General features: G+C 45.9%; 105 protein-coding genes and 3 tRNA genes (1 of these 108 running past the window's edge). 93 read left to right on the top strand and 15 right to left on the bottom strand.

The window, feature by feature from the left end; genetic code table 11:
* The 5 genes in view from mnmA to C1712_RS00525 are tightly spaced (at most 47 nt apart) and all read left to right on the top strand, a layout consistent with a single transcriptional unit that may run on beyond the window.
* Window positions 1-1,096, top strand: the 3' portion of a protein-coding gene (gene mnmA / locus C1712_RS00540) for a tRNA 2-thiouridine(34) synthase MnmA (protein ID WP_425435985.1). 80 nt of this gene lie to the left of the window's left edge; 1,096 of the gene's 1,176 nt are visible here — the last part of the coding sequence; its start codon lies off the left edge, out of view; it ends in the stop codon at window positions 1,094-1,096.
* The gene (locus C1712_RS00535; RefSeq protein WP_180963025.1) at window positions 1,065-1,787 is read left to right on the top strand and encodes a CPBP family intramembrane glutamic endopeptidase; all 723 of its coding nucleotides are present in this window, start codon (window positions 1,065-1,067) and stop codon (window positions 1,785-1,787) included. Before mnmA ends, C1712_RS00535 begins: the two co-directional genes overlap by 32 nt.
* Window positions 1,788-1,822: 35 nt before the next feature.
* The gene (gene recD2, locus C1712_RS00530; RefSeq protein ID WP_245858018.1) at window positions 1,823-4,027 is read left to right on the top strand and encodes an SF1B family DNA helicase RecD2; all 2,205 of its coding nucleotides are present in this window, start codon (window positions 1,823-1,825) and stop codon (window positions 4,025-4,027) included.
* A gap of 47 nt (window positions 4,028-4,074) precedes the next feature.
* Window positions 4,075-4,251, top strand: a complete 177-nt coding sequence (locus C1712_RS12585; protein ID WP_178200545.1) for a hypothetical protein — start codon at window positions 4,075-4,077, stop codon at window positions 4,249-4,251.
* A 33-nt stretch (window positions 4,252-4,284) separates the two neighbouring features.
* The gene (locus tag C1712_RS00525; protein WP_102265850.1) at window positions 4,285-5,385 is read left to right on the top strand and encodes an AI-2E family transporter; all 1,101 of its coding nucleotides are present in this window, start codon (window positions 4,285-4,287) and stop codon (window positions 5,383-5,385) included.
* A 41-nt stretch (window positions 5,386-5,426) separates the two neighbouring features.
* Here the strand turns inward: C1712_RS00525 and C1712_RS00520 are convergent, their stop codons facing one another.
* Complete coding sequence (locus C1712_RS00520) at window positions 5,427-5,945, bottom strand: dCTP deaminase/dUTPase family protein (protein ID WP_102265848.1); 519 nt, start codon at window positions 5,943-5,945, stop codon at window positions 5,427-5,429.
* A 180-nt stretch (window positions 5,946-6,125) separates the two neighbouring features.
* Between C1712_RS00520 and C1712_RS00515 the strand changes: the two genes are divergently transcribed.
* From C1712_RS00515 to C1712_RS00495, 5 genes are all read left to right on the top strand, one after another.
* On the top strand, window positions 6,126-7,769 hold the full coding sequence (locus C1712_RS00515) for a putative manganese-dependent inorganic diphosphatase (RefSeq protein WP_102265846.1): 1,644 nt from the start codon (window positions 6,126-6,128) through the stop codon (window positions 7,767-7,769).
* Between the two features lie 131 nt (window positions 7,770-7,900).
* Window positions 7,901-9,568 carry an NAD(+) synthase gene (gene nadE, locus C1712_RS00510; protein ID WP_102265844.1) on the top strand — a complete coding sequence of 556 codons (1,668 nt, stop codon included), beginning with the start codon at window positions 7,901-7,903 and terminating at the stop codon, window positions 9,566-9,568.
* Window positions 9,569-9,573: 5 nt separating this feature from the next.
* On the top strand, window positions 9,574-11,697 hold the full coding sequence (locus C1712_RS00505; protein WP_146003288.1) for a GNAT family N-acetyltransferase: 2,124 nt from the start codon (window positions 9,574-9,576) through the stop codon (window positions 11,695-11,697).
* A 1-nt stretch (window position 11,698) separates the two neighbouring features.
* Entirely contained in the window at window positions 11,699-12,241 is a 543-nt protein-coding gene (locus C1712_RS00500) for an NUDIX domain-containing protein (RefSeq protein WP_102265840.1), read from the top strand.
* A 54-nt stretch (window positions 12,242-12,295) separates the two neighbouring features.
* A complete protein-coding gene (locus C1712_RS00495; RefSeq protein ID WP_102265838.1) occupies window positions 12,296-13,957 on the top strand; it encodes a hypothetical protein in 1,662 nt (553 codons plus the stop codon).
* Window positions 13,958-14,057: 100 nt separating this feature from the next.
* On the opposite strand, the gene gdhA is transcribed toward C1712_RS00495, so the two are convergent.
* Window positions 14,058-15,392 (bottom strand): NADP-specific glutamate dehydrogenase, encoded by a 1,335-nt coding sequence (gdhA, locus tag C1712_RS00490; protein ID WP_102265836.1) that lies wholly within the window; start codon window positions 15,390-15,392, stop codon window positions 14,058-14,060.
* A gap of 157 nt (window positions 15,393-15,549) precedes the next feature.
* Between gdhA and C1712_RS00485 the strand changes: the two genes are divergently transcribed.
* From C1712_RS00485 to C1712_RS00455, 7 genes are all read left to right on the top strand, one after another.
* A complete protein-coding gene (locus C1712_RS00485) occupies window positions 15,550-15,771 on the top strand; it encodes a FeoA family protein (protein ID WP_102265835.1) in 222 nt (73 codons plus the stop codon).
* 4 nt (window positions 15,772-15,775) lie between these two features.
* On the top strand, window positions 15,776-17,863 hold the full coding sequence (gene feoB, locus C1712_RS00480) for a ferrous iron transport protein B (protein ID WP_102265833.1): 2,088 nt from the start codon (window positions 15,776-15,778) through the stop codon (window positions 17,861-17,863).
* A 76-nt stretch (window positions 17,864-17,939) separates the two neighbouring features.
* Window positions 17,940-18,554, top strand: a complete 615-nt coding sequence (locus tag C1712_RS00475; protein ID WP_102265832.1) for a cysteine hydrolase family protein — start codon at window positions 17,940-17,942, stop codon at window positions 18,552-18,554.
* Window positions 18,555-18,563: 9 nt separating this feature from the next.
* Window positions 18,564-20,045 (top strand): nicotinate phosphoribosyltransferase, encoded by a 1,482-nt coding sequence (locus tag C1712_RS00470; protein ID WP_102265830.1) that lies wholly within the window; start codon window positions 18,564-18,566, stop codon window positions 20,043-20,045.
* Window positions 20,035-20,688 carry a DUF2238 domain-containing protein gene (locus C1712_RS00465; protein WP_180963024.1) on the top strand — a complete coding sequence of 218 codons (654 nt, stop codon included), beginning with the start codon at window positions 20,035-20,037 and terminating at the stop codon, window positions 20,686-20,688. The genes C1712_RS00470 and C1712_RS00465 overlap by 11 nt, the downstream gene beginning before the upstream one ends.
* A 191-nt stretch (window positions 20,689-20,879) precedes the next feature.
* Window positions 20,880-22,649, top strand: a complete 1,770-nt coding sequence (locus C1712_RS00460) for an ABC transporter ATP-binding protein (RefSeq protein WP_178200558.1) — start codon at window positions 20,880-20,882, stop codon at window positions 22,647-22,649.
* Window positions 22,646-24,463: an ABC transporter ATP-binding protein gene (locus C1712_RS00455; protein WP_102265825.1), complete on the top strand. Its 1,818-nt coding sequence runs from the start codon at window positions 22,646-22,648 to the stop codon at window positions 24,461-24,463. Before C1712_RS00460 ends, C1712_RS00455 begins: the two co-directional genes overlap by 4 nt.
* 23 nt (window positions 24,464-24,486) lie before the next feature.
* On the opposite strand, the gene typA is transcribed toward C1712_RS00455, so the two are convergent.
* Window positions 24,487-26,325, bottom strand: coding sequence for a translational GTPase TypA (gene typA / locus C1712_RS00450; RefSeq protein WP_102265868.1), 1,839 nt, complete (start codon window positions 26,323-26,325; stop codon window positions 24,487-24,489).
* A 126-nt stretch (window positions 26,326-26,451) separates the two neighbouring features.
* Here typA and C1712_RS00445 point away from each other — a divergent pair, with 126 nt between their 5' ends.
* The 4 genes from C1712_RS00445 to C1712_RS00430 all read left to right on the top strand — a co-directional run bounded on the left by C1712_RS00445 (window position 26,452) and on the right by C1712_RS00430 (window position 31,062).
* Complete coding sequence (locus C1712_RS00445; protein ID WP_102265823.1) at window positions 26,452-27,759, top strand: polysaccharide deacetylase family protein; 1,308 nt, start codon at window positions 26,452-26,454, stop codon at window positions 27,757-27,759.
* Between the two features lie 66 nt (window positions 27,760-27,825).
* Complete coding sequence (locus tag C1712_RS00440; RefSeq protein ID WP_102265821.1) at window positions 27,826-28,881, top strand: SIS domain-containing protein; 1,056 nt, start codon at window positions 27,826-27,828, stop codon at window positions 28,879-28,881.
* A gap of 97 nt (window positions 28,882-28,978) precedes the next feature.
* Entirely contained in the window at window positions 28,979-30,184 is a 1,206-nt protein-coding gene (ilvA, locus tag C1712_RS00435) for a threonine ammonia-lyase (RefSeq protein WP_245858017.1), read from the top strand.
* Window positions 30,185-30,351: 167 nt separating this feature from the next.
* Window positions 30,352-31,062, top strand: a complete 711-nt coding sequence (locus tag C1712_RS00430) for a Bax inhibitor-1/YccA family protein (RefSeq protein WP_102265819.1) — start codon at window positions 30,352-30,354, stop codon at window positions 31,060-31,062.
* 95 nt (window positions 31,063-31,157) lie between these two features.
* On the opposite strand, the gene C1712_RS00425 is transcribed toward C1712_RS00430, so the two are convergent.
* Window positions 31,158-32,024: a DUF4438 domain-containing protein gene (locus C1712_RS00425; protein WP_102265817.1), complete on the bottom strand. Its 867-nt coding sequence runs from the start codon at window positions 32,022-32,024 to the stop codon at window positions 31,158-31,160.
* Window positions 32,025-32,174: 150 nt separating this feature from the next.
* Between C1712_RS00425 and C1712_RS00420 the strand changes: the two genes are divergently transcribed.
* The 4 genes from C1712_RS00420 (at window position 32,175) to C1712_RS00405 (ending at window position 34,411) form a co-directional block, all read left to right on the top strand.
* Window positions 32,175-33,140 carry a retropepsin-like aspartic protease gene (locus C1712_RS00420; RefSeq protein ID WP_102265815.1) on the top strand — a complete coding sequence of 322 codons (966 nt, stop codon included), beginning with the start codon at window positions 32,175-32,177 and terminating at the stop codon, window positions 33,138-33,140.
* A gap of 42 nt (window positions 33,141-33,182) precedes the next feature.
* A complete protein-coding gene (locus tag C1712_RS00415) occupies window positions 33,183-33,617 on the top strand; it encodes a peptidylprolyl isomerase (protein WP_102265813.1) in 435 nt (144 codons plus the stop codon).
* A 2-nt stretch (window positions 33,618-33,619) separates the two neighbouring features.
* Window positions 33,620-33,970 (top strand): amino acid permease, encoded by a 351-nt coding sequence (locus C1712_RS00410; protein ID WP_102265811.1) that lies wholly within the window; start codon window positions 33,620-33,622, stop codon window positions 33,968-33,970.
* Window positions 33,971-34,069: 99 nt separating this feature from the next.
* Window positions 34,070-34,411 carry a hypothetical protein gene (locus C1712_RS00405; RefSeq protein WP_102265809.1) on the top strand — a complete coding sequence of 114 codons (342 nt, stop codon included), beginning with the start codon at window positions 34,070-34,072 and terminating at the stop codon, window positions 34,409-34,411.
* A gap of 37 nt (window positions 34,412-34,448) precedes the next feature.
* Here C1712_RS00405 and C1712_RS00400 read toward each other — a convergent pair whose 3' ends face one another.
* Window positions 34,449-35,177 (bottom strand): TrmH family RNA methyltransferase, encoded by a 729-nt coding sequence (locus C1712_RS00400; protein WP_102265807.1) that lies wholly within the window; start codon window positions 35,175-35,177, stop codon window positions 34,449-34,451.
* Window positions 35,178-35,242: 65 nt separating this feature from the next.
* Complete coding sequence (locus tag C1712_RS00395; RefSeq protein ID WP_102265805.1) at window positions 35,243-36,235, bottom strand: NAD(P)-dependent oxidoreductase; 993 nt, start codon at window positions 36,233-36,235, stop codon at window positions 35,243-35,245.
* Window positions 36,236-36,357: 122 nt separating this feature from the next.
* Between C1712_RS00395 and rimO the strand changes: the two genes are divergently transcribed.
* Window positions 36,358-37,659 carry a 30S ribosomal protein S12 methylthiotransferase RimO gene (gene rimO / locus C1712_RS00390; RefSeq protein WP_102265803.1) on the top strand — a complete coding sequence of 434 codons (1,302 nt, stop codon included), beginning with the start codon at window positions 36,358-36,360 and terminating at the stop codon, window positions 37,657-37,659.
* Complete coding sequence (locus C1712_RS00385) at window positions 37,653-38,135, top strand: DNA-deoxyinosine glycosylase (protein ID WP_102265801.1); 483 nt, start codon at window positions 37,653-37,655, stop codon at window positions 38,133-38,135. The genes rimO and C1712_RS00385 overlap by 7 nt, the downstream gene beginning before the upstream one ends.
* Before the next feature lie 51 nt (window positions 38,136-38,186).
* Here C1712_RS00385 and C1712_RS00380 read toward each other — a convergent pair whose 3' ends face one another.
* The 4 genes from C1712_RS00380 to C1712_RS00365 form a co-directional block, all read right to left on the bottom strand.
* Window positions 38,187-38,597 carry a hypothetical protein gene (locus C1712_RS00380; RefSeq protein WP_102265799.1) on the bottom strand — a complete coding sequence of 137 codons (411 nt, stop codon included), beginning with the start codon at window positions 38,595-38,597 and terminating at the stop codon, window positions 38,187-38,189.
* Between the two features lie 148 nt (window positions 38,598-38,745).
* Entirely contained in the window at window positions 38,746-38,973 is a 228-nt protein-coding gene (locus C1712_RS00375) for a hypothetical protein (protein WP_102265797.1), read from the bottom strand.
* Window positions 38,974-39,090: 117 nt separating this feature from the next.
* A tRNA-Ser gene (locus C1712_RS00370) sits at window positions 39,091-39,178 on the bottom strand.
* 200 nt (window positions 39,179-39,378) lie between these two features.
* Window positions 39,379-39,454: transfer RNA gene (locus C1712_RS00365), tRNA-Lys, on the bottom strand.
* A 311-nt stretch (window positions 39,455-39,765) separates the two neighbouring features.
* Between C1712_RS00365 and C1712_RS00360 the strand changes: the two genes are divergently transcribed.
* From C1712_RS00360 to C1712_RS00250, 23 genes are all read left to right on the top strand, one after another.
* A complete protein-coding gene (locus C1712_RS00360) occupies window positions 39,766-40,191 on the top strand; it encodes an SPOR domain-containing protein (RefSeq protein ID WP_102265795.1) in 426 nt (141 codons plus the stop codon).
* On the top strand, window positions 40,163-40,846 hold the full coding sequence (gene radC / locus C1712_RS00355) for a RadC family protein (protein ID WP_180963023.1): 684 nt from the start codon (window positions 40,163-40,165) through the stop codon (window positions 40,844-40,846). Before C1712_RS00360 ends, radC begins: the two co-directional genes overlap by 29 nt.
* 69 nt (window positions 40,847-40,915) lie before the next feature.
* Window positions 40,916-41,755, top strand: a complete 840-nt coding sequence (mreC, locus tag C1712_RS00350) for a rod shape-determining protein MreC (RefSeq protein ID WP_102265791.1) — start codon at window positions 40,916-40,918, stop codon at window positions 41,753-41,755.
* A gap of 1 nt (window position 41,756) precedes the next feature.
* A complete protein-coding gene (mreD, locus tag C1712_RS00345; protein WP_245858016.1) occupies window positions 41,757-42,314 on the top strand; it encodes a rod shape-determining protein MreD in 558 nt (185 codons plus the stop codon).
* Window positions 42,287-42,868 carry a hypothetical protein gene (locus C1712_RS00340; protein ID WP_102265790.1) on the top strand — a complete coding sequence of 194 codons (582 nt, stop codon included), beginning with the start codon at window positions 42,287-42,289 and terminating at the stop codon, window positions 42,866-42,868. The genes mreD and C1712_RS00340 overlap by 28 nt, the downstream gene beginning before the upstream one ends.
* Window positions 42,837-43,613: a septum site-determining protein MinD gene (gene minD / locus C1712_RS00335; RefSeq protein ID WP_102265788.1), complete on the top strand. Its 777-nt coding sequence runs from the start codon at window positions 42,837-42,839 to the stop codon at window positions 43,611-43,613. The genes C1712_RS00340 and minD overlap by 32 nt, the downstream gene beginning before the upstream one ends.
* Before the next feature lie 63 nt (window positions 43,614-43,676).
* Window positions 43,677-44,780 (top strand): AI-2E family transporter, encoded by a 1,104-nt coding sequence (locus C1712_RS00330; protein WP_102265787.1) that lies wholly within the window; start codon window positions 43,677-43,679, stop codon window positions 44,778-44,780.
* Window positions 44,781-44,878: 98 nt separating this feature from the next.
* Window positions 44,879-45,415, top strand: coding sequence for a M23 family metallopeptidase (locus C1712_RS00325; RefSeq protein ID WP_180963022.1), 537 nt, complete (start codon window positions 44,879-44,881; stop codon window positions 45,413-45,415).
* Window positions 45,412-46,188 (top strand): zinc metalloprotease, encoded by a 777-nt coding sequence (locus C1712_RS00320; RefSeq protein ID WP_146003287.1) that lies wholly within the window; start codon window positions 45,412-45,414, stop codon window positions 46,186-46,188. Before C1712_RS00325 ends, C1712_RS00320 begins: the two co-directional genes overlap by 4 nt.
* Before the next feature lie 21 nt (window positions 46,189-46,209).
* Window positions 46,210-47,172 (top strand): metal ABC transporter solute-binding protein, Zn/Mn family, encoded by a 963-nt coding sequence (locus C1712_RS00315; protein ID WP_102265783.1) that lies wholly within the window; start codon window positions 46,210-46,212, stop codon window positions 47,170-47,172.
* Between the two features lie 150 nt (window positions 47,173-47,322).
* Complete coding sequence (gene polA, locus C1712_RS00310; RefSeq protein WP_102265782.1) at window positions 47,323-49,908, top strand: DNA polymerase I; 2,586 nt, start codon at window positions 47,323-47,325, stop codon at window positions 49,906-49,908.
* A 1-nt stretch (window position 49,909) separates the two neighbouring features.
* Window positions 49,910-50,740: a bifunctional DNA-formamidopyrimidine glycosylase/DNA-(apurinic or apyrimidinic site) lyase gene (mutM, locus tag C1712_RS00305; protein WP_102265781.1), complete on the top strand. Its 831-nt coding sequence runs from the start codon at window positions 49,910-49,912 to the stop codon at window positions 50,738-50,740.
* Complete coding sequence (gene coaE, locus C1712_RS00300) at window positions 50,737-51,321, top strand: dephospho-CoA kinase (protein WP_102265863.1); 585 nt, start codon at window positions 50,737-50,739, stop codon at window positions 51,319-51,321. Before mutM ends, coaE begins: the two co-directional genes overlap by 4 nt.
* 11 nt (window positions 51,322-51,332) lie before the next feature.
* Window positions 51,333-52,460 carry a DnaD domain protein gene (locus tag C1712_RS00295; RefSeq protein ID WP_102265780.1) on the top strand — a complete coding sequence of 376 codons (1,128 nt, stop codon included), beginning with the start codon at window positions 51,333-51,335 and terminating at the stop codon, window positions 52,458-52,460.
* 1 nt (window position 52,461) lies between these two features.
* Window positions 52,462-53,364 (top strand): AFG1/ZapE family ATPase, encoded by a 903-nt coding sequence (gene zapE, locus C1712_RS00290; RefSeq protein WP_102265779.1) that lies wholly within the window; start codon window positions 52,462-52,464, stop codon window positions 53,362-53,364.
* Window positions 53,365-53,416: 52 nt separating this feature from the next.
* Window positions 53,417-54,379: a 6-phosphofructokinase gene (gene pfkA / locus C1712_RS00285; RefSeq protein WP_102265778.1), complete on the top strand. Its 963-nt coding sequence runs from the start codon at window positions 53,417-53,419 to the stop codon at window positions 54,377-54,379.
* Window positions 54,380-54,417: 38 nt separating this feature from the next.
* The gene (gene pyk / locus C1712_RS00280; RefSeq protein WP_418289867.1) at window positions 54,418-55,833 is read left to right on the top strand and encodes a pyruvate kinase; all 1,416 of its coding nucleotides are present in this window, start codon (window positions 54,418-54,420) and stop codon (window positions 55,831-55,833) included.
* A 163-nt stretch (window positions 55,834-55,996) separates the two neighbouring features.
* Entirely contained in the window at window positions 55,997-56,716 is a 720-nt protein-coding gene (locus C1712_RS00275) for a sugar isomerase domain-containing protein (protein ID WP_180963021.1), read from the top strand.
* 36 nt (window positions 56,717-56,752) lie between these two features.
* Window positions 56,753-57,985 (top strand): aminopeptidase, encoded by a 1,233-nt coding sequence (locus C1712_RS00270; RefSeq protein ID WP_102265775.1) that lies wholly within the window; start codon window positions 56,753-56,755, stop codon window positions 57,983-57,985.
* Between the two features lie 211 nt (window positions 57,986-58,196).
* Window positions 58,197-58,904 (top strand): ABC transporter ATP-binding protein, encoded by a 708-nt coding sequence (locus C1712_RS00265; RefSeq protein ID WP_102265774.1) that lies wholly within the window; start codon window positions 58,197-58,199, stop codon window positions 58,902-58,904.
* Window positions 58,888-60,462: a putative ABC exporter domain-containing protein gene (locus tag C1712_RS00260; protein WP_102265773.1), complete on the top strand. Its 1,575-nt coding sequence runs from the start codon at window positions 58,888-58,890 to the stop codon at window positions 60,460-60,462. Before C1712_RS00265 ends, C1712_RS00260 begins: the two co-directional genes overlap by 17 nt.
* An 11-nt stretch (window positions 60,463-60,473) precedes the next feature.
* Entirely contained in the window at window positions 60,474-61,199 is a 726-nt protein-coding gene (locus tag C1712_RS00255) for an ABC transporter ATP-binding protein (RefSeq protein WP_102265772.1), read from the top strand.
* Window positions 61,192-62,871: an ABC transporter permease gene (locus tag C1712_RS00250; protein ID WP_102265771.1), complete on the top strand. Its 1,680-nt coding sequence runs from the start codon at window positions 61,192-61,194 to the stop codon at window positions 62,869-62,871. Before C1712_RS00255 ends, C1712_RS00250 begins: the two co-directional genes overlap by 8 nt.
* A 182-nt stretch (window positions 62,872-63,053) precedes the next feature.
* Here C1712_RS00250 and C1712_RS00245 read toward each other — a convergent pair whose 3' ends face one another.
* Complete coding sequence (locus tag C1712_RS00245; RefSeq protein WP_102265770.1) at window positions 63,054-64,391, bottom strand: ISL3 family transposase; 1,338 nt, start codon at window positions 64,389-64,391, stop codon at window positions 63,054-63,056.
* 213 nt (window positions 64,392-64,604) lie between these two features.
* Window positions 64,605-65,039, bottom strand: coding sequence for an RrF2 family transcriptional regulator (locus tag C1712_RS00240; RefSeq protein ID WP_102265769.1), 435 nt, complete (start codon window positions 65,037-65,039; stop codon window positions 64,605-64,607).
* 202 nt (window positions 65,040-65,241) lie between these two features.
* Between C1712_RS00240 and C1712_RS00235 the strand changes: the two genes are divergently transcribed.
* From C1712_RS00235 to C1712_RS00170, 14 genes are all read left to right on the top strand, one after another.
* Entirely contained in the window at window positions 65,242-66,435 is a 1,194-nt protein-coding gene (locus C1712_RS00235) for a cysteine desulfurase family protein (RefSeq protein WP_102265768.1), read from the top strand.
* The gene (gene nifU, locus C1712_RS00230; protein WP_102265767.1) at window positions 66,422-66,847 is read left to right on the top strand and encodes a Fe-S cluster assembly scaffold protein NifU; all 426 of its coding nucleotides are present in this window, start codon (window positions 66,422-66,424) and stop codon (window positions 66,845-66,847) included. The genes C1712_RS00235 and nifU overlap by 14 nt, the downstream gene beginning before the upstream one ends.
* 282 nt (window positions 66,848-67,129) lie before the next feature.
* Window positions 67,130-67,549, top strand: a complete 420-nt coding sequence (locus C1712_RS00225) for an Hsp20/alpha crystallin family protein (RefSeq protein ID WP_102265766.1) — start codon at window positions 67,130-67,132, stop codon at window positions 67,547-67,549.
* A 446-nt stretch (window positions 67,550-67,995) separates the two neighbouring features.
* On the top strand, window positions 67,996-70,548 hold the full coding sequence (locus C1712_RS00220; protein WP_102265765.1) for an ATP-dependent Clp protease ATP-binding subunit: 2,553 nt from the start codon (window positions 67,996-67,998) through the stop codon (window positions 70,546-70,548).
* An 86-nt stretch (window positions 70,549-70,634) separates the two neighbouring features.
* Window positions 70,635-71,150, top strand: coding sequence for a gamma carbonic anhydrase family protein (locus tag C1712_RS00215; protein WP_102265764.1), 516 nt, complete (start codon window positions 70,635-70,637; stop codon window positions 71,148-71,150).
* Window positions 71,144-71,773: a lactate utilization protein gene (locus tag C1712_RS00210; RefSeq protein WP_178199841.1), complete on the top strand. Its 630-nt coding sequence runs from the start codon at window positions 71,144-71,146 to the stop codon at window positions 71,771-71,773. The genes C1712_RS00215 and C1712_RS00210 overlap by 7 nt, the downstream gene beginning before the upstream one ends.
* Before the next feature lie 7 nt (window positions 71,774-71,780).
* The gene (locus C1712_RS00205) at window positions 71,781-73,067 is read left to right on the top strand and encodes an FUSC family protein (RefSeq protein WP_102265762.1); all 1,287 of its coding nucleotides are present in this window, start codon (window positions 71,781-71,783) and stop codon (window positions 73,065-73,067) included.
* A gap of 111 nt (window positions 73,068-73,178) precedes the next feature.
* Window positions 73,179-74,063, top strand: coding sequence for a PLP-dependent cysteine synthase family protein (locus C1712_RS00200; protein ID WP_102265761.1), 885 nt, complete (start codon window positions 73,179-73,181; stop codon window positions 74,061-74,063).
* 3 nt (window positions 74,064-74,066) lie between these two features.
* Window positions 74,067-74,594: a serine O-acetyltransferase gene (gene cysE / locus C1712_RS00195; protein ID WP_102265760.1), complete on the top strand. Its 528-nt coding sequence runs from the start codon at window positions 74,067-74,069 to the stop codon at window positions 74,592-74,594.
* Between the two features lie 227 nt (window positions 74,595-74,821).
* Window positions 74,822-75,835, top strand: a complete 1,014-nt coding sequence (gene asnA, locus C1712_RS00190) for an aspartate--ammonia ligase (RefSeq protein WP_102265861.1) — start codon at window positions 74,822-74,824, stop codon at window positions 75,833-75,835.
* A gap of 165 nt (window positions 75,836-76,000) precedes the next feature.
* Window positions 76,001-77,743 carry an ABC transporter ATP-binding protein/permease gene (locus tag C1712_RS00185; protein WP_102265759.1) on the top strand — a complete coding sequence of 581 codons (1,743 nt, stop codon included), beginning with the start codon at window positions 76,001-76,003 and terminating at the stop codon, window positions 77,741-77,743.
* Complete coding sequence (locus C1712_RS00180; protein ID WP_102265758.1) at window positions 77,724-79,388, top strand: amino acid ABC transporter ATP-binding/permease protein; 1,665 nt, start codon at window positions 77,724-77,726, stop codon at window positions 79,386-79,388. Before C1712_RS00185 ends, C1712_RS00180 begins: the two co-directional genes overlap by 20 nt.
* A complete protein-coding gene (locus tag C1712_RS00175; RefSeq protein ID WP_102265757.1) occupies window positions 79,376-79,714 on the top strand; it encodes a nitrous oxide-stimulated promoter family protein in 339 nt (112 codons plus the stop codon). The genes C1712_RS00180 and C1712_RS00175 overlap by 13 nt, the downstream gene beginning before the upstream one ends.
* On the top strand, window positions 79,711-80,076 hold the full coding sequence (locus C1712_RS00170) for a YbaN family protein (RefSeq protein WP_102265756.1): 366 nt from the start codon (window positions 79,711-79,713) through the stop codon (window positions 80,074-80,076). Before C1712_RS00175 ends, C1712_RS00170 begins: the two co-directional genes overlap by 4 nt.
* A gap of 61 nt (window positions 80,077-80,137) precedes the next feature.
* On the opposite strand, the gene C1712_RS00165 is transcribed toward C1712_RS00170, so the two are convergent.
* A complete protein-coding gene (locus C1712_RS00165; RefSeq protein ID WP_102265755.1) occupies window positions 80,138-81,796 on the bottom strand; it encodes an Rqc2 family fibronectin-binding protein in 1,659 nt (552 codons plus the stop codon).
* 189 nt (window positions 81,797-81,985) lie between these two features.
* Between C1712_RS00165 and gmk the strand changes: the two genes are divergently transcribed.
* On the top strand, window positions 81,986-82,546 hold the full coding sequence (gene gmk, locus C1712_RS00160; protein WP_102265859.1) for a guanylate kinase: 561 nt from the start codon (window positions 81,986-81,988) through the stop codon (window positions 82,544-82,546).
* Window positions 82,547-82,647: 101 nt separating this feature from the next.
* Here the strand turns inward: gmk and C1712_RS00155 are convergent, their stop codons facing one another.
* Entirely contained in the window at window positions 82,648-83,520 is an 873-nt protein-coding gene (locus C1712_RS00155; RefSeq protein WP_102265754.1) for a HipA domain-containing protein, read from the bottom strand.
* Window positions 83,521-83,758: 238 nt separating this feature from the next.
* On the opposite strand from C1712_RS00155, the gene priA reads away from it, so the two are divergent.
* The 9 genes from priA to C1712_RS00110 all read left to right on the top strand — a co-directional run bounded on the left by priA (window position 83,759) and on the right by C1712_RS00110 (window position 93,692).
* On the top strand, window positions 83,759-85,912 hold the full coding sequence (priA, locus tag C1712_RS00150) for a replication restart helicase PriA (RefSeq protein ID WP_102265857.1): 2,154 nt from the start codon (window positions 83,759-83,761) through the stop codon (window positions 85,910-85,912).
* Complete coding sequence (locus C1712_RS00145) at window positions 85,913-86,710, top strand: phosphatase PAP2 family protein (RefSeq protein WP_102265753.1); 798 nt, start codon at window positions 85,913-85,915, stop codon at window positions 86,708-86,710.
* Entirely contained in the window at window positions 86,700-87,941 is a 1,242-nt protein-coding gene (gene rsmB / locus C1712_RS00140) for a 16S rRNA (cytosine(967)-C(5))-methyltransferase RsmB (protein ID WP_102265752.1), read from the top strand. The genes C1712_RS00145 and rsmB overlap by 11 nt, the downstream gene beginning before the upstream one ends.
* 114 nt (window positions 87,942-88,055) lie before the next feature.
* A complete protein-coding gene (gene rlmN / locus C1712_RS00135; RefSeq protein WP_102265751.1) occupies window positions 88,056-89,105 on the top strand; it encodes a dual-specificity RNA methyltransferase RlmN in 1,050 nt (349 codons plus the stop codon).
* Window positions 89,102-89,845 (top strand): protein phosphatase 2C domain-containing protein, encoded by a 744-nt coding sequence (locus tag C1712_RS00130; RefSeq protein ID WP_102265750.1) that lies wholly within the window; start codon window positions 89,102-89,104, stop codon window positions 89,843-89,845. The genes rlmN and C1712_RS00130 overlap by 4 nt, the downstream gene beginning before the upstream one ends.
* Window positions 89,838-91,508, top strand: coding sequence for a Stk1 family PASTA domain-containing Ser/Thr kinase (gene pknB, locus C1712_RS00125; protein ID WP_102265749.1), 1,671 nt, complete (start codon window positions 89,838-89,840; stop codon window positions 91,506-91,508). The genes C1712_RS00130 and pknB overlap by 8 nt, the downstream gene beginning before the upstream one ends.
* Window positions 91,509-91,540: 32 nt before the next feature.
* Window positions 91,541-92,407, top strand: coding sequence for a ribosome small subunit-dependent GTPase A (gene rsgA, locus C1712_RS00120; protein WP_102265748.1), 867 nt, complete (start codon window positions 91,541-91,543; stop codon window positions 92,405-92,407).
* A gap of 11 nt (window positions 92,408-92,418) precedes the next feature.
* On the top strand, window positions 92,419-93,072 hold the full coding sequence (gene rpe, locus C1712_RS00115; RefSeq protein WP_102265747.1) for a ribulose-phosphate 3-epimerase: 654 nt from the start codon (window positions 92,419-92,421) through the stop codon (window positions 93,070-93,072).
* On the top strand, window positions 93,069-93,692 hold the full coding sequence (locus C1712_RS00110) for a thiamine diphosphokinase (protein ID WP_102265746.1): 624 nt from the start codon (window positions 93,069-93,071) through the stop codon (window positions 93,690-93,692). Before rpe ends, C1712_RS00110 begins: the two co-directional genes overlap by 4 nt.
* A gap of 69 nt (window positions 93,693-93,761) precedes the next feature.
* Here the strand turns inward: C1712_RS00110 and rpmB are convergent, their stop codons facing one another.
* Window positions 93,762-93,950, bottom strand: a complete 189-nt coding sequence (gene rpmB / locus C1712_RS00105; RefSeq protein ID WP_102265745.1) for a 50S ribosomal protein L28 — start codon at window positions 93,948-93,950, stop codon at window positions 93,762-93,764.
* A 230-nt stretch (window positions 93,951-94,180) separates the two neighbouring features.
* On the opposite strand from rpmB, the gene C1712_RS00100 reads away from it, so the two are divergent.
* The 19 genes from C1712_RS00100 to C1712_RS00010 all read left to right on the top strand — a co-directional run bounded on the left by C1712_RS00100 (window position 94,181) and on the right by C1712_RS00010 (window position 114,846).
* The gene (locus C1712_RS00100; protein ID WP_102265744.1) at window positions 94,181-95,965 is read left to right on the top strand and encodes a dockerin type I domain-containing protein; all 1,785 of its coding nucleotides are present in this window, start codon (window positions 94,181-94,183) and stop codon (window positions 95,963-95,965) included.
* A gap of 10 nt (window positions 95,966-95,975) precedes the next feature.
* A complete protein-coding gene (locus tag C1712_RS00095) occupies window positions 95,976-97,364 on the top strand; it encodes a cadherin-like beta sandwich domain-containing protein (RefSeq protein ID WP_102265743.1) in 1,389 nt (462 codons plus the stop codon).
* A gap of 131 nt (window positions 97,365-97,495) precedes the next feature.
* Window positions 97,496-98,752, top strand: a complete 1,257-nt coding sequence (locus tag C1712_RS00090; protein WP_102265742.1) for a cell division protein FtsA — start codon at window positions 97,496-97,498, stop codon at window positions 98,750-98,752.
* Window positions 98,753-98,767: 15 nt separating this feature from the next.
* A complete protein-coding gene (ftsZ, locus tag C1712_RS00085) occupies window positions 98,768-99,847 on the top strand; it encodes a cell division protein FtsZ (protein WP_102265741.1) in 1,080 nt (359 codons plus the stop codon).
* Between the two features lie 3 nt (window positions 99,848-99,850).
* On the top strand, window positions 99,851-100,300 hold the full coding sequence (locus C1712_RS00080; protein ID WP_102265740.1) for a hypothetical protein: 450 nt from the start codon (window positions 99,851-99,853) through the stop codon (window positions 100,298-100,300).
* Window positions 100,301-100,420: 120 nt separating this feature from the next.
* Complete coding sequence (locus C1712_RS00075) at window positions 100,421-102,973, top strand: cation-translocating P-type ATPase (RefSeq protein ID WP_102265739.1); 2,553 nt, start codon at window positions 100,421-100,423, stop codon at window positions 102,971-102,973.
* A gap of 46 nt (window positions 102,974-103,019) precedes the next feature.
* Window positions 103,020-104,180, top strand: a complete 1,161-nt coding sequence (locus tag C1712_RS00070; RefSeq protein ID WP_102265738.1) for an iron-containing alcohol dehydrogenase — start codon at window positions 103,020-103,022, stop codon at window positions 104,178-104,180.
* 100 nt (window positions 104,181-104,280) lie between these two features.
* Window positions 104,281-105,120, top strand: coding sequence for a radical SAM/SPASM domain-containing protein (locus C1712_RS00065; protein ID WP_102265737.1), 840 nt, complete (start codon window positions 104,281-104,283; stop codon window positions 105,118-105,120).
* A gap of 5 nt (window positions 105,121-105,125) precedes the next feature.
* The gene (locus C1712_RS00060; RefSeq protein ID WP_418290638.1) at window positions 105,126-106,280 is read left to right on the top strand and encodes an amidohydrolase; all 1,155 of its coding nucleotides are present in this window, start codon (window positions 105,126-105,128) and stop codon (window positions 106,278-106,280) included.
* A gap of 65 nt (window positions 106,281-106,345) precedes the next feature.
* The gene (locus C1712_RS00055; RefSeq protein WP_102265736.1) at window positions 106,346-106,948 is read left to right on the top strand and encodes a hypothetical protein; all 603 of its coding nucleotides are present in this window, start codon (window positions 106,346-106,348) and stop codon (window positions 106,946-106,948) included.
* A 118-nt stretch (window positions 106,949-107,066) separates the two neighbouring features.
* Complete coding sequence (locus C1712_RS00050) at window positions 107,067-107,576, top strand: peptidoglycan-binding domain-containing protein (RefSeq protein WP_102265735.1); 510 nt, start codon at window positions 107,067-107,069, stop codon at window positions 107,574-107,576.
* Between the two features lie 82 nt (window positions 107,577-107,658).
* The gene (locus tag C1712_RS00045; RefSeq protein ID WP_180963020.1) at window positions 107,659-108,147 is read left to right on the top strand and encodes a competence protein ComK; all 489 of its coding nucleotides are present in this window, start codon (window positions 107,659-107,661) and stop codon (window positions 108,145-108,147) included.
* Between the two features lie 54 nt (window positions 108,148-108,201).
* The gene (locus C1712_RS00040) at window positions 108,202-109,278 is read left to right on the top strand and encodes a DNA recombination protein RmuC (RefSeq protein WP_102265733.1); all 1,077 of its coding nucleotides are present in this window, start codon (window positions 108,202-108,204) and stop codon (window positions 109,276-109,278) included.
* A 54-nt stretch (window positions 109,279-109,332) separates the two neighbouring features.
* Entirely contained in the window at window positions 109,333-111,018 is a 1,686-nt protein-coding gene (locus tag C1712_RS00035; protein ID WP_102265732.1) for an asparagine synthetase B family protein, read from the top strand.
* Between the two features lie 88 nt (window positions 111,019-111,106).
* Complete coding sequence (locus tag C1712_RS00030) at window positions 111,107-113,104, top strand: alpha/beta hydrolase family protein (RefSeq protein ID WP_245858015.1); 1,998 nt, start codon at window positions 111,107-111,109, stop codon at window positions 113,102-113,104.
* 100 nt (window positions 113,105-113,204) lie between these two features.
* Complete coding sequence (locus tag C1712_RS00025; protein WP_102265730.1) at window positions 113,205-113,579, top strand: hypothetical protein; 375 nt, start codon at window positions 113,205-113,207, stop codon at window positions 113,577-113,579.
* Between the two features lie 48 nt (window positions 113,580-113,627).
* Complete coding sequence (locus C1712_RS00020) at window positions 113,628-113,831, top strand: YneF family protein (RefSeq protein ID WP_418290321.1); 204 nt, start codon at window positions 113,628-113,630, stop codon at window positions 113,829-113,831.
* Between the two features lie 111 nt (window positions 113,832-113,942).
* On the top strand, window positions 113,943-114,644 hold the full coding sequence (locus tag C1712_RS00015) for a biosynthetic peptidoglycan transglycosylase (protein WP_102265728.1): 702 nt from the start codon (window positions 113,943-113,945) through the stop codon (window positions 114,642-114,644).
* A 117-nt stretch (window positions 114,645-114,761) separates the two neighbouring features.
* Window positions 114,762-114,846: transfer RNA gene (locus C1712_RS00010), tRNA-Leu, on the top strand.
* The last annotated feature ends 497 nt before the right edge of the window (window positions 114,847-115,343 follow it).

Genomic DNA, 115,343 nt, shown 5'->3' with positions numbered 1-115,343 from the left:
TTATATTTTGAAAAAACAGGGACATGAAGTCGTATGTGCGTTTATGCGTAATTGGGATGCGTTTGCGAATAACGACATTTTAGGTAATCCGACCATCCAAAATGACATCTGTCCGCAGGAACAGGATTATTTAGACGCTAAGGCAGTTGCCGATAAATTGGGACTGGAATTATTGCGTGTAGATTTTATCGAAGAATACTGGAACGATGTTTTTACGACTTTTCTTGACGAATACAAACGCGGCAGAACGCCGAATCCTGATATTTTGTGCAACAAATACATTAAATTCGATGCTTTTTACCGCTATGCGAAAAAACTGGGGTTTACGTGGATCGCTACCGGACATTATGCCAGAGTAGCACATGAGCAGGAGGGAAGCGTTTTATTAAGAGGAAAAGATGATAATAAAGATCAGACTTATTTTCTTTGTCAGATTCCCAAAGATGCTTTGGCGCATACATTATTTCCGATCGGTGATTTGGAAAAAACACAGGTGCGCCGGATTGCCGATGAAATCGCTTTGCCGGTTGCCAAGAAAAAAGATTCGACCGGGATCTGCTTCATCGGAGAACGCAATTTTCGCGCGTTTTTACAAAATTATTTGCCGAGCAAAGATGGGGTCATCATTGACATTCATACATTAAAACAGGTCGGTACGCATATTGGCGTGTTATATTATACGATCGGACAGCGTAAAGGGCTGGGGATCGGCGGTAATATGGGACCTTGGTTTGTCGTAGGAAAAGATGTTGAAAAAAATATTTTATACGTCGCAAATCAAGATGATCAAAAGTGGCTTTATTCCGATCGCTGTCTGGTAACCGGGGTAAATTGGTTGAAAGCGGCACGTCCGGATGGCGACTTCGCCTGTACGGCAAAATTTCGCTATCGCCAGAAGGATCATCCGGTAACGATTCGCTTTCTTGATGAAGATCGCGTCATGGTCTATTATCCGCAGAAAGTCGCGAGTGTTACTTGTGGACAGGAAGCAGTTTTTTATCTTGATGAAGTTTGTTTAGGCGGCGGGGTGATCGATGATGTCTATTTGGAGGAAGAATCGCTCAATGAGAAAATTAAACGCTATGCCAAACAGTAGACGGCTTGCCCGCTCTCCTTTGCCATGGTGGCGGCTGCTGCTTTTACTGGCGCATTATTTTATCGGTTATCTTTTTCTATATCCGAAGCTATTGGCAAAGATCACGCTCGCAATCGATCCAAATGCTTATTACGTGCCGGACAGTTATTTGTTTCTTACCTATGTATGGATGATCTTATCGACGCTGCTCATCGCTTTTCCGATTTGGCGGCAGTCGCATCTGCATTATCGAAAGGAACGCCCTGATCTGCTTTTCAGCAATCTATGCTATATGGGAGCAATGTTTGTCGTTTCTTTGGTCATCGGTCTTATCGTAACTCATTTCAGCGGTTTGAGCGACAGCGCCAATGAGCAGGTCGTTTTAGCAGAGCTTGAACGTTCGCCGCTGTTAAGCTTTTTTACGATTCTTATCTATTCGCCGATCGTTGAGGAAAGTGTATTCCGCGGCGGGATTTACCGTACGCTGCGGGGATATATGGGCGTCGTGTCGGCGATGCTTCTTACCGCTTTTGCATTCGGTCTGCTGCACGTTTATGATTCTTTCCTTGTCGGTAACTGGAATGATGGGTGGTATCTGCTTCTTTATGGCGGCGTCAGTTGTCTGCTTTGTTACTCCTATGAAAAGAATCAGACCATTTACAGCAGCGTGCTTCTGCATTTTATGAACAATCTGCTTGCGACATTTTTGTAAGCAGATCTTATTTTATAGGGAAAGGGGGCTTGTAAATGGAACAAATCAGCGTGAAGGCATCTTATCAGATCACTATTTTTCACAATGAACAAAATCATTATCGCGTAGCGAAATTTCTTCTTGTAAACAGTCGTCAAAGTATTACGGTAACCGGTATCATGCCGGTGTTGCACAAAGATCATCTATATGAATTAAGCGGTTGTTATGTCGAGCATCCTCGTTATGGCATGCAGTTTCAGCTGCATGCTTATCAAGTCCGGCAGCCGAGCGAAAAAGATGCGCTGATTCGTTATTTCAGCAGTTCGCTTTTTCCCGGTATCGGTAAAAAAAGTGCTGAACAGCTGGTAGAGGCATTAGGGGAAGATGCGATCGCAAAAATAAAAGCGGATGCTGCGATCCTAGATCATCTGCCCGCTTCTTTGAAAAAACATAAATATGTGATCTTAAACGGCATAGAGGAACAAAACGGATACAGCTTTCATTCTTTTTTTGTCGGGCACGGGCTTTCCCTTGCAATGGCACAGCGTATTGAAAATCACTATGGCGAACAGGCAGTGGCGCTTGTAAAGGAAAATCCTTATCGGCTTGTTTATGAAATAGATGGAATCGGGTTTGCGAGCGCAGATAAGCTGGCACAGGCGCTGCATTATCCAAGCGACAGTATCGAACGTGCACAAGCCTATTGTTTATCTGTTCTGATGGAGCGTTGTATGCGGCAGGGCGACAGTTTTCTTTGGAAAGAGGAGCTGGTGGAAGCGATCAACCAAAAAAATGAACTGTATTTTGATGTGGACGCCTGTTTAGAAGAACTGGCAGAAAAAAAGCTGATCGTCATGGAGGGGACAAAACTGTTTCATTATACACAATATGAAGCGGAGTGCGGGATTGCTTCGTTTTTATCTCATTTTCCATATGATGATACGACGTGGGAGTGCAGCGGCCTCACAGAAGCGATCAATGAGGTAGAAAAGGAACTTCATGTTACATATGATGAAACCCAGAAAGAAGCGATCCGCTTATTTTTTGAAGAACCGCTCCTTTTATTAAGCGGGGGGCCGGGAACCGGCAAGACGACGATCGTCAAAGGGATCTTACAGTTATATAAGCGGTTTTATCCAAATGGCAAAGCGATGCTTTGCGCCCCGACCGGCAGAGCGGCCAAGCGCTTATCGGAATTAAGCGATGCGCCTGCTTCGACAATCCATCGTTTACTGCGCTGGAATATTACCGACAATACCTTTGAAGTAAATGAGCAGCATCCTATCGACGCTGATGTTTTATTCATCGATGAGTTTTCCATGGTGGATAATTGGCTCTTTTATCATTTGCTTTGTGCTTGCGGACACGTGCAGAAGCTTGTTTTGATCGGGGATGAAAACCAGCTGGAAAGTGTCGGCTGCGGAACTTTGTTAAAAGATTTGATCGCCGCCAAGTGTTTTCCTTTTATCCGCTTGCATCATATTTATCGTCAGGCGGAAGGCAGCGAAGTGATCGAACTGGCGCATGGGGTGTTGGAAGGGCAGGAGGCATGCTTAAAAAACGGTCGTGACGTTGCTTTTTTTCCTTGCGAAAACTTTGAAGTCAAGGATCAGATCATAAAGATCGTGGCGCATGCTTTAGAAAAAGGATATGACCCTTGTGATATGCAGGTCATCGCACCGATGTATCAGGGCGTTGCCGGTATCGATGCGCTTAATCATGCTTTGCAGAAACTATGTAATCCAAGTGAGACATGGAAACGGGAAGTTCATGTGGGAAATCGGATCTTTCGTGAAGGAGATCGCATTTTACAGCTGAAAAATCAAGTAGAGGATAATGTATATAACGGTGATATCGGTGAAATCATCGAGATCGAGACCGCTTCGGATAATGCACTCCATGAAACGGTAATCACCGCTTCCTTTGATGATGCGATCGTTTCTTATCGAAACGAGCAGTTTTCGCATATTACCCATGCTTATTGTATTTCCGTACATAAAGCGCAGGGCAGTGAATATCCGATCGTCATTTTGCCGATCGTTTACGATTACCGCTATTTATTAAGCAGACGTTTGCTTTATACGGCAATTACCCGCGCCAAACAGGCAATCGTTTTGCTGGGAAGTGAGGACGCGTTTTACTATGCGGGCAGCACCAATGAACGCCACCAGCGAAAAACCGCCCTTGTCAAACGGCTTGTCGGCTCAAACGAAGAAGAAAAGGTGCCTGTATATGATGGAGAATTGCAAATCATTGAATAAAACCATCTTCATTTGTGCATAATACGATTGACAAAGGAGTGATGGTAATGAAGAAAGATTTGCTTTGCATTGCACTAGGCGTAGTTGCCGGCATCTGCATCGGCTATACCAAAGAAGATGAATTGGATGAACTGCGTCATAAAAGCAAACGGACAAAGAAAAAACTGATGCGTAAGGTACATCAGTTTGAAGATGGTATCAGCGACTATCTGATGAGCGAATAGCCCCACGATCCTGGGGCTTTCTTTTGAATTTCCATGATAAAAAAAGGAAACGAATATGCAAAGCGCTTATTGCTTCCACTGCTTACTTTGTTTGTGATCATCCTTATCAGCAAAGAACTGCTGCTGTTTCCGATTCTGCTTCATTTACTGGAAGTGCTTTATCCAATCGCTTTCGGTATCATATTAGCGCTGTTGTTTCAGCCGCTCGTATTGAAACTGAATCGGCGCATGCGTTATCGCCGTGCTGTTTACCTTGTATATGTCGGTGTCGCATTAGCGCTGCTGCTGTTTTTGCTTTTTTTCCTGCCTTCCTTTTATGAACAGCTGCAGCGTCTTTATGAACGCAGTTCCTCTTTGTTAGCAGGGCTGGAACAGGTGCTGCACGTATTGCCAAAGGAAGTGCAGGATCTGAAAAAAGATGTAATCACACAGGGCTCTGCTTTTTTGCTTGCCTCCCTTTCTGATATGGCCAAGCAGATCATGCACATGATGATCGCTTATATCACAGCGTTTTTTCTGGCCCTGGATCTGCCCTTTGTGATGCATACCGCCAAAAAGCTTTTGCCTAAGCATCCCCGTATGGAAAACTTTTACCAAACGATGAACAATATCATTTATCAATACTTGATCGGTACCGCGATCGATCTGGGCTTTCTGGTCATCAGCTGCGGTGTGATCCTGTATCTGGGCGGTTTTCCCGGCGCCTTTCTTTATGCCAGTGTATTGGCACTGCTGAACCTTTGGCCTTATATCGGGGCGACGCTGGGCTTTTTTTTGATCGTGCTGGTCGCGTTTGTATCCTGTGATCAGATTCCCTATGTGGCGCTGGCACTTGTGTGGATCGTACAGCAGCTAGAGGCGAATGTGTTACAGCCGTTTATCTTTCAAAAAACGATGGACGTCAGACCGTTTCTTGCCTTTGTGTTCTTATTTCTGTCACAAGGTCTGTTTGGGATCGTCGGGGTCTTACTATCACCGATCTTTGCGGCTTTGGCACAGATCGCATTTCGCTCTTATCTGCATGCGCTGACCAAGGATCAGGTCGGTGAATGGGAAGATATTTGGTATGATTTTGATGAAGTGATGCAGGAGGAAGCGGATCGATACGCGAAAGCGAATCAAGAACAAGAATGAAAACAGAGGATTAGGCTATTGCCTATTAAAAAAACAGCCTTTTAGGAAGACTGTTTGGAAGTGCTGCCAAAGCCGCCTGTTCTGACTGCGGAAGCATCATCGTCATCACAGATGCCAAAGGGCAGAAAGACTCCCTGCATGAACGCATCACCCTGCTTTAAGTACAAGGTTTTCCCATCCAAAGAGGCATTGGTGATCTTAGCGAAAATATGGCCTTCATTATCCGCAAAGAAATAGTCCGCATCGATTACGCCGACCGTATTATTTAATTGCATGCGGTAACGAAAACCTAAAGAACTGCGCGGATATAGCTGCAACACCCAGCCATTTTCCATATAGGCTCTGATGCCGGTCGGAATTAAAAGTGTATCCTGTGGTTTTAAGGTAATGTCATAGGGCAGATAAAAATCATACCCGGCGCTTCCTGCGGTTGCCCGTTTTGGTTTTTTTAACTGCTGATAATACGTTTGGATCTGTTCTTCGCTCAAAGCCGCAGCTGTTTTACAGCCTTCTTGAAACTGCTCGTAGGAAACCAAACCGAAATGTGCGATTCGCTTCATCTTCATCCTTCTTTCTTTTCTTTATTGTAGTATGGAATTAAAGCGCTGTCAATTTGACAGCAGTGTGCCGTTTTATAAAATATTACAGTGTTACTATCATTTTAATTGCATATTTGGTATCATTACAGTAGAATAAGAACACATGGAAAAATAGATGCCATGTGAGAGAGGGTGATAAAAATGGGTGATTTGATTCACATCATCGGACATAAAAATCCGGATACGGATTCGATCATGGCAGCGATCTCTTACGCGGAATTAAAGCGTAAGTTAGGCATTGCGGCAGTGGCTTGCAGAATCGGCGAGGTCAATAGTGAGACGGAATTCGTATTGCGTAAGTTTCAGATGGAAGAACCGATCTATATCGAAAATGCACGGGTCAGACTGTATGACATCCCTTTTGATGAACCGATCAAGCTGACGAAAAACAGTACGATCAAAGAAGCGTGGAATCGGATGTGCTCTTTCTCCGGGCAGAATACCGGCAAGAATGTATCGGTTTCCGTGGTCGATCACGAGGACCATTTGCTGGGAGTCGTATCGCTTTCCGATATTTCAAAGCTGCTATTGAATGCAAAGGGCAATCTTGCACAGCTCATGGCGGAAACTTCGGTGGATAATATTTGCGAAGTGCTGGACGGCAGTTTTCTTCATCGCTGCACGCGCTTTAGAAAAAAAGGGCAGGTGCATCTGTTATCGGGAAAAGATGTCGAAAAGCTGGATTATGATTTTAAGGATTCGATCGTAGTCGTAAGTGATGATTTACAGACCCAGCGCTATGTCATTGACAATGGTGCCTCATGTCTGATCTTGGTGGAAACGGATATTATATCCCGAAGCATGATCAAAATGGCGGAAGAATATGGCTGTGATATCATCAAGACACCGATGAGCATGCTTCAGGTGGCGCGTTTGATCTATCAGGCAATCAGCATCGGTTCGATCATGCACCGCCAGATCGTGTCGTTTCATAATAATGAATACATTGATGACGTTTATAAAAAGATGTCGAAAACACGTTTCAGAAGTTATCCGGTGCTCAATTCACAAGGAAAAGTGCTGGGTTCGATTTCTCGCTATCACTTGTTGAATTATCCGAAGAAAAAATTTATCTTGGTCGATCACAATGAGATCTCACAAAGCATTGATTATCTGAAAGATGCGGAGGTGCTGGAAATCGTGGATCATCATCGCATCGGAGATGTGACGACGACCTATCCGGTCAAATTCCGCAATGAGATCATCGGCAGCACCTGCTCGATCATCGCTTTGATGTATCAGGAAAATCAGCTGAAACCAGATCCGAAGATCGCCGGCTGTATGTGCTATGCGATCATTTCTGACACGATGAATTTTAATTCGCCGACCTGTACACCGCGGGATAAGGAAATTGCGAAATGGCTGGCGGATATCGCAGGCTTGGATTTAGCGCAGCTGGCGCCGGAAATGTTTAGACAGGTGGCGACGCTGAAAGGAAAAAATCTTTCGGAGATCTTATACAATGACTTTAAGGAGTACGTCATTGAAGGCAAGCGCATTGCGATCGGACAGATCAATATTGCGGATGTAACGGAGATGTTGGCGATCCGCGATGAATTTCTAGCATATATGCGTACGATCAACAATGCCAATAACTTTGACCTGCTGCTGATGTGCTTTACCGATGTGGAGGGCAAGGGAAGCAATCTGCTTTATGTCGGCAATCTCGCTTGGGTCGTCGATGATGCGTTCCGCGATCAGGTGCAAGGCGAAGACTATTTTGTGAACGGCGTGATTTCACGTAAAAAACAGATCGTGCCCGGCCTTTCCGGTGCATTGAAATAAGATAGGAAGCAAGGATCGATCGATGATCGATTCCTTTTCTTTGTGAAGATATGCAATAAGCAAGTGTTTATGAAATCGCGCGAACTTGTGCGTGATTTGTGGTAAAATAAGAAAGAACGGGAGGAATTATTATGAAAGCAGCAATCATACAAATGCGTGTAAAAGCAGGAAAATGTGAAGAGAATATGGCGGTGATCCGCGAACGGGTCGCCGATGCAAAGAAGCAGGGATGCGATCTGATCGTATTTCCGCAAAATGCGGTAAGCGGTTATTTATTGGGAGATCGCTGGTTGGATGAGAAGTGGTGTGCCTATGTCGATCACTTCAATGAAGAAATCATCGCTTTGGCAAAGGAGATTGCCATCGTATGGGGCAATGTGAAATATCGGCACGGGCATTTATTTAACTGTGCGTTTTTTGCCTTTGACAAGGAAACGCATATGCGGGTCAAGCGCAATGAGCGCGGCGGTTATGGCGATGATGGACGCTACTTTGAAGAAAATGCCATTCATGATCTGATCGAATACCGGGATCATTTGTTTTCTTTGCAGTTTCATCACGACTATATGTTGGCGGACTGGGCGATCAATATTGACTGTGACGCCTATTGTTTTGATGAAACGAAATGGGTGCCGAAAGGCAACACGCTTTATGTGAATCCGATCGGTATGCAGAATTGCGGCAAGCACGTGTGTATCTATCAGGGCGGCAGCGGCGTTTATCAAAACAAGCAGTGGAAACGGGGAGTAGATGATGGGATAGAGGGGATGTGCATCGTGGAGTTAGATGAAACGATCACAGTGAAAGAAAGGAAGCGGCAGGATCTGTTTGCGGCGCTGTGCAACGGTATCCGCTATTTTGATGAAGAATTGCTGGGTGGAAAGCTGCCTTGGATCATCGGATTGTCAGGTGGATTAGACAGCAGTGTAAGCGCCGCATTATTGACGAAGGCGCTTGGCAAGGAGCGTGTTTATGGTTATCATCTGGCAACGTGTTATAATTCCAAGGAAACGATCGATCATGCGGAAAAGCTGGCAAGGACACTGGGCATTCATTATGCGAAAGGCAATATCGAGCTGCTGCGTGATGCGACGAGCGCTGTGATGAAGCAGTATGGATATGACGAAACGAAATGGCCATCGCTGGTAAAGGAGAATATCCAGGCGCGTCTGCGCGGTCATCTGTTATCGACTTTCGCATCTGTGCATGGCGGAGTCGTTGCCAATAATGGCAATAAGGTGGAGCTGGCACTTGGCTATTGTACGCTGTATGGAGATGCGATCGGCGCCTTGTCGCTGTTAGGTGATTTAAGCAAGGTAACGCTGTTTCAACTCTCCAAGCAGATCAACAGCGACTATCAAAAGGAAGTGATTCCTTCGGCGCTGCTTCCTAGAATAGAAGAAAATAAACTGCTGTGGGAAGTGATGCCGAGTGCAGAGCTCGCAAATCAACAGCGTGATCCGATGAAATGGTTTTATCATGATTATCTGATCGATCATCGCCATGATTTTTCGATCATAGAACTGATGGAGCGCTATGCAAGCGGAGAAATCAAAGATCATGCGCTGTATCGCTGGATCGTGTACTATGGGTTAGATGATCCTAAAGCTTTTATCGAGGATCTGGACTGGTTCTGTACGACGATGCGCCGCAATGCATTTAAGCAGCTGCAGGTGCCGCCGCTTTTAGTCGTAAGCAAGCATGCCTTCTCTGCTCCATTTGCGCAAGGAACATTTGATGAAGCGCGCTATGAGGAATGGAAGCAGTTGATTTTAGCGCGGGCAAAGAAAGCCGCATAAAACATATGAAAACATTACTGGTAACGCTGAATGCCAAATATATTCATAAAGCACTTGCACTGCGTTTGCTTTATGTCGCATCAAAGCCGCAGCACGATGTTTGTATTTGCGAATATACGATCAAAGACTCTGTTGCATCGATCACTGCCGATCTGCTTGCGAAAAAAGCAGATGTGATCGCTTTTTCCTGTTATATCTGGAACATTGAAATGACGAAGGCGATCTGCGCGGCATTAAAAAAACAAGCGCCCTCTTTGGTCTTGATCTTAGGCGGCCCTGAGGTTTCTTATGAACCCGCTTATTTTTTAGCGCATACTTGTGCCGATTATATCATGAGCGGAGAAGGGGAAATCACGTTTCCGCAGTTATTGAGCTGTATTGAGAAAAAAGAAAGAGCAGAAATATGCGGTGTCAGTTATCGTGGGGCGATTTCCAAAGACATTGCGCAAACACCGCTTTCTTTCATTGAACAACTGGAATCGTCCTATGCGCTGCCGCAGGATGAAGAAGCGATGGGGAAGCGCATATTGTATTTTGAAACGAGCCGCGGCTGTCCTTACCAGTGTCAATATTGTCTTTCCTCGTTAGAAAAGGGCATGCGCTTCTTTTCGCTTCCTTATTTGTATCATCAGTTGGATCTGATCTTCCAAAGTGAGGCAAAGACGATCAAGGTGCTGGATCGCAGCTTTAACGCCAACCCGAAGCATGCGCTTGCGATCTTAGACTATATCGTCTCTCATCATGCGCCGGATCAGCAGTTTCAATTTGAGATCAATGCCGATGTTTTTCCACAGAGCTTGATTGATTTTATCAATACCAAAGCGCCAAAGGGATTATTTCGTTTTGAAATCGGGATTCAGTCCACTTATGAACCCGCAAACCGTGCGATTGCCCGCATGCAGGATTTTACGCGCTTACAGGAAGTGGTAAAGGCATTGATGCAGGGCGATCGCTGTGAACTGCATCTCGATCTGATTGCGGGCTTGCCTTATGAAAGCTATGACCGCTTTGCCAAATCGTTTGACGATGTGTTCGCATTTCGTGCGAAAGAGCTGCAGCTGGGCTTTTTGAAGCTGTTAAGAGGCACTTCGCTGCGCAAAGACGCCAAGCGCTATGGCTATCGTTATGAAGAAAAAGCGCCTTATGCGATGATCGAAAATCAGTGGATGTCGCAAGAGGAGGTACAAAACATTCATTTGGCAGAAGATATGCTGGAAAAATATTGGAACAGCGGTCGTTTTTCACATACGATGAAAGCGGTGCTGGATCAAGAACCATCGCCTTTTGCTTTCTTTTATCGACTGGGCTGCTATTACAAAGCGCATCAGTTTGCCTTTCATCGTTATCAACTATATGATCTATTTGTTTATTTAGATGCGTTTTTACAAGGCGCTTATCGGGATGTGATGATCATGGACTATCTGATGATCGCCAAGACACGCCCTAAGCGCTGGTATCCGCCGACCTTGACAAGAGAAGAGCGGCACGCTGCTATTTCTTTTATCAGTACACATTACCATATATCGCAGGACCTGCTCTATCGCTATGCTAGGATCGAGCGGCTGGGGAATCATTATGCGGTGGCGATCTATCGAAATCTGCACTGTGATTGGAAGTTGTATCCGATCGAGGAAGAAAAATGGCGGTTTCAGCCATGCAAAGATCAGGATCTGGAAACGGCTTTGTCACTTTATGCGAGCAATCGCGCTTATTTTGAGCTGTGTGGCGAAAAACTGCCGACCCTTCATGATGTAGCCAAAGATCAAAGGCTGCTTCCACCCGGCTGCACAGAAGATCAAAAGCAGTATGGATTATTGTATGAAGGAAGTACGGCGATCGCCTTGTTAGATGGTATCAAAGACTATCCGCTTAAGCATACTTATTACATCGGTTTATTTTTAGTAGATGGAAACAGGCATCGGCAGGGCTATGGAAAAAGCGCTTATGAAGCACTGGAAAAGAAACTCAAGGCACAAGGGTATCGCAAGATCCGTTTGGCCGTCATCAAGGAAAATCAAAAGGCGGCAATGTTTTGGAAAGCGATGGGATTTCAGGTAAAGCAAAAGATAAGCAAAGCGATTACCATGCCCCATAAAGAGGTCATGATCATGGAAAAGGAGCTGAGATAGGATGTGGGAAAAACAAATCAGCAGCACGTGTCTATATGATGGAGCGATCTTGCGTGTGGAAAAAGATGAAGTGGAATTGGAAGATGGCTCTAGGAGCATTCGTGAAGTCGTGCATAACAGCGGCGGGGTTGCGGTATTGGCTATTGACGCACAAGAGCAGGTCATCCTGGTCAAGCAGTTTCGCTATCCTTCCAAAGAAGTGTTATATGAATTGCCCGGCGGCAAGCAGGAAGCAGGGGAAAGCATCGTGGAAGCGGGCATGCGGGAGCTGCGAGAGGAAACCGGCTATACTACCCGGCATCCACGTTACTTCGGTTATCTTTATCCGACAGTCGCCTATGCGAGTGAAGTGATCCATCTTGTGCTTGCCGAGCATGCGGTATTTTTGAAACAGGAGCTTGATGAGGGAGAAACTGTGGAAGTCGTGCGTATGCCGCTTCATGAGGCACTTCGCTTAATTGAAAGCAATGAGATCAAAGATGCGAAAACGATCATTGCTTTATTGAAATATCGACTATTGTCTGATTTTTACAGAAATGAGTAAAAATAAGCGCAAGGAATGTGTTATACTGGAGATAACATAAAGGAGAAGCAGCTTATGAAGAAAATGATGAAATTTATGGTAATGTGCATGCTCGTTATGACGACATTCACATTGTCACCGGTTTTAGCAGAAGGACCGGATCTGCCTGGGGAAGACATCGTGGAAGTACAGCCTATGCCTTATGATATTACTTCGATCGAAGTCGTGCAGGATCAAGAGGAAGTGCACAGTTATGTGCAATTTTCAGATGAAGGAGAGGTCGCAAAGTATCGTTTTCCTGAAATCTCTCTGTATTATCAAAACGAAAGTGATGAAAACGAAAGTTATACGGTAAGGTTATCCGAGTATGACTTGACAGGCCAAGCAAATGGAAAATATGAATTCAGTACTTCGATCAATTTCGCGCAAGAGGTACAAGGCTATGGAACCTATGTGTTGGATCAAGTCAAAGTTTCGATTTACAATGAGCAGGGCGACCAGCTGTTCGATCAAGCCTACAATAACAGTGAGGGAATTTGGAGTGCTGATGCATCGCTTGCTTTGTTAAAGGAATACAATGAAATGGAACAGATCACGGAAGCGGATCTGCAGGTAGAATTAGTTGAGAAGCAGAACTTTGCTCCTTATCTAACAACACAGTTTGTAAGACTTATTGATTTGCGGACGGAAGAAATGATCGCGCCGATCAGTGTATCACACAGCATCGACACATTATTAAAGGATGTTCCTGCAAGCGGCAGCGGGTCAAAGACAGTGCATGTCGATTATGAAATTGCGATAACGGCAAATACCACAAGAACGATTACTTTGCCGACGACGGTCGCCTGGTATGGTGCACCTGAAGGAACGGCACTCTGCTTTGATGATGAACATATACCCGAATATGCGCTTGCTTATAATGAGAAAAATGAGATGAATACGCTTTTGGATTATTATGTGCGGTTAAATGACGGTTCCGTTATAAAAGAAAGAGGTTCCTTTTTCATGGGTGGGGAACATTTCGAATCTGAAGCAGGCGTTCCTTATGTAAGCGGCGGTACGGATCTGCTTGTCAGCTTGAAATATTTGATCGAAGAGCCGGATCCGATGCTTTCAGACTTCAATGTACTGCATTTTCGATACCGCTACTATTTTGTCGATCACGCAGGCAACTTGGTCAATGAAAAAGGAGAAGTCGTCGTGCCGTTTGCGCAGCGTAAAAATGTATCGTACCTGTCGGTAAAAGACGGTATTTCTCTGTCATCGTTAGAGGGCGCTTTGCCAAGTCATACGACGCTTCATGCGGATACAAAGAACTTAGATGCAGTATTTGAAGATCAGAATTATGTCGCGTATGACATTACCTTGATCGCAAATTATGAGACCGTACAGCCGGTTGGCAGCGTGGCTGTCGGAGTAAAACTTCCAGAGGAATTAAAAGGGAAGGAAGTAGTCGTTTACTATGTAGCTGAGGATGGTGCGAAAGAGGAAATAGAGGTTGTTTCCTTAAAGGAAGAGGAAGTCGTATTTACAGCTGATCATTTCTCTACTTATTCGATCGTAGAAAGAAGCGATGAAACAAAGAGCGATCAAACAACTACAAAGCCAAATGATCAAAGCGTAGATGCACCGAATACCGGTGATCACAGCGATCAAGAGATTTGGCTCATCGTTTCCGGTGGCTGTGTTGTGGTGCTTGCGGCCGGCATTTGGCTGAAAAAGAAACAGACGGATTAAAAAAAAGAAGTCTTGCGGTTTCCCTATGAACAAGGGGAATACAAGACTTTTTTGCGTAAAAAAGGAAGTTTCAAATGAAACTTCCTGTCGGCACTGCATGTTATACGATGCCTTGTTCTTTCATCGCCTGTGCTACTTTTAAGAAACCGGCAATGTTGGCGCCGACCACGAAATTATCCGTATGTCCATATGCGTCTGCGGTCTGTGCCACATTTTGGTAAATGGATTCCATGATCGTCTTTAGCTTCGCATCGACCTCTTCACTGCTCCAGCTGTAACGCATGGAGTTTTGGCTCATCTCTAAGCCGGAGCAGGCCACACCGCCCGCATTGCTTGCTTTGCCCGGCGCGTAAAGGATCTTGGCATTTTGGAAAGCGGCAATCGCTTCCGGGGTACATGGCATGTTCGCACCTTCCGCTACGGCGATCACACCATGGGAAAGCAGTGCTTTGGCACCTGCTTCATCTAACTCGTTCTGGGTTGCACACGGTAAAGCGATGTCGCATGGAATCGTCCAGATGTCTTTGCAGCAATCGACATAAGTAACGTCTTTTTTCATGTCCGCGTAGACTTTGATGCGTTCCCGTTTCACTTCTTTGATCTCTTTGATCAAATCAAGATCAATACCGCATGGATCATATACATAGCCCTTGGAATCGGACATCGCTATGACAAGCGCACCTAATTGCGCTGCTTTTTCCGCTGCATAAATGGCCACATTGCCTGATCCTGAGATCACGACTTTTTTGCCGGCCATGCTCTTTTGATGATCGTTTAACATCGCTTCGGTAAAATAGCACAGACCATAGCCGGTTGCTTCCTTGCGGATCAAAGAGCCGCCCCAAGTAAGTCCTTTACCGGTCAAAGTGCCGCTGAACGTATTGCGCAGCCGTTTATACTGCCCGAATAAATAACCGACTTCTCTCGCACCGACGCCGATATCGCCTGCCGGTACATCACAATCGGCTCCGATATGACGATACAGCTCGCTCATAAAGCTTTGACAGAAACGCATGATCTCCTGATCGCTTTTGCCCTTTGGATCAAAGTCGCTTCCGCCTTTTCCCCCGCCCATCGGCAAGGTCGTCAAGGCGTTTTTGAATACTTGTTCAAATCCCAAAAACTTAATAATGCTTAAATTGACGCTTGGATGGAAACGCAAGCCTCCTTTGTAAGGCCCGATCGCTGAGTTGAACTGCACCCGATAACCGCGGTTCACCTGTACTTTGCCCTTGTCATCTATCCAAGGAACGCGGAAGATGATCTGACGCTCCGGCTCTACGATTCGTTCGAAAATGCCGGATCCTAACAAAGAGGGATCCTTTTCAACGACGATTTCCAAAGAATCCAGCACTTCATCAACTGCCTGTAAAAACTCCCTGTCATGGGGGTTCCGCGCTTTGACAGTTGCTTTGATTTCATCTAAATATGCCATATCAACACCTCTTTCATTCTATTCCTATTATACAACGATCAAGCGGGAATGCAATAAAAAAGAAAACAGAAATATTATTTTTCATGAAAATTATTTCAATTATTGTTACCTATACATAACCCAAAGAAGCTTTGCATAAGGTGAGAATGGTGATACGATGCGTGCAGATGAATTAGCAAGCGGCGCATGTGCAAAGATCGCAAAGATCGATGTTCCCGCAAAGCTTCATGATCATTTTTTTCATCAGGGTATCTATGCGGGTGCCAAGATCTGTTTTTTGCGTTGTGCACCGCTTCATGATCCATTGCTTTTTGAAATCGAAGGCATCTTTTTTGCCATTCGCCGCAAAGACGCGCATCAAATCTTGTTGAAGGAGTGAGAAGATGAAAGAAATCGCCTTTATCGGCAATCCCAATGTCGGGAAAAGCGCCTGGATCAATGCCTTGGCACATGCGGATCTGCAGGTAGGCAACTGGGCCGGAGTAACGGTTGCGAAAAAAGAAGCTTATGTGAACTGGGATCAGTCTTATCATTTGATCGATCTGCCTGGAATTTATGCGCTAAAGGAAACGCAGGGAGAGGAAGCGATCACGCAAAACTATCTGAAAGAACATACGCCGGATCTGATCGTACAGGTCATTGATGCGACCGATATGAAGCGCAGTCTGTATCTCACACTGTTGTTAAGAGAATTGCAGATACCGATGATGCTGCTGTTGAACTTTATGGACGAGGTGGAAAAGCATGGCATGCTGATCGAAACCGAAAAGCTGTCAAGGCGGTTGCAAGTGCCGATCATCTGTGCCAGTGCACTTGATAGAAATGATTACGACAAAGTAAAAAAAGCGCTGCTTTGCCATGTGAATGATACAGTATTTTATTATCCGCTCCTCAATCCGTTAAAGGAACACCAATTTACGCAGCTGCTCTCTTACATAAAAAGCAAGATCCAGACTGTCGAAAGTGATGCCAAGGCAATCTTTCGTCTGGGAATCGGCGTGGTAAACGAAGATGCCGCGATCATGCACCATCTGCATCTGCTTCAGATCGATGATGGGGTCATGCGTTATCAAAAGCAGTTGGCTGATTGGGATCAGTTGCGCATGGATGCGGTAGAAAGCATGATGGGTTATGTGCACGCAGACATGAAAAAACGCAATGCTTTTACTTACAAGCTCGATCAGATCCTTTTGCACCGCTTCTGGGGACTTCCTTTGTTTGCCGTTGTCTTTTTCTTTGTGCTGCTGGTGATCTTTCGCGGCAGTGCGCCGTGGACTGCCTTTATCCAATATCTGATCCAGGATTATTGCGGCGCTGTATGTGCGAAAATTTTGGGTGATGTACCGGCATGGGTGCGTGCATTGATACAAAATGGTCTGTTGGCAGGCGTTGGCAGCGTGCTGAGCTTTGTACCGCTGATGGCGTATATGTATGGGGCGATGGCTGTGTTGGAGGAAAGCGGCTATATGGCAAGGATCGCCTTTCTGATGGATCGGATCATGCGCTTTTTTCATTTAAGCGGGCGCAGCTTTGTCGCTTTTGTGTTAGGTTTTGGCTGTAATGTACCGGCGATCTATGCGACCCGTACGATTGAAAGCGAAGCACTGCGCAAACGTACGGCGCTGCTTGTGCCGTTTATGTCCTGTGGAGCAAGGCTGCCGGTTTATGTTCTGTTTGCCGGCGCGTTTTTCGGCAATCAAGCGCCTTATGTCATCATCTTGCTCTATGCGATCGGCATCTGGATCGCCCTTGTTTTGTCGTTTCTGCTTCACCAGTTTGAAAACCACACCACAAAGGCACAAACGCTTTATTTGATGCAGCTGCCGCCTTATCGCCTGCCGCGTATGAAAATGATCATGCAAAAGATCAAACAAGAGGTGCGCGGTTATGTAAAAAAGACGATGTCTTTGGTAATATGGGTCATTATTGTCTTATGGGCGCTCACTTATTTCCCTAACGGCAGTTTGCAGGACAGTTATCTGGCGCAGGCAGCCAAACCGGTTTCCATAGCCTTTGAGCCGCTTGGCTTCGGTACGAATTGGAAAAGTGTGGCGGCATTACCAAGCGGGATCATCGCGAAAGAAAGTGTGATCGGCTTTTTAGGACAGCTGGCAGATGCTTCCGCCGCAGAAATGCCTTTTGTGTTTCAGGATGAAACAAAGCAGTTGCCTAAGCGCTTAGCAGACACGTTCTTTGCCAGCATGACCTTGCAGGGACAAAAAGAGGAAGATACGACAAAAACGATCGCTTTGCTGTGGCATGATGAAAATGCCAAGGCAAGAGCTTTCAGCTTTCTGGTCTATATTTTATTGAGCGTTCCCTGTATCATGACCTTACAGGCGCTGCGCAAAGAATATGGCTTGCGCACTATGCTTGCCTCTTTGCTGCTGATGAGTTTACTGCCTTATCTTGTGTGTTTCCTGCTGTATCAGGGATTATCGCTTTGTCATTTGCTGTTTGCTTCGCTTTGACCAACAGAGGGTCGCTTTTTGTTACGCTTTTTCTAAAACATGGTATAATAGAAAAAGATAAAAGGAGTGAAGCAGGATGGCAAGAGTAAGTGATTCGTTTTTGAAGCAGTACGCAACTGTGCCTTTTGGGCAATATGGAAAGGTGTGCGTCGTTGTCGTTGATATGATCAACGGTTTTGTGAAAGAAGGGGCGTTGGCAGATCCTGCGATCATGGAAATCATACCGGTAATCGAAACCTTGCTGAAACAGGGAGGCGATTGTGTTTTTGTCGCCGATACGCATGAGCCCAATGCACTGGAATTTCGATCCTATCCGCCACATTGTCTAAAGGGCAGTGAAGAAAGTGAAATCGTTGCTCCATTACAGCCATACGTGAAAACCAAATTAACCAAAAACAGTACGTGCACATTTACTTCGCCAAACTGGCAGGCTTATTATGCGGCACATCAAAATGATTACGATACGTTTGTGATCGTTGGTTGCTGCACCGATATCTGTATCTTGCAGTTTGCTTTGACGCTGCGGGCGTACTTGAATGAAAAACAGATCGACCAGCGTGTCGTGGTGCCGATCTCCATGATCGATACTTATCACATCGATCAGGTGCATGACGCTTATACCTGCAATGCATTTGCGATCGCCAATATGGCGGGCAATGCGGTGGAAGTCGTCAAAGACTTCACTTACTAGGAGGTTTTTATGGATACGTATGATGAAAAATTTGATTTTCGTGATGAACGGAATTTGAGTCTGGTAATGGATTTTTATGAACTTACGATGTCACAGTGTTATTTCAACAGCAAAGAAAAAGATAAGGAAGTCGTCTTTGATCTGTTTTATCGACGTAACCCGGACGGCGGCGGCTATGCGCTTTTTTCCGGTCTGGAACAGGTGATCGGTTATGTGCAGAATCTGCATTTTACAAATGAGGACATCGACTACTTACGCTCCTTGCAGAAATTCAGTGAACCATTTTTAGACTATCTGCGTCATTTTATCTTTACCGGCGAGATCTATGCGGTCCCAGAAGGCACACCGGTTTTTCCATATGAGCCGTTATTGCGGGTGAAGGCAAAGATCATCGAAGCACAGCTGCTGGAAACCGCATTGTTGCTGGCGTTGAATCATCAAACACTGATTGCGACCAAAGCAAGCAGGATCGTACGCAGTGCGAAGGGACGTGCGGTCATGGAGTTTGGGGCAAGACGTGCACATAATTTCGATGCGGCCAACTATGGAGCACGGGCAGCTTATATCGGCGGAGTCGTCGGTACTGCCACTACTTTCTCAGGGGAAAAATTTGGGATCCCGGTATTAGGCACCATGGCGCATTCTTTTATTCAGTCGTATGAAAGCGAGTATGAGGCATTTCGTGCCTATGCTCTGACTTATCCGGACAGCTGTACGGTCTTGCTGGATACCTATGATACATTAAAAAGCGGTCTGCCTAATGCGATCAAGGTTGCTAAAGAAGTGCTGGAGCCGATGGGCAAGCGCATGGCGGGAGTAAGGATCGACAGCGGTGACATCGCTTATCTTTCCAAGAAGATCCGCAAAGAACTCGACCGAGCAGGGATGCAGGACTGTAAGATCGTCGCTTCCAATTCTTTTGATGAATACATCATCAAATCCCTCATCGAGCAAGGGGCGCAGATCGATTCTTTCGGAGTCGGTGAAAACATGATCTGTTCCCGCAGTACGCCGGTATTTGGCGGTGTTTATAAAATGAGTGCGGTAAAAAAAGACGATGTTTGGATCCCGAAGATCAAGATCAGTGAAAATGTGGAGAAAATCACCAACCCCGGCTATAAAAACCTGTATCGCATTTATGATAAGGAAAGCGGAAAGGCGATGGGCGATGTGATGGCATTATATGAAGAAACGCTGGATGAAAAGCAGGATCTTACGATCTATCATCCGATGAACAGTTGGAAAAACAAGACTTTCAAAGGCGGTACTTATCAATTACGTTCGCTTTTACAGCCGATCTTTATTGATGGCAAGCTGGTTTACGATGTGCCAAGCCTAGGAGAGATCCGCGCCTATGCAAAAGAAGAATTGGCGCATCTTTGGGATGAGATCTTTCGCTTTGAATATCCGCAGATCTATTATGTCGATGTAACGGAAAAACTGCTGAATCTGAAATTGAAGATGCTGGGAGATATCCGTCATGAATCTTAGCGAAAAAAGATTAAAGCAGATCAACCTGTTCGTTGCTGTTATTTATGCCTTGACCTTGCTTTATGCGTTTATCATCAATTATGAAAGTGATAAGCAAGCGTTTTATATGGGCTTTGTGTCAATTCTATGTCCTTTGATCGTGCCGCTGCTGTTTCGCTTATTTCATTTTCAGCCGATCTATGAGATTTATATTTTATCGACCTGCTTCTGTTACTTTGCGTCGCTGATCGGCAGTTGCTTAGGCGGTTATTCGCTGTTCTTCTTTGATAAGGTCGTACATTTTTGTTCCGGTTTATTTGCGACATTGGCGGCGATGATCCTCTTTTATCTGATTCGTCAAAGCAATCGCTTAGAGGACCGCAAGTGCTATCGGCTCTTTTTGGTTTTTATCAATGCCTGCAATATGGCTATCGCACTGTTATGGGAATATTATGAATATGCGATGCTGATCTTTTTTGATAATGACTGTATCAATCATTATACACAGGGCGTTCATGATTCGATCACGGATACGATGTCTGCTTTTGTAGGCGGTATTCTAATTACATTATTCGTAATGCGCGCTTATCACAGCAAAAAACAAAATTTTTTTACAAGGATCCCCGAAGTATTTTATGAACGCAATATTCGTAAAACGCAATAACGGACACGACCTCTCTGTATAGCAGAGAGGTTTTTTGCGCATGCAAAGAGAATCATGAGCAAAGAAAAAGCATAGAGAAAGAGATGTAAGTTGAAATAATGATAAATTCACTCTTTATAACAAAACAATGTTATGATAGTATAACGATAAATAAAACAATGTTATGTTATATGACAGATCAGGAGGTGTCTATGTATTCTATTGCTTACAATCTGAAAGCGATCTTTCAGCGTATTCATACATTTGATGCAAAGCTGCTTGTAACCTTATTGTTGGAGGTCGTGCTTTCCGTTCTTTTCCCATTGCTGGTGAATGTGTTTCCTGCATTTCTGCTTTGGTGTGCTGCGCAGTCATCTTATGCGCAGGCTTTCACGATGCTGGGTGTATATGCCTTAGCACTGCTTCTTTGTTCTTATGGCAGTTCTCGCTTGAGCGAATACAATGCGGCACGTTTGATCGGTTTGCGCTTTACCTACAGCTTAGACATGATGGAACAGGTTTTGCACATGGCATACAGCGATCTGGAAAATCCTAAGATTCGTGATGAGCAGGCGCAGGCAGTCATGTATTCTGTGAATGCCAATGAGTATGGATTTGAGGGTATCATTCGGGAAGGAAAAACCGCGCTTTCTTCTCTATGCGGTCTGCTTGCCTATATCCTGATCATTGCCAAGGATGATCTGCTGTTTTCTGTCCTGTTCGCACTTGTTGCGCTTTTGCAGATGTGCATGTATCGGCGTGCCAGAACCTATGAACAAACGCATAAACAGGATTGGATAAAAGAAGCGCGTTTATTCTCGCGTTTACAGTTTTTATTTACGAAACCGGATCCGGCAAAAGACATTCGCCTTTATCAGCTGCAAGATTGGATCATGGGCAAAGTTACCCGTTTATCGGCACATTGTATCAAGTGGAACCAAAAGGTACAGAAACGATACTTTTATGCGCAGATCAAAGAAGCATTTGTTTTGCTGCTGCGTGATGGGATCGCTTATCTTTGGCTGATCGATCAGGCGATGAAAGGTATGGCGATGGATACTTTTGTTTTATATGTTTCCTTGGTTGCTTCTTTGTCTACTTGGACCAAAGCGCTCGTAAAGTCATTGAATCATATGCAGATGGATCATCGCGGGATCAACGATTATCGGCAATTCATGGAAAAGTATCAGCAAAAGGATGCGACATTGTCACTTTCTGATCCGATCGGTAAGATCGAATTTGATCATGTGTCTTTCCGCTATGAGGGCGGTGACTGGATCTTCGAGGATTTTTGCCTGACGATTCATGCCAAAGAAAAGGTGGCGCTGGTAGGAATCAACGGTGCGGGAAAATCAACCTTGATGAAGCTGCTTTGCGGTCTTTATGTGCCCCAGCGGGGAAGGGTCTTGATCGATGGGGTAGAGGTAACCAAGCTCAGTGCCAAACAGCGTTCTGATTTGATTTCGATCGTGTTTCAGGATGCGGCTGTATTTGCTTTGTCGCTTGCACAAAATGTGTCTTGTGATGATGAATATGAGGAAAAGGCGGTATGGGAGGCTTTGAAACAGGCAGGACTGGCAGAGGCGATCCATGCTTTGCCAAATGGGATCCATACGCCTTTAACGAATCTGATCGAAGAAAACGGCGTTCATTTATCGGGTGGGGAAACCCAGAAACTGATGCTTGCCAGAGCGCTTTATCATGATGGCAAGATCTTGATCTTAGATGAGCCAAGCGCAGCGCTGGATGCCCTTGCCGAAGCGGCGCTGTATGAGCAATATGCCGCGATGTGCACAGATAAGACATCGATCTTTATCTCACACCGGCTGGCTTCAACGAAATTTTGTGATGCGATCTTGTATTTGGAAAAAGGAAAAATCATCGAAAGAGGCACACATACGGAACTGTTGGCGCAGCAAGGCCGTTATGCAGAACTGTATGAGGTGCAGGCACAGTATTATCGAAAGGAGCAAACAGTATGAAAAAAAGCAGAGCCTTTATGGAAACTTGTCGGATGATTCACCGTGTTTCGCCTTCCTGTATCCCACTTACCCTGTTAAACGGCATTTTGAACGCAATTGCGCCGTTTGCATCCCTTTTGCTCAGCTCGTTTCTATTAGATGCTTTATTTCTTGAAAAAAATGAACAAAAGGCGCTTGTCTTAGCAGGGAGCCTGCTGCTTCTTTCCTTTATCATGATGGTGCTGCTCGCATATTTAGAAAAGCAGACGACAACCATGAAAACACGCCTGCAATATGAGATCGAAGAAACAATCTTAAAGCATACGCTGGATCTGCGCTATGAGCTGTTGGAGGATCCTGCGACCTTAGATCATTTACAGCAGGCGCGGGAAGGACAAAACGGCAGTGGCGGCATCGAATGGTTTTTACATTATATGCAGGAATTTATCAAGAGCAGCGCTGTGATCATCCAGTCGCTTGTGATCTTGGTAATGATGCTAAAAAAGCAAAGCGTAGTGGGAAACGCACTGATTCAATTTGCCCATTCTGCTTATCTGCCGGTTGTCTTTATCGTACTGTTTGCTGTCGTACTGCTTTGTAATATCGCTTTGATGAAACGAAAAAATGAAGAGCTGACGCATCAGTTTTATGATAATGTGGCGGGTAATCGCCGCTTTGCCTACTATTCCCAGATCTGCAGCAGTGATTATCAAGTGGGAAAGGATATTCGTTTATATCATATGGAAGGCATGCTGAGCCGCCGCATCAGAAAAGAAGCGGATCAGTTAATGAATCTGTTTTATCACTATGCAAAGCGTTTTGGGGTGATCGGCGGTTTGGAACAGCTTGTTGCACAGAGCATGAATCTATTTTTTGCCGGAGTCGTGCTGGTGCGCTTTATGGCAAAGACGATCACTTATGGGGAACTGATGCGTTACAGCGGTGCGATCGTGCAATTATCAAGTGCTTTGCGCACATGGCTTTCCTCGATCATGAGCATGCAGCTGCGTGCCCGCTATTTTCAGGCGTATGCGACCTATCTGCACTTGCCGGCTCAGCAGGCTGGTAAGAAACAGGAATCACTTGTTTTTACATCATTGGAATTAAAAGATGTGAGTTTCTGCTATCCTCATCAGGATCAGCCGGTATTAAAGCATGTTTCGATGCGCATCGAACGCGGGGATCATTTGGCTTTTGTCGGCATGAACGGCGCCGGCAAGACGACTTTGATCAAACTGCTGCTTCGCTTATATGAGCCAAGCAGTGGTGTGATCTTATTAAACGGCAAGCCTTTGCAAAGCTATGATCTAAATGCCTACTGGTCGCTTTTTTCCAGTGTCTTTCAGGATTTTCAGCTGTTTCCCTTCCCGATCAAAGAAAATATTGCCGGGGGGTTGCAGGTAGATGAAGAGAAGGCTTGGGAACAGTTGGAACGTGCGGGGTTAAAAAAACGCATGCGGGAATTAGAAAAAGGTTTGGCGACCTCGCTTAGTAAGGAGGAGTCGGAAGGAGTAGATCTTTCCGGAGGGGAAGAACAGAAATTGGCGATTGCCAGAGCGCTTTATTATGATCGTGATTTCATCGTATTAGATGAGCCGACTGCCGCTTTGGATCCACTTTCGGAATATGAGATCTATCATCGATTGGAAATGCTGGCAAAAGATAAGACGAGCATCATGATCTCGCATCGTATGAGCAGCTGCCGTATGGCAAAACACATCTATGTGTTTGATCAAGGGGAGATCGTAGAAAGCGGCACCCATGCGGAGCTGTTGGAAAAAATGGGGCTTTACCATCGCTTGTGGCATGCGCAGGCGCATTATTATGAAGCATAGAAAAAGAGGCGCTGCTTGCGCCTCTATTTTAGTTCTTCTGCATTCATCTTTTCACGATAATATTGACGGCGTTCCTGCGGGGTCAGTCCTTTTTTGCGCAGGCGGATCGTATCCGGAGTGATTTCCACCAGTTCATCGTCATTGATGAATTCCAACGCTTCTTCCAAGGTCATGATCTTTGGCGGCGTTAAACGCATCGCCTCGTCATTGCCGCTGGAACGGATCGCGGTCAATTTTTTATTTTTGAGCGGATTGACGTCCATATCGACATTGCGGGCGCTCACTCCGATGATCATGCCTTCATATACTTCGGTCTGCGGTGAAATGAACAAGGTACCGCGCTCTTGTAAATTCCATAAGGCATACGTCATGGCAGAGCCGGTATCGGTTGAAATCATAGCGCCGTTGGTGCGCTGCGGGATCTCACCCTTGTATTCCTCATAACCGATCAGGCGGCATACCAGCGTGCCTTCTCCTCTTGTATCATTGATAAATTCGCTGCGATAACCAAGCAGTCCTCTGGTCGGCACATGATAAGTGATCTTGCAATAGCTGCCGTCATCGTCCATATCGACCATGACCCCTTTGCGTAAGTTCAGCTTTGCGATGATCGTGCCGCTGTAGGTGCTCGGCGATAAAGCGATCACTTCTTCTACCGGTTCCACGGTATGTCCCTTTTCATCTTTATGCAGGATGACCTCCGGCTTGGAAACGGCTACCTCATAGCCTTCTCTGCGCATATTTTCCAATAAGATGGAAATGTGCAGCTCGCCGCGTCCGCTTACCTTAAAGCAGTCTGCACTGTCGGTTGCTTCCACTTTTAATCCGACATTGACTTCCAGTTCTTTTTCCAGCCGTTCTTTTAAGTTGCGGGATGTTACATATTTGCCGGACTGGCCCGCAAACGGTGATTTATTGACGATGAAATTCATCGAAAGTGTCGGTTCTTCGATCTTGATCGAAGGCATCGGCAAGATCTGATCCGGCATACAAAGCGTTTCTCCGATCGAAATATCGGCAATGCCGGCAATGACGACGATGTCGCCGCTGTGTGCTTCTTTGACGGCTACCCGCTTTAGTCCCTGATAAACAAAGAGCTGTGAGATCGCTTTATTGCGTACATGCCCTTCATCATCACAGATGGCAACGGACATGCCTTCCTTCAAAATACCGCTGTAAACCCGCCCGATGCCCAGACGGCCGATGAAATTGTCATAGGCAAGCGCGGAGATCTGTACCTGCAGCGCTTCTTCATCTTTATCCGGATAACATGGCGTATGTTTGAGGATCGTCTTAAATAAGGGTTCGATGTTATTGCTTGGCGTATCCAGATCATACTGTACGATGCCTTCTCTGGCGATGCCGTAAAGGATCGGAAAGTCCAGCTGTTCATCGGTTGCGTTTAACTCTAAAAACAGTTCATATACTTCATCGACCACTTCATTTGGCCGGGCATCTTTTTTATCGATCTTATTGATAAGCAAGATTGGCTTTAACCCCAGCTCTAACGCCTTGCTTAATACAAAGCGGGTCTGCGGCATCGGCCCTTCACTGGAATCGACCAATAGGATCACCGTATCTACGGTCTTGATGATACGTTCCACTTCGCTGGAGAAATCCGCATGTCCCGGTGTATCGACGATATTGATCTTCACGCCGTCATGGGTGATCGAGCAGTTTTTTGAGTAGATCGTGATGCCGCGTTCTCGTTCCAGATCATTGCTGTCCATTACGCATTCCACGACTTCCTCACCGGCGCGAAAGACATCGCTTTGCCGTAAGAAAGCGTCTACCAAGGTTGATTTGCCGGCATCGACATGGGCGATCACGGCTAAATTGATCATTTTCTGTTTTTCATTCATATTGATTCCACCTTTATAAAATACCGATACTATGATAAAACAAATGACCGAGAAATACAAATTTTTTTCACTTTGATACATGAAAAGCGCATCTTTGTTCATATGCTTTAGCATAAAGGTGATCAAATGGGGAAAAAAGCGCGGATCTGTCTTTTTTGTATGCTGTTTCTTTGCGGCTGTGTCCGCTATGAAGTGAAGCAGAACAGTGATCCGATCCATGAATACGGCGAGAGTGCGGCGGATATCGGAAAAGGAGAACATTATCATTATTATATCCACAGCATCCACTGTGAGATCGAAGCGATCAATGACAAAAGCGAGCAGCTGGTCAAACAGCTAAAAAAGGACTTTATCAAGGAGGCGAAACAGGCAGAAAATGCGGAGCTGACGATCGACTGGAAATCGTATTTGAAGGAAGAACGCTATATTTCGATTTTATATCAGGTGGAAACGCGCTTTGATGATACAAGCAAAACGACTTATCACGCGATTCATTATGATTTGAAACAAAGTGATTTTTTTGATCTGGAGGATGTATTTGGCGAAAGCGGCTTTGCGAAAATCGCACAGTTAAGCAGAGAACAGCTGCGTAACCGTTATCCGGAGCAAAGCGACAGTCTCGCTTTTTCGATCGGTTCGGAAACACTGCCGCAGAATTTTGCCTGTTTTGTTTTGAAAAAGGATCAGCTGAAGCTGTATTTTGATCAGGATATGCTTTATCCTTTTGCCGTGCAGGTTTGTTTGGGTTATGAGATGATCGATGAAACGATGGAAAAGGAAACGGTGCAGACGATCGTGCCGTATGATGATGTTTTGAATGAGCCGCTGCGCTTGATCGATCCGGATAAACCGATGGTGGCGATCACTTTTGATGATGGACCGCTGCCGCGCTATACCGGTGCGATCCTCGATGTATTGCAAGAGGAACAGGCCTGTGCGACATTCTTTATTCTGGGCAGCCGTGCCAATCTGGCGCCGGAACTGTTGCAGCGTATGATCTTAGAGGGCAGTGAGATCGGCAATCACACGTATTCGCATAAGCAATTAACGACTTTATCGAGAAGTGCGATCGAAGAAGAAATCACCAGATCACAAGCGGCATTGCAGGCGATAACCGGCAAAGCGCCCAAACTGCTTCGACCTCCTTATGGCAGTCATAATGATGTCGTAGATGCCTGTATGAGTGAAAACGATCTGCTTTATGCGGGGTGGAGCGTGGATACACAGGACTGGAAGCTGCGCGATGCACAGCAGATCACTTCCAGAGTGCTGAAGGAGGTAAGAGATGGCGATATTATCCTGATGCACGATATGTATCCCAGCACTGTCGAAGCACTGAAGGCGATCCTTTCCCAGTTAAAAGAGGAAGGCTATCAGTTTGTAACGGTAAGCGAACTGCTGCAGTATCGGGAAGTACCGCTCCCGCATGGTTAAAATAACTGACCGCTATTTTCTTTTACACGCATTCGTTATATACTAAAGGGGATCGGAGGAATTGTTATGACAACATTACTAAATTGTATTGAGCGGATCCCTTCCCTTTTGACGAAGATCGTGGATCAGCGTGCGTCACGTTTTCAAGAGTTAGGAGCGTATGTGCCAAAAGAATGTCGAGATCTGGTGTTTGTGGCAAGCGGCACTTCTTACAACAGTGCTTTTACGGCACGGATCTTTTTAGAAAAGCTGGGCTATCGGGTGCGTTTCTATTATCCAAACGTATTTCTGCATTACAACTATGAGGAATTAAAGAAAGATGCGCTCTATGTCTTTATTTCACAGGGCGGCAGCACGCGGCTTGTATATGAAGGCTTGCGCAAAGTAAAGGATGCGCATTTATTAAACTGTGCGATCTGTGAGGATGTGCAGGCACCGATTGCCGCTTTGGCGGATGTGGCACTGGAAATGGGCAGTGAAAAGGAAGAATTTATTTACCGTACGATCGGTTATGCAGCGACCGTAACAACGCTTTGGTTAATGGGCATCGCGCTTGCTGAGGCAAATGGCACGATCAGCGCAAAGCAGGCAGACGGTTATGAAAAAAAACTGCGCGATACGATCGGCAATCTGGATCAGCGTCGTGAAGAGGCGATGGCGTGGTTTGATGCGCATCAGTTTTCTTTGATGCGAAAAAGCGCGCTGATGTATGGCGGAGCAGGCGATCTGTATCCGGTTTGCATGGAAGCGGATATCAAAGCGATGGAAATGGTGCCGATCGTAACGCGCAGCTATGAGTTAGAGGAGATGATCCATGGACCGCAGAACGCCTTTTCATCGGAAATCGGCTTTTTCCTGTTTGGCAAGAGCGGAGAAGATGAAGAAAAAGTCAAAGCGATCGCCCGTTTTTTGAAAAAAGAAATCGGTTTCTGCGCGGTGATCGGCGATCTGGCAAGTGATTCGCATGATTTATATTTTCAGGCGGCAAACCGCACCTTTGCGCCGATCGAATATATTACGGCTGCACAGGTGATCGCCTATCGGATGGCAGTGTGTCGCGGACGTGATCTTACAAGGGCGGTCAATGGTTCTATGAAGCACTACATCACCAAAACGCTGTAAAAGAAAAAAGGCGTTCTCTTTTGCTCATTTCAATTGATTTCACATTTTCATTTCGATCAAAATGCGCTACAATAGATGCAGGATGAGGAGTGAAATTATGACAACACTGACAATGGAACTGATCGAAGAAGCACAGCGTGTATTGCAGCCGATCATCAGCCGTACGCCGCTGGTGCGGGCGGATAAAATTCAGGAACATTTATGGATCAAGGCGGAAAGCCTGCAATTGACCGGGGCATTTAAGCTAAGGGGCGCCTATTATCGCTTATCGAAGCTAAGCGAGGAGCAGAAAAAACGCGGTGTGATCGCAGCCAGTGCCGGCAATCATGCGCAGGGCGTCGCCTATGCGTGCAAAGAAATGGGCATCAAGGGGACGATCGTCATGCCTAAGACCGCGCCGCTTTCCAAGATCGAAGCGACGCGCAGCTACGGTGTCAAGGTGGAGCTGCAGGGAGATACGTTCAATGACGCTTATGAATATGCGAAAAACTTACAGACCCTGACCGATGCGGTTTTTATCGAACCGTTCAACGATCCCTATATCATGGCAGGACAGGGTACGATCGCTTTGGAGATCTATGAACGCATGCCGGATGTCGATGTCGTGCTGGTGCCGGTGGGCGGAGGCGGCTTGGTTTCCGGTATCGCTTATGCGATGAAGCATATCAAACCGGATTGCAAGGTGTATGGTGTGGAAGCAGGCAGCGCTGCCAGCATGCAGGCATCACTTGCGGCAGGACAGATCGTAAAGCTGGAAAATGCGGCTACGATTGCCGATGGCATTGCGGTGAAGGCGCCGGGCGATCAGACCTTGGCAGTTTGTAAAACCTATTTGGATGGCATCATTACGGTAAGTGAAGATGAGATCGCGGCCGGCATATTGACGCTGTTAGAAAAAATGAAGATGGTGGCAGAAGGAGCCGGTGCGGTTTCAGTTGCGGCAGCGATGTTTGAAAAACTGGATCTGCATGGTAAAAATTGTGTAGCCGTATTGTCCGGCGGCAATATCGACGTGAACTTTTTATCCAAGATCATCGATCTGGGATTGATGAAGACCGGAAGAAAAGTCATCTTAGATGTGCCGTTAGTCGATAAACCGGGCAATTTAAGCAAGCTGCTGCACTTGATCAGCACGTCGGGCGCCAATGTCGTAAGTGTCGATCACAATCGTTATTCTGATGATATGTTAAGCGGCATCTGTACCGTGCGCTGTATGATCGAAACCACCAGTGAAGCACATATCGGCCAGCTGTTAGACACCCTCTTCGCACATGGCTTCCATGCCAAGATACAGGCACGCTGATATAAATAGTAGATATAAGAAAGGACGATGGCTTATAAAAACCATCGCTCTTTTTCGATCTTGACAAGTGCAAATGCTGTTCGCTGAAACAGGGAAGGCACGTTTTTCGCAAAGGTGTTTCCAAATAAGCGAAATTGGGGTATACTATAGGAAAAGGAGGAATACGTATGTTTGAACAGAATTCTGCTATTCAAAATCAAAATCAGGGATTGTCCTTGCAAAAACATGCCATGAAGACATTTTCGATCATGGGGCTTGGACTGCTGATTACGGCAGTGATCGCTTTTTTCTGCTATGAGAGCGGATTTGCGTTGAGAGCGTTGTTGTCGATGGGCAGCTTCTCTTACTTATTTCTGATCTTGATCGAATTTGGTGTGGTCATCGCCTTCAGCAAAAATTTATATAACATGAATTACACCAGTGCAATGGTGTTGTTTGCCGTGTACTGTGCGATCACCGGCTTTACTTTTTCTACACTGGGCTATGCTTATGACGCGGGAACGATCTTCTTTGCGTTTGGCGTAACGGCGGTTTATTTCGGCTCATTGACGATGATCGGCTTTACGACGAAGGCGGATCTGACAAAGCTTGGAACGATCTGCTTTACCGGATTGATCGTTTTGATCTTAGTAGAAGTGATCGGTATCTTCTTTTTGGATCTGGATCGCTATATCATGATGCTTTCCGGCATCAGTATCTTGATCTTTACCGGACTTACGGCTTATGATGTGCAGAAATTAAAAAATAACTATTACCGTTATGTCGGTGATGGGGAAATGCTGAAGCATTTGGCTTTGTATTCGGCTTTTGAACTGTATCTGGATTTCATTAACTTGTTCTTGCGGATCTTGACGATCTTAGGCAACCGCAACGATTAAAAAAACGGTCATCTGTTTTGGACAGATGACTTTTTATTGCAAAAGAAAAGGAAAAACGCGCTTTGTCTGCATGCAAGGACAATACGCGTTTTTGTTTATTTAGAGGCATCGGCGATCCAGTTTGCGATATTGGCATTTGGATCGTGATGTCCTTTTAATACTGCGCTTTTGGCAGTCATGATGATGACGACGCCCGGTCCATGACCGCTGGTAAAGGAATCGCTGTGTACGATGACGCCGATGGATACCGCGCCTTTTCGATAATGCGGTCCATAGAAATTGTCATGATCTTGGATCAGCACGAGATCGCCGAATTTCAGATCGTTGAGATGATATTGTTCACAGGCCTGCGGATCCATCGTCATGATGTCATAATCGCCGTTCATCATCGTTGCGCTGCCAAGACCTGAACCCATGAGCGCTGCCGGCACCTTCGTTACGACAGGCACGCTGAGATACGCTTTATCCTCCTGTATCGGTATCTGTTTCAATAAAGCGGGGTCGATGTTCATGACATGGATCTCTTCATGCTCTAAGAGCTTTAATCCCTGTCCATGCGCATAGATCAAGATCTGATCATTGACCGCCATGTTTTCCAAATCGGCTTTTGGGAAACAGATCAAGACATGATCGATGCCGCCGTGTTTCCCGCTTACATAACCGATCGCTCCTTTTGCATCACCGCTGATGACTTTTGCGCGGTTGCCGATGCAGGCAAATGCCATCAACGCCGCATTTTCTTTGGGATCGGCGTTTTTCAGGCTGATGCCCGGTTCCACATGATCACCTGCGATTCCCATGCAGCAATCGCCGACCGCGAAGTTATAAGTGATGCCGCCCGTTGCCATCGGAATACGCCCGATACCGTCATATCCGACCCGATAGCCGTTTCCGCTCATCGTCGGATGATGGATACGTCCCTGTACGCTTTGCATGACCAACTGTTTTTCATTTAATTTCATGAATCAATCCTCCTGTTTTTACTATTATAACATATTTGTTTCAAGGCAATCGCGATTATGATACAATAAAAAGCAAGTACAATGAGTTTTGACGCTGCGCCTGTTCATTAAAGGCAGCGTGTGTATGAAACTAGCAGATGAGGTGAACAGATGATCCATACATGTGAGGTAAAAACCGTCGCATTCCGTAAAATTCAAGAAGATGAACAATATCAGACGATCCTTTCCGGTATTGAAGCATACAGCAGGCAGCATTCATTTGAAAGAATGCGAAAGGAGCTGGCAGGCGATTTACAGACGCGCAAGGTCGTTTATCAGGAGCAGTTCTCTTTGCCTTGCAAGCGTACGTTCAGCGGTCTTTATACGATCAAGATCAAAGTGGAGGGAAGGCTGTTTCGCTTTGTGATCGATACCGGCGCACAGGTCAGCGGGATTCGCCAAAGCGTGGCGGAACGCTTGGGGCTTGCGGCATGCAGCGGCAGTTTATCGCTCAGCAGCATCAGCGGGAAGCAGCAGGAACGAAACGGCTATGTGGTAAGAAAGCTTTATCTGGGCAAGATCGCTTATTATGACTATCCGATGATCATGCTGCGTGATGAGGATTTCTGCATTCCTCACACAAAGATTCCCTTGACGCGGATGGATGGCATCATCGGCTGGGATCTTTTACATGAATTAGACTTTGAGATCGATACGATTGCCCATGTCTTTCATGTCTTAAAAAATACGCATCGCTTCCTTCATCGTAATTTTATAAGCGGCACCTTTCCGGTCGTGGTGGCGCTGGATGGAGAAAAGCAGTATTATTTCGGTATTGATACCGGTGCGTCGATCGGCTGGCTCGCCGCGAAAAACATGTCGGGCAATCCTTTTCAACAAAGCGGTACGATCAAGACGATGGGCATTGGCGTACATGGACTAGAACGAATGGAAACTGCTTATGTAAAGGAAGTTTGTATGCAGGTAGACCGCGCTGAGATCCATTTACAGGGCGTGATCAGCGGACGCTGTGATATGTATGCGGGTATCCTGTTAGACGGCGTATTTGGCAATGAGATCTTTGCGGGGCGGCGCATTCGTTTCTTAAATAGCGCGCAGGTAGTTTTACTGGTGTGAGAAATTGTGGTATAATGCTCAAATAGAAAGGCAGGAGATACAATGATTCGACATGGCAAGATCGTAATGGAAAACGGGGAAGTGATCCCTTTTGAATTATATGAAGACGATGCACCGATCACGGTAAAAAACTTCATTGACTTGATCAACAAGCATTATTATGACGGAAAGACGTTCCATCGGGTGATTCCCGGCTTCGTATCGCAGGGAGGCTGTCCTTATGGAGATGGCAGCGGTGATCTCGGTTATACGATTCCCTGTGAAACCAAGAACAATCCGCATCGTCATGTGAGCGGCGCTTTGTCAATGGCACATCGCGGCAAGGATACGGGATGCTGTCAGTTCTTCATCGTTCATGAACCGCAGCCGCATTTAGATGGGGTACATACGGTGTTCGGCAAGGTTACGGATAATTTAGAAGCAGTTTTGAAGATGCGCGGCGGCGATGTCATGCAGCGTGTAGAAATGGTGGACTAGTGATGGATGATGTAAAAAGACTGGGATATCCGGCAGCGATCATTGCATTATCCGCTCTTATCGTAAAATTGTTTCAGCAGTATATTCACATTCCTTATCAGACAACGGTGATCACGATCATCATCGTGCTTGCGCTGTTCTTATTCGGGATGTCGCTTAACAAAAGCCGTAAACGCCGCAATCCTTCGGTATTCAAGAAAATATTGGCTATTTTGATCATGGTGTTGCTGCTGCTCATTCAGCTGGGCTATATCCGCATCGCACTCATTGCAGAAACGTTTCAGTTTTTCGGAATCGATGCTTTCTTCATCAATATGATCTATATTTTCTGCGGCTATCTGTTCGCGGACTAGAGCATTTGCAAAAGGCAGATGCTTTTTTATTTCCTGCTTGCAGTTGCGTTTCTTTCTTGTTTTTGTTAAGATGAATCAGGAAATAGAGGTGAAAAGACAATGCTGAACTGTAAAATCGTCTGTCCTAACTGTGGAAAAGCGATCCCACATGCCATTTTACGCTTGAAAAGCCGTCATGTTTGTGAGAAATGCGGTCATGTTATCATGGCAGAGCCGAAGATGGTCGTTCACTTCTTATTGGGAATCACGCTGTTTTTCTTTGCCGGCGTACTGTATTACATACTGGAAGCAGGAAGCTTGCCGCAGGCGCTTCAGTTTTTGATCTTGCTGATCGCAGTGTATGCTTTGTATTTTCTGCTGCTGTATGTGCTGGTCAAGCTGTTTGGGGCAAAGCGGATCTATCATATTACCGATCATCGGGAAAACAACGGACACTTCTAAAAAAAGGTACGCTTCACGAGCAAGAAGCCTACCTTTTTTATTGATCCTGATGTTGTCTTAGCCATTCAAAGGCGAAGATCGCCGCTGCACCGGCTGCGTTGAGCGCATTGCGAAACGATTGGCGATAAGGGATATACACGTTTTGATCAGCAGCGTCTTTGACATTTTTGGATAAGCCGCGCATCTCACCGCCGATCGCAATACAGACGCGTTTTGGGAAAGTATAAGTATATAAGGAACAGGCATCTTTGCGTTCCGCACAGACAAGGGCGATCGCTCTTTGTTTCAGTTCCGTTAAAGTGTGCAGTGGATCTTCCATGACGATGAGCGGCAAATACTCACTGGCACCTGCGGAAGCGCGGGCGATGATCGTTGCTGCACTTGTCCAGTTGCGCTTAGGAATCAGTACCCCATCGCATCCAGCCGCATAAAGGCTGCGCAGTACATAACCGAAATTATAAGGATCCTCCACACCTTCTACCAGCGCCAAAAACAGCGTTTCTTTCTGATCGACCTGTTCTAAGCTCTGAAAGGTGCGTGCTTGGCATTTGGCGATGCAGCCGCCATGCGTTGTACCATCTGCCAGCTGATCGATTTCCTCACGGGTCATCGGCGTAACCGCAATGTTTTGTTTTTTGGCCGTTCTAATGATAAACGCCAGATCACGATCACGCTTGTTTTGATCGACGATGACCTCGATCACTTCTCGATAAGGAGAAAGCAGCGCTGCCTTTACGGAAATATTGCCTTCTAATAGATAAGTCATAGCATTCCTTCTTTCTTTTCCATTATAAAGGAAAGAAACCAAAAGAAAAAGAGGAAAATCCTCTTTTACAAAGTAAACAGTTCGTTTTTGGAATGACCGCTTGCTTCGATTTCCTTTAAGTTCTGCAAAGCGATCTCGACCATGTTTTTTACCGCTTCATCACTGTAAAAGGCGATGTGCGGGGTAATGATGACTCGATCATGCTGGATCAACCGTTTTAACAGTGGATCCTTGATGTCGTCGATCATATTGTTTTTTAAGTAAAGCCCGTTTTCATATTCATAGACATCCAAAGCGGCTTTGGCGATCTTGCCGCTGTCTAAGGCTTCCAACACATCATTGGTATCAATGAGCGCACCTCTTGAAGTGTTGATCAAAACGACGCCCTCTTTCATTTTGGCAATGGTTTCCCGATTGATCATGTGATAGTTTTCCTGTGTCATCGGGCAGTGGATCGAGATCAGATCCGCTTTCGCATATAATTCTTCCAGCGATACATAAGTCGCATACTGCTTGACGTCTTCGTTTGGATAGTTGTCATAGCAGATGATGTGATCGCTGAAGCCGCTGAAATTCTTGATCGTTTCAAAACCGATGCGGCCGGTGCCGATGATACCGATGCACATATTGCGCAGCTCTGTGCCGATCAGGCCTTTGATGGAGAAGTTATAATGCTCCATACGCTTTAAGGTCTGAGGCAGATTGCGGATGCTTGCTAAGGCGAGCGTCAGCGTATATTCACTCACGGCGTTAGGGGAATAGGCCGGTACGTTCATACACTGAATAGACAGCGCTTTTGCGGCCTCTAAGTCCACCTTGTCAACGCCGGCACAGCGCGTCGTTAAGATCTTGACGCCATACTGGCTCAGCTTTTCTAATGCGGGACGATCGGCAATGCAGTTTCCCTGAATGACGATGGCATCATGGCCTTTCGCCAGATAGGCGCTTTCGGCATTAAAGGAATCGATCGTGCAGCGCACATCAAGGTCATATTGTTTTGCGAATGCGTGGAAATAATCGACTTCGTCTTCTCTTACGTTATAAGCTAATACTTTCATTTGGAACCTCCTTTACTACTTCTTTATTGTAGCATAATTTTATTCTATACCAAACTGATACGATTATGATATAATGACGCTGTTTGACAGATATGACAAAAACAGACAGAGGAGATGCGCATATGAAAATCGGATTCGTGAGTTTAGGTTGTTCTAAAAATTTAGTAGACAGTGAAAGGATCATGGGCGTTTTGCGGGCGAATGGGCACACGCTGGTGCAGGATCCCGCCAAGGCGCAGGCGATCTTCATCAATACGTGCGGTTTCATCGAATCGGCGAAGGAAGAAGCGATCGCAACGATCTTTGAAATGGCGCAGTATAAGCAAAAGGGAAGCTGTGAAAAACTGATCGTAACCGGTTGTCTGGCGCAGCGTTATACAAAAGCCCTGCAAGAGGAGATACCCGAAATTGATGCGGTCATTGCGATTCGTGATTATGAGCGGATCGATGAGATCTTAAAAGCGGTATTGCATGATCAGGGATGCATGCGGTTTTGGGATAGTGAGCGGGTATTGAGCAGCAGGCCATGGAGCGCGTATTTGAAGATCGCGGAAGGCTGTTCCAATCATTGCACGTACTGTGCGATTCCTTTGATCCGCGGTGATAATGTATCTTATCCATTGGAGCAGCTGATCGCGGAAGCGAAGCAGTTGGCAGGTCAGGGCGTGAAAGAACTGGTTTTGATCGCACAGGATACGACGAAATACGGTGTGGATCTGTATGGGAAAGGTATGCTTTTGACTTTGCTGGAACAACTGGAGGCGCTTGGTTTATTTCACTGGATCCGCGTTTTGTATATGTATCCGGATGAAATTGATGAAGCGTTGATCAAGGGCATGGCAAAGCTGCCGCATGTGCTCCCTTATTTTGATATTCCTTTGCAGCATGCAAATGATGAGATGTTAAGAAAGATGAATCGACGCGGTACGATCGAAGAGGTAAAGAAAACGATTGCATTGATTCGTGATGTATTTGCGCATCCGACGATCCGTACTACCTTTATCGTCGGCTTCCCACAAGAAAAGCCGCATCACTTTGAGGAACTGCTTGCCTTTATGAAAGAGATGCGCTTTGATCGCCTAGGTGCTTTTCCCTATTCAAAAGAGGAAGATACGGCGGCGTATGACATGGATGGACAGATCGATGAGGCGGTGAAACAGGAACGCTTAGATCGATTGATGGAACTGCAAAAGGAGATCTCGAAAGCCAATATGGAAGCACATATCGGGGAAGTGATGGAAGTGCTGGTAGAAAAGCGGGATGGTTTGAGCGGAGCGTATCGTGGACGCGGCTATAACAGTGCACCCGATGGGGTAGATGGTTCGATTACCTTTCAGGCCAAGGAAGAACTGGAACCGGGCTGCTTTGTAAAAGTGCGTATTACTGAGGCCGGTGTGCATGACCTATACGGAGAACAATGTTAAAGGGATTTGCGCCGATCGTATCGAAAACACCGAAGGCGCTGATCGTCGGCAGCATGCCCAGCGTGGTTTCTTTATCGAAGCAGGAATACTATGGTTATGCGCAAAATCGCTTTTGGAAGATCTTAGCGGCTTATTATCAGGCAGATATACAAAGTTATGAAGCAAAATGCACGATCATCCGCCAGCATCATTTGGCGCTTTGGGACGTGATCGCTTACTGTGAAAGAGAAGGCTCGTTGGATAGCGCGATCCGTAAAGTGATCCCCAATGACCTGCACGCCTTTTGCGATCGCTATCCCAAGATCCAAGTGATCCTTTGCAACGGCAGTAAGGCGGCACAACTTTTGCATCAGCATTTTCCCGATCTGCCGCTCAAGGTGATCAAACTGCCTTCTACCAGCAACGCCAATCGTACGATCAAGGAAACACAATTATATGAAGCATGGTTTGATGCCCTAAAACAGATCGAACAATAAAAGTATAATAAAAAAGCATATGGAGGGACATATGCTTTTTCATATGAAATCTTAATAGTTTGCTTCGTATGCCTGTTTGCCTTTATCTGCCATATCGAGCAGCATTTCTTCATCATCTGCTTCTTTTAAGGCTTGATAGGCAGCTTTCTCCGCTTTCTGATCAGACGCTTCATTTAAGCGGGCTTCGCTTAAGGACATTACATAATATGCGGCATATACGTATGCTTCATCGGTATCTGATTCACATTCTCTTAAAAGTTCAGAGAAATCGGAATAGATGTTGATGGATAAGCTGGAATAGGGCTTTTCCATATCGACATAAGTTTTTGCGGCTGCGACTGCGTCCTTTTTCACTGTTTCATCTACTTCGTCAAATTGGTTGTTGCTGCCGCAGGCAACCAAAGCAAGCGTCAATGCCAACAGCACTGCCATACCGCTTAATTTTTGAATCGTGTGTTTCATGTTTCTTAACTACCTTCCTTATCATTTTCCTTCTATTTTGATTGGCTCCCCTCCTGCCATATGCTATTTTAGGATAGATTGGAAAAATTTTCAATCATTTTTATAGAGGATCGTCAAGAAAATGAAATCAGTGAAAAAATGAAAGAAGTTATTTTTCAATCAGCTCCCAGGCGCGGATCCCTTTGCTTAGATCAAAGGTGTAGTTTTGTTTGCAATGATCGCAGATAATGGTAACGTCATGTTCATAGACGCCGGGAATGTTGCAGTGCTGTTCGATGATCTTGCCGTTCCCGCATGGGCATGCAAATTCGATCCATTCCTCACTGCCGCCTCCAAATTGTAAAGAAAGGGAGCTGTTTAATTGTTTGGTGCGCATAGATACCTCCTTTGATGAGGGGAAACGCTGAAAGAATAGCATTGAAAGTGATTGCTGTCAATGGGAGCGAGCGAAAGCATATAAAAAAACCGCTGTCATGCAGCGGTGCTTTTCATCTGGCGGAGACTATGAGATTCGAACTCATGGTGGCGTGAACCACACGACGCTTCCAACATCGCACCTTAAACCACTCGGACAAGTCTCCTGATGTACTCCATAAGTCTACTGATTTTTTGATTGTTTGTCAAGATGAAAAGAACTTTTCTTGTCTGTGCCGCCCGTTTTTAAGCGTTAGGGATTCCTTATGCGTTCCATAGCAGGAAGCGATCATAAATAAAAAAAGAAGCTATAATCAAATAGATCCGTTCGCTTCTATTCTTGTTACAGCTTCTTGTTTTTACAAACTGGTGACCCCTCAGGGATTCGAACCCTGGACCCACTGATTAAGAGTCAGTTGCTCTGCCAGCTGAGCTAAGGAGTCATAACTAATGCTAAACTAGTATATAACAAAAGAAATGAAATTTCAAGCGTTATTTAGAAAGAAATCAGAAAATCGCATTTCCCCGTCAAAAGTGATAGGTTTTTCGGGATGAGGTACGCATATGGTAGATCACAGGAGGTGATGAATATGACATGGTATGTTTGGATCGCCATCGGTGCGGGAGCGGCTGCGATCTATAAAGTTGCGACCAGCAGCAGAGGACGCTTCAAGCTGTTTGGATTAGATTTTCGCTGGGGTTAGCACGTTCTAAATTTTGCCTCGTTCAGCATAGTCTTAAATGAGGTGAGATCATGGGAAACAAACGATTGATTTATGCAGTTGCGTTCAGTATGGCTTTGTTGTTCTCAGTTGGTTATTACATAATGTTTCAATCAATGGAAAGTGCAGAAAGCGACAGTGTCGTGCTTTATTTCAATCAGGTCGGTCTGTTTGAAAAACAAGAGGGTGCGGATGCGACGATCGCGGCACTGGAAAAACTGGATATTGCCGCGCGCATTCGTGAGCAGGACGATATCAAAGCGGTCATCTGCGGTATTTCAACGGATAAAAAAGAAACGAAGAACGTACAGAAAATACTGGAAGAGAACGGGTATCCGTACGTTTTTAAGGAAGTAAAGACCAACGATGAAGAGATGATCAAAGCGATCGAACGCAAAGACTATGCTGAAGTCTTTGAAAGGATCGATCATGAAAGTAAAGGAACTGAATCAGAATGAACGGCCGCGGGAGAAAGCGCTGCGAAACGGGGTCGAGGAATTATCCAATCGTGATCTGCTGGCCGTGATCTTGGGAAGTGGCACGAAGGGCGTTTCTTCACTGGAACTGGCGGATCAGATCTTGACGCAGGTGGGAACGATTGCCGCGTTACAGGCTTTGACAATCGCCGATCTGACCGCTTTTAAGGGAATCAAATGCGCAAAGGCGATCTCTCTTTTGGCTGCCGTTGAATTGAGCCGGCGCATGAGCGAGGATGAGATGCGCCAAAGCGCCGTCAAGATCGAGCATCCCAAGCATTTAGTAGAATGGCTGAAAGCGAAGATCGCCTATGCCTCACAGGAACATTTTGTCGTCATTTATCTAGATCACGGCAACTGTATTTTGAAGCATCAGATCCTGTTTCGCGGCAGTGATCATGCTTCAATCATATCCGCGAAAGAGATTTATCGTTTAGCGGTGGTATATGGGGCAAGCAAGATCATCGTGGCGCATAATCATCCTGCCGGTTCCTTGACGCCGAGCGTGCAGGATATTCAAACGACACAGGCGATCGTACAGATGGGGGAGATGATGGGAATTCATTTGCTGGATCATTTGATCGTTACCAAAGAAGGTTATTGCAGTCTCAGGGCACTGAATCTATTGAAAGGATAGCGGCATTTTTCTAGTTGCGCCGAAACTGTTTTACCTTTATAATAAATGCAGTAAAGCAGGTGAAGCAGGATGTCGAAATTCACAAGAACACAAAAAATACTCATGGGTGTGATTGCCTTTTTTATCATGTTCGGGGCGATTACCAAGTCGATGCAAAACGGGAATTTGATCGCCAAACTGGGGTATGACGGTTTTACGATGCTGAATTATGCTTTGATCTCACATCCCGCTGAGCTGGTGAAAAACTGGATGGGAGATCTGGCCCAGCTTTGGTATGTGCAGGAAGAAAATGACGAACTGCGGGAAGAATTGTCCAAGCAGAAAAAATATCGTTTGGAAAATGAACAGTTGAAGCGTGAGCTTGCTGAAAAAAATGCGCTGTTGGATATGATCGATCGCAATGCGCAGTATGAGCCGATCAGCGCCAATGTCATCAAACGCGATGCGGATGGCTGGAATGCGCTCATTACCATTGATGTAGGCGAAAGCGATGGCATCCAGGCAGATATGGCAGTGGTGAGCGCTGATGGGATGATCGGCAAAGTGCAGGATGTCAATTACAAGACGTCTACGGTCAAGCTGCTTACCAGTGAAGATCGCAGCGAACGGGTCAGTGTACGTGTTTCCATCAGTGATACAGAGAGCGCCGAAGGCATCTTGGAATATTATGATGAAGCGAAAGGCTTGTTTTTGATCAGATTATTTACCCAAAATGAGAATGTGACCAAAGGGATGCAGGTTACGACATCCGGACTTGGCGGCCTTTATCCAAGCGGGCTTTCCATCGGCGAGATCGCTTCGGTGGAAGAAATGGACAACCAGATGGGAAAGACGGTATTTGTTACGCCGGCGGCGAAATTCGATTCCTTTTTATACGTGGCTGTTTTGAATGATACGGAGGCGAATTAAGATGAGGATGGACGCACTGTTTATTTTTGTCTGCTTCCTGGTAGATTCGGCACTGAGCATGTTATTTCCGATCAGTTATGCACCGGATGATTTTATCTTCATCGCAAGTCTGGGCTTTTGTGCGCTGGTCTTGACTTTGCGTAAATATCAGTTGTTGGATGCCGTGCTGTTAGCCGGCTGTTTCGGCTTGTTTTATGATTTTTTCTATGCCAACACGTATCTGATCAATTTTATTCTTTATATCCTGATCGCATGGCTTGTCTGTATCTGGCGCAAGCATATGACGGAAACGATCTTTGAATCGATCATTTTATGTATTACGACAATCTTCGTCAAAGAGGGCATGTTATACTGTATCATGAGGATCATGGATCAGACATCGCTTTCTGTCGGCGAATGGTTTGTGAATCGTGAATTTCTGACGCTGACGCTGAATGCGCTCATGGTATTTGTCTTAGTCAGCATGATACGTATCAAGGACGATTATCTGCTCAGCAAGGAAAAGCGGATCCGAAAGGAAGAAAAGATCGAATGGATGAAGTATTTATCAAAGCGGTAAACGGCGGTTACGTCGTAAAAGGAACATGCAGGGAACAAACATCGTTCTTTGCGCAGCTGAAGCAAAAACTGGAAGCATGTGCTGCACACGCAGGGGAGCGGTTTCCGGTTTTTTTTGATGTCGAAGGGTGTCTAAGTGAAGCGGATTATGAAAGGATCTTTCATATCTGTGAAACAAGCGGCGCGCTCTGTATGGGGTTTGATCAGGAACAAAAAGATGATCTGATGATCGTAGAAACGAGCCTTTATCCCGGCAAACAGTATTTTTATCGCGATCGGGTACTGCTGCTTCAGGACGTGCCGAAAGACTGCTATGTAACCTGTCTGAAAGACGTTTATGTGCTGGGAACGGTTTTTGGTCAGGTCGATGTGTTTGATCAAGACGCGAAGATCGCCGCAGGATGTTTTGACCATGCACAGGTGCGCATTTGTGATAGTTGTTTTCAAAATATGACAAATGATGCGCCTTTGATCCTGTATTATCAAGAAGGAGCATTGAAGTGCAAACCGAGGAGGGAAAGCAATGGGAGAAGCAATCGCGATCACATCGGGTAAGGGCGGTGTAGGCAAAAGCAGTGTTACGCTGAATCTGGGCATGATGCTGGCGATGAAACAAAAACGGGTCTGTTTGATCGATATGGATCTCGGGTTAAAAAATCTCGATCTGATGATGGACTTACAAAATCGGGTCATCTATGATCTGAAAGATGTATTAGAGGGCAAATGTCCGCTGCGCAAAGCGATCATAAAAGACAAGCACTGCGCCAATTTATATTTACTGCCGGCATGTAAATCCATGCGCATTCATGATATGAAAACAGCGGAGATCAAGCGGGTCGTCGATCTGTTGAAACACGAGTTTGACTATGTGCTGTTAGATACCCCGGCGGGCATTGAATCAGGATTTCTCTGTTCACTTCCCTGTGTGGAGCGGGTCTTGCTCGTATCGACGCTCGATGTTACGAGCTTGCAGGATGGAGATCGGGTGATCGGGCTGCTGCTAAAGGAAGGACTGGATCAGATCGATCTGATCATCAATCGCTATCAGCCCCGTTTTGTGGAGAAAAAGATTTCCCTGTCTTTAGAAGATGCGGCACAGTGGCTGGGCATCGACCTTTTGGGATATATCTTTGAGGATGAAGAAGTGATGCGCGCCAATAATTATCATTTTGCGGCTATCATGCAGAGTGAATCGCTATATGCTTGCTTTGACGCATTAGCGAAGCGATTGTGCGGGGAAGCGGCGCCGCTGCCGAAATATCGGGAAAAGAAACTGCTGGCAAAGTTATTCGGCTCATGACTTTGCCTTTTCTTTTACAGTGAAAAATGGTAAAATGAAAAAACAGAAAGAAATGAGGTGCCCATGCGAAACGACTTTTTGAAACGGTTGAATAAAAAACTGACATATGCACGTTTGATCAAGATCATTTTCGTGCTGCTCATTTTCTATTTGCTGAAGCAGACGGAAAGTGTCTGGGGTGAGGCACTGCGTTTGGCGCTTACGATCTTACAGCCTTTTTTGATCGGCTTAGCGCTTGCTTATCTGATCGATCCCTTCGTTTCGTGGCTTAAGCGTAAGAAGGTTCCGACAAGCGTATCTGTCCCTTGTATTTGGCTGGTCCTGATCACTTGTCTGCTTTTGCTTTTTATGGGACTGCTGCCGCTTGTTTATGATAAGATCGTCAATTTTATCAGTTCTTTGACAATGGGCTTGCAGGAAATCAGTGAAAAGATCGTCAGCTGGATCAATCCGGATGAGGAGCTGAGCCTTTTATCGGATCTGTCTGCGTATGCGATCGACCTGTTAAAGACCTATGACACATGGCTGCCGGATCTGGTCAATTCCATCCCTTCTTATATGAATACGTTTTGGAATTATTTGACCGGTGCGCTGTTTTCCATTATCATTGCGATCTATATGCAGTTTCATTTCGATGCGATCAAGGCGAATATCTATATGCTTTGCGAACGGCTTTGCAAGGGCAGCGGATGTTACTTGAAAGCGATCGATGAAGATCTGACGATCTACTTGAAATCACTGGTCATCATCATGGCGATCAAGCTGGCAGAATACAGTTTGTTTTATCTGCTGATCGGGCATCAGGATTGGCTGATCATTGCGATCTTGATGTCGATCGGGGTCATGATCCCTTATCTGGGCGGTACGATTGCCAATATGGTCGGTATTTTGACCGCATTGACACTGCCGACGGGAAGGATCGTGATGCTGCTTGTGGGCATCGTTGTCTTGTCCAATCTGGATGCTTATGTCATTTCACCGCTGGTTCATGAGAAACGCTCGGATCTAGGCCCATTGGTCACGCTGCTTGCCGTTTTTGCGGGCGGCTGTATTGCCGGGGCGATCGGTATCATGCTGTCGGTGCCGGCAGCCTTGGCGATCCGTTCGGTTTATCAGCTGTATAACAAGCAGCACACAAATGATGAAATTTTGAAAGAAGAGCTGTGAAAATGTGGAAGAAAGATGATCTTTGCGGTCATCTTTTTTTGTTTGATACATGATTATGCCCTTTTCATCATATGCTTTACTGGAAAGAAGGGATCATCATGAAGCAAGGACAACGGATTCATCGCCGCATTGCCAAACGCCGCTGCGGCCGAAACAAACCGCCGGCTTTCTACCGCTTTTTCTATCGCTTCAGCATGCTGATCATGATTGGCTTGGTCGCTGTGCTGGGATATGGCATCAGCGTCAAGCAGGGATTTGTAACGGGAGAAGATCTGCTTGCGGTCGGTACGTGGTTTCCTTTTGAAAAGTGGTTTTCTTTGCAGGATGAAACCGTCAGTGCCATGCCGGCTTATGCGCTGTTAAAAGATCATTATTACTCCAATGGCAGCAATCAGGCGCAGGCGATCGGCGATGGAGTGGTACAAAGCGTAGAAAAGCAAGATCAGCGTTACGTGATCTTAGTAAAGCAGGATAATGGGGTCATTGCCACATATGGCACGTTAGAAAGTACGGCAGTCAAAAAGGATGAGCGGATCCAGCGGGGCGATGTGTTGGGAACTTATCAGGAAAGCCTGTATCTGTATTTTGAAAAAGATGGGAAAGAGATCGATCTGACGCAGGCAAAACAAGGGTGAAAATCCGGATCTCATGGTGGTGGCTTCCTTATGGAATACTGATGCTGGCAAGCAATATGTGGAAAAGCGCCTTATTCTTATTGCTAGTGCTGTCGCTTCATGAAAGCGCGCATATGATGGCTGCCAAGGCATTTCACTATGAAGTGCCGCAGGTCGTTCTTTATCCTTTCGGCTTCGGGGCGTCGATCCTGCATTTGGGGCATGGCTCGCTGTGGCGGGAAACACTGATCCTTTTAGCGGGACCCTGCGTCCATTTGGTTGTTCCTTTTCTGCTCATTGTTTTGGTAAAATTCGATCTGATTTCGATTACGTATGCGAATTATTTAGAACAGCTGAATCAAAGCGTCCTGCTCTTTAACCTGCTGCCGATCTATCCATTGGACGGAGGACGGATCTTATTGAATTTTCTGCATCTGTTTTTGCCGTATTGCTGCGGATTATGGGTGAGCTATGCGCTGTCTGTCTCGCTGGTTCTATATTTGTTTCATGAAACAGCTGTTCTCTCCTTTCAGATCGTCCTGCTTTTTTTACTGTTTCAGCAGCTGCTTTCCTGTTTGTTTATCAAAAGGGAAAAGGAACAATTTTATTATTACCGCTATCTGTCAGCACCTAAACGCATCCGGCTGAAGCATCCTTTTCAAGACTGCTTTAGAGCCTTTTACAATGTGATCCGTTTTGAAAAAGAATGGATGCAAGAGAAAGCGTGGATCAGACGCTACTTTGAAAAGGAGGATTTGAAAAAGCGTAAACAATCTCATCAAATTATGTTATAATGCTGATGGGAGGCTGATGCTATGAAGAAAAAGGTACTGTGTCTTTGCTGCATGTTGATGATGAGCATGCTTACGGCGTGCAGTCCGTCAACGCCAAAGATCTGTACGACCAGTTATCCGGTAACCTTTTTGGTAGAACATATCGGCGCCGATTATGTGGATGTATGCAATATCAGTGAGAATACGATGATCCAGCGGGCTTCGATCAAAAGTGATTTCAAAGAGCAGCTGGAGGATGCGGACGCTTTGTTTTATATTGGCGGGTTAGAGCCGTATATGGATATTTATCGCGAGGATATTCGTGATTCTAAAGTAAATATGGTCGATTTGGGCACCCGTTCCGCCGTTTACCGCTTTCAGCGTTATACTTCGGCGCTGTTAGACGGGAATCGGGTTTATACGGAAAGTGCCTATTATCAAAGCGATGCGTTCCGTTATGTCGATCAGTATGATCATGATCCTAATATCTGGCTGGATCCGATGGCAATGAGCTCGATGGGCAGTACGATCAAAGACTATCTGGTGGCACAGTTTCCGGAATACACGAAAGTGTTTGAAGAAAACTATGCTGCTTTGCAGTATGAACTGGCGCTCATCGACAGTGAGTTTCAGGAAGTCAGTGCAGCCGGCTCGATCAAGATCGTGACCATGACGCCAAGCTTTGGCTATTGGCAAAAGCCATATGGCATCGGGGTCTATCCGGTGTCGTTATCCCGTTTTGGCGCATTGCCTAATGAGGTGCAGCTAGAAGTCATTAAGCAAAGGATCAAGGATGATGGGGTGCGCTATATCGCTTATGAAGCGAACATGCCAAAGGATATGGTCGCGCTCTTTGATGAACTGAAAAGCGAATTGGGACTTACAAGGGTCGATTTAAGCAATATTTCTTCTTTGAGCAAGGAGCAGCAGGAAGCAAATAAGACATATTTAACGCTGATGTATGAGAATCTGGATGCGTTGAACGCACTGAATAACGGAGAATAATGAAAATGGAAGGGCGCTCCCTTCTGTTTTTTCATGTACGTGGATCACAGCGAGTTCTATTTGCTAGTGCAGCGTAAATCGGTTATACTAATACTGATCAGAATCAGTGAGATTGAGAGAAGATAAGCAGAAAAGGCAGGAGGAAACAAGATGAAGCAGTTGTTGTTGATCGATGGGAATTCTTTGTTATTTCGCGCTTATTATGCGACCGTTTATGGACGTATGATGCGCACATCAAATGGGATTGCTACCAATGCGGTATTCGCATTTATCAATATGGTAAACAAGGCGCTGGATCAGATCGATCCGGATTATGTGCTGGTAGCTTGGGATGCCGGCAAACAGACGTTTCGTCATAAAGAGTATGCGGATTATAAAGGAACGCGCAAAGAACTGGATGAAGATCTGATCGTACAGTTTCCGATTGCCAGAGAATTTTTAGATGCGTGTGGACTGTATCGCTATGAATGCGATGCATTAGAAGCAGATGATATCATCGGATGCAGTGCGAAACGCTATCCGGATATGCAGGTGCATATCTTATCGAGCGATCGCGATTTATTGCAGCTGGTCGATGCGACCACGGATGTCTATCTGATGAAAAAAGGCATCAGTGATATGATGATCGTCGATGAAGCGAAGATGGAAGAGCTTTACGGTCTGAAGCCGATGCAGATCATCGACCTGAAAGGGTTGATGGGAGATGCTTCCGATAATATTCCCGGGATCAAAGGGGTCGGAGAAAAGACCGCGTTGAAGCTATTGCACGCTTATGAAAGCGTGGAAGGCGTCTATGCGCACTTAGATGAGATCAAAGGGAAGATCAAGGAAAAACTGGAAGATGGAAAAGAAAGCGCGTTTTTATCCAAGCATCTGGCGACCATCGTAACCGATCAAAAACTGCCTTTTTCCTTGGAGGAGCTGCGCTATGAAGGCTATCGGGAAGAAGTGCAGGATTTTTATCAGAAATATGAAATGCGCTCTTTTGCACATAAAAGCGGAAAGAAACTGCGCAAGGTAGAAGCGGTGTCGTGTCAGGTGGTCCAAAAGATCGATACGGAGCTGTTGCAGGGACGCACCTCTTTCTTTCTGGATGTGGACAATGAATCACTGTGGCTGAAACAGTGCTTCGGCATGGCGATCGGCAATGAGGAAAAGATGGAATACATTGCGATGGAAGATCTTTTGCGTGATGAAGCGGCGCTTGCATATCTGAAAGGGCCTCTTCCTAAATGCACCTATGACTGCAAACAGGCTTATCATATGTTTGCACGATATGGCATCGCGATCGAACAGCTTTCTTTTGACTATCATATCGCGGCGTTTTTGCTTGACGGTACGCTGATCGATTATGAACGCTTTGCCAATCATTATGGGATCCGCAAGGCATTGAATATGGAAGAGATTTATGGAAAAGAGGGAAAACCGAAGTTAGCAGATGAATCGCTGCGGGTCGAATATGTGTCGCAGCAGCTGGCCGGTATGATCCCGCTATATGAAGATCTGGTGCGGCAGTTAAAAGAAACGAATATGTGGAAACTGTTTGAAGAAGTGGAAATGCCGCTGGTAAAGGTGCTTTATGAGATGGAGCGAAACGGTGTTGCCACGGACTTGCAGGTATTAAGTGAAATCGAGGCGCGCACCGCGAAAAAGATCGAAGAGATTAGCGCTTCTATTTATGCGTGTGTCGGACATGAATTCAATTTGAATTCACCGAAGCAGCTGGCCATCGTATTGTTTGATGAACTGGGCTTAAAAGCAAGCAAAAAACGCAGCACTGCCATTGATGTCTTAGAAAAGCTGACGCATGCGCACCCGGTCGTGCCGCTTTTGATGGAGCATCGCAAATATCAAAAGCTGTATTCGACCTATGCGGTCGCTTTGGCAAAACATGTGCAGGCTGACGGCAAGATCCATACGATCTTCCATCAGACGCTGACCCAAACAGGGCGTTTGTCCTCCTCTGATCCGAATTTACAAAACATCAGCGTAAGAGATGAAGAAAGCAGAGAAGTGCGCAAAGCGTTCGTGGCAAGTGAGGGATGCGTGCTGTTGGCGGCGGATTACAGCCAGATCGAACTGCGCATGCTTGCTCATATGGCTGAGGAGCAAGAGATGATCGATGCTTACAATCATGGCGTCGATATTCATACCAAGACCGCGATGCAGATCTTTGATGTAGCACAAGAGGAAGTAACGCCGCAAATGCGAAGAAGCGCTAAGACGGTCAATTTCGGCATCGTTTACGGGCAGTCGGAATTTGGCCTTGCACAGCAGTTAAACATTACCAGAGCGGAAGCCAAGACTTTTATGGATCGTTATTTCGCATCTTATCCGGGCATCCATGCTTTCATGGATCGAACGATTGCCTTCTGTGAAAAAAACGGCTATGTGGAAACGCTGCTGCATCGCCGCCGTATCATCCAGGAGATCAGGGAAAAGAATTATATGGTAAGAGAATTTGGCAAGCGGGCAGCGATGAATGCCCCGATTCAGGGAAGCGCCGCTGATTTGATCAAGATCGCGATGATCGATGTATTTCATGAAATGAAAAAGCGCAAGCTGCAATCAAAGATGATCCTACAAGTGCATGATGAACTGATTTTCGATGTAGTGAAAGAAGAACTGGAGGAAATGCTGGAGCTGGTAAAGGAACGCATGGAGCATGCGATGCAGTTATCTGTTCCATTGGTGGCGTCGATCGACTACGGTTCTTCCTGGTACGAGGCGAAGTAAGATGCCGGAATTACCAGAAGTCGAAACGGTCTGCCGTACCCTGGAGCATTTGCTTAAGGGAGCGGAGATCGTAAAGGTGGAAATGCCTTATGCCAAGACGATCGCAACGGATCGCTTGGTGTTTGAACAGACGCTTGTAGGAAAAAGATTTACCGGCTTTTCACGCATCGGCAAATATTTATTATTGGAATTAGAGGATCAGATGCTCATTTCTCATTTGCGCATGGAGGGGAAATATTATGTGCAGCAGCCAAGTGATCCTTATGATCGAAAGCATGTGCATGTGCAGTTTTACCTGCGTGATGGCAGAGTCGTACGCTATCATGATACCCGTAAATTCGGGCGGATGTATCTGTATCCTAAGCAGAGCGATCCATACACATATCCTTGTATGGCAAATGTCGGCTATGATGCCTTTGATGAGCGGGTTACGACAGAATATTTATGGAAGGCGTTTCATTCCCGCAGCATTACCTTGAAGCAGGCGCTGTTAGATCAAAGCGTCGTGGCCGGGGTCGGCAATATCTATGCCGATGAGATCTGCTTTGCGCTTGGCTATGATCCAAGAAGCAAAGTGTCGCATTTACGCAAATATGACTTTGCGAGCTGGATCAAAGAGATGCGGCGGATCTTGCAGGGCGCGATCAACAGCGGCGGCACGACGATTCGCTCTTATACTTCTTCGCTTGGGGTAGACGGCAGATTTCAGCTACAGCTAAAGGTACATATGAAAAAGGGGGATCGCTGTGTGCGATGCGATGGGATCATTGAAAAGACCAGTGTAGGAGGAAGAGGCACATATTATTGTAAAAAGTGCCAGAAGCGAAGATGAAAACGATCGGTTTAAGCGGCGTGATGGGGGCAGGCAAATCCAGTGTTACCAAGATCTTAAAGGAGCTGGGCATTTATGTGCTGGATTGTGATGAAATCAATGCGAAGCTGCTGCTTCCCGGTGAAGAAGGCTATCGACAGGTCATGCGCGCTTTTGACAAGATCAGCGATGCTCAGGGAAAGATCGATCATCGCTTGCTGAGTGCGGTGGTTTTTCATGATGAACAAAAACGAAAAAAGCTGGAAGCGATCATGCATCCGCTGATCAAAAAGGAGATCGAAAAACAACTGGCAGCGTATGACGGTGCGGTGGCGGTCGTGGAAGTGCCTTTATTATTCGAGATTCACTGGGAAGCGTATTTTGATGAAATCTGGTGTGTGTGCTGTCCCCGGGAGCTGTTATTGCAGCGGCTGCAGACAGGGCGAAACATCTCGCGGGAAGAAGCGCTGAAACGCTTGCGCCATCAAATGCCGCAGGAAGAAAAATGTAAGCGCAGCGATGTCGTATTGGTAAACGACGGCAGCAGGGAAGCGCTAAAAGCACAGATTTTACGTGCTTTGCACAGAAATGAAGAAAGATAAGGAGTGAGAACATGCTTAGGAAAGAAGATCGCATCATGATTGAAAAGCAGGGATCCTTTTTCACGCGGACAGCGGAGCTCGCTTTCCTGTATCTGCCCTGCATGGGCAAAGAAGCGCTGGCGCTTTATACGGTGGCGATGGTATATGAAGAAAGCGATCATGAAGGACTTTGTGTGCTTTTAGGCTGTTCGATCGGCCGTTTGGAGGAAAACCGCCGGCAATTAGAGCGTTATGGCTTATTAAAAACATATTATCGGGAGAGCAATCGCACTTATCTTTGGAAATTGCAGGAACCACTTGCCGGCGATGTCTTTTTACGCCATGAGATCTTCGGCAGATGGTATTTGAGCCGTTTCGGCAAACAGCGCTTTGATGAAATGTGCACGCGTTTTGAAAGAAAGCCGCCCGCAAAGGGTTATTTGGCGATCAGTGCGCCTTTTCAAGAAACGATGGCAGAATGGAGCGATGCGAGCGAGCAGCACTACCAAGCCCATAAGCCGGATATACAAATGCCGCAGGGATTTGACTATCAGACTTTTTTACAAATATCCGAGCTGCTGTTTCCTAAGATCGCCCGTACAAGGGATAATCTGGCGCTGATCGGACAACTGGCGCTGAATTATGGAATCCATGCCAATGAGATGAAAAAATGGGTCGCAAAGGCTTACGATATGAAAAACGCAACGTTAGATGAAGCAAAACTGCGCTATTATGTAACCCACATAGAACCGCGTGAAATGACGGCAGTTTCTTCTTATCAGCAGCATCCGATCACTTATCTGAAGCAGCTGTTTCCGGATGTGCCGGTGAATGAAGAGGAAAAGCGGTTAATCGAGCGGCTGCTTTCGCAGTATCACTTTTCTTATGAACTGATCAATTTCTTATTGGAATATGCCTTGGCAAATTGTGATAATAAATTGATCGATCGCTATGTATATAAAGTAGCGTCCAGCTGGAAACGCAATCAGATCGACACTGTGGACGCAGCCAGAGCGGCGGTGCGAAAAGAAACAAAAGAAACAAAGAGCAAGCAGGATAAACCACTTCCAAGCTGGTATTATGAGGAAACGACAGATGGGGAAGAAGTGGTGAGCGATGAAGAGATCAAAGAACTGCTTGCTTCGTTAGGCGGTGAATGAGATGGAACAGGTACAGTTTAATTTTCCTTTGACAAAGGAACAGGAAGAACAACGGCAAAAGCGCTTTGAGAAACTAAAAAACAGTGAAACGATGCGGCAATGGCTGAAGCGAAACCGCTGTGATGAACATTTCTTATGGGAGCACAGCGTAAAGATGGAACAGCTCTTAACGCGTTATGAAACGTGTCAAAGCTGTCAGGGCCTGCATCAGTGCGCTTATGCAAAGAAAGGCTATGTGCTGGATCTCACTTTTGAACAGGTACTGCTTGAGCAGCTAACACCATGCCGCTACATGCGCAAGAAGATGCAGGAGCTGGCACATTTGCAAAACTATCGCTATTGTGATCTGAGTGAAGCACAGCTGCTCATCAATTTGGAAACGCTGGATGTTTCCAAGGAGAGCAACGACTATAAGACGATGTTAAAGCAGGTTGTGCTTTCCGCCTTCAAAAAGCAGAAAGGCGTTTATCTGTATGGCAAGCCGGGCGTGGGGAAAACCTATTTGGCGGCAGGCATCGCCAATCATTTTGCCAAGCAGGGACAAAAGGTCGCTTTTGTGAATGTCGTCAGACTGATCCAAGATCTGAAAGGCATGTTTGGGGACAGTGATGCGATCGCCAAAAGAATGGAGCTGCTCATGCGGGTGCCGGTGCTGGTGCTGGATGATCTGGGCGGGGAGAACATTACCAAATGGAGCCGTGATGAAATCCTGCTGCCGCTTTTGGATGCACGCATGGAAGCAGGCTTGTTTACGTGCTTTACGAGCAATTATCAGTACGGCGATCTGCAGCGGCAGTATCAATATGCTTCGGGAATCGAGGAAGAAATGAATGCACTGCGCTTTTTGGAAAGAGTGAAAGCCTTATCATGTGAAATTTTTGTAAAAGGCAGCAGCAGAAGGTAGAAAAATAATCAGAATAGTGTTAGAATAAGACACGGAATTGGAGGTGCTTTTTATGATAAAAAGAATCGGTGTTCTGACTTCCGGCGGTGACGCACCGGGCATGAATGCGGCGATCCGCGCCGTTACCAGAGTGGCCTTAAACAGCGGCATTGAAGTATTTGGCATCTATGACGGCTACCGAGGCATGGTAGATGGACATATCGAACCGTTGACCCGTAAGGAAGTCGGAGAAGTGATCGATCGCGGCGGCACCGTGCTCGGCTCTGCCCGCTTGCCGGAATTCAAAGATCCAAGCGTGCGGGAGAAGGCTGTGGAACAGTTAAAGAAACGCGGCATTGAAGCGGTGGTCGTGATAGGCGGAGATGGTTCTTACCGTGGTGCGCTGGCATTAACGGAAATGGGCATCAACTGTATCGGCTTGCCGGGTACCATTGACAATGACATCACCAGCACCGATTATACGATCGGCTTTGATACAGCGCTTCATACCGTAGTCGAGGCAGTCGATAAGCTGCGCGATACGTCCAGTTCGCATCATCGTTGTTCGGTGGTCGAAGTCATGGGCAATCGCTGCGGCGACCTAACGCTTTGGGCAGGCATCGCCTGTGGGGCGGAGATCGTCGTAACGGCGCAGACCGGCTTTGATGAAGAAGAAGTGCTGGAACGTTTGAGAGAGCTCGATCTGGTTCGTAAAAAGCGCCATGCCATCGTCTTGATCTCAGAAAAGATCACCGATGTGCATCAGTTTGCCAGAAAGATCACGCAAACAACCGGTTTTTCCGGCCGTGCCACCATTTTGGGGCACATTCAGCGCGGAGGCTCGCCTACGCCTTCCGATCGTGTGCTCGCTTCCAGAATGGGAGAAAAGGCAGTAGATCTGTTGATGCAGGGAATCGGCGGACGCTGCGTCTGCATCCAGCAAAACGAGATCGTCGATGTGGCGATCGAAGAAGCGCTGAGCGTACCGAGAGAATCGCGCAAACAGTTGTATAATCTGTTTGAACGGCTGGTATAAAGCAATACAAACGACAAATAAAGGAAGGAATGAAATTGATGGAAAGAAAGACGAAAATTATCTGTACGATCGGACCGGCGTCTGAAAGTATGGAAATGATGGAAAAATTAGTAGATACAGGAATGAATATCATTCGTTTGAATTTTTCCCATGGGGATTATGAGGAGCATGCAAAGCGTATCCATAATATCCGTGAGGTATCTAAAAAGACCGGCAAGAACATTGCGATCTTATTGGATACGAAAGGACCGGAGGTACGCCTCGGTGATTTTGAAAACGGTTCTGAGGACTATGAAAAAGGCGAGATCGTTACGATCGTCCGGGAAAAGGTGTTGGGAACACATGAGCGTTTTCATATTCAGTGTCCGGAAATCTTTGATGATGTAGAAGTCGGCGGCGCGATCTTGATGGATGATGGAAAAATGCGCGTTACCATCTTGGAAAAAGGCGACGGCGTATTGAAATGCCGGGTTGAAAATCCGCATACCTTAAAGAGCCGCAAAGGCTGCAACCTGCCAAATGTCAAGCTTTCTATGCCGTTCATCTCGGAAAAGGATGAAGCGGATATCCGTTTCGGCTGTAAGATGGATGTCGATTTTATCGCGGCTTCTTTTACCCGCCGTCCGGAAGATGTGTTAGCGATCCGCAAGATCCTGCATGAAGAAAAACGAGACGGCATTCAGATCATTCCGAAGATCGAGAATCAGGAAGGATTTGACAATCTGGATGCGATCTTGGAAGTATCGGATGGCGTCATGGTTGCCCGCGGAGATCTCGGGGTCGATGTTTCTTTGGAACTGGTGCCGATCTATCAGAAGGCGATCATCAAGGCTGCCAATCGGGTTGGGAAGCCGGTCGTTACCGCTACGCACATGCTGGAAAGCATGCAGAGCAATCCGCGTCCGACTCGTGCCGAAGCAAGCGATGTTGCCAATGCGATCTTAGATGGTACGGACTGTATCATGCTTTCGGGTGAATCTGCGGCGGGCATGTATCCGATCGAAGCTGTACATACGATGGATACGATCGGTAAAGCGATCGAACAGACCTTCCCTTATAAAGACCGTTTGAAATCAGCAGTGAAGTCTTGTCAGAAAACGCGCAATGACGCAATCGGTATTTCTGTTGCCGATACGGCGCTGGCATTAGATGTCAAGGCGGCGATCGCCTTTACGCAAAGCGGCAATACCGCACGCCGATTGGCAAAATTCCGTCCGAAGTGTCCGATCATCGCCGTATGCTTTGATGAAGTCACCCAGCGCGCTTTGGCGCCGGTATGGGGCGTTACGACGGTATTGAGCGAAGTATCGAACAATTTAGGAAATGAAATCGAATTAGCAAGCAATATCGCAAAAGAGCAGGGCGTAAAACCGGGCGAACTGATCATCGTGGTGGCCGGCTATCCGGTCGGTGTCGGTGCTACCAATGCGATGAAGATCATCGAAGTGCGTTAAGCAAATATAAAGGATCACAGATAACTGTGGTCTTTTTTTATGGGAAAATAGAGGATGGAAAGACAAAACGATGCGATTTATCAGGATGATAGTACAACTCATAAGAAAAAGATGGTACAATGTTTCAGTAAGATGTGTTTTCCGATACAAAGAGGAGGATAGTATGAAATTTGCATATAGTGAAGCGCTGCTTGCGGTGATGAAGCAGGCAGAAGAACAAAACAGGGAAATGATCGAAGCGCTGTCAGCGCGTTTTGCAGAGACGATCATGCAGGATCGGATCATTCATGTGTTTGGCACCGGACATTCGCATATGATCGGCGTTGAGCTGTTTGCCAGAGCCGGCGGTCTAGGCAATATCAATGCGCTTTTAGATCCGGATACCATTCCGAGCTTCGGTGCACAGCGTGCCGGCAGGATGGAACAGTGCAGCGGTGTGGCGGATGCGATCTTTGATTCTTACCGCATTGAAAAAGGTGATCTTATGGTCATTACTTCCAATTCGGGAAGAAATGCGGTACCGATCGAAATGGCGATGCGCTGTCAAAAAGAAGGAATCTATACGATTGCTATGACGAATGTAAGCCAATCCAAACAGGCGAAGAGCCGTCATGCGAGCGGGAAAAAGCTGTATGAGTGTGCAGACTGTGTCCTTGACACCTGTGTGCCTTTTGGCGACGCACTTGCGCAGATCGGCCCTTATCAAAGCGGACCGGCTTCAACGATCGTCGGCATGTTCTTGATGAATTTGATCGTCGACGAGGCAATACGCAAGGTCGTAGCAGCCGGCAAGCCGTTATATATCTTTCAATCACAAAATGTGGACGGCTTTGACAATGATGCGATCTATGCGCACTTTCAGGATCGCTGCAAGCATTTTTAATAAAACAGCCAATCTGGTTTAAGAAGGAGTGAACATATGGAACAGAAACGATTAGAGCAATATGCCAAACTGGCAGTAGAGATGGGTGCCAACGTGCAGAAAGGACAGACGCTGATCCTCAATACTTCAATAGAGGCGATCGACTTTACCAGAGCCTGTGTAAAAGCGGCGTATGAGGCAGGCGCCAAGGAAGTCATCGTAAACTATGAAGATGAAAGAATAGCGGCGATGCACTATACCTATCAAAGTGAAGAAACCCTTTCTCATGTGCGTAATTGGCAGGTGGAAAGCAAGCTGGATTATTTGAAGGAAGGCGCTTGTCTGCTGAAGATCCATTGCGGGATCCCGGGCGTCATGAAAGATGTCGATCCTGCGAAAAGCGCAAAGGCGATGCAGGCGAGAGGAGCGGCCATGAAGGAAGTCAATGCCTATACCAGCAAAAATAAGGTGCAGTGGTCGATCGTCGCCGTACCGAACAAGGAATGGGCCAAACAGGTATTTCCGCACTTAAAGGAAGAGGAGGCGCTGGAGGCGCTGTGGGATGCGATCTTAAAAGCGGTGCATGTCGATAACGATGATCCGGTTGCCGTATGGGAAAAGCACAATGCCACTTTGGCAAAGCGGGTAGAAAAGCTGAATGCGCTGCGTTTTGAAAAACTGCATTTTACCAGTCAGTCATCGGGTACCGATCTTTGGGTCGAATTGGTGAAGGATCATATTTGGGCCGGCGGCTGTGAAGTCAGTGAAGCAGGCATCGTATTCAATCCGAACATGCCGACGGAGGAAGTATTTACCATGCCCTATCGCTTAGGCGTAAACGGGGTAGTTTATGCGAGCAAGCCGCTGGATCATAACGGTAAATTGATCGAAGATTTTTATTTCCGTTTTGAAAAGGGCCGGGTCGTAGACTGCGGGGCGAAAAAAGAGGAAGCGGCGTTGAAACTGCTTGTTGATTTTGATGAGGGCAGTCATTATATCGGCGAGGTGGCACTGGTGCCATACGCATCACCGATCTCGATGAGCAATCTGTTGTTTCTGAACACGCTGTTTGATGAAAATGCCTCTTGTCATCTGGCGCTGGGACGTGCTTATGCGATGAATGTGGCCGGCGGTTTGACCATGAGCGAGGAGGAGCTGAAAAAGGCCGGTGCCAATGATTCCAATACGCATGTGGACTTTATGTTCGGTACAGCCGATATGTGCATTACCGGCATCTTGGAAGACGGAAAGGAAGTCGCGGTATTCGCGGACGGTAATTTTGTCTTGTAAAGCATGAAGAATAGGAGCATTTCAGGATGCTCTTATTTTTTGATCAAAACGCTTATGAAACAGGGAAGAGATGAAATAGAGCTGATTTGGATGTGGAAAAGATTGACAAAAAATGGGGGGGGGGGGGTAAAATATTACTATCTTACAGAATTGTACTTGCAGTGTACAGTATAGTAGGATATACTGAAACCAAAAGGAAGGAGGCGATCATATGATCGAAGTGCATCATTTAACGAAAACGTATGGGAAACTGAAAGCGGTCGATGATGTGAATCTATGCGCCAAGCCGGGTGAAATTACGGTTTTGCTTGGTCCAAACGGCGCCGGGAAATCGACCACGATCAAAAGCATTGCGGCTTTATTGAAGTATGAAGGAGAAATCAAGATCTGCGGGCATGATAATCACAGTGTCGCGGCGAAGAAGCTGTTCGGCTATATACCGGAAGCGCCGGTGCTCTACGATATCTTGACGGTTGCGGAACATGTCCGCTTTATCGCGAATGCCTATCGCGTGGAACATTATGAAGAAAAGATGGTACAGTATTTGGAGCTATTCGATCTCAGTGATAAAAAGGATAAGATGGCAAAGGAATTGAGCAAGGGGATGAAGCAAAAGCTCAGTATGATGCTGGCGCTGATCATTTCGCCGCAGGCATTGCTGGTAGATGAGCCGATGGTGGGTTTGGATCCTGCCAGCATTGAAGATACGCTGCGGTTGTTTGTGAAATTGAAGGAACAGGGTGTCAGTATCCTGATCTCAACGCATATCATCGATGTCATTGATGAAATATGGGATGATGCGTATATCATGGATCACGGCAAGATCGTGCAGACGTTGAAGCGTACGGAATTAAAAGAGCAGTCGCTGAAAGAAGTGTTTTTTGCATGTGTAGGTGAACATCATGAGAGTGCTGCTTAGTTTAGCGTTTCTAAAAGGAAAGGCAAAGATCCGCAATCTGTTTCAAACGAAGTCCAGCGCAATCTTTACGATCTTATGTGCGCTTGGCTATGTCGGTATCATGGTGATGATGCTGACGCTCGACAAAAATCCGCTGGCGATGATGAATGCGCTGAATCAGCATGGCATCGTCATGCTTGGCGTAGGCTATACGGCGTTGATGGTCTTTTCGACGATGTTTCAAAAACGCAAGGCGCTTTTGTTTGCGGAGGACAGCTTTTATTTATTCAAAGGTCCTTTTACCCAAAGACAGATCTTGCTTTACGCCTCTTTGGCGACGCTGACCACTTCATTTTTATTTGGTCTTTTAACGGTGTTCGTGGTCGTGGCAATGAGCATGCAGAATGAGATTTCCTTTGGCTTCATGGGGATGCTGCTGCTCACTTCTATGCTTTCGGTCATGATCTGGGTGCAGTTCAATGATACGATCTATCTTTATAGCCTGGTATATCCAAAATATAAGCCGATCGTTCGCTGGATCGCGATCGTATTATTGGCTTTGACGGGGATCTTGCTGCTGTGGGAAGCCTATGTAAACGACTTTGCCATCATGGCGGCAGGCAAGGATTTCCTCATGACAGACGCTTTCTACTTTTTCCCGGTATTCGGGCAGATGAAGCTGGCGCTCATCGCTTTTCTCAATCACGATCTATCTGCTTTGGCGATCGGTTTAGGTGTGCTGGTGCTGCTTTATATTTTGACGCTGCTGCTGTTTATTCGTCGCAAGCCGGATTTTTATGAGTATGCGATGCTGGACAGTGAAGAGTTTTCGCAGTATTATAAGGCGATCCGCAGCGGCAAAAAGAGCAGCTTCGATATGAATGCGAAAAAGGTCAAGCAGGTCAAACACACTAGATTTTATCGAGGTGCCGGCGCCGTTTTCTCAAAAAATCTGCTGATGATGAAAAAGGGCAGATCGCTCTTGCGGGGACAAGAACTTTTGATCATTGCGATCTATTTCTTAATGGCGATCGTGCTGGATAACAGTTTTGAGATGTTTGCCTATATGCTGTATGTGTTTCTGTTTATTTTGCTTCAGGACTGCGATCTGTTAAAGGAGTTAAAAAATTATCAGATCTATCTGATTCCGGATTCCGCCGGCAAGAAATTATTGTTTGCGATGTTGCCGAGCCTGATCAAGATTTCATTGATCGCCTGTGTATCCATTTTGATCGGCGGTATTTACTTCGGCGTAACCACGAAAGATATCTTATTAAACATGATTCAGATGGAAGGCTATATCTTGGTATTTTTGTCAGCCAGCGCTTTGTCGGTAAGGATCTTGAAATCGCGGGCAACGGCAATCGTGGAAAATATGATTCGCATGATCATTTTGATCCTATGCGCGCTGCCGGGCATTTTCTTGACGTTTTTTATGTTGACGAAGTGGCATGTAACCGATGTATCGGCGTATGAAATGGTAACATACGGCTCACTGGCATTGAATTTTGTCCTGTCGCTGATCTTATTTTACTTCAGTAAAAATATGATGAACGGCTGTGATATACAAAGTGAATAAGGAGAACGACTATGATTGAAATAAAACATGTATCTAAAGTGTATGGAGGAACGCACAAGGCGGTCGATGATCTGTGCTTGGAAATTCCATCAGGAGAAATCATCGGCTTTATCGGGCCAAACGGCGCCGGGAAAACGACGACGATCAAAATGATGACCGGCGTGCTGCAAATTGATGAAGGTGAAATTTACCTGAATGGCAAAAGTATCACTTCTGATACGCTGGAAGCGAAAAAACAGTTTGGCATCGTCCCGGATAACGCCGATATTTTCTTGCGTTTGAAGGGAATCGAATACTTGAATTTCATCGCCGATATTTATCAGATCGACAGTGCGCTGCGCAAGGAGCGAATCGAGCATTATGCCAAGATGCTGGAAATGGAAGCAGCGCTGAATGACAAGATCTTGAGCTATTCACACGGGATGCGCCAAAAGATCGTCATCATGGGCGTTTTGATCTGTGAACCGAGCATCTGGATCTTAGATGAACCGCTGACCGGCTTAGATCCGCAAAGCGCCTTTTCCTTAAAGGAGCTGATGCGGGAACACGCGCGGAAAGGAAATACCGTATTCTTCTCGACGCATGTGCTGGAAACGGCGGAGAAGCTCTGCGACAAAGTGGTCATCATCAATAAAGGAAAGGTCTTATTTTATGGAACGCTCGACGCATTAAAAGCGCAGTATCAAAATTTCGACAGTCTGGAATCGATCTTCTTAGAGGTAGTGAGCCATGCGTGAGTTCTGGGTGTTAACGAAAACGCTGATCAAGACGAGCGGACAGTCCTTTAACGATGCGAAAAGCAAAAAGCTTTCGACGATCGCGCTCTATGCGTTGCTTGCGGTCTGCTTTTTGCCGATGCTATATGTCTTGTATGATCTGTTTGTCTATATTTTTGAAACGGTAACACTGCTGCATCAGCAAAGTGCCGGTTTGGGGCTGGGCTTTTATTTAAGTTCTTTTGTGACCTTTATCTTTGCGATGTTTATGGTGCCGGGCATTTATTATTTCTCAAAGGATATTCAGACTTTATTATATCTGCCGATCAAGCCGCATCATATTTTGGCAAGCAAGTTTTCGGTCATGCTGGCATTTGAATATTTATTCTCATTGCTGGTGATCCTGCCGATGTATGTCGCTTATGTGCAGGAATTAGGCGCTTCTATCGGCTTCGTGGTGATCGGTACGATCTGTTTTCTGTTATTGCCGATCGTGCCGCTGCTTTACGCTTCGCTCATCGTCATCCTGATGATGCGCTTTCTGCCGTTTGCGAAAAATAAAGATCGCTTCAATATGATCTTCGGTACGCTTGGTTTATTGGCAACGCTGGTGGTCGTATATTATTTTCAGTATTCTTCGATGAATACGTTAATGAGCGATACGAATTTCATCCTCGGCTTATTAACGGGCGACAGTCCTTTGGTCAATGTTTTCAGTGCGATCTTTCCGACGGTTGCGATGATGGCGAATGCGTTGGCTGATCAAGACTTTGTACAGCTAGGTCTGTTTGTAGTGGTCATCGTTGTGCTCATGGCTTTATTTTTGGTACTGGGCAATCGCATTTATTTGAAATCGGCGGTAAACGTATCTGACAGCATGAGCACCGGCAAGAAATTGAGCCGTGCTTCCATGCGAAAACAAACGGTGAGAAAACCGGCGTTCTTTTCGTATTTGAAAAAAGAACTGCGCCTGTTGATCCGCAATCCGATCTATTTTCAAAACTGTGTGCTGATCAGTTTTCTGATGCCGGTGTTATTTTTCGTCCCGGTGCTGATCGGCGGCGAGGATATGAATTTTATGGAAACATTAGCCGATTTGCGCTATTTCCTTGATCTTGCTTTTACCCGCTATCCAAATGAAAGCTATGCCTTTGTGATCTTAGGCGGCATCGGGCTTGGTTTCTTTATGAGCAATACGAATATGATCTCTGCGACAGCGATTTCACGAGAGGGCGCACATTATGATTTTATGAAGTATATTCCGCTTTCTTATATGACACAGGTTGCGGCGAAAGCGACTTCCGGTATCGTGATCTCACTTGCCGGCGGGTTATTGCTGGTAATCCCGGCGATCATCGGTTTACAAATGCCGCTGCTTGCTTCCGCACTATTATTGCTTACGTTTATCTTAGGCGATGTATATGGCAATTTCCTCGGCGTATTGGTCGATCTGCTGCATCCGAAATTAGTATGGGAACAGGAAGCCAGCGCTGTGAAACAGAATTTTACCGCTGCGATCATGATGCTGAGCGGATTTGCGTTTGGCGGCATCATCATCTTTTTAGGGATCCGGGTAGGACTGGAGCATGTGCTTGAACTGGCGATCGCATTGTTGGTGATCCTGCTTGTCACATCACCGCTTTTGTATCAGTTGGTAAAGAAGCAGACAAACCGTTTATTTGCAAAACTGTAAAAAAAGCCGCTGTGAAAAGCGGCATCGCTTGATAAAACGAGTAATCTAAACTTTCGAGTGGTTTTGAGAAAATGAACTCTAAACTTTCGAGTGGTTTAAGATGAGATAAAAGGTGGTATATTTAGTACAAGTAAGTACTAATGAACCACCTTTTTATGTGTCGAGAAGTACGATTCATTTATTTATTTGTTTTTATTATATTTGCCTCTTCTTTTGCCTTGAACTTTATTAGATTTTAATTGATTTGTAATTGAATAGAAAACCTTTGGATTTAAAGCAAAAATACATCTTTTTCTAAAACGGATAAAATTAGATACTCCTTTTGATACAGATAAATATGTTCTAATTTGCCCATTGATATTTTCACAGAGTGCATTGCTTAGTTTGTGCTCATCAAAAGGTCTTTTGAATGAATTAAGAATTTCTGGTTTCCAGTTTTCAAGTGTTTGAATAAAATCATGGAACTCTGATATTCCTGATTTTTTAAAAGCTTCTAAAATAGAATTGAACCATTCCTCACAATTTTCTTCCGTTGCATTTTTATTAAAGGTTAAATACATCTCTTTTAGGTGATATCCTAAAGCCAATGTTTCACTAATCTCAAGAATTAAATCAAGTAGCTGTCTTTTGTTTAGTTTCATTTTGAAGCGATTATTGTAGACTGGTTCATTATCGAGAAAAACATTCTTTTCAATTAAGTCTTTCCATGTTTTGAGTAAATAGTAACTATCACTGCCATATTCTACCTGATACATGATATTAAGACGTATACGGCGGAAACTAGTCATTAAATGTTCGACAACATGAAATGGATCAACAGCTACAATGCAGTTAGGGAAATACTTATTCGCTACTTCTTTATAAGGAAACCACATATCAATGGTTACATATTTTACGTTGTTCCGTTCTATTTGAGGAATCTTTTCAAAATAACGTTTTAATTCTGCTTTAGAACGAGATGGAAGTATTTCAAAAAGAGAACGTTTCTTATTATCCACCATCACACATAAATAAGCAGAATCTTTTCGTTTTGCCATTTTTGAATGAATCTCATCAATCCCTATAGATTCAGGTAGAGTGATTCTAGGAATGTTTACGAAGCTATCAAAATATCTTTGTACTTGGGTAGGAGAGATATGGTTCAGCTCAGCTACCATTTTATATGAATAATTCAAATTAGAAAGCTGCTTCATAATGTTTTCAAAAGAAAGATAAGAATTTCTAAAGTTAGAAAAAGTGAAAGGATTTTTCCCAGAGAAAGTACGCAAGCATTCGTTGCATTGATAACGATGGTTATAAAAGATAATTACCGCTTTTCTATCTGTTAGTTTAGGGTGATTGATTATTTTAGGTTTCGAATAGCCATTGGCATGAACGACACCATAACAAAAAGGACAAAATAAATCACCATCGTGGTTTAAGACGATATGAAACTCAGTTTTATCCTTACTAGTAACAACATTCATTTTTTTAATCTTTTTTCTATCAATATTAAATAAATCTGTGATAAAATCATTCATAGGTTAAATACCTCCTTCGTGTAATTTCTTCTCGACAAAGAAATCATATCACGAAGGTTTTTTATTCACCCACACAAAATGTTAGAGGTATCTGAAAAATACCACACATAAGTTTAGGGCGTACCCACACCCACACGGAAGTTTAGAGCGCCATAAAACGAAAGGGATGATTTGCGTTCATCCCTTTTTTAGCGATCATGTATGAAAAGCGCATCATGCGTTTTGCATGATCGGGATTTGCACGTTCCCATCCAGCAGGTCCTTTAGGGTAACGCTTTCCAAGTATGTATCAATGATCTGATCTAACTGCTGCCAAAGCGGCAGTGTCAAACAGTTTTCTTTATTGCTGCATGCAGTTTCCCCACAGCTCATGCAGGCAACCGGAGCCAGCGTCTTTTCCATCACCTTTAAGATCGAACCGATGCTGTATTCGCTAGGGTCTTTGCTTAAGCGGTAGCCGCCTTCTTTGCCGCGCATACTGTCAACGAGGTTTGCTTTATGCAGCATCGCAATGACCAGTTCTAAATATTTTAATGAAATCGCTTGTCTTTCCGATACCGATTTTAATGAGATATAGCCTTCTGTTTCATGCTGCGCCAGATCCAGCATGATACGCAGTGCATATCTGCCCTTTGTAGAAATCATCATATTGGTAAAACCTCCTTGTTTTTCTATTGTACAAAAAAGTGCGAAGATACGCAATATGCAATCTGCTCATTGTAAGCAGATATGTGCTTTAATAGAAATAAGAAAGAGAGAGGAGAGCAGTGATAAGGTGTTTGAATTGACGGGAGAAGAAATACTGTTTATAATTCCTATGTATTCAATAGGAATAGGAAGGTGTTATAAGATGAAGCAATATATTTATGCCGATCATGCCGCTACTACACCGATCAGTGAAAAAGCGAAGGAAGCGATGCTGGCGGCGATGGATCGTTATGGAAATCCCTCATCCTTTCATCGGGAAGGACAGCTGGCAAAAGAAGCGCTGGAGCAAGCAAGAAGCGAGATTGCCGATTGTCTGCATGCCAAACAGGAGGAGATTTACTTTACTTCCGGAGGCAGTGAAGCAGATAATCAGGCCATTCGTTCAGCGGCTTCCATCGGCGCTAGAAAAGGCAAGAAGCATATTATCACCAGTGCCTTTGAGCATCATGCGGTGTTGCATACACTAGACGCGCTGAAAAAAGAAGGCTTTTCGATTACTTATCTCGATGTGCATGAAAACGGCATCATTGATGTGTCAGAGCTGGAGCAGGCGATCAAAGAAGAAACCTGTCTGGTAACGATCATGTATGCGAACAATGAGATCGGCACTTTACAGCCGGTTGCGGAAATCGGGGCGATCTGTCGCCGTCATAAGGTTTTGTTTCACTGTGATGCGGTACAGGCAGTAGGACATATACCGGTCGATGTCATAAAAGATCAAGTGGACTATCTGGCGTTTTCCGCTCATAAATTTCAGGGGCCGAAAGGGATCGGCGGGCTGTATGTGCGAAAGGGCGCACCGCTCATTCCTTTGCTTTATGGCGGCGCACAGGAAAAAGGGCTGCGTGCGGGCACTGAAAATCTGCCTGCTATCATCGCAATGGCGGCGGCGCTGCGCGATGCGTGTGAACAGATGAGCGAACAGATGCGTAAAGTATCCGCATTACGCGATCAACTGATCGAAGGCTTGTCAGAAATTCCTCACAGCCGCTTAAACGGGGATCGCATACGGCGGGTACCGCAGACGATCAATTTCTGTTTTGAAGGAATCGAAGGGGAGTCTTTGTTGCTGTGGCTGGATCAAAAGGGCATTGCGGCATCTTCCGGTTCTGCGTGTACTTCCGGCTCGCTTGATCCTAGTCATGTCTTATTGGCGCTGGGGCTGCCGCATGAAGTGGCGCATGGATCGCTGCGTCTTTCGATCGGCATGGAATTACAAAAGGAACAGATCGACTATATCATCCATGCGGTAAAAGAAACCGTATCCTACCTGCGTAATATATCGCCGGTATGGGAAGCACTGGAAAAAGGAGAGAAAGCATATGTTATACAGTAATAAAGTAATGGATCATTTTACAAATCCCCGCAATTTAGGAAAAATGGAAGATGCGGACGGTATCGGAGAAGTGGGAAATGCGAAATGCGGCGATATCATGAAAATGTATATCAAAGTAGCAGATGGACGTATTACCGATGTGAAGTTTAATACCTTTGGCTGCGGTAGTGCGATTGCCACCAGTTCGATCGCGACCGAGATGATCAAAGGCAAGACACTGGAAGAAGCACTGACCTTGTCAAACAAGGCTGTTGTGGAGGCATTAGATGGCTTGCCGGCGGTAAAGATCCACTGTTCGGTCTTAGCGGAGCAGGCAATCAAGGCAGCAGTCAAAGATTATTATGATAAAAATCAGATTGCTTATGATGAAGCGATGTTCAAAACAGTAGGCTGTGCGCATGAGCATGGCTAAAACGGATGTAAGGGAAGGAGCGCCGGTGTTGACGTTCCTTTTTTATGTCTGATGAACGCCTTATATTAGCATCTAATTGAGGGAAAGTGTGAATCTTCAAAACTGATCGGCTTCTTGCATTTACGAAATAGGAAAAAATATTAAAAAATTAACACTCAACTATTGACAGTGCTAAAAACGTGAGTATAATAGGAAGTGTAATCGGGGGATGCCCCGATGGAAGGAAATTCGTAAACGGCTGCGTAAAAACAACCGTGAGGATGTGAAAATGGAGGCGATACTATGAAATTCTTTCCAAGAACGAGCAGTTTATTTGATGACATGTTTGATGATATGTTCACTTCACCGTTTTTCAGCAATCGAAGCGATATGACGATGAAAACCGACATTACGGAAAAGGACGGCTATTACACGCTGGATATGGAATTGCCGGGATGCAAGAAAGAGGAAATTCATCTGGAACTCAGTGATGGCTATTTGAATGTGAGCGCATCTCACAATACCGGCAGCGATGAAAAAGACGATAAGGGCAATATCATCCGTCAGGAGCGTTACAGCGGCACTTTCTCACGCAGCTTCTATGTAGGTGAAAATGTGAAAGAAGAAGACGTACGTGCAAGTTATGAAAACGGCGAATTAAAGATCACGTTCCCGAAGGAAAGCGCAAAGCTGCCGGAAAAGAAGAACATTATGATCGAATGATGATGGGCGAAGGCGATCAGTCTTCGCTTTTTATTTACTAAAATCAAAATATGGAATACGATATTTCGATAAATGTTTCTTTGAGACCTTGCTATTGCTCATAAAGTGCGTTTAGAGCGATTACTTACTTATGCGGCGTTAGCTTTATGATGGATTGTCTTTTTTGCACCTAAATTTAAGATTAGTGTGATTGCTTGAATACTATTTTTACCGATATGTAGGCAAAAATCGATTGCCCTTATTTCTTTTATCCTATAAAAATGTACCATCTGATTTCCATGACGATACATAAAAACAAACTGAAAGAAAAATCACAGCTTGATTTTACTGGGAATAAAAAAAAAACAAAATATTAGCACTCTGCTATTGACTGTGCTAAAAGTTGTGCTATAATACAATTAGCAGTTAAAGTGTTAGAGTGCTAAAAAAGCAAAGGTGGTGTTACTATGAATTTTGAAATGATGTCAGAAGCGCTTCAGAAAGCGATCATGCGAGCGGTGGAGCTGGCGAAGGAATATCGCCATCCGACGATCGATACCCCGCATATGCTGAAAGCGTTATTTGAAAGTGAAACACTGTCGGGATTGTTTCAGCGTTTACAGGTCGATCCAAACAAAGCTTTAACGATGATCGACGAAGAATTGAAGCGGATCGCTTCTTCTTCACAAAGCAATCCCAATTTTTCAAATGAGGCTTTGAAAAGCTTTGATCAGGCTGCGGCTTGGGCAAAAGAACAGGATGAAACGTATCTGAGCTGTGCTTCTGTTTGGATCGCGTTTCTGTTTAACCGCTCTTATTTGTCAAAGCAGCTGGTAAAAGCATTTCAGTTGGAGGAGAGTGCTTGTAAAAAGGCAGAATTAGAACGCAGAGGAGGGAAGAAGATGGATACACCGAATGCAGAAAACAACATTGAAGCGTTGCAGAAATACGGACGTGATCTGGTAGAGGACGTCAAGAACGGCAAGATCGACCCGGTCATCGGCCGTGATGATGAGATCCGTAGGGTCATTCAGATCTTAGCGCGTAAGACGAAGAACAATCCGGTATTGATCGGTGAACCGGGCGTTGGTAAAACAGCGATCGTGGAAGGCATTGCATGGCGTATCATGAAAGGTGATATTCCGGCATCTTTGCAGGACAAAAAGCTGATCGAATTGGACATGGGTTCACTCATTGCCGGTGCGAAATATCGCGGTGAGTTCGAGGAGCGCTTAAAGGCGATCTTGGAAGAGGTGAAGCAGGCGGAAGGCGGCATCATCTTATTTATTGATGAGATCCACAATTTGGTCGGTGCCGGGAAAACAGAAGGAAGCATGGACGCGGCTAACTTGTTGAAACCGATGCTGGCACGTGGCGAATTGCGCTGTATCGGCGCTACTACGTTCAATGAATATCGTAAGTACATTGAAAAGGATGCGGCATTAGAAAGACGTTTCCAAAAAGTACAGGTCGAAGAACCGACCGTAGAAGATACGATTTCGATCTTGCGTGGCTTAAAGGATCGCTTTGAATCGTATCATGGTGTCAAGATCTTAGATGAAGCGATCATTGCCAGCGCCGTCATGTCAAATCGTTATATTACCGATCGTTTCTTACCGGATAAGGCGATCGATCTGATTGATGAGGCCTGTGCGACACTGCGGGTGGAGATGGAATCGATGCCGCAGGAATTGGATGAACTCATGCGTAAGATCATGCAGTTAGAAATCGAAGAGACGGCTTTGAAGCAGGAAGATGATAAAAAAGTAATCGAACGCCGCGAACAGATCAAGGAAGAACTGGCACAGTTAAAAGCACAAAAGGATGCGCTCTATACGAAGTGGAATGATGAAAAAGCACAGTTGGAGGCATCTAAAGATGATAAAGTAAAACTGGAAAAAGCCAGATTAGATTTAGAGCAGGCGCAGAATGAAGCACGTTATGAAGATGCTGCACGTTTACAGTACGGCGTGATCCCGGAACTGGAGAAGCGCATCAAGCAGGTACAGGAGCAGGAAAAAGAAGATGCCCTCATTCAGGAAACGGTCAATGAGGAATTGATTGCCAAGATCGTATCGAAATGGAGCGGTGTTGAGGTTTCCCGTCTGGTGGAAAGTGAAAGGGTCAAGCTGCTGCACTTGAAGGAAGCGCTGGAAAAGCGGGTCGTCGGACAGGATCAGGCGCTGGAGCTGGTAACTGATGCGATCCTAAGAAGCAAAGCACAGATTCAAGATGAAAACCGTCCGATCGGCTCATTCCTATTTTTAGGACCAACCGGTGTTGGTAAGACCGAAGTGGCAAAAGCACTTGCCGAACAGCTGTTTGACAGTGAAGCGCATATCGTGCGGATCGATATGAGCGAATATATGGAAAAACACAGCGTTGCCCGTTTGATCGGAGCGCCTCCGGGCTATGTCGGTTATGAAGAAGGCGGGCAGTTGAGTGAAGCGGTACGGCGCAATCCTTATTCTATCATTCTCTTTGATGAAGTCGAAAAGGCACATCCGGATGTATTCAATGTCTTGTTGCAGATCCTAGATGATGGCAGAATTACCGATTCAAAGGGTGTAACCGTCGATTTTAAGAATACTTTGCTAATCATGACGAGCAATCTGGGCAGTGAGCATGCCTTTGATGAAGATCGTGAAGCCGGCTATATGGCAGCTGTGAAGCAGTATTTCAAGCCGGAGTTTGTGAACCGTATTGATGAGATCGTAATCTTCCATGCGTTAGATGACGATATGATGAAAAAGATCGCTCATAAATTCATGAATGAACTGGCACAAAGACTTGCCAAGAAGGATATTACGCTCAAGGTAAGCGATGCGGTGTTCGATATGATCGCAGAACAGGGAGTAGATGCGGTATATGGCGCAAGACCGATGAAACGCTATATCCAGCGCAATATTGAAACTGCGATTGCTCATGAGATGATTGCGGGAGCAGCGATGAAAGATGATACGATCGAAGTCGATGTGAAGGATGGAGCGTATGATGTGCAGATCCGGCATGCTTCTTAAACTGAAAGAACTGGTTTCTTTCAGTTTTTTTTCGCATGTTTTTGGGATTGTGATATACTTAATAAAAAACATGAGGAGGAATGGCTATGGTCAAAACTTTTGAAGATCATTCGGTCATACAAGAAGCGGGCAGCTGGATCGCGGACAGTGCAGAGGTGATTGGTGATGTTACGCTGAAAAAAGATGCGAGCATCTGGTATCAAAGCGTTGTCAGAGGAGATTGCGGCAGCATTGTGATCGGTCCTTACAGCAATGTGCAGGATCACTGTACGCTCCATACTGATCTGCATTATGAGTTACGCATCGGCGAATCGGTAACGATCGGACATCGCTGTATCATTCATGGCTGTGTCATTGAAGATCACTGCATGATCGGCATGGGCGCTATCATTATGAACGGCGCTCATGTGGAGAAAAACTGTATCATCGGAGCTGGAGCAGTGGTATTGGAAGGCATGCGGATCCCTGCCAACAGCATTGCGGTCGGCAGTCCCGCAAAGGTAATCAAGACGCTCACGCCGAAGCAGCATGAACATATTTTATGGAATGCGGCGCATTATGTGAAATTGGCACATCGGCATCAGGAGGAAGCGTCATGTTAAAGGAACTGGTGGAACAATCTAAGCTGCGCCGGGTAAAAGCAGCACTTGAGGAGCATCGCATTCCCGCTGTGATCGTAAAAGATCAAAAAGAATTGTATGACTATTTGCGTACGGTTATCAAAAAAGAGATGCTGGTATGCCGTGGAGGCAGTGTAACACTGGATGAATTAGGACTGGTCGATCATTTCGATGAGATCCCGCTCATCAATCATAATGCAGCGCATTTAAGCACAGTGGAAAAAGAAGCATGTCGTCGCAAAGGCTTAGATGCGGATGTGTATCTCATGAGCTCCTCGGCCATTACGATGCAGGGAGAGATTTATAATATGGATGGCACCGGCAATCGTTTGGCAGCGTTGTTATACGGCCCGAAACAAGTGTATATCATCGCCGGCAAAAATAAAATCGTCGAGGATCTGGAAGAGGCGAAAACACGAATGAAAGAGATTTCCGCCGTGCAAAACTGCAAGCGGCTTCAGACGAATACCCCTTGTGTGAAAACCGGTGTCTGTATGGATTGTAAAAGCAGCGGCAGGATCTGCTGCGATGAGGTCATCATTCATTGGCAAATGCGAGCGGATCGGATCCATGTGATCTTGATCGATCAGGATCTGGGATATTGAAAAATGAATGGACTGGATCGATAAAACGAAGAAAGGCAGGGTGAAGGCAATGGCAGTTCAAAGGATCGGCATGCGCATCATCAAAAGTGCGCTTGCGGTGTTTCTTTGCCTGATGCTGAATTTATTTCGCAGCGGGGAAGGAATCGTATTTTATTCTTGTATAGCGGCGGTGCTGTGTATCCAAAAAGATGTTTCCAGCTCTACCACGGTCGCGTGCAATCGTTTGATCGGTACGCTGCATGGCGGTTTGATCGGATTGCTTGGATTATTGGTCATTCAAAATACCGCGATCAAGGAAATGGAGGTACTGCGCTATCTGTTTATATCGGTCATGATCGTCGTTGTGATCTATACGACCTTGCTGATCAAACAGGGGCAGGTTTCCTATTTTGCCTGTGTGGTATTTTTAAGCATTTGCGTTTCGCACGGCTTAGATGAAAATCCGTTTTTATTTGCATGGAACCGTATTTTGGATACTTGCATCGGGATCCTTGTCGCATTGTTTGTGAACCGTATGGCGCTGCCTTTTCATCGTGCGTCTAAGCGGCTTTATCTGTTCGATCTGGAAACGCTGTTAGATGAAAACAAGCAGCTGGATCGCTATGCGTTGATCAAGCTCAAGCATTTTCGTGAACGAGGCGGCGCACTGGCGTGCTATTGCAATGAACTGCCCCGTTTTGCAGCACTATCGCATTTACATTTTCCCACTGCGCATCCGATCATTTGTTTACATGGGGCTTTTGCGTATGATCAAATGCAGCGGCGCTATCTCTTTGGCAATCGCATCGCTGCCTGCGCAGTCCAAGAGATCTTGACGGTTCTTGATGCAGCGGACTGTTTTACGTTTTCTTTGAAGCAGGATCTGCTTTATGTGTCGTATGCGTTTCCAAGTGATGCATCGGCAATCTATATCAAGCAGCTGCATCATTTGCCTGATGTGGTTTTTGTGGAAGGGGAAGTGCGAGAGGCGCCGTTTCTTCTGGTGAAGATCGGCAGCAAAGAGGAACTGGAAGCCGCGCTGGTCAAACTTGATGCGCTTTTGTCAAAGCATCATGTAAGAGGTGTGATCGAACGCTGGGAGGATCGCTATGTTTTGGCGATCATGGATGAAAAAAGCACATTGAATTACTATGTGCACAAGTATTGTGAACAGATGCGCTATGAGGAAACGATTGCGTTTACGATGAATGGGGAGGGGCAAATTGACGCGCACCGCCATTATGTACGCAGGGAAGAACCGTTACGCACTTATCTGCGCCGACTGTTTCATGATGTGAGGAGAAGAAAATTGTAAGTGTTTTAGGTATCACATTTGGCGTAGCACTTAAATCATAGTATAATGATAGAGATTAGAAAGATGTATGAATCCACGTTTTTTTCATACAATAGGAGCAGGAGGTAACAAATGAAAGCAATCGAACTGATCGGGAACACACCGGTTGTGCAGATCCCGGATACAAATATTTATGTGAAACTGGAAAAGTATAACTTAGGCGGCAGTGTGAAAGACCGTGCCGTACTTTATATGCTGGAAGATGCGATCAAGAAAGGCTTGATCAAGGAAGATACGGTATTGATCGAAGCAAGCAGCGGCAATACCGGTATCGCTTTGGCGATGTTAGGAGCGCTGTATCAGATTCCGGTAACGATCGTGATGCCGGATTCGATGAGCGTAGAACGCAGACAGCTGATGCGTGCTTACGGTGCCGAGGTATTGCTGAGCGAAGGAGCGAAAGGAATGAGCGGAGCCGTTGCTTATATGGAGGAATTAAAAAAGCAGGATCCGCATTATCTTTCACTGGGGCAATTTGACAATGAAGCGAATGTCAAAGCGCATTATGAAACGACCGGGGTGGAGATCTTAAAGCAGGTGCCGAATCTTGATGTGTTTGTGGCATGTGCTGGAACAGGCGGCACTTTCAGCGGTGTGGCAAAGCGCTTAAAAGAGGAGAAACCGCAGGTGCGTACGATTATCGGCGAGCCAAGCGGCAGTGCGATCCTCAGCGGACATAAACCGGGAGGACATAAGATACAGGGAATCGGGGCAAACTTTGTTCCATCTATTTTGAAACGGGAATTGATCGATGACATCATGCTGATCGAGGATGAAGACGCAATCAAGGAAACCATTGCCTTTGTCAAGCAGACAGGGGTATTGGTCGGTATTAGCAGCGGCGCGAATATCGCTTTGGCAAAACGCTTAGCAAAGTATGATCCAAAGCAGGTCATCGTTACGATCGCGCCGGATGGCGGGGAAAAGTATTTATCGGTGCTCCCTTTTGGGAAGTGATCTATGAAAACTGTGAGAAACATGATTTACAACATCAATCGAACGATGGAGCATGATCCGGCAGCGCATTCTAAACTGGAAGTGCTGCTGCTTTATCCGCATATCAAAGCGCTGTTGTTTTATCGGCTGAGCCATCGGCTTTATCGCTGGCATTTGTTTTTCTTGGCGCGCTTTTTCTCTAATATCGGCCGCTTCTGGACGAATATTGAGATTCATCCGGGTGCGCAGATCGGAAAAGGTTTGATCATTGACCATGGCACGGGTGTTGTGATCGGGGAAACGGCAGTGATCGGTGATGACTGTTTGATCTATCACGGGGTAACGCTTGGCGGAACAGGAAAAGAGCACTGCAAGCGGCATCCTACTTTATTAAATGGGGTCATGTGTGGAACCGGTGCGAAAATACTGGGGAATGTAACGATCGGCAACCGTGTCAAGGTCGGCGCCAATGCGGTCGTAACCTGTGATGTGCCGGACGATCATACCGTGGTCGGGATCAACCGCATCATCAAAAAGAACGAAGTGAAATAAACGGTTTGCGTAATAGGACAAAATGGTTTGTAGGAAGGCGGCATGGCGTTTTGCGATGCCGTTTTGCTTTGCGCGTGATCCAGGGTGATCTTTTGCATATGATTTGTATCATGATAGTTTGGAAGCAGAGGATCAGTAAAACCGCCTTTTTCGTTAAGCCAACCTTTGCCATTTTTGAAAAATGCGTTATACTATAAAGCATATTAGGAAGAAAGGGGATAATGCCTATGTGTGCAAAGGAACTGATCCTGCCAAAGCATTATGAAAATAAATTGGATTTTACTACTACGGAAATCGCCATTAAGTATGTAAAGGACCTGTTTGAAAAACGCTTGGCGCATCATTTGAATCTGATGCGTGTATCCGCGCCGCTTTATGTACTTGCGGACAGTGGCTTGAATGATGACCTGAATGGTGTAGAGCGGCCTGTATGCTTCGATATGAAGGAACTGGGAAAGGAAGTTACCATCGTTCACTCATTGGCGAAATGGAAGCGGATGGCGCTTGCACGTTATCGTTTTACATGCGGCAAAGGGATCTATACCGATATGAATGCGATCAGGCGTGATGAACAGTTGGATAATCTGCATTCCACTTATGTCGATCAATGGGACTGGGAAAAGATCATCGATCCAAGCGAACGAAATGTGGAAACCCTGCGTTATTGTGTGATGCAGGTCATGAAGGCGTTAAAGGAAACCGAAAAAGAATTGTCGATCGTATTTGAGAATTTAGAGCCTTTTATCAAAGAGGAGGTCTATTTTATCACGACGCAGGAATTGTTGGAGCGTTATCCGGATAAAACAGTGAAGCAGCGGGAATATGAGATCGTCAAAGAACATCGCACGGTGTTTTTGATGCAGATCGGCGATCGGCTGAGCGATGGCAGTGTGCATGATGGCAGAGCGCCGGATTATGATGACTGGTCGTTAAACGGCGATATTTTGATTTATTATCCGCTGCTGGATTGTGTGGTGGAGATTTCTTCGATGGGGATTCGTGTGAATGAGGAGGTCCTGTTAGAGCAGCTGCAAAAGGCCGGCTGCATGGAACGCGCACAGCTGCCTTTCCATCAGCAGCTGCTGCATCATGAACTGCCGCAGACGATCGGGGGCGGTATTGGACAGAGCCGGATCTGTATGCTGCTGCTAAATAAGGCGCACATCGGAGAAGTGCAGGTATCGCTTTGGGATGAGGAAACGCTGGCGCTTTGCAAGCAGCATCGGATCCATTTGTTGTAGGAAAACAGATTGCACTTGAGATGATCGATCAGATCATCTTTTTTTCATAGCACTATAAAAGAAGATGTGTAATTAAATTCATATTTTAACAGTAGGTTTTGATTGACATGCCAGTTAGATTGTGCTAACCTATACATTAGTTTTAACTAACTGGAGAGTGAAAAGATGATCAACCGAAGATTGATAAAAGAGGCAGGGGATTCCCTGCGCTATGTAAAGTATCATGTGGGATGTCAGTGGATCATGCTCGTGATGAATGTGGGCATGATGGGGATCTTCGCATGGATGCTGGAACGATTATATAAAAGAGAACTGACAGCAGCAGCGCTTGCCATCAGTGTTTTGGTATTTGGCATATTGCTTTTGGTACGCTATTTCGGCAATGTTTTGCTGATGAAATACAGTGAACTGGCTGCCCGAGATGTGAAAGAAAAACTGCGCATCAAGATCATGGAGAAGCTGTTTCGCTTAGGCAGCGCTTATCATGAAAAGGTTGCGACCAGTGAAATCGTACAGGTGAGCGTAGAAGGCATCACTCAGCTGGAAACGTATTTTGGCATGTATCTGCCGCAGTTTTTTTACAGTATGCTGGCGCCGCTTACTTTATTTGGCGCATTGGCCTTTTTATCATGGCAGGCAGCGCTGGTATTGCTGATTTGTGTACCGCTCATTCCGCTGTCGATCGTTGTCGTACAAAAGCTGGCAAAGCGGCTTTTAGCCAAATACTGGGGACAATACACGACGATGGGCGATCATTTTCTGGAAAATCTGCAGGGAATGACGACCTTGAAGATCTATGAGGCAGATGCACGAAAGCAGCAGCAGATGAAAGAAGAGGCGGAAACTTTTCGCAGGGTAACGATGCGGGTACTGATCATGCAGCTTAATTCCATTACGATCATGGATATCGTGGCGTTTGGCGGAGCGGCGATCGGCATGTTGTGCGCGCTGTATCAGTACCAAAGCGGACAGCTTTCCATCAGTGCGGCGATCTTATTCTTTCTGGTATCGGCCGAGTTTTTTCTGCCGATGCGCACGCTTGGCTCTTATTTCCATATTGCGATGAACGGCATGGCAGCGTCAGATCGCATGTTTGCCCTGTTAGATCTGCAAGAAGGAGAAGATGGAGAACAGGATATCGCGGAAGCAAAGGAATTGGTAATGGAGCATGTTTCCTTTGCTTATGAGAAAGAAGTGCCGATCTTAGAAGATGTATCGCTGGTGTTACAAAAAGGCAAAAGCGTGGCGGTCGTTGGCGAGAGCGGCAGTGGGAAAAGTACGATTGCCTCTTTGCTTATGGGCAAGCGCAGCGCTGATCAGGGCTTGATCAAACTGAATGATATCCCATTGGCAAAGATCAAACAGGCAGCGTTTTATCGACAGGTTACCCTGGTGTCACACAACAGCTATCTGTTTGCGGGAAGTGTACGGGAAAACCTGCTGGCAGCCGATCCTGATGCCGATGATGCAAAGCTGTGGGAAGTGTTAAAACAGGTGGATCTGGATGCTTTTATCCGATCTCAGGGCGGTTTGTCGTTTGTACTGCGGGAAAAGGGAGGCAATCTCTCCGGCGGGCAGTGTCAGCGTCTTGCCTTGGCCAGAGCGCTGTTGCATAACAGTAGCATTTACCTGTTTGATGAAGCTACTTCTAATATTGATGTGGAAAGTGAAACCATCATCAATGAACAGATCAAGGCATTGTCGAAGCAAAAAACGACCTTGATCATTTCTCACCGTCTGGCAAATGTACAGGAATGTGATGTGATCCATGTGTTGGAAAAAGGGCGGATCAAAGAAAGCGGCACGCACGAAGAATTATTAGCCAAAGCGGGATTATATGCCAAGATGTGGCATACCCAGCAGTATTTAGAGAAAGGAGCGTATCTAAATGAAGCGAAGCAATGTTAAGATCATGCGCGGATTATTGCGGTTTATGAATGGAATGTACGGTTATATGAGCTTAGCGATCCTGTTAGGTGTGATCGGTTTTCTCTGTTCGATCCTTTTAACGCTGTGGGCGTCGATGATGCTGCTGACACTTCTTGGTTTTTCCTTCTCCCTTAGCTTTACGATATGCAGCGTACTGCTTTTGGTGATGGCATTTGTGCGCGGATTCTTGCGCTATGGGGAGCAGGCATGCAATCACTATATCGCTTTCCATCTGTTGGCACAAATACGAGAACAAGTGTTTGCGGCCCTTCGCAAGCTTTGTCCGGCGAAGCTGGAAGGGAAAGGAAAAGGCGATCTGATTGCGGTGATCACGGCAGATATCGAGCTGTTAGAAGTATTTTATGCGCATACCCTTTCACCGATCGCCATTGCTTTCTTTGTTTCTTTGGTATTGGTCATCCTCTTTTACCAGTTTCATCCGCTGTTTGCCTTATGGGCGTTTGCTTCCTATGTCATCGTCGGTATCGTTTTGCCGATGCGGATCTCAAAAATGACGAAAGACATCGGCATGCGGCAGCGGCAGGCAAGCGGGGCGCTTTCTTCTTTTGTGCTGGATCGTTTGAGAGGGCTGCAGGAAGTGCTGCAGTATCAGCAGCAACAGCCTTTGCTATGGACATTGAAGGAGCGTTTTGTTGAGCTGAACGCCTTAGATGAACAATTCAAAAAAGCAAGCGGCAAAGCGATGGGCATGACGAATGTCTGCATCATGGCGCTTTCTATGGGCATCTTTGTGCTCGGTGCTTATCTGTATGAGCAGCAGATCGTTTCTTTTGCACAGGTGCTGCTTGCCTTTATCCTGCTGTTTTCTTCCTTTGGCCCGGTAGTCGCTTTGGCGAATCTGGGAACGACGCTTCAGCAGACCTTCGCGGCGGGCGAGCGGGTCTTATCGCTGTTAGAGGAAACGCCGCAGGTGGAAGAAGTACACGCCGGCAAGTGGGTCAGCGGCAGCGAGATGCAGGTCGATCACATTTGTTTTGCTTATGAAGAGGAAATGATCTTAAAGGATGTATCGCTGCAAGTTCCTTTCGGTAAAACGATCGGACTATATGGACGCAGCGGATGCGGGAAATCGACGCTGTTAAAGCTGCTGATGCGTTTTTGGGATGTCGAACAGGGCAAGATCCTATTAGGCGATGTCGATGTAAAAAAGATCAATACCAAGGCACTGCGTCAAAAGCAATCCTATATGACGCAGGAAACGCATTTGTTTCATGATACGCTGTTTGAAAACATCCGCATTGCCAAAGCAGATGCAACTGCTGAAGAAGTGATCGCCGCCTGTAAAAAAGCACATATCCATGAACATATCTGTTCTTTGCCAAAGGGCTATGATACGATGGCAAGCGAACTGGGTGATTCTTTATCCGGCGGAGAAAAACAGCGGATCGGTTTAGCAAGAGCATTTTTACATGATGCGCCGCTTTTGTTTCTGGATGAACCGACCAGCAACTTAGACAGTCTGAATGAAGCAAAGATCTTACTTGCCTTAGCACAGGATGAACAAAAGCGCAGCGTTGTATTAGTATCCCATCGTGCTTCTACGATGAAGCTGGCCGATACGATCATCAATGTAGAAAAAGGCTGGAAGCCATGCGAGCAGTAAGCAAAAAAAGGGCAAAAGAAAAAAAGGTGGTCGCCCAGATGATCCGTATTTACTGTAACGATCACCACCGGGAAAAGGGCTTGTGTGAGGATTGTGAAGAACTGCTTGCTTATGCGCATCGGCGCATTGATCTTTGTCCTTTTATGGAAAGCAAGACTTTTTGTTCAAACTGCCGGGTCCACTGCTATGAGAAAACAAAACGGGAACAGATCAAAGCCATCATGCGTTACAGCGGTCCGCGGATGCTGCTTCACCACCCGCTGATGGCAGTGCACCACGTGATTTCCTCAATACAAGAAAAAAGAAGATTGGAGCGAGAAAAATGAAGTATATTTATCTGATGGTCGGCTGTATCAGCTTTGCCCTTGGAACGGCAGGGGCGTTTCTGCCGATCTTGCCGACAGTGCCATTCTATCTGTTGGCGATGTTTTGCTTTTCTAAAAGCAGCGAACGCCTGCGTCAAAAACTGGAAAACAGTGCGCTTTATCAGAAATATGTCAAAGCGGCAGTGAAGGGGAAAGGCATGAGCAGACGCACGAAGATCAAAGCGATGGCGACCGTTACCCTTTTGATGAGCATCGGTTTTGTCATGATGCATCAGGTATTGCTTGCGCAGATCGTACTGGTGCTGATCTATGTTGCCCATGCATATTTTATCTTGTGGCGGGTACGCACGATCCAAGAATGATGCTACGCAGTCGAAGGACTGCTTTTTTATAAGATAAAAACGTCTGCCGTTTAGACAGACGTCAGTGTGTTTGCTTCAAATAAGCGTCGTTTAATGCTTGTATCGCTTCCTTGCTTGGATCGATGTAAATGGTTTGATAACTGCTTAATGCGACCAAACCGTTTTTTGCGCCTTTGATCCGCTTTAAGGTCCTGATCTTCGTATAGTTGATCGGTACGCTGGAAGAATAGCGCCCCTTGGAATACCATGCCGCCAACAGTGCCGCGCTGCGCAGCAGTGATTCGCTCAGTGTTTCACATTTGATGACGACATGGGCGCCATGCAGATCTTTGGCATGCAGCCAGTAATCTTCTTTATGGGCGAGCGTCCATGTCAGGTATTCGTTTTGCAGATTGTTTTTGCCGACATAGATCGTGCCATCTTCACATACATACGTGTCAAAATGAGGAACACTTGCTTTTTTGCGGCGGCGGATCTGCTGCTTCTTTTGTGGGAGATAGCCCAGTGCTGCCAGTTCACTGCGAATTTCCTCGGCATCTTCGATCGCTGCCTGTGAAAGCTGCAGCTCGATCCTTTCAAAATAGCGGATCTCTTTTTCGCAGAGGTCGATCTGTTCCTCTACGATGCTTTGCGCACGCTTGTGCTTGTGATATTTTTGATAGTATTTATTCGCATTGCCCTTGGCATCCAGCTTCGGATCCAATGGGATCCTGATTGGTTCACCGGTTTCAAAGGAAGGCAGCTGCACCTGATCAACGCGCCTAATTTGATGCTGATAGGAAAAAAGCAGGTCGCCGTAGATGCGGTACTGATCACAATCCAGCGCCTCTTTACGGGTTTCCTCCAGCTTCGGCAGTTTTTGCCGGTTTTTATGCAATTCTTTTTTTACCAGTCGAAACAGATCGCCTGCCTGCTGCTTGATCCGTACTTTTTCTTCCTGATCATGATAGAGCAGATCAAGGCCTTTCATGATCGGATACGCGTAAGCCGGCTTCTGTAAATGGGTCAAAGGAATGACATGGAAAAAAGTTTGTTCCTCAATATCGGTGAAATAAAGCTGATCGCTTTTTTTGATCTCTGATAGGATGCTGCCAAAATCCTGTTTGTTTTGCATACGATATTCCACCTCGCTTGCGAGAAGCGGAGAAAAGCCGGAAAACTGTTTGACCAAAGAACGCTGAACGTCGATCTGCGTCGCCTGAAACGGATCGCTTTTTTCCTTTTGCTTTTCCACCGGTACAAACAATGCCTGCGGCAGGATCAGTCGTTTGCTGTTTTCAAAAGGGGGAATGCGCTTTAAGGCGTCGATGATCTTGCCGTCTTCATCGACCAAGATCAGATTCGCGTATTTTCCCATCAGTTCGATCATGAGCGTGATGCTGCGCCGATCGCCCAATTCATTATGCGTTTCCACCTGCATTTTCAAGATGCGATCCAGTCCCTCCTGCTCACAGGATAAAATGATGCCGCCGTCAATATGCTTGCGCAGCACCATTAAAAAATTATTGGGGATCTCTAAAGTCGTATAAGATAATTGCGTCAGGTTGATGCGGTTATATACACTGTGCGCCGAGATCAGCAGCCGTCTGTTTTGATGATTGCTGCGGAGCGTAAATAAAAACTCACAGTCCGAGAGCTGCTGGATCTTATTGATCTTAGCCGGCAGCATGCTTTTTAACTGCTGATTGATCTGATGCAGGATCACACCGTCTAATGCCATAAAAACACCTCATTTCAGGGCAATATTATAGCACAGGATAGTGGATTCGCACAATTTTCAATCACAAATGAAACAATTTCATCAAGATGGGCTTCAATTAGGAAAACGAATATGGGAATATTTATGAAAAAACTTTTGACAAGCATGATAGGGAACGGTAAAATAATTAAAAAAGCGGGGTGCAATATGATGAAGAAAGGATTACTGATCGTACTTTCCGGTCCCAGCGGTGTCGGCAAGGGAACCGTCAGACAGTATTTTATGCAAAATGAGGAATTGAACCTTGTATATTCCACTTCTATGACAACGCGTCAGCCAAGAGCAGGAGAAGTAGAGGGAATCGATTATTTCTTTACTGACAAGGCGCATTTTGAACAGGCGATCGAAAACGGCGAACTGCTGGAATGGGCAGAGTTTGTCGGCAATTACTACGGCACGCCGCTAAAGGAAGTAGAGCGTTTGCGCGAAGCGGGGAAAAATGTGATCCTGGAAATTGAAGTACAGGGCTGCACGCAGGTCAAGGAGAAATGTCCGGATGCCGTTACGATCTTTATGATTCCGCCGAGCATGGAAGAACTGGAAAACCGTATCCGCGGCAGACGCAGTGAACCGGAGGAGATCATTCAACAGCGTTTGGCAAAGGCCCAGCGGGAAATGAAGATGGTGAAAGACTATAAATATGTTGTATGCAACGACGATCCGCAGTTAGCTGCCGATGTGATCGCTTTGATCATCAAACGCAATATGTAAAGACGATTCACTTCGTCTTTTTTTGTTTTACAGGCAGAAAAAAGGCACATCATAACGATATGCCGGTTATCCCTTTTTGTTTCATACGCATCCAGTTTTAATTAGCTGAATCTCCTTCGATAGTGAGAACGCGCTGCTTCCATGATCCAATGATAACGCTCTTCTAATACGCTTTTATAAAACTGTCTGCGTATTTGCGAAACATCGGGAAGGGAATCGATCAATGCATGGATCATATGAAAATCCACACGTTCCATAAACTTCAATAACGCTTTCGTACAGCCCGCATAGGCATGAGAAGCGATGAATGACGCATAGTTGATGTCTTTGCCCCGGTGGGTCATCACCGAATGGGTAGATAAGACATACAGCTTCATCTGCAATGGGGAAGCAAGCAGCTCCTCGATCTGTGCTTCACTGAGATTGAAATCCATAGAAGAAGCACAGTCATAGATCGGCGCCGGCTTCACTTCATCGGTGCGGCTGTTTTTTAAGATGCCCCAGTTTTCATTGTAGCGATCGACATTGCCAAAGAACGCATCTAAGATGAACTGATCCCAGAAATATTCTTCTAAAATGTGCGGTTCGATCAGCGACTGGTGCTTTAAGGCAGTCAAAATATCGTCAATATCCACGCTTTTGCCTGAATACTTGCAGTCATTGACCGCATTCTTGATATGGCTGAATTCTTCTAATTCATATTCATCATCGGTAAAATCCTTGCAGGCAACCGCTACTTTGGCGCCATATGTGCCTAAGATCGTTTCCTGTACGTCATAGCCTAATGCATGTATGATCATGCAGCACAGATGCTCGGCATAGATCTGATTGATGTATTGATCCTGATTGGCAGAGCGGTTGAAGACAGTCCTTGGCGTTTTTACCATATACAATGTATCGTTATAGATAATTGCATTTTTCGGCAGTGAGCCGCCGTACGCTTTCCATACGCTTTGACATTTTGTAAAATCCATAACTCATTCCTCCTGTTATCATAAAAACGATTGACTGTCTGTCGATTGGCTTTCTACCAATATACTATATAGGATACACAAAAATGAGCGGGCAATCAAGGAAAAATGTAAAATTTGCATCTTTTTTTGAAAGAAATGTGCAAATTATTTGAAAGTGTTTGATGTAGAGCGGTTTTCGTTTGGTTTACTTGCGCCGGGAATTTTAGTATAATAAGCGATGGAAAGCGAGCGTGAAGAGATGAAACTGGCACATGTCTATCTGGAATATCAGACGTTATCCTTAAATCATACCTTTACTTATGACTGCCAAGATCTGCCGGTGGAAAGAGGGATGCGGGTCAAGGTGCCTTTTGGGAATCGTTTGAGCGTCGGTTTTGTCGATCACGTGGAAGAAGTGGAACGCTATGAAGGGCGCTATCAGCTAAAGGCGGTCTATGAAGTGCTGGATGAGAAACCGCTTATTAACGAGGAATTGTTCGCTTTGGCAAAGCAGATGTCTTATCACTATGTCGCACCGATGATTTCCTGTTTTCAGGCGATGCTGCCAAGTAAGATCAAGCCGCGTTCGCATAAGGACAAGGTCGTATTTGAAACATGGATCGAATACGTGATGCACAAGCGCAATCCGACCAAACGGCAGCTGGAAGTGCTGGATGAGATGAAAGTATTGCAGTCGATCTCAAAGCGGGAATTTTTGATGTTATATAAAAGTGTGGGCACCAGACTGATCAAGGAAGGCTGCTTTCGGGAGCTGCTGTGTGAAAAGGAAGCGCTGCTGCAGGGAGAACGGCTGGATGTCAAAAAAAAGCTGAGCGCTGCGCAGGAAAAGGCGTTTGCGGAAATCAAAGCGGCGAAGCAGGATGTGGTCTTGCTGCACGGCATGACGGGCAGCGGCAAGACGGAACTGTATCTGCAGTTGGCACAGGAAGTGGTAGAAGCGGGGGAAACGGTTTTATTGCTGGTACCGGAGATCGCTTTGACTCCGCAGATGGTCAAGCGGGTCACGATGCGTTTTGGTGCGGATGTGGCGATCTATCATTCAGGGCTGTCTCCTCAGCAGAAATATGAACAGTATCAGCTGGTGGCAAAGGGCCGCGTACATATCGTGGTCGGTACCAGAAGCGCGGTTTTCATGCCGTTTGCGAAGCTGGGATTGATCGTTATGGATGAAGAACATGATAATAGTTATAAGCAAGATCAATCGCCGCGTTACCATTGTCGGGATGTGGCGCTGTGGCGTGGGCGCTATCATCACTGCAAAGTGCTTTTGGGCAGTGCGACGCCTTCTTTGGAATCGTATGCGCGTGCTTATAAGCAGGTGTATGGCTTGGTAAGCTTAAAAGAGCGGATCAACAAGCAAATGCCAAAGATCGATCTGGTCGATATGAAAGGCAGTATGCGAAAGGGCGCCCATCATTTGATCGCACCGGCGCTGAAAGAAGCGATCGAACAGTGTGTCATGCGCAAGGAACAGGTCATTTTGCTTCTGAATCGGCGCGGGCATACCCCGATCTTGCGCTGTGGGGAGTGCGGAGAAGTCCTGCATTGTCCGCACTGTGACAGTGCGATGGCGTATCATAAGCAAAAGCAGGTCTTAAAATGCCATATTTGCGATACGATGACGGCTGTGCCGACAGCTTGCCCAAACTGTCATGCGACACAGAGCTTTGAATACATCGGCTATGGCACCCAGCGCATGGAAGAAGCGCTGTTATCTTTACTGCCGGGCATTCGCGTGCTGCGGATGGATCGAGATACGACCACGCAAAAAGACGCGCATGAGCGTTTGTTGGAACAGTTTGAAAATCAGGAATACGATATTTTATTAGGCACGCAGATGATCGCCAAGGGACTGGATTTTGAAAATGTAACGCTGGTCGGCATCCTGAATGCGGATGCGGGCTTGGCAAGAAGCGATTATGCCTGTGTGGAGGAAACCTTTGATCTGCTTTATCAGGCATGTGGTCGCAGCGGCCGCGGGGCCAAGGCGGGTCGGGTGATGATGCAGGTGTTTGATACGGAGCATTATGCGGTGCGCTGTGCGATGCTGCAGGATTATGAACAGTTTTTCTATCATGAGATGCGCTATCGTCATTTAGCCGGTTATCCGCCTTATCGCTATTTGAGCAGCGTGGTGCTGCATCATGCCCAAAGCGATGTGGCGCGTGAGGAGAGTGAACGGCTGCTGGCACAGTTTCAGGGCCGAAAGGATATTTTGTTTTTAGGAGTGAGCGAATTGGGAAAACGGATGGATCGTTTTCGTTTTCGGATCTTGATGAAGAGCAAGGATCAGGATCGCATGATTCAGCTGTTGCATGAGATGTATGCGTATCATGCTTCCGCAAAGATGCGTACAAAGATCGAATTAGACAGTGAAACGGTGGGATCGTAAATGAAGAGAAAAGGAATTTTTGCGGCTTATGGAGCTGCGCTTGCTCTGCTTGCACTGGCCAGCGTCTATGATTTGTTTCTTTCTGAGCGGCTTTATGCACCAAACTGTCTATTCGCATGGGTCCTTGAGCATTATGCGTCGGTGGTCGCCTATGGCTGCTATGCGTTTATGATGGCGGTACTGGCTAAGGGCAGGCATCGTTTCTTCCTGCTTGGGGTCTTTGGCTTCGGCGCGCTTTGTGTGCAGTCCTTTTTTGGCATTTATGGTCTTAGGTCATGGCTGTTAGGGATTGCTTTCTATGGCGTACTGGTGTTTTTCGCTTTATACAGTGCGCATCGAATGAGCCAAGCAAAGTGTGAAGCGTGGTGTAAATGGATCCTTTTTTATGCGAAGCTGATGTTGGTTAGCTATGGGATCGTGCTGCTCATAAAGCTTGGCTGGCAGCGGGTGCGGTTTCGTCAGATCGATGCGCAGCATCCTTTTCAATGCTGGTGGCTGCCGCAGCTTGCGGGAACGGCGTATGCGTCCTTTCCCAGCGCCCATACCGCGCTCACATCCTCGCTGCTGGCATGCTTCATCAAAGATGTATGGAAAAAGCGCCGCATTTCGATCGGCAAGGCGATAACGGTGTTTGGGGCGATCGCTTTGATGGGACTTAGCAGGATCATCATGGGCGCGCATTATTTAAGTGATGTATGCGTTGCTTTTTTGATCAGTTTCAGCGTCTATGTATGGCTGGAGCGAAAGGAAAAGCGCAAATACGGTATATGGGAAGGCAGGTGGAAGCATGGACGTTAGAGAAATTGCTTGGCAGGTATTGAATCAGGTTTGTCTGGAAAAGGAGTATGCGAATCTCGCTTTGCGCAAAGTGAAGTTACAGGGAGCGGATATGGCGTTTGTGACGCAGGTGGTCTATGGCACGTTACAGCATTATCGCTATGTTCGTTATTTATGGGAAGGCTTGGTAAAAAGCAAACCAAAGAGCAAGATCGCGGTGCTGTTGGATATGAGCGTGTACCAGCTGATGTTTTTGCATACGCCGACTTATGCGATCATCCATGAAGCGGTCGATCTTGCTAAACAGGTGTATCAGGGGCGCTATGCGAAGCTTGTCAATGCGCTGCTGCATCAGGTAGAGCTATCCCCGCGCGCACTGCCGCAAGAAGAAACGGCGCGTTTGGCGATCGAAACCTCCCATCCCGACTGGCTGTTGGCGATGTGGAAAGCCCAGTATGGAGCGGAAATCATGAAACAGATCGCTTATCATGATATTGCTGAAGGCAAGACCTGGATCCGCTGCAATACCTTGGTCAACAGCTTAGAAGAACTGGAAGCGGCAATGCCCGGACGACTGGAAAAAGCACCGTTGCCACAGGCTTATGCATATTTAGGCAAGCAGTTGTTGCAGGAACCATGCTTTAGAAACGGCGGCTTTGCGATCGGCGATCTTTCCAGTCAGATGGTCGCCGGCTACCTTGATCCCAAACCACATGAAACCATTTTGGATGTGTGCAGCGCGCCGGGCGGGAAAGCCTGTCATATGGCGGCGCTTATGGAAAATAAAGGCAAGATCATCGCCTGCGATCTGCATGCGCATCGGGTAAAGCTCATTGAGGAAGGAGCAAAACGCCTGCATGTTTCTATCATTGAAACCAAGGTCTTAGATGCCTTACAAGCACAGACGTACTTTTCTCATACATCGTTTGACCGCATCTTATGTGATGTGCCATGCAGCGGTTATGGTGTTTTGCAGGGGAAAAGCGATATTAAATATCATATGCAAAGCAGCGATATGGACGCGATCATCAAGACACAGGAAGCGATACTGGAAAGCGTCTGGCCGTTAGTAAAGGTGCATGGCGTCTTGGTGTATTCGACCTGCACGCTCAATAAGAAAGAAAACGAGAAGCAGATCGCGGCTTTTTTAAGCCGTCATCCGCAGTTTCAATTAGAAAAAGAGCAGACGATCTTTCCTTTTATCTATAACAGCGACGGTTTTTATATGGCAAAGCTGTGCCGCATCGCATAAGTATTACCTCGATCCGAAAAAGTTCTGTGGGCGCAAAAGCAGGACTTTTTTATTTTTACGGCTTCGCTATCCCTATTTTGTGTGAGTTGTGGTAAAATATCTAAAGGTGATGCTATGCAAAGTTTATATGACTTTAATTATGAACAGTTAGGCGAATATGCCCTTGCACAGGGCTGGAAGAAATATCGCGGACATCAGCTGTTTCAGTGGATGTACCGCAAACGGATCAAAGACATCGACGAGATGAGCGATCAGAAAAAAGAGATCCGCACCTTTTTGAAAGAACGGTTTTGTTTATCGCCGCTGACCTTAAAAGACAAGCAAGTGTCGAAAGACGGCACGACGAAATATTTGTTCGAGCTGGCCGATGGATCGTTAGTGGAAAGCGTTTTGATGCTGTATGATTACGGCCGCAGCATTTGTGTTACTTCACAGGTCGGCTGCAATATGGGCTGTGCCTTTTGCGCCAGCGGCCTGTTAAAGAAAAAGCGGGATCTCAGCAGCGGGGAAATGGTGGCACAGGTCATGTATGTGCAGCAAGATCTCGATGCGCTGCAGGAACGGCTCTCGCATATCGTCGTCATGGGGACCGGGGAACCCTTTGACAACTATGATAACGTCATGAATTTCTTGGCAACGGTCAATGATGATCGGGGACTGGCGATCGGTGCAAGACACATTACGATTTCCACATGCGGCGTCGTGCCGAAGATCTATGCCTTTGCCAAAGCGCATACACAGTATAATCTGGCGATCTCTCTGCATGCGCCAAACGATGCACTGAGAGATACGCTCATGCCGATCAATCGGGCATATCCTTTGAACGAACTGATGAAAGCGGTGCGCTGCTATGGGGAAGAAAACAATCGGCGGCTGACATTTGAGTATATTTTATTAAAGGGGGTCAATGATCAGCCTCAGCATGCCAAACAGCTGGCAGAACTGTTAAAGGGCGTCCATGCCTATGTCAATCTGATTCCTTACAATGCGGTGGATGAGCATGGCTATCAGGGAGTGAGCCGCAATGAAGCGATGCGCTTTTACGACGCTTTGATGAAAATGGGCGTGCGCTGTACCATCCGCAAAGAGCATGGCGGCGATATTGATGCGGCATGCGGACAGCTGCGGGCAAAACATATGAAAGTACAAGGAGTGAAGCAATGAAAGCTTATGGAGCAAGCGATATCGGATTAAAACGGGAACAAAATGAAGATCACATTTACTATGCCTATAATGAAGCGCATTATTTTTTAGGTTTGGTGTGCGATGGGATCGGCGGACAAAATGCGGGCGATGTTGCCAGCAAGATCGCTGTCGATATTTTCAAACATGCGTTTCAGCATGCCGATGCGCTGCATGATGATGAAAGTGTAAGAAAATGGCTGAAAAAGCAGATTCAGACAGCCAATGACGAGATCTTTGCGATCGCTTCCGGAAGCTATGAATACAAAGGGATGGGAACGACGATCTCCGGGGTGCTGATCACCTCTAAGGAATCCGCTTATCTGTTTAATGCGGGTGATTCACGGGTCTATGGTCTGTATGATCAGCTGGTCTTGCTAAGCGAGGATCACTCCTTTGTCAATGATTTGATCAAGCGCGGAGAGATCAGCGAGGAAGATGCACTCACGCATCCGAAACGCAATATGCTTACAAATGCGCTGGGGATCTGGGACGATGTGAAAATGGATCTGAACCGTATCAATCCCGCTTATCGGGCACTGATGATCACCAGTGATGGTGTGCATGACTATGTGCCTTTGGCGATCATGCAGGATGTGGTGGCAGATGGCCGTTTGGGAACGAAGGAAAAAGTAGAGCGGCTGATCGCTTTGGCGAATCGGGCGGGCGGTTATGACAACAGCAGCGTCGTATTGGTGGAGAAAGAGGTGCCTTATGAATAAAATGTTGGCACAGCGTTATATGATCGTATCCGCCCTTGGGGAAGGCGGCATGGCAGATGTTTATTTGGGCATCGATACGATCTTGAACCGGGAAGTGGCGATCAAGATCTTGCGTGGCGAACTGGCCAATGATCCGATCACGCTGCTGCGTTTTCAGCGGGAAGCCGGTGCCGCCAGCAAACTCAGCCATCCCAATGTCGTAGAAGTGTACGATGTGGGAGAAAGCGAGGGGCGCCATTACATCGTCATGGAATATGTGAGAGGTAGGACCTTGAAGCAGCTGATCTCACAAAGAGGCGCACTGCATAAAGAAGAAGCGGTCGAAATCATGAAGCAGCTGGTTTCCGCAATCAGCGCGGCGCATGAAAACAACATCATACATCGTGATATCAAACCGCAAAATGTATTGGTAAAAGATGATGGAACTGTGAAGATCACCGACTTCGGCATCGCTTTGGCAAATGATGCGGTACAGCTGACATCCAGTGATTCGGTACTTGGCAGTGCGCATTATCTTGCACCGGAAACGACCCGCGGCGAACCGGCGACCAATCAGATCGACATTTATGCGCTGGGAATCGTCTTTTATGAACTGTTATGCGGCGATGTGCCTTTTCATGGAGAGAATCCGGTGCAGATCGCGATGAAGCATCTGCATGAAGAAATGCCGAGCATCAAGGAATTTAATCCGACACTGCCGCAGTCGATCGAAAATATTATTATCAAGGCGACTGCCAAAAATAAAGCAATGCGTTATAAAAGTGCGAAAAGCATGTTGGCAGATCTGGAGAAATGCCTGCTTCCGCAGTATCAAAATGTGGCAAAGCTGACTTTCGATCAGCCAAGCACCGAACCGACGCGGGTCATGAATGCGGAAAAAGAACGCGTGCGGGAAGTGGAACAAAGTGAGGATGACGGCCATAAAAAGAAAACGATCATCGCTGTGCTGGTATTTCTTTTATCCGCGATCGCCCTTTTGGCGGTGCTGTATTTCGGCGGCATTCTCGATTCGATCTTACCGGCCAAGATGATCACGGTCGTTGATGTGAGCAATCAACAGAAAGATGATGCGATCACACGTTTGGAAAAAGCCGGTTTTGTCATCGGCAAGATCGACTATGAATTAAGCGAGGATATTGAAAAGGGCTATGTGATCGAAACATCGCCCGCAGCCGAAAAAGAAGCCAAAAAAGGATCCAGCGTGGATCTGGTCGTATCGAAAGGACTTTATTATATTGCCAAGAATTATGCCGGGGAATCGATCGATGCGGTAAAAGCGGAATTAGAAGAAGCGGGCGTAAGCGTCAAGATCGTTATCAACCAAGTGCCTTCCGCAAAACCAAAGGGCACAATATTGAAACAGAGCGGCTGGGAAAAAGGCGATCGGATCGATCCGGAGAAGGGCGGCACTTTGGCGTTTGAGGTGGCGGATTATCCACAGTTTACCATTGATGCGTCTTTGAAAGGAATGCCGATCGAAGAAGCGGCGGAAAAATTGCGTGCACAGGGCGCCAAGGTCATTACTTCGCGTAAATCGACATTGGAGCTCAGTGAAGAGGAATTAGCAGCGATCGAAACGGGTGTTGTAGTAGAAAGCGATCCGGCGATCGGTACGCTTTATACACAGGATGAAAGCAGTGTCATCACGCTGTTTTACTACTAGTGAAGCAAAAGCACGCATAAAGTGAGGTAAGCATGGAAAAAGGTAGAATTATCAAGATCATCTCGCATCAGTATCAGGTATTGGTCGATGGAGAACTGCTGGAATGTGTGGCAATGGGGAAACTGCGCAAGGACAAGGCGCCGGTCGTCGGCGATCTGGTGCTGGTGGAACGCTTTGGCGATCAAAATGGGATCCAGCAGATCCTGCCGCGGCAAAATGAGCTGGTGCGCCCGCGCATTGCCAATGTCGATCAGGCGATCATCGTAATGTCAGCGTGTGATCCGCAGTTTTCGACGGCCTTGGTCGATCGGCTGATCTTTTTGATCTGTTATGCCAAGATCAAACCGATCATCTGTGTCAGCAAAATGGACCTCGTCGATGCAAATGATCCGGTGCATGCGGCGCTTTTGGATTATCGAAACAGCGGCTATGAAGTATTTGAAACCGGTCTTGATCGAAGCGATGAAGCATTAAAGCAGATGTTGAAAGGAAAGATCAGCGTATTGACGGGACAAAGCGGTGCCGGGAAAAGTTCTCTGATCAATCGTCTGGATGCCAATTTCGAGCTAAAGACCCAGCAGATCTCAAAGGCGCTGGGGCGAGGCAAGCATACGACGCGGCACTGTGAACTGATGGCTGTGAGCGGTGGCTGGGTAGCGGATACGCCGGGTTTTTCTTCTCTTGACTTTACGCACGTGGAAATCGACAAGCTGGCGGCTGCCATTCCTGATTTTCAAGAGATGCTGGGGAACTGTCGCTTTCAGGACTGCCGGCATTTGAAAGAACCGGATTGTGCGATTCAAAACGCGGTGAAAGAAGGACGCATTTCCCAAACCCGTTATGCGCACTATCGAGAGATCTGTGAATGGATCTTAAATCAGAAAATAAAATATCGCTAAGGAGGAAAACTATGACAAAAACCATTGTAGCACCTTCGATCTTATCGCTTGATTATGCGAATGTGAGCGAGCAGTTGAAGCAGTTAAATGAAAGCAAGGCAGAGTGGCTGCATTTTGATGTGATGGATGGTCATTTCGTGCCGAACCTGACCTTTGGGCCTGATCTGTTGAAGGGCTTTAAGAAATGTACGGATATGGTGATGGATGTGCATATCATGGTAGAAGATCCCGTTTTCTTTTCCGATGTGTTTCTGAAAGCCGGCGCGGATATTCTGACCTTTCATTATGAGGCATGCAAAGATGAAAAAGAAGTGCGCATGATCTGTGAAGAGATCCATGCCTGGCATGCCAAAGCCGGGGTCAGCGTAAAGCCGGGCACGCCGATCAGCGTATTGGATCCATTGCTGGATGTGATCGATGTCGTGTTGATCATGTCCGTAGAGCCGGGATTCGGCGGTCAGTCGTTCATGGAAGACATGTTGGAAAAAGTACGCTATATCAAAAAACAGATCGTAGAGCAAAACCGTTCGACTTTGATCGAGATTGACGGTGGCATCAATGCCGATACCGCAAAACTGGCGAAAGCCGCCGGTGTCGATGTGTTGGTAGCAGGCAGTTATGTTTTTCGAAATGACATTAAAACGGCGGTAGAAAGTCTTTTATGAAGCCGGTGCGCTTAGTTGCTGGGCGAAGTGAAGCGCTTGGCTATGATGCGCGCTTTGATTACATCGGCGTAGACAAAGGCGCATGGCACTGTCTGTGCAGCGGTATTCCGATGATCTGTGCCATCGGCGATTTTGATTCCATCAGCAAAGAACAGTTAATAAAATTGCAAAGCGCTACGGAAGTGATCTGTTTGCCAAAGCGAAAAAACGAAACGGACAGTGAGGCTGCCATTGCTTTAGCCAAAGACCGCGGTTATGAACAGATCTATTTATACGGCGGCCTAGGCGGCAGGATGGATCATACACTTGCCAATCTTTACTTGATGTTATATCGCGATCATACACTGATCTTGGAAGATGCGCATCATGAGATCCGTATGGCGAAGGTCGGCGCTTATTCACTGCAAAAACGCTTTCGCTATTTGTCGCTGTTGGCTTTGGAGGACAGTGTAATTACCATAAGCGGTGTGGCTTATCCGCTTGCCCATCGTGCGATTACAACCAAGGACATTTTTACGGTTTCCAATGAAATCATAGGAGAAGCGTACCTTACGGTAGAAAAGGGCAGTGTGCTGCTCATACAGTGTGAAGATGAAAAAAACGGCATTGAATCATATTAAGTGATCCGATACCGTTTTTCTTTCTACTTTATCAAATACATAAAGAAAAAAACAGGTTTCCCTGTTTTATTAGATACTGCTCTTTTTCAGCGTTTTCAAAGCACGAGCTGAGATACGGATTGTCTGAGGTTTTCCGTCAACCATTACTTTCACTTTCTGTAAGTTTACATTCCATTTACGGCGTGTAGCACGCATGGAATGAGAGCGTTTATTTCCTGATAAAGGACCTTTTCCTGTTACTGCACAAACTCTTGACATATAGTTACCTCCTTCCGTAAGTAATTGACTTAATCGCCCATATATAATAGCATCTAATATATGAAAAAGCAAGATAATTTTTCTAAAAATATTTCAGCTGAGAAAATGGGTGCTTTTTAGTATTTTCAAAAGGCTAAGCAGTAGTAAAATTTCCCATATTCTTTTATCTATACAAAATTTACTTTCTATTATATAATTATGATGTATTTTTATGCAAAGGAAGTGGATCAATGAAAAAAGGATGGGCATTATTATCAATATTATGTTTACTTTTCGTTGGCTTCAATGATATAAAAGCACAGAGCGACAAGAGCGAGGATAACGGTGCATCAGATGATAAAATAGATGAATTGTTTACGCAGTCAGAGGAATATCAGGAAATGAAAGAACTGATCGATGAATACAGCGGCGTATCACAGTTATATGATGCGGACGGCAATGAAGTGGAAGAAGTCCCGCTTCCCAAAAGCAGAATGCGGCGTTCTGTTGCCCGTGCAGCCAGTGATTACAGTGTGTCTTATGGAATCGTAGATTTTTATTCTAATCGTACAGGCAATTATATTGAATACATTGATGAAGCAACCGGGCTGGTAGGATATCTCGGCGGTACTAATTCCGGTGCTTATTTAGGGAAAGATGCGCAGAATCGAATCCGTTTTAAGATGTCCGGTGTGGTCGGTGCTATTCTTCCGTCCTATGAAAGTCAGGTAGCGGTATATGGTGATGTCAATCATTTATATACTTCGTTTTATCGAGTGGAAAGCGGAAAGCTGTGGCATTATATCAATTATAATAATGCACAGAATCTTTATTATAAAAAAATGGTGGGATATGCGCAGGATGTGCCTTATTTAACGGCTAATGTCAATTATTTCAGTTATGACGGTCATTATTTTTATCAAAATGAGCACCAGATGTATGATGATTATAAAGCAAATACATACGCATATCCGCATGCGGTTAATGCGGGCAAGCCTTACTATAACTATTTTCAGTATTTAACGCATCGTGCTTCTTCTAATTACAGCGCGCAGGAATTTGATGCTTATACGAATGATATCGTTGGATCGGCGGCTTCCCAAATGAAAGGACTAGGCACTTATTATGTGAGCTATGGACAGACATACGGTGTCAATGCCTTGATGGCTTATGCGGTATCATGCAATGAAAGTGCATATGGAAAAAGTGAGATCGCAATGACAAAAAACAATTTATTCGGACATGCGGCATATGACAGTTCGCCTGGCGCTTCTGCGAATCCGTATCCTAATCCGCAATATAGTATTTATGTGCATATGCACAGTTTCATTTCCCGCGGCTATTTAGATCCGGGTGATTATCGTTATAACGGCGGTCATTTAGGCGATAAGGCGAGCGGTGTCGGACTGAAATATGCTTCTGATCCTTGGTGGGGCGAAACCGCTGCGGCGATCATGTATGCGGTCGATGAATACAACGGTAAAAAAGACTATAAAGTCTATACCGTCGGCATAAAGGAAAACAGCGATAACGTGAATATCCGCAAGGAGCCAAACACCAGTTCCACGGTGTTATATCGTACAGGGAAGAACGTAAGTTATCCGTTTGTCATATTAGACAGTGTAAAAGGCGAAACGGTAAACGGCTCTGATGTATGGTATAAAATACAGACAGATCCGAACTTAAATGCTTCTCGTACCGGTTTTGATACGGTGGATAATAACTATAATCCTGATGGTGATTATGATAAGGATAACAGTTATGCGTACATTCATTCCAGTTATGTCAAGATCGTCAGCGAGGGGAATGGGCAGATCATAACACCTTCTCCTAGTTATCTGAAAGGCGATGTGAATGGTGATGGTAAAATTAGTTCTATGGATTATGTTCTTGTAAAAGACCATATATTAAAGATCACTACTTTAAGCGGCAGTTCTTTGAGTGCTGCTGATGTGAATGGTGATGGTAAAATTAGTTCTATGGACTATGTATTGATAAAAGACCATATTTTAGGTATCAATTTAATAAAGCAATAAGGAGAATCTAATGAGATATAAAAATATAAAAATTGGAATCGCTTTACTTTCAATCTTAACTTTTGTTGGGATCATTCCCATTTCTGCAGTAACTGTATATCCCGGCAATAGTTTTACGGTAACTCTGTCTTGTGGAGTAGCAGAAGGAACCGTTAGTTTTTCAGGAAATGCCAATGTTTCTAATATTCAAGCAAGCAAAACTTTTTGTGATAGAAATCAGGGGATAACAGTAACTGCGACAGCTGTCAATGTAGGGACTGGCGTTATTTCTATGACTGCAGAAGATGCGATAGATACGAGTGATCCCAACAATCGTGTACAAATGGCAGCAGGCACTTTAATAAGCAGTGCGAGCGTATCAATAGTAGCACAAACAAGTGGCGGCAATACGACTTATGTACCGTCTTCACCGAGTGATTCGCAGCAAAGTGTGAACTCGCATAAGGGCGATGAAGCAAAATCATCTGACAATTTATTGTCCAGTCTGAGCTTGTCAAAAGGAACATTGAGTCCTGCCTTTGATCCGGAAGTAACCGAATACAATGTGAATCTGAAAGCAGGTTCTACTGCTACAAGTGTATCGGCACAGGCAAAGGATACAAAGGCTTCGATTGAGGGAACAGGCGAAAAGACGCTTGTAGAAGGCGATAATCTCGTTGAGGTAAAGGTTACGGCGGAAAACGGCGACGTACGGACTTATAAAATCAATATTTATGTAGAGGAAAAGAATTTGACGCAGATCAAGTTCGATAAAATGAATTACGGTATCGTAACCAAGGTAGATCGCTTGGAAGCACCTGCCGGATTTGAGAAAACGACGCTTGCGGTCAATGGAAAAGATGTACCGGCATGGAAAAATGCGGATATGAAGCTTACGCTTCTGTATCTGCGTAATGAGGATGGAAACAAAGATTTTTATATTTACGATGAAAAAGAAGGAACGGTCGTTTCTTTGTATAAGCCGATTCAGATTGCGGGAAAGGATTATATTCAGCTAAGCATCGTAAGAAGCGCACAAGAGCGCAGCGGCATGAAGTACAATGCGAAGATCAAGATTGGCGATTTAACGATCGACGGTTGGGAATATGAGGATAAGGCATATGAAAACTATGTGCTGCTTTATCTGATGAATAAAGAGGGCAAGGCAAATTACTATCTGTATGAAAAAAGTGAAGGCACATTACAGATTGCAGCGGATATGGCGGCAGTATCACAGAGTGCGTACGATGAATTAAAAGGTTCCATGTCCTCCATGAACATGTATATGATTGCCGGTATTGCTGGAACAGCGGTGTTTGCGGTACTTTCCGGGGTTGGCTTTTATTTGAATGCGATCAATAAAAAAAGATATTTGGCACATCGCCGAGAACTTTATCAGATGAAAGATCAGGATGAATAAGCATGGGGTAAGCGCTCATGCTTTCTTTCATATCGCAAGGTAATAAAAATGTATGGAAATTGTGTTTTTTTCAGAATGAAATTATGTTATTATAATATAGAGACTTGATTGACAGTAAGGGGGTTATACCTTTGAAGCAACTCAAACAGATTTATGCGGCTTTGGAAATTGCCTCGCATGAGATTCGCTTGGTCGTAGGCGAGTTTCATGAATCACGCTTTAACGTGCTGCGGGTTGAACGTACACGATGCAGCGGTGTGGCGCATAAAGAAATCGTCGATGAACAGGCGGTCGTAGCTGCGATTATTAAATTGATTACAAAGAGCTCCCATGCTCTGGGATATAAAATCGAACGGGTTTTAGTAGCGATTCCGGCGATTGGTGTGGAGCGAGCCGCGAAGCGTGTCAGTGTTCCTTTAGAGGAAGGCAGCAAGCGGGTTCGTCTTTCCCATATTCAGATGGGCATCAATGAAGCGGTCAGCTATAAACCCGGTGATGATGTGGAATTGGTAAATATCGGCTGTATCAAATACATCACCAATGGCATTACAAGCAGAAAGATGCCGATCGGCGAAATTTGCGATGTATTGACGATGAATGTCGATTTGCTTTATGCAAAGAAAGAGATCGTTTATGCGTATGCACGCTGTGTGGAGAAGGCGGGCTTGGAAATCATGGATATCTGCCTTGACGCTTATGCAATGGCAGAGGAAGCGGCGGTATTTGAACAAACTGTCGATAAATATGTCATACAAGTGGACCTTGACCGACAAGATACAACACTTTCTTTGTTTACGCATGGTAAACTGGTAAGCTGTGAGGTGTTGGACAGCGGATATGGGAAATGGTTAACGGATCTGAAAGAAGCGTTTGGCTTTCCCAGCGATGTCGGCTTTCGTTTATTGAAAAACAATCTGACTTTCGCAAAGGATATGGAAGAGGATGCGGTCATCTATCTTTGGAACGAGGAGAAAGTAACCAAACAGCTTACGATGAAGCAATTATATGATTGTGTGAAAGATGACGTGGACGCGTGGATCAATGCCGTCAATGAAGCCTGTGCACCGATCGTGGAAACAGGTGATGGACGTTATCTGATGTGCGGTGAAGGAATGGAGATTCAAGGCTTAGCGGAGCGAATGGGTGATTTTAATGCTTTGGCTAAAGTGTATGTGCCGCAGATTATAGGCGCAAGGGATTGTTCGCTTGCGGTTTGTTTGGGTCTTTTTTATAACTGGAAAGAGCAGTTGGAAATCAGAAGCGATGATCGTATCTGTGCGGACATTCGCGATATTACAAACGGAACACAGATTGGAAAAAGAAGAGCGACAGATGATGAAGGCAGTTTTACGAAACGGCTGAAAAGCATGCTGCTGAGCGAAAAGTAAGAGAGGAAGAAAAATATGGAATTTGATCAGGTAGCAAATATTAAGGTATTCGGAATTGGCGGGGGCGGCTGTAATGCCGTAAACCGCATGGTGAATGAAGGCGTACAGGGCGTAACCTTTTATGCCTGCAATACGGATCTTTCCGCTTTGAATAAATCGCCGGTGGAAAATAAGATCATCTTGGGCAGGGAAATCACCAAAGGGCTTGGTGCCGGTGCGAATCCGGAAGTAGGACGCCGTGCGGCACAGGAAAGTGAAAACGAGATCCGCGAAGCGATCAAAGGCAGCGATATGGTGTTTTTGACAGCCGGATTAGGTGGTGGAACCGGTACCGGTGCGATTCCGCTGTTTGCGAAGATTGCCAAGGAAGAAGGCGCTTTGACGGTGGGAATCGTTACCAAGCCGTTTACTTTTGAAGGCAAAAAGCGTATGAATGCGGCGATGAGCGGTTTAGAAGAACTGAAAGAGTACGTAGATTCTTTGATCATCGTATCCAATAACAATCTGCTTGAAGTATTGGGCAGAAAACCGCTGGTAGAAGCGTTTCAGGCAGCAGACAATGTATTGCGTCAGGGCGTGCAGACGATTACCGACCTGATTGCGGTGCCGGCGCTGATCAATCTGGATTTTGCGGATGTGAAAACGATCATGGAAAATCAGGGAAGCGCTTTGATCGGTATCGGTATGGCTGATGGCGAAGATAAGGCGCGCATGGCTGCGGAACGGGCGATCCAATCACCGCTTTTGGAAACGCAGATTTCCGGGGCGAAAAATGCGATCGTGAATATTACCGGTGGTGAAAGCATTACGTTATTTGATGCGGAGGATGCGATGGCGTTTATTCGTGAAGCAGCCGGCAATGACATTGATGCGATCTATGGTGTTGCCATCAATGAAAATCTGGGTGATTCCATTATCGTTACGGTAATTGCGACCGGTTTTGAGGAAAAAGAGGAAAAAGCAGAGAAAACGGAACTGTTCCATCGTCCAAGAACGGTTGAGGAGAAGGTTTCGGTTTATGAGAATACGGCAGTGGCGGAAGATGATGAGGACGATGCGCAGGGTGGCATTCCTACGTTCTTCAGACATCGTTAATTCATGAAACTTTGTTATGTGCCTGCTTCTTTGTTTCAGGAGGATATGCACGCGTTTGAAATGCGGATGCGCTTGGTGCGGCTTTGCCGGCGGCAGTGTGTCGAATGTGTCTGTATCAGCGGTGATCAAGCTGATCGTACCCTGCTGGCTGCCTTTCGTGATGAAATAAAGGAGTGGAATGCGGTTTGTTATGTGGCGGATAAAGAAGCGCTGCAAGCTGCCGATGTCATCGTGACACCGTTTCAGTTATGGACAGCTTGGCATGTGTATGATGCGCAGGCAGGCTGTGCTTACTTGATCGATACGGATGCAAAACAGCATGAGCTGATCTATCTGTTTGTCGGTACGAGTCCTTTGACATATATGATCACGACGATCAAAGATGAGTTAGAGCATATGATCGTTGATCTGGCCGATGAAAAAGGGGGAAATAAGAAAAAGAATTGGCATTAGGAAGAAAGTGAACGGCTTTCTTCTTTTTTTGTGCAAGCTGTGTCGAGCGTGGTCTTGTTTTGATGGATCGTTCATGCAAAGAGATGGATCGTCATAAATTGATTAGCAGGAGGAAGCGGTATGGATAAAATGAAAAATACTTATGAAGTGCTGCGGGAATGCAAGGTCAATGTCGCAACGGGATTAAGTGCGTATGAAGCGGCGAAACGGCTTCGTCAAAACGGGACAAATGAATTGGAAAGCAAGAAAAAGCCGACTATGGTGCAGTTGTTCATCGAACAATTGTTAGAACCGATGGTATTGATCCTGCTTGCGGCAGCGGTATTATCTTTGTTTATGAAAGAGTATTTAGATGTAGCGATGATCGTGGCAGTGGTGATCGTGAATGCGCTGATCGGCGTCATACAGGAATATAAAGCAGAACAGGCGATGGAGGCTCTGCAGGAGCTCACAAGACCGAAAGCTTTTGTAAAGCGGGATGGCTTGATCCATGAGGTAGAAGCGCGAGAACTGGTGGTCGGCGATATTGTGTTATTAGAGGCGGGAAATCGTGTCCCTGCGGATTTAAGACTGATCGAAAGCCGTAATCTGAAAGTGGAAGAAAGCCTATTGACTGGAGAAAGTGAAGCGGTGGAGAAATCACATGAATGGTATTGTGAAAAGCCGGTGGAACTGCAAGAACAGAAAAATATGGTGTTTATGTCTACCTTTGTTACGTATGGAAGCGCACTTGGCGTGGTAGTGGCGTGTGGCATGGACAGTGAAGTCGGCAAAGTGGCGGCGATCTTGCGTGATACCAAAGAAGAAAAGACACCTTTGCAGAAGCGTTTGGCACAGTTATCAAAACTGCTTGGCATCGGTGCTTTGGCAATCTGTTTGTTGATGTTTCTTGTCGGTGTGTTGCGAAAAGCGGAATTGTTAGATATGCTGATGCTTTCGATCTCTTTGGCGGTAGCGGCGATCCCGGAGGGCTTGCCGGCAGTGGTAACGATCGTATTGGCGTTAGGAATGCAGCGGATGTCGCGGCATCATGCCATCGTGCGGAAACTGCACGCTGTGGAAACGCTTGGTTCCGTCAGCGTCATCTGTTCGGATAAGACCGGCACACTTACCCAAAATCAGATGCGGGTAGAAGAAACTTATTGTGCTTCGGCATTTGGAAGCACCAGCACTCATCTTTTACTGGGACTGGCGCTTTGCAATGAAGTACATATACAGGATGAACAGTTGATCGGTGAGCCGACTGAAACAGCGCTGGTGGAATATGCGCGATCCAAAGGCTATGACAAACGATCTCTTTCTAAAATGTATACGCTTGTCGATACGATTGCGTTTGACTCTGCTCGCAAGATGATGACAAGTGTCTATCGTCATCAGGGAGAGATCATTTCCTTTACCAAAGGTGCGGTCGAACAGATCTTAAAGCGCTGTACGCATATTGAGAAAGAAAATGGGATCGTATCACTTCAGGAAATGGATCGCAAACAGATCATGCAGGCGATGGAAACTATGGGGAAACAAGCCTATCGCACCATTGCGGTGGCAATGAAGAAGGACGGGCAGATGCCGGAGCAGCATATGATCTTTATCGGATTGGTCGCTATGATCGATCCACCGCGAAAAGAAGCGAAAGAGGCGATCGCACTTTGTCATAAAGCCGGTATTTCCGTACGTATGATTACCGGTGATCATCCCCTTACCGCGTTGGCAATCGCCCGTAAGTTAAAGATTGCGGAAAAGGAAGAAGAGGTATGCAGCGGCAGTATGCTCGATGAAATGGATGATGCGGCGTTTGCACAGCAGATCGATCGCTTCCGGGTGTTTGCCAGAGTAACCCCGGCGCATAAAGTGCGCATCGTAGAACAGCTGCAGAAGCGTGGTGAAGTCGTGGCGATGAGCGGTGATGGGGTCAATGACGCTCCTTCGGTAAAAAAGGCCGATATCGGCATTGCGATGGGAAAGGGCAGTGATGTCTGCAAACAGGCAAGCGATCTGATCCTGAGCGATGATAATTTTTCTTTGATCGTAAGGGCGGTGGAAGAAGGACGTACCATCTACGCCAATATCCGTAAAGCGGTGCTTTATTTACTGAGCTGTAATTTAGGCGAGATCATGGCATTGTTCTTATCGGTATTGCTTATGCCAAGAGGAACAGCGGTTTTATGTGCGATCCAGATCTTATGGGTCAATATGGTAACCGATGCGCTGCCGGCGCTTGCTTTGGGGGTCGATCCGTTAGATCGCTTCGTGATGGAAGAGGCGCCTCGTCATCCAAAGGAAAGTTTATTCGCACATGGAGGGGGACTGTTTACGGTATTAAACGGCATGCTGATCGGCACGATGACGCTGGTGGCATTTCGCTATGGCATGAATCGCAGTCTTTTATGTGCACAGACGATGGCATTTATGGTGCTTTCGATCTCACAGTTGTTTCATGCGATGAACCTCACTTCCTTTACCCATTCCATCTGGGAAGTAGGGATCGCCAAAAACCGCTGGCTGCTGCTTACCGTATGCTTCGGCATTGCCTTGCAGGTCTGTACAGTGTTGATTCCAGCGCTGCGCATGCTGTTAAAGACAGTGCTGTTAGAGATGAATGAATGGATCGTCGTCATGCTTGCTTCTTTACTAGTGATCGCTGTGAATGAAATCAGTAAATGGGCTGCACGTTAAAGCAAAACAGTGCTATAATGAAAGAAACAGCAGGGAGGATGATACGATGTTGAATTTTTTATATGATATTCCGACCAAGGTTTATTTCGGCGAAGGCGAGATCAAACATCTTGGCGAGGCGCTAAAGGAGTATGGTAAACGGGTCTTGCTCGTATATGGCGGCGGCAGCATCAAACGTACCGGTATTTATGACAGGGTTACGGCATGTTTGAAAGAAGCCGGCTTGTTTTGGGCAGAATGCGGTGGTGTTGAACCGAATCCTCGTATCGAAACGGTGCGGCGAGGGATCGCGTTATGTAAAAAAGAGCAGATCGATGTGGTGCTGGCAGTTGGCGGCGGCAGCTCGATCGACTGTGCGAAGGTCATCGCAGCCGGGGCAAATAGTGCATATGACGCTTGGGAACTGGTTAAGGATAAGACGAAGATAGAAAGCGTGCTTCCGGTGATCGCCGTCTTGACTTTAGCGGCAACCGGCAGTGAAATGGATGCCGGCGCGGTCATTTCCAATCCGGAAACAATGGAAAAGCTGGGGGTGGCGAATCCCGGCATGGCGCCGAAATATGCGTTTATGGATCCTACCTATACGTACAGCGTATCCCCGTTTCAGACCGCTGCCGGTACGGCGGACATCATGAGTCATACGATCGAATCTTATTTTCAGAAAGAAACGGGCAATGATCTGACTGATACGTTTGCGGAAGGCATCTTAAAGACCTGTGTGAAATATGGACCGATTGCCGTTGCCGAGCCTAAAAATTATACGGCGCGTGCCAATTTGATGTGGGCCGGATCATGGGCGATCAACAATCTGTTGAAATATGGAAAAGGAAACGGTTGGAGCTGTCATCCGATGGAGCATGAATTAAGCGCCTATTATGATATGACACATGGTCTTGGTTTAGCGATCTTGACCCCGCACTGGATGCGCTATATCTTAAGTGAAGAAACCTTAGACCGCTTTGTTTCATTCGGGGTTGAGGTGTTTGGCATCGACCGCACGCTGCCGAAGATGGAAATTGCTCATCGCGGCATTGATGCGCTGGCGGCTTTCTTCCGTTCTTTAGGACTTGTTTCTACCTTAAAAGAAGCAGGGGTCGGTGAAGAACATTTGGAAGCGATGGCGGAGCATGCGGCCAAGCTGATGAAAAATCCATATGTGGCGTTAAGCAAGGAAGATATCTTAAAGATTTATCGGGCGGCATTATAAGGGCGTGGAAACATGCCCTTTTTGTTTCATCTGCTTTTCTTTTTTGATTGTGAGAAAGGCAAAAATGCGCTATACTTTCCATAAGAAAAGAGGAACGGCGATGAAATGGAAACGGGTTTATGTGGAAATTACCAATCAATGTAATCTGCACTGCGATTTTTGTATTCACAACCAAAGAGAACCGCGCTTTATGAGCGTCGCAGAGTTTGCGCATGTGATACAGGAAGTGCGTCCCTATTGTGAATATGTTTATCTGCATGTACTGGGAGAACCGCTGATGCATCCACATCTGGAAGCGCTGTTAAAAATCTGCAAAGAACAGCAAATGCAGGTCATGCTTACGACCAACGGCACCCTGCTTGCCAAACGTCTGACTTTGCTTCAAAAATATCCGCCTAGACAGATCAGTATCTCGCTGCACAGTTTCCCGCATCAGGAAGCTGCTTTGGCTTATCTTCAGGAAGTGATGCAGGCGGCGGATGTTTTGGCAAAAACCAGTTACATATCGTATCGTTTTTGGAATTTGCGTGAACAGCAGATGGATCGCGCTTCCTATCAGATGTGGGAAGTGCTGGCCAAGCATTATCACCTTGATCCAACTGACTATGGGAAAAGGCGTATCGTACTTGGCAAACAGATCTTTTTAAGCTTAGAAGAACAGTTTACATGGCCTTCCTTACAGGCGCCGTTTGTTTCCGCAAAAGGGCGCTGTCTGGGCGGGGAAATGATGATCGCTGTGCTGTGTGATGGCAGCGTGGTGCCATGTTGCCTAGACAGCAATGGCGATATCAGCTTCGGCAATCTGTTTGAAAGCCGATTAACGGATCTTTTGGCAAGCGATCGTTATCGGCAGATGATGGAAGCCAAGCAAAGGCAGGAGCTTACGGAAGCGTTGTGTAAACGTTGTGCTTATCGAACCAGATTTGAAAAAGGAGCGTGAAGAAAATGATTCTGATTCAAAACGGCAATGTATTTACGATGGAAAAACCGGGATGTGAAGTGATGGACATTCTGGTCGATGCAGGGAAGATCATCGAAATGGGGAAGCATTTAGCGGTAACGGGCGATGCAACGATCATCGATGCGAGCGGGAAGAATATTTATCCCGGTTTTATCGACGCCCATTGTCATTTGGGGATGGAGGAAACCGCCATTGGCTTTGAGGGCAACGATGTCAATGAGATGAGCGATCCGATCACCCCGCAGATGCGGGCGATCGATGCTTTGAATCCGATGGATGAAACCTTGCAAAACGCATATGCCGGCGGGGTAACGACTGTGTGCAGCGGACCGGGGAGCGCCAATGTGATCGGCGGTACTTTCTGTGTATATAAAACTTATGGAACCTGCATTGATGAAATGATCGTGAAATATCCGGCGGCGATGAAATGTGCGTTCGGAGAGAATCCAAAGCGGGTGTATGCGCAAAAAGACCGTATCAAGACACGCATGAATACTGCGGCGCTGTTAAGAGAAACACTGTTCAAAACAAAAGAGTATGCGGCGAAAAAAGAAGCTGCAGGTGATGATGTAAGCAAACTGCCGGCCTTTGACATGAAACTAGAGGCGATGATCCCGGTCATTCGTAAGGAGATCCCATTGAAAGCGCATGCGCATCGTGCCGATGATATTTTGACCTCTATTCGCATTGCGAAAGAATTTGATCTGAATATGACGCTGGATCACTGTACGGAAGGGCATCTGATTATCAAACAGGTGGTGGACAGCGGCTTTGATGCGATCGTCGGACCGGCGCTTACGCATAAGACGAAATTTGAACTGAAGAATCTGACGTTTGCGACAGCGGGGATCTTGAGCAAGGCAGGTATGTGTGTTGCCATCAATACCGATTCTCCGGTCGTGCCGCAGGAATATTTGCCGATCTGCGCAGGGCTGGCTAGAAAAAGCGGCATGGATGCATTTGAGGCGCTGAAGGCGATTACGATCAACCCGGCAAAGATCTTAGGAGTCGATGATCGCATCGGTTCTTTGCGGGTCGGGAAAGATGCGGATCTGGTCATGACAGAGGGTGATCCACTGGATACAAGCGGTGTGATCATGATGACGATGATCGATGGCAAAATCGTTTATACAAAATAAGACAAACAGGGAAAAAGATTGTATTTCCCTGTTTTTTTCGCTATAATGCTGATGAGGTGAGGATCGTGGAGCAACAGATGAATGAGCGATTTGATCGGGAACTGGATCGATTATGGAACGATCGCCATGATGCGGCAATGGAAACACAGCATGCAGCGTTAAAGGAGCTGATGACACATCCCAAAGAGGTGTTAGACAGCGTCAGCTATGTGAAGATCATGTATCTGATGGGGAAATACTATGAAAAGCAAGGAAACTCCAATGCATCGCGCTATTGTGCCATGCGCATTTTTATGGTCTTGGACTGCATAAAGCATAAATATCGGAAACGCCCGCGCTTTCTGAAATTTCAAGAGGTGGAGCCGGATGAGGAAATCATCGCCTTTTTGAAAGAACGATTGGCGTTCTTGGCTCAAACATATCGGTTCATCCAAACGCGTTTATGGATGCTGCTCGGGGTGATCTGCGTAGTTGAATGGCTAATCGTTTGGCAGTTGGGGGTTTCTTTATGGATCAATACGCTTTTCAGTGTTTTGTTGTTTCTGTTTGGCTATTTTCTGCTGTACCGGCGCTTAAAGGATCGCTTTCACGATCGGCAGACCAAGGCGCTGCTTCCTTATATCGAGGAAGAGTTGAAAGAGTTTGACCGGCCGATTTTATATGGCTAAATGTTAGGGGGATCAAGGTGTGCATAACAGGTGTCTTCTGCGACATCTGTTTTTTCTTTTTAAGAGCATGAACCAGTTGCCCGCTTTTATCATATAGTAAAGCGAAAGGAGTGATGTGATGAACACACAGTATGTGATCAAACCGGGAGATGTCGGCATCGCCGTCAATAAGATCCAAGCTTATCTGAATTTGTTTCAGGAACGCGGTATGATCATGACCAAATTGACGCCGGATGGAAAATACGGGGCAAAGACGCAGCAAGCGGTCAGAGAGTTTCAGTTTTATGCGAAGATGACGCCGGATGGGGTAATCGGCAAAGATACATGGGATGCGATCTTTGCGACGTTAAAAAGTCTGAATGTCGTAACGAACATTCCGGTATTCAGTCCGACTTATTTCTTAAAGACAGGGGATCAGGGATTATCCGTATTCGGCATGCAGGAATTTCTCAATGAGATCGCGGAGGACAATCGCTGTTTAAGACCGCTGGCAGTCGATGGAAACTTCAATGACCGGATGCGGATCACGGTAGAGCAGTTTCAGTATTTGTATGATCTGAAAATCGACGGTACGATCGGCAAAGCGACTTGGGATGCCATCGTCAATGTGCGCAATCAGTTGCCATAAGAAGGAAAATTTTTCCTTCTTTTTAGGGTAACGCGCTATTTTTGCGTATGACCTGATATAAGGGTATGGGAGGGGGATACAGGTGGTTTTGTATATTCGAACAGATAAGCGGCGAAAAGATACGCTGTTGGTTCTGCAAGATGGATCTGATCAGAAGCTACATATCAATGGATTAAAATTATTGGATCACTTCTGCTATGCACATGGAAGCTCTTTGGAAGGAAGAAGACAGGCGATCATGAAAACGCTGGGGATCATGCAGAAGGTGCCGATTTTAATTGATGAAGCGACAAGGGAGATGTATTTTCCTTTGTTTGATCTGCGGCGAACCATCAACTATTGGATCAATGAGCGCTATATCGAAAGCGTGGCGCCATGTACGAAGAAAACCTGCTGGATCCGTTTTCTGAACGGGCGGGAATTTTTATTTCCGGCAGATGTTCGAGTCGTGAAGCTGCAAAGAAAACGCTGTGCGCTCTATTTGGCGAAATTAGAGCAGAAGCGGGTGTGCTATGAACAGGATGTTTTAAGTATTTTTGCGGATGAAAAACGGGGAAATCAGAATGAATAGATGAAAGGATGATCGTTTTATTGTATAATCCTGATAGGAGAGCAGGTGGTGAAAATGGAAGGAAGCATTTGGATCTTGCTTGGGGCCTTGGTGATCGTTTTATTGCTGGTGATCGGACTGGTGGGGATACAAGCGCAGACCATGCGTAAGCGAAGCCGCAGACAAATGCAGGAATGGCAGGAGGAAAAGCAGGGCATGCAGGCGCAGCTTCAAAAGGAGCAGGAACGGATGATGCTGCTATGGAAAGATCAGTTACAGTCATTGCTGTTGGAATTTCAAAGTATGACCCAGCAGCAGATCATGATGATGAGTCGCAGTGTCAGCAGCGATCTGCAAACGTCGATGCAAACGAACAATCAGATGTTTCAGCAGGTGCTGGAGCAAGTGGCGCGGGTAGATGAATCAAGCAAGACGCTGCGTTCTCTTTCAGAAACGGTGCATGATCTGCAGTTGATCTTTCACGATAAGAAAGCCAGAGGCATTTATGGGGAAGTAGAGCTGTACGCTTTGATGAGGAGCGTGTATGGAGAAGAAGGAATGTATTATCGCAAGCAGATGAAGCTATCAAGCGGAGTGATCGCCGATTGTGTGCTGCTGCATCAGGCAGGAGCGATGATTTGTATCGACTCCAAATTCCCGCTGGAAAACTATCGGCGCATGATGGCGGCGGGCAGCAAGGAGGAAGAAGCGCGTTTTCGTAAATTATTTGCGGCGGATGTAAAAAAACAGATCGTTTCGATTGCGGAAAAATATATCATTCCTGATGAAACCGCTGAATTTGCGTATTTGTTTATCCCGGCGGAAGCGATATTCGCTTATATCCATGCCCATTTGCCGGCACTGGTGGAAGAGGGCTATGGCAAACGTGTCTATCTGGCTTCTCCTTCTACTTTGATGGCGTATCTCAGCGTGATGAAGAGCGTCTATCTCGATCATTTGCAAAGCGAGCATATCGAGGAGATCAAACGGGGATTAAAGCGGCTGGGACGTGAATTCGAACGCTTTGAACAGCGTTATCAAAGCGTTGTCAAGGATTATGAAAAAACGTATCAGGATTTCCATGCGCTTTCGATAACCGTAAGAAAGCTGAATGAGGAATTTCATAAGGTGCGCAAAGGAGAGGACGCTTAAATTTTTGGCATGAAAAGGTGTTTTGCCTCGTATAGTAAATTGAGGTGAGATCATATGAACGGTTTTTTATTTGCCACAAAGGCGATGTTGAAAGATAAGCGGCCGATCGTACAGAGCAAAGCAGGTAATTTCTGCGGTTTTGAGGCGTATGGCAATATTCATTTTGCGATCGACGGTACTTTGTTTAATGAAGCGGAATTGTTGGAGCAGACACAGACGACGACCTTGCCGGAAGCGATTTACTGTGGCTGGCAGAAATGGGGCGAAGATCTCGTTTCTCATATGCGCGGTGCGTTTGCGTTTGCCTTGTTTGATGAGTCAACCTTTTACTTTGCCAAGGATGCTTTGGGACTGCATCCTCTTTACTATGGAATGAAAGATGGTTTCTTCTGCGGCAGCGACATCAATCAGTTATATGAAATGGGATTGTTTGAGCCGGTGGTGGATCGTGACGGCTTGACCCAGTTATTTGCGATCGGTCCGGCGATGGATGAGCATCAGACGCTTTATCGGGATGTGCGGATGCCGGCAATGGGAGAGTATGGCGTCTATCAGCTAAAAAGCGGACAGGTGGAAACGCATGTTTATTATGAACTGCGCGCTTGCCGGCATGAGGATACATTTGAGCAGACGGTTCAAAAGGTGCGTGATCTGATCACTGCATCGATCCATGAGCAGCTGCCCTATGTGCAGGGATCTTTGCTTTCCGGTGGCTTAGACAGCAGCATCTTATGTGCGGTTGGCGCAAAGCAAGAAGGCTTCAGGACTTATGCGCTGGATTATGAAGGCAACAGCGAACATTTTGTCGGCAATACCTTTCAAGTTTCCTTAGACGCGCACTATATTGATTTGATGGTAAAGCGCTTTGGCTTTCCACATCAATTATTTACCATTTCCCAGCAAACGCTTTGCGATGAGGTGGCGAACGCCTGTTTGAAAAGAGGATTCCCGGGCATGGCAGATGTGGATGCAAGCATGCTGTGGCTGTTTCAGCGAATCAAAGAGGACGGCGTGCATGCGGTATTCAGCGGTGAATGCAGTGACGAAGCATTTTGCGGCTATCCATGGGAGTATCGGGAAGAACTGCAATGTGATACGTTTCCATGGACCCGATACAGCATGGACCGCGTCCGTCTGCTTCATGAGGATCTAAAAGATCTGCCTTTAGCAGAATACGCAAAAAAACGCTATGATCAGACGGTTGCCAAAGTACAGCGCTTGGCAGAAGACAGTGAGGCGGATTATCGCGCCCGTGTGCATACGATGTTGGTCGTCCACTGGTTCATGCAGACGCTGACCGTAAGGCAGGCCACAATGAGCGATGGCGCCGGTTTGCGGGTGTTTGCGCCTTTTGCCGATCCGCGCATTTTCGATTATGCCTATAATATCCCATGGACGATGAAATTTGCGGATGGCGAAGAAAAGGGGATCCTGCGCAAGGCGTTTGCTGAAGCATTGCCGGATGCGATCCTTCATCGCAAGAAAAATCCTTATCCGAAAACCCATCATCCGCATTATGCCAAACTGATCGCCGCAAAACTGAAAGAAGCATGTGCGGACCCGGACAGCGTGCTGCATCAGTTATTCGATGCACAGAAACTGCACGCGCTCATTGAAAGCGGCGGAGAAAGCTATCAACAGCCATGGTATGGCCAGCTGATGAGCGGACCGCAATTGCTCGCTTATCTTTATCAGATCCATGTATGGGCAAACCATTATCAGGTAAGGATTGAAAAATAAATCATGAAACAAAATGTATAATGATGATTTTCCTAGTTTGTACTGCCGGAATAGTGCTATAATGATAGGCAAAGAAAGCAGGTGAATTATGAAGAAAATCGAATTAGATACATTTTATCAGTATCGCTTTTTAGGAAATGTGGCTTATTCGCCTAATGGCAAACGCTTGGCGTTTACGGTATCCAAGGCGAATATCAAAACCAATGGCTATGACCATGATCTGTATTTGTATGAGGACGGCGATTACCGACAGCTGACCTTTACCGGCAAAGAAAGCAGCTTTATCTGGGATGATGACGACACTTTGTTGTTTGCTTCCATGCGCTTGGAAGAAGACCAAAAGAAAAGTGAAGAGCAGCCGCTTACTGTATATTATCGTTTACCGTTAAAGGGTGGGGAAGCACATCGTGCCTTTGCGTTGCCGCTACAGGCAGGCAAGATGGAAAAGGTAGCGCCGCAGCAGTATTTGTTTTGTGCATCGTATCATACCCGCTTTGAAACATTTGGCAAAAGTGAAGCACAGGCAAAGGAAAGCTTTGCGGCCATGCAGGCGGATAAAGATTATGAAGTACTGGAAGATCTGCCGTTTTATTTCAACGGCGCCGGTTTTATTGATGCCAAGCGCACCGGCTTGTTCCTATACGATGAAAGCAAGGATACATGCGAGGCGATCCTTTATGACAAAACGATGCAGGTAAATGACTTTGTATTAAATACGGATCATACGAAAGTCGCAATCGTCGTCAATCATCAAGTGCATTGCACAAGCGAACATGATGCGATCCTGCTTTACGATCTAAAAGAAAAACGGTTGGAAACGATCTTGAAAGGCGATCGCTTCCTGATCCATGATATCAACTTCTTAAACGATCAGGTATTGTTTGCGGGAACAGAAGGAAAACGATATGGATTAAATGAAAATCCTGACTTCTATCAGATCGATCTGGCGACACATACCTGTTCGCTGTTTGCGGAATATGGCGAAAGCATTGGCAATTCGGTCGGCAGCGACTGCCGTTTGGGCGGCGGTCAAGCGACGATGGTAAAAGATGATGTTTACTATTTTTTGACGACTCGTCTGCACAGCAGCGTGATCTATGCGCTCGATAAAACGGGAGCGATCCGCCCTTATCTGGATCTGGAGGGATCATGCGACTGCTTTGATATCGGTAAAGAAGGCCTCGTATGCGTAGGTATGTATGATATGAAATTACAGGAACTGTACCGCTATCAAGAAGGAACCTTAAAGCAGCTTACCCACTTTCATGATTGGATGAGCGAATATGCGACCTGTTCCCTGCATTCGTACACGATCAACAGCGATGATGTTGCGATCCATGGCTGGGTCATGCTGCCGCCTGATTTCGATGAAAGCAAGCGTTATCCGGCAATATTAGATATTCACGGCGGCCCGAAGACGGTCTATGGCCCGGTGTTCTATCATGAAATGCAGGCATGGGCCAATGCCGGCTATATCGTATTTTTCTTAAATCCGCGCGGCGGCGATGGACGCGGCAATACCTTTATGGATATTCGCGGGAAATACGGTACGATCGATTATGACGACATCATGCGCTTCTGTGATTTTGTCTTGGACACATATCCACAGATCGATCAAACCCGCATGGCAGTTACCGGCGGCTCTTATGGCGGTTTTATGACCAACTGGATCATCACCCATACCGATCGTTTTGCGGCAGCGGCTTCACAGCGTTCGATTGCCAACTGGATCTCATTTGAAAATACAAGCGATATCGGCATGCGTTTTGCCAAAGATCAGCAGCAGGCGACCGCATGGGATAATATGGAAAAGCTGTGGTTCCATTCACCGCTTGCTTATGCAGACCACGTGAAGACCCCGACTTTGTTTATTCATAGTGACTGCGATTACCGTTGCCCGATCTCAGAGGGGTATCAGATGTATAGCGCTTTGAAAGCGTTTGGCGTAGACAGCCGGCTCTGCTTGTTCCATGGAGAGAACCATGAGCTGTCACGAAGCGGAAAACCGCTGCATCGGTTAAGAAGATTACAGGAAATCACGGATTGGATCACCAAATATACAGCAGAAAAAAAAGAAACTGATTAGGAACGATTGACTTCGTTCCTTTTTTTACAAGCGATGAACAGCCTGTCATCATTCGACAATGATCTTGCATAAGCTTTGGTATCCTTGAAGCGGTGATGTTATGAAGTATTGTTTTTATGCATTGAAACCGTCTTTTCAAAGCGTGTTCGAGCAGTATCCCAAATTATTCGATCGTCTGCTTGCGCATGGCGATCAAAAACAGTTAGAAGCAATCGTCATGAAGATGGATTTTGCTAAACTGTTAGCGGGCGCAAAGCGTTTCTTTGAGGAAGAAGCGATTTACAGTGATGCAAAAGGCATTTGCTGGCAGGTGTCTGATCATGAGCAGTATCGCATCGATCAGATTCCATACGGCGCCGCTATCAACGATTATTCACAAAATCCGCTCTTTTACTACTTCCGGCGTCATTACCCACAAACGATCGTAATTGATGAATTTCATGCGGTTACTATTGTAAAAGCTGAGAAAAAATAGTAGAATAATAGCGTATGTTAGGAGGATTTAATTATGGGTGATTTTTGGATGTCTGTCATTTGCACACTGGTTGGCTTAGTAATCGGTGGCATATTAGGATTCTACTTTACAAGAAAGAAGTTTGAAAAAGAGCTGAAAGAAAATCCGCCGATCAATGAAAAGATGATTCGGGCAATGTTTTTGCAAATGGGAAGAAAACCTTCCGAGGCGCAAATCAAACAGATCATGAAATCTATGAACATGAACAAATAATGCACGCTTCGGCGTGTTTTTTTGTCAATGCTGTTCTATTGAAGGAAGATATGACGAAACTGTAAGTTACGTTCAAAGGTGATTGTGCTATAATGAAAACAGGTGATAGATGTGAAAATCATAAAACGAGTCCTGTTGATTTTAGTTCTGCTTTTTGTCTTTGCGATCGGTGCACTCGGTATTGCGGGATACATGGAGTATCGCGATGCGCTGAAAGAAATGCCGCTGAGCGAAAAAATCGAGAAAATCAGAAAACAGCCTGATTATGTAACCTATGATGAGATCGCGCCTTATTTGCTGGATGCTACGGTTTCGGTGGAAGATAAACGGTTTTATACGCACGGGGGAATCGACTATCTCGCAACCGCACGGGCGATCGCTTCTAATGTATTTTATAATGGCATCGTAAGCGGCGGGAGCACGATCACGCAGCAGTTGGCAAAGAACTTATATTTCGGTTACGAGCCTTCCGTTGTTCGCAAGGCGGCGGAAATTTTTATGGCGAAGGATCTGGAGGAGCATTATACAAAGGAAGAAATCTTAGAGCTATATGTCAATGTAATCAATTATGGGGACAATCATATCGGAATCAAACAGGCCGCGGAGGGATATTTTCAGATCGCACCGTCTGCTTTGAATTTGGATCAGGCATCGTTATTGGCCGGCATACCGCAATCACCGTCGAATTATCAGCTGAGCAATCATGAAACGGTTGCCCGTAAGCGGCAGAAGGTCGTGTTGGAAGCGATGCTGCGCGATGAAAAAATCACAGAACAGCAATATGAGGAAATGATCGCTAAGATCGAAAAGTAATTCGTATGCTTGAACGGATAAAATAGGAAAATTACGTTGTTGATCATATTTTTGAAAAAGTTGCTTGCAATTTGTTTTGTTTTTCGCTATAATGAGGAAGCCTTAAAGGCAAAAAGTGCCGCTGTGGCGGAACCGGCAGACGCATACGACTCAAAATCGTACGGAGAAATCCATATGGGTTCAAGTCCCATCAGCGGCACCAGTTTTTTGAGAGCATCGCATGAAAGTGCGATTTTTTTTATTTTCTTATGGTTGCAATGGCGAGGTAAGAAAGAGCGGGTTCATCGAATTGATGGAAGGATGACATAAAAAAGGCTTTCATGCCTTAGACACATGCATCTGACGAATCGTATAACGGGAGAAATCAACATCAAAGATAGGGAATCGTTCAATTCAACTAAGATCGACATAGAAGCGAGCAAAGAATGAGTAAATGATTGAAACAATTTAATGACAAAGAAGCATGTAAAATGCAGATAAAATGATACATAAAATACAGTAAATGATGTAGATAGAAAAAAAGAACATAAAAAGTGAAAAAAATAAAAAAAAGGGATTGACATAAGGGGAAAGAATTTGATATTATAAGCGAGCACCGAAAAGGGGTGCGAGAAGTCGGTCTTTGAAAACTAAACAGGAAAACGTCAATTCAAACCCGAATCGAAATGATTCAAGAAAAAGGAAAAGGACGCTAGAAAG

Origin of the sequence: Massilicoli timonensis (genome assembly GCF_900199515.1) — a bacterium.
Taxonomy (GTDB): domain Bacteria; phylum Bacillota_I; class Bacilli_A; order Erysipelotrichales; family Erysipelotrichaceae; genus Massilicoli; species Massilicoli timonensis.
This window is presented reverse-complemented; position numbering and strand designations above follow the sequence as displayed.

What these genes read in the sequence shown, in the direction of transcription:
- zapE (WP_102265779.1), top strand. Translation starts at nt 52,462, where the DNA reads ATGGAACAGGTACAGTTTAATTTTCCTTTGACAAAGGAACAGGAAGAA.
- mreC (WP_102265791.1), top strand. Translation starts at nt 40,916, where the DNA reads ATGTCGAAATTCACAAGAACACAAAAAATACTCATGGGTGTGATTGCC.
- C1712_RS00395 (WP_102265805.1), bottom strand. Translation starts at nt 36,235, where the DNA reads ATGAAAGTATTAGCTTATAACGTAAGAGAAGACGAAGTCGATTATTTC.
- C1712_RS00500 (WP_102265840.1), top strand. Translation starts at nt 11,699, where the DNA reads ATGTGGGAAAAACAAATCAGCAGCACGTGTCTATATGATGGAGCGATC.
- C1712_RS00065 (WP_102265737.1), top strand. Translation starts at nt 104,281, where the DNA reads ATGAAATGGAAACGGGTTTATGTGGAAATTACCAATCAATGTAATCTG.
- C1712_RS00155 (WP_102265754.1), bottom strand. Translation starts at nt 83,520, where the DNA reads ATGGATTTTACAAAATGTCAAAGCGTATGGAAAGCGTACGGCGGCTCA.
- C1712_RS00210 (WP_178199841.1), top strand. Translation starts at nt 71,144, where the DNA reads ATGTTAAAGGAACTGGTGGAACAATCTAAGCTGCGCCGGGTAAAAGCA.
- C1712_RS00485 (WP_102265835.1), top strand. Translation starts at nt 15,550, where the DNA reads ATGCGTGCAGATGAATTAGCAAGCGGCGCATGTGCAAAGATCGCAAAG.
- feoB (WP_102265833.1), top strand. Translation starts at nt 15,776, where the DNA reads ATGAAAGAAATCGCCTTTATCGGCAATCCCAATGTCGGGAAAAGCGCC.
- pyk (WP_418289867.1), top strand. Translation starts at nt 54,418, where the DNA reads ATGGAAAGAAAGACGAAAATTATCTGTACGATCGGACCGGCGTCTGAA.
- C1712_RS00225 (WP_102265766.1), top strand. Translation starts at nt 67,130, where the DNA reads ATGAAATTCTTTCCAAGAACGAGCAGTTTATTTGATGACATGTTTGAT.
- C1712_RS00170 (WP_102265756.1), top strand. Translation starts at nt 79,711, where the DNA reads ATGAAGTATATTTATCTGATGGTCGGCTGTATCAGCTTTGCCCTTGGA.
- C1712_RS00340 (WP_102265790.1), top strand. Translation starts at nt 42,287, where the DNA reads ATGGATGAAGTATTTATCAAAGCGGTAAACGGCGGTTACGTCGTAAAA.
- priA (WP_102265857.1), top strand. Translation starts at nt 83,759, where the DNA reads ATGAAACTGGCACATGTCTATCTGGAATATCAGACGTTATCCTTAAAT.
- C1712_RS00470 (WP_102265830.1), top strand. Translation starts at nt 18,564, where the DNA reads ATGGATACGTATGATGAAAAATTTGATTTTCGTGATGAACGGAATTTG.
- C1712_RS00380 (WP_102265799.1), bottom strand. Translation starts at nt 38,597, where the DNA reads ATGAAACACACGATTCAAAAATTAAGCGGTATGGCAGTGCTGTTGGCA.
- rpe (WP_102265747.1), top strand. Translation starts at nt 92,419, where the DNA reads ATGACAAAAACCATTGTAGCACCTTCGATCTTATCGCTTGATTATGCG.
- C1712_RS00420 (WP_102265815.1), top strand. Translation starts at nt 32,175, where the DNA reads ATGATCCATACATGTGAGGTAAAAACCGTCGCATTCCGTAAAATTCAA.
- C1712_RS00100 (WP_102265744.1), top strand. Translation starts at nt 94,181, where the DNA reads ATGAAAAAAGGATGGGCATTATTATCAATATTATGTTTACTTTTCGTT.
- C1712_RS00185 (WP_102265759.1), top strand. Translation starts at nt 76,001, where the DNA reads ATGATCAACCGAAGATTGATAAAAGAGGCAGGGGATTCCCTGCGCTAT.
- minD (WP_102265788.1), top strand. Translation starts at nt 42,837, where the DNA reads ATGGGAGAAGCAATCGCGATCACATCGGGTAAGGGCGGTGTAGGCAAA.
- C1712_RS00025 (WP_102265730.1), top strand. Translation starts at nt 113,205, where the DNA reads ATGAAGTATTGTTTTTATGCATTGAAACCGTCTTTTCAAAGCGTGTTC.
- C1712_RS00535 (WP_180963025.1), top strand. Translation starts at nt 1,065, where the DNA reads ATGAGAAAATTAAACGCTATGCCAAACAGTAGACGGCTTGCCCGCTCT.
- radC (WP_180963023.1), top strand. Translation starts at nt 40,163, where the DNA reads ATGAAAGTAAAGGAACTGAATCAGAATGAACGGCCGCGGGAGAAAGCG.
- C1712_RS00295 (WP_102265780.1), top strand. Translation starts at nt 51,333, where the DNA reads ATGCTTAGGAAAGAAGATCGCATCATGATTGAAAAGCAGGGATCCTTT.
- C1712_RS00145 (WP_102265753.1), top strand. Translation starts at nt 85,913, where the DNA reads ATGAAGAGAAAAGGAATTTTTGCGGCTTATGGAGCTGCGCTTGCTCTG.
- polA (WP_102265782.1), top strand. Translation starts at nt 47,323, where the DNA reads ATGAAGCAGTTGTTGTTGATCGATGGGAATTCTTTGTTATTTCGCGCT.
- C1712_RS00440 (WP_102265821.1), top strand. Translation starts at nt 27,826, where the DNA reads ATGACAACATTACTAAATTGTATTGAGCGGATCCCTTCCCTTTTGACG.
- C1712_RS00130 (WP_102265750.1), top strand. Translation starts at nt 89,102, where the DNA reads ATGAAAGCTTATGGAGCAAGCGATATCGGATTAAAACGGGAACAAAAT.
- C1712_RS00240 (WP_102265769.1), bottom strand. Translation starts at nt 65,039, where the DNA reads ATGATGATTTCTACAAAGGGCAGATATGCACTGCGTATCATGCTGGAT.
- nifU (WP_102265767.1), top strand. Translation starts at nt 66,422, where the DNA reads ATGTTATACAGTAATAAAGTAATGGATCATTTTACAAATCCCCGCAAT.
- C1712_RS00110 (WP_102265746.1), top strand. Translation starts at nt 93,069, where the DNA reads ATGAAGCCGGTGCGCTTAGTTGCTGGGCGAAGTGAAGCGCTTGGCTAT.
- C1712_RS00095 (WP_102265743.1), top strand. Translation starts at nt 95,976, where the DNA reads ATGAGATATAAAAATATAAAAATTGGAATCGCTTTACTTTCAATCTTA.
- C1712_RS00040 (WP_102265733.1), top strand. Translation starts at nt 108,202, where the DNA reads ATGGAAGGAAGCATTTGGATCTTGCTTGGGGCCTTGGTGATCGTTTTA.
- C1712_RS00255 (WP_102265772.1), top strand. Translation starts at nt 60,474, where the DNA reads ATGATTGAAATAAAACATGTATCTAAAGTGTATGGAGGAACGCACAAG.
- recD2 (WP_245858018.1), top strand. Translation starts at nt 1,823, where the DNA reads ATGGAACAAATCAGCGTGAAGGCATCTTATCAGATCACTATTTTTCAC.
- C1712_RS00315 (WP_102265783.1), top strand. Translation starts at nt 46,210, where the DNA reads ATGAAGAAAAAGGTACTGTGTCTTTGCTGCATGTTGATGATGAGCATG.
- C1712_RS00520 (WP_102265848.1), bottom strand. Translation starts at nt 5,945, where the DNA reads ATGAAGCGAATCGCACATTTCGGTTTGGTTTCCTACGAGCAGTTTCAA.
- C1712_RS00235 (WP_102265768.1), top strand. Translation starts at nt 65,242, where the DNA reads ATGAAGCAATATATTTATGCCGATCATGCCGCTACTACACCGATCAGT.
- C1712_RS00445 (WP_102265823.1), top strand. Translation starts at nt 26,452, where the DNA reads ATGGGGAAAAAAGCGCGGATCTGTCTTTTTTGTATGCTGTTTCTTTGC.
- rlmN (WP_102265751.1), top strand. Translation starts at nt 88,056, where the DNA reads ATGCAAAGTTTATATGACTTTAATTATGAACAGTTAGGCGAATATGCC.
- C1712_RS00515 (WP_102265846.1), top strand. Translation starts at nt 6,126, where the DNA reads ATGGGTGATTTGATTCACATCATCGGACATAAAAATCCGGATACGGAT.
- ilvA (WP_245858017.1), top strand. Translation starts at nt 28,979, where the DNA reads ATGACAACACTGACAATGGAACTGATCGAAGAAGCACAGCGTGTATTG.
- C1712_RS00475 (WP_102265832.1), top strand. Translation starts at nt 17,940, where the DNA reads ATGGCAAGAGTAAGTGATTCGTTTTTGAAGCAGTACGCAACTGTGCCT.
- coaE (WP_102265863.1), top strand. Translation starts at nt 50,737, where the DNA reads ATGAAAACGATCGGTTTAAGCGGCGTGATGGGGGCAGGCAAATCCAGT.
- mreD (WP_245858016.1), top strand. Translation starts at nt 41,757, where the DNA reads ATGAGGATGGACGCACTGTTTATTTTTGTCTGCTTCCTGGTAGATTCG.
- gmk (WP_102265859.1), top strand. Translation starts at nt 81,986, where the DNA reads ATGAAGAAAGGATTACTGATCGTACTTTCCGGTCCCAGCGGTGTCGGC.
- C1712_RS00495 (WP_102265838.1), top strand. Translation starts at nt 12,296, where the DNA reads ATGAAGAAAATGATGAAATTTATGGTAATGTGCATGCTCGTTATGACG.
- C1712_RS00035 (WP_102265732.1), top strand. Translation starts at nt 109,333, where the DNA reads ATGAACGGTTTTTTATTTGCCACAAAGGCGATGTTGAAAGATAAGCGG.
- asnA (WP_102265861.1), top strand. Translation starts at nt 74,822, where the DNA reads ATGTGTGCAAAGGAACTGATCCTGCCAAAGCATTATGAAAATAAATTG.
- C1712_RS00250 (WP_102265771.1), top strand. Translation starts at nt 61,192, where the DNA reads ATGCGTGAGTTCTGGGTGTTAACGAAAACGCTGATCAAGACGAGCGGA.
- gdhA (WP_102265836.1), bottom strand. Translation starts at nt 15,392, where the DNA reads ATGGCATATTTAGATGAAATCAAAGCAACTGTCAAAGCGCGGAACCCC.
- C1712_RS00270 (WP_102265775.1), top strand. Translation starts at nt 56,753, where the DNA reads ATGGAACAGAAACGATTAGAGCAATATGCCAAACTGGCAGTAGAGATG.
- pknB (WP_102265749.1), top strand. Translation starts at nt 89,838, where the DNA reads ATGAATAAAATGTTGGCACAGCGTTATATGATCGTATCCGCCCTTGGG.
- C1712_RS00430 (WP_102265819.1), top strand. Translation starts at nt 30,352, where the DNA reads ATGTTTGAACAGAATTCTGCTATTCAAAATCAAAATCAGGGATTGTCC.
- nadE (WP_102265844.1), top strand. Translation starts at nt 7,901, where the DNA reads ATGAAAGCAGCAATCATACAAATGCGTGTAAAAGCAGGAAAATGTGAA.
- C1712_RS12585 (WP_178200545.1), top strand. Translation starts at nt 4,075, where the DNA reads ATGAAGAAAGATTTGCTTTGCATTGCACTAGGCGTAGTTGCCGGCATC.
- C1712_RS00360 (WP_102265795.1), top strand. Translation starts at nt 39,766, where the DNA reads ATGGGAAACAAACGATTGATTTATGCAGTTGCGTTCAGTATGGCTTTG.
- C1712_RS00175 (WP_102265757.1), top strand. Translation starts at nt 79,376, where the DNA reads ATGCGAGCAGTAAGCAAAAAAAGGGCAAAAGAAAAAAAGGTGGTCGCC.
- typA (WP_102265868.1), bottom strand. Translation starts at nt 26,325, where the DNA reads ATGAATGAAAAACAGAAAATGATCAATTTAGCCGTGATCGCCCATGTC.
- C1712_RS00330 (WP_102265787.1), top strand. Translation starts at nt 43,677, where the DNA reads ATGCGAAACGACTTTTTGAAACGGTTGAATAAAAAACTGACATATGCA.
- rimO (WP_102265803.1), top strand. Translation starts at nt 36,358, where the DNA reads ATGAAAATCGGATTCGTGAGTTTAGGTTGTTCTAAAAATTTAGTAGAC.
- C1712_RS00215 (WP_102265764.1), top strand. Translation starts at nt 70,635, where the DNA reads ATGGTCAAAACTTTTGAAGATCATTCGGTCATACAAGAAGCGGGCAGC.
- C1712_RS00460 (WP_178200558.1), top strand. Translation starts at nt 20,880, where the DNA reads ATGTATTCTATTGCTTACAATCTGAAAGCGATCTTTCAGCGTATTCAT.
- C1712_RS00060 (WP_418290638.1), top strand. Translation starts at nt 105,126, where the DNA reads ATGATTCTGATTCAAAACGGCAATGTATTTACGATGGAAAAACCGGGA.
- C1712_RS00375 (WP_102265797.1), bottom strand. Translation starts at nt 38,973, where the DNA reads ATGCGCACCAAACAATTAAACAGCTCCCTTTCTTTACAATTTGGAGGC.
- cysE (WP_102265760.1), top strand. Translation starts at nt 74,067, where the DNA reads ATGAAAACTGTGAGAAACATGATTTACAACATCAATCGAACGATGGAG.
- C1712_RS00080 (WP_102265740.1), top strand. Translation starts at nt 99,851, where the DNA reads ATGAAACTTTGTTATGTGCCTGCTTCTTTGTTTCAGGAGGATATGCAC.
- C1712_RS00205 (WP_102265762.1), top strand. Translation starts at nt 71,781, where the DNA reads ATGGACTGGATCGATAAAACGAAGAAAGGCAGGGTGAAGGCAATGGCA.
- C1712_RS00030 (WP_245858015.1), top strand. Translation starts at nt 111,107, where the DNA reads ATGAAGAAAATCGAATTAGATACATTTTATCAGTATCGCTTTTTAGGA.
- C1712_RS00075 (WP_102265739.1), top strand. Translation starts at nt 100,421, where the DNA reads ATGGATAAAATGAAAAATACTTATGAAGTGCTGCGGGAATGCAAGGTC.
- C1712_RS00165 (WP_102265755.1), bottom strand. Translation starts at nt 81,796, where the DNA reads ATGGCATTAGACGGTGTGATCCTGCATCAGATCAATCAGCAGTTAAAA.
- C1712_RS00200 (WP_102265761.1), top strand. Translation starts at nt 73,179, where the DNA reads ATGAAAGCAATCGAACTGATCGGGAACACACCGGTTGTGCAGATCCCG.
- rsmB (WP_102265752.1), top strand. Translation starts at nt 86,700, where the DNA reads ATGGACGTTAGAGAAATTGCTTGGCAGGTATTGAATCAGGTTTGTCTG.
- C1712_RS00400 (WP_102265807.1), bottom strand. Translation starts at nt 35,177, where the DNA reads ATGACTTATCTATTAGAAGGCAATATTTCCGTAAAGGCAGCGCTGCTT.
- pfkA (WP_102265778.1), top strand. Translation starts at nt 53,417, where the DNA reads ATGATAAAAAGAATCGGTGTTCTGACTTCCGGCGGTGACGCACCGGGC.
- C1712_RS00425 (WP_102265817.1), bottom strand. Translation starts at nt 32,024, where the DNA reads ATGAAATTAAATGAAAAACAGTTGGTCATGCAAAGCGTACAGGGACGT.
- C1712_RS00525 (WP_102265850.1), top strand. Translation starts at nt 4,285, where the DNA reads ATGATAAAAAAAGGAAACGAATATGCAAAGCGCTTATTGCTTCCACTG.
- rsgA (WP_102265748.1), top strand. Translation starts at nt 91,541, where the DNA reads ATGGAAAAAGGTAGAATTATCAAGATCATCTCGCATCAGTATCAGGTA.
- C1712_RS00265 (WP_102265774.1), top strand. Translation starts at nt 58,197, where the DNA reads ATGATCGAAGTGCATCATTTAACGAAAACGTATGGGAAACTGAAAGCG.
- C1712_RS00050 (WP_102265735.1), top strand. Translation starts at nt 107,067, where the DNA reads ATGAACACACAGTATGTGATCAAACCGGGAGATGTCGGCATCGCCGTC.
- C1712_RS00505 (WP_146003288.1), top strand. Translation starts at nt 9,574, where the DNA reads ATGAAAACATTACTGGTAACGCTGAATGCCAAATATATTCATAAAGCA.
- rpmB (WP_102265745.1), bottom strand. Translation starts at nt 93,950, where the DNA reads ATGTCAAGAGTTTGTGCAGTAACAGGAAAAGGTCCTTTATCAGGAAAT.
- C1712_RS00455 (WP_102265825.1), top strand. Translation starts at nt 22,646, where the DNA reads ATGAAAAAAAGCAGAGCCTTTATGGAAACTTGTCGGATGATTCACCGT.
- C1712_RS00325 (WP_180963022.1), top strand. Translation starts at nt 44,879, where the DNA reads ATGAAGCAAGGACAACGGATTCATCGCCGCATTGCCAAACGCCGCTGC.
- C1712_RS00415 (WP_102265813.1), top strand. Translation starts at nt 33,183, where the DNA reads ATGATTCGACATGGCAAGATCGTAATGGAAAACGGGGAAGTGATCCCT.
- ftsZ (WP_102265741.1), top strand. Translation starts at nt 98,768, where the DNA reads ATGGAATTTGATCAGGTAGCAAATATTAAGGTATTCGGAATTGGCGGG.
- C1712_RS00405 (WP_102265809.1), top strand. Translation starts at nt 34,070, where the DNA reads ATGCTGAACTGTAAAATCGTCTGTCCTAACTGTGGAAAAGCGATCCCA.
- C1712_RS00245 (WP_102265770.1), bottom strand. Translation starts at nt 64,391, where the DNA reads ATGAATGATTTTATCACAGATTTATTTAATATTGATAGAAAAAAGATT.
- C1712_RS00020 (WP_418290321.1), top strand. Translation starts at nt 113,628, where the DNA reads ATGTCTGTCATTTGCACACTGGTTGGCTTAGTAATCGGTGGCATATTA.
- C1712_RS00385 (WP_102265801.1), top strand. Translation starts at nt 37,653, where the DNA reads ATGTTAAAGGGATTTGCGCCGATCGTATCGAAAACACCGAAGGCGCTG.
- C1712_RS00180 (WP_102265758.1), top strand. Translation starts at nt 77,724, where the DNA reads ATGAAGCGAAGCAATGTTAAGATCATGCGCGGATTATTGCGGTTTATG.
- mutM (WP_102265781.1), top strand. Translation starts at nt 49,910, where the DNA reads ATGCCGGAATTACCAGAAGTCGAAACGGTCTGCCGTACCCTGGAGCAT.
- C1712_RS00070 (WP_102265738.1), top strand. Translation starts at nt 103,020, where the DNA reads ATGTTGAATTTTTTATATGATATTCCGACCAAGGTTTATTTCGGCGAA.
- C1712_RS00260 (WP_102265773.1), top strand. Translation starts at nt 58,888, where the DNA reads ATGAGAGTGCTGCTTAGTTTAGCGTTTCTAAAAGGAAAGGCAAAGATC.
- C1712_RS00465 (WP_180963024.1), top strand. Translation starts at nt 20,035, where the DNA reads ATGAATCTTAGCGAAAAAAGATTAAAGCAGATCAACCTGTTCGTTGCT.
- C1712_RS00410 (WP_102265811.1), top strand. Translation starts at nt 33,620, where the DNA reads ATGGATGATGTAAAAAGACTGGGATATCCGGCAGCGATCATTGCATTA.
- C1712_RS00220 (WP_102265765.1), top strand. Translation starts at nt 67,996, where the DNA reads ATGAATTTTGAAATGATGTCAGAAGCGCTTCAGAAAGCGATCATGCGA.
- C1712_RS00275 (WP_180963021.1), top strand. Translation starts at nt 55,997, where the DNA reads ATGAAATTTGCATATAGTGAAGCGCTGCTTGCGGTGATGAAGCAGGCA.